Source organism: Mycobacterium sp. NGS15, assembly GCF_059813245.1.
Genome location: NZ_JCALEF010000006.1, coordinates 337,704 through 449,502, shown reverse-complemented (window position 1 = coordinate 449,502; position 111,799 = coordinate 337,704). Strand labels below are relative to the sequence as shown.

General features: G+C 64.1%; 123 protein-coding genes, 1 tRNA gene and 1 pseudogene (2 of these 125 only partly in view). 75 read left to right on the top strand and 50 right to left on the bottom strand.

Annotation, left to right across the window (positions count from 1 at the left end; genetic code table 11):
* From AC5Y5C_RS19875 to AC5Y5C_RS19730, 30 genes are all read left to right on the top strand, one after another.
* Window positions 1-335: the 3' portion of a phage portal protein gene (locus AC5Y5C_RS19875; protein WP_499975594.1), read on the top strand. The gene continues 1,117 nt to the left of window position 1, outside the view; only the last 335 of its 1,452 coding nucleotides appear in the window; its start codon lies off the left edge, out of view; its stop codon occupies window positions 333-335.
* Window positions 319-1,494 carry a hypothetical protein gene (locus AC5Y5C_RS19870; protein WP_499975590.1) on the top strand — a complete coding sequence of 392 codons (1,176 nt, stop codon included), beginning with the start codon at window positions 319-321 and terminating at the stop codon, window positions 1,492-1,494. Before AC5Y5C_RS19875 ends, AC5Y5C_RS19870 begins: the two co-directional genes overlap by 17 nt.
* A gap of 68 nt (window positions 1,495-1,562) precedes the next feature.
* A complete protein-coding gene (locus tag AC5Y5C_RS19865; protein ID WP_499975587.1) occupies window positions 1,563-2,276 on the top strand; it encodes a hypothetical protein in 714 nt (237 codons plus the stop codon).
* Window positions 2,277-2,288: 12 nt separating this feature from the next.
* Window positions 2,289-2,702, top strand: a complete 414-nt coding sequence (locus AC5Y5C_RS19860; protein WP_499975586.1) for a head decoration protein — start codon at window positions 2,289-2,291, stop codon at window positions 2,700-2,702.
* Window positions 2,703-2,716: 14 nt separating this feature from the next.
* On the top strand, window positions 2,717-3,775 hold the full coding sequence (locus AC5Y5C_RS19855) for a major capsid protein (RefSeq protein WP_499975584.1): 1,059 nt from the start codon (window positions 2,717-2,719) through the stop codon (window positions 3,773-3,775).
* Window positions 3,775-4,230 carry a hypothetical protein gene (locus AC5Y5C_RS19850; protein WP_499975581.1) on the top strand — a complete coding sequence of 152 codons (456 nt, stop codon included), beginning with the start codon at window positions 3,775-3,777 and terminating at the stop codon, window positions 4,228-4,230. The genes AC5Y5C_RS19855 and AC5Y5C_RS19850 overlap by 1 nt, the downstream gene beginning before the upstream one ends.
* Window positions 4,230-4,658 (top strand): hypothetical protein, encoded by a 429-nt coding sequence (locus AC5Y5C_RS19845; RefSeq protein WP_499975580.1) that lies wholly within the window; start codon window positions 4,230-4,232, stop codon window positions 4,656-4,658. Before AC5Y5C_RS19850 ends, AC5Y5C_RS19845 begins: the two co-directional genes overlap by 1 nt.
* On the top strand, window positions 4,649-4,972 hold the full coding sequence (locus tag AC5Y5C_RS19840) for a hypothetical protein (RefSeq protein WP_499975578.1): 324 nt from the start codon (window positions 4,649-4,651) through the stop codon (window positions 4,970-4,972). The genes AC5Y5C_RS19845 and AC5Y5C_RS19840 overlap by 10 nt, the downstream gene beginning before the upstream one ends.
* 1 nt (window position 4,973) lies before the next feature.
* Window positions 4,974-5,360 carry a hypothetical protein gene (locus tag AC5Y5C_RS19835; protein ID WP_499975576.1) on the top strand — a complete coding sequence of 129 codons (387 nt, stop codon included), beginning with the start codon at window positions 4,974-4,976 and terminating at the stop codon, window positions 5,358-5,360.
* Window positions 5,354-5,830 carry a phage tail termination protein gene (locus AC5Y5C_RS19830; RefSeq protein ID WP_499975574.1) on the top strand — a complete coding sequence of 159 codons (477 nt, stop codon included), beginning with the start codon at window positions 5,354-5,356 and terminating at the stop codon, window positions 5,828-5,830. The genes AC5Y5C_RS19835 and AC5Y5C_RS19830 overlap by 7 nt, the downstream gene beginning before the upstream one ends.
* Window positions 5,831-5,847: 17 nt before the next feature.
* A complete protein-coding gene (locus tag AC5Y5C_RS19825) occupies window positions 5,848-6,774 on the top strand; it encodes an Ig-like domain-containing protein (protein ID WP_499975571.1) in 927 nt (308 codons plus the stop codon).
* A 76-nt stretch (window positions 6,775-6,850) separates the two neighbouring features.
* The gene (locus tag AC5Y5C_RS19820; protein WP_499975569.1) at window positions 6,851-7,339 is read left to right on the top strand and encodes a hypothetical protein; all 489 of its coding nucleotides are present in this window, start codon (window positions 6,851-6,853) and stop codon (window positions 7,337-7,339) included.
* 56 nt (window positions 7,340-7,395) lie between these two features.
* The gene (locus AC5Y5C_RS19815) at window positions 7,396-7,758 is read left to right on the top strand and encodes a hypothetical protein (protein ID WP_499975566.1); all 363 of its coding nucleotides are present in this window, start codon (window positions 7,396-7,398) and stop codon (window positions 7,756-7,758) included.
* Between the two features lie 3 nt (window positions 7,759-7,761).
* Window positions 7,762-12,717 (top strand): hypothetical protein, encoded by a 4,956-nt coding sequence (locus AC5Y5C_RS19810; RefSeq protein WP_499975564.1) that lies wholly within the window; start codon window positions 7,762-7,764, stop codon window positions 12,715-12,717.
* Window positions 12,714-13,664 carry a hypothetical protein gene (locus AC5Y5C_RS19805; protein WP_499975563.1) on the top strand — a complete coding sequence of 317 codons (951 nt, stop codon included), beginning with the start codon at window positions 12,714-12,716 and terminating at the stop codon, window positions 13,662-13,664. Before AC5Y5C_RS19810 ends, AC5Y5C_RS19805 begins: the two co-directional genes overlap by 4 nt.
* Window positions 13,661-15,376: a Gp37-like protein gene (locus AC5Y5C_RS19800; RefSeq protein WP_499975562.1), complete on the top strand. Its 1,716-nt coding sequence runs from the start codon at window positions 13,661-13,663 to the stop codon at window positions 15,374-15,376. Before AC5Y5C_RS19805 ends, AC5Y5C_RS19800 begins: the two co-directional genes overlap by 4 nt.
* A gap of 39 nt (window positions 15,377-15,415) precedes the next feature.
* Window positions 15,416-16,390 (top strand): LtfC-like domain-containing protein, encoded by a 975-nt coding sequence (locus AC5Y5C_RS19795; protein WP_499975560.1) that lies wholly within the window; start codon window positions 15,416-15,418, stop codon window positions 16,388-16,390.
* Window positions 16,383-16,790, top strand: coding sequence for a hypothetical protein (locus tag AC5Y5C_RS19790; RefSeq protein ID WP_499975558.1), 408 nt, complete (start codon window positions 16,383-16,385; stop codon window positions 16,788-16,790). Before AC5Y5C_RS19795 ends, AC5Y5C_RS19790 begins: the two co-directional genes overlap by 8 nt.
* Window positions 16,787-19,468: a hypothetical protein gene (locus AC5Y5C_RS19785; protein ID WP_499975556.1), complete on the top strand. Its 2,682-nt coding sequence runs from the start codon at window positions 16,787-16,789 to the stop codon at window positions 19,466-19,468. Before AC5Y5C_RS19790 ends, AC5Y5C_RS19785 begins: the two co-directional genes overlap by 4 nt.
* Before the next feature lie 9 nt (window positions 19,469-19,477).
* Complete coding sequence (locus AC5Y5C_RS19780) at window positions 19,478-19,681, top strand: hypothetical protein (RefSeq protein ID WP_499975554.1); 204 nt, start codon at window positions 19,478-19,480, stop codon at window positions 19,679-19,681.
* Window positions 19,682-20,737: a glycine-rich domain-containing protein gene (locus AC5Y5C_RS19775; protein WP_499975551.1), complete on the top strand. Its 1,056-nt coding sequence runs from the start codon at window positions 19,682-19,684 to the stop codon at window positions 20,735-20,737. It abuts the gene before it with no gap.
* 9 nt (window positions 20,738-20,746) lie between these two features.
* Complete coding sequence (locus AC5Y5C_RS19770) at window positions 20,747-21,112, top strand: hypothetical protein (protein ID WP_499975550.1); 366 nt, start codon at window positions 20,747-20,749, stop codon at window positions 21,110-21,112.
* A 2-nt stretch (window positions 21,113-21,114) separates the two neighbouring features.
* Window positions 21,115-21,258 carry a hypothetical protein gene (locus AC5Y5C_RS19765; RefSeq protein ID WP_499975548.1) on the top strand — a complete coding sequence of 48 codons (144 nt, stop codon included), beginning with the start codon at window positions 21,115-21,117 and terminating at the stop codon, window positions 21,256-21,258.
* Complete coding sequence (locus tag AC5Y5C_RS19760) at window positions 21,258-22,544, top strand: chitinase (RefSeq protein ID WP_499975547.1); 1,287 nt, start codon at window positions 21,258-21,260, stop codon at window positions 22,542-22,544. The genes AC5Y5C_RS19765 and AC5Y5C_RS19760 overlap by 1 nt, the downstream gene beginning before the upstream one ends.
* 2 nt (window positions 22,545-22,546) lie before the next feature.
* Entirely contained in the window at window positions 22,547-23,002 is a 456-nt protein-coding gene (locus AC5Y5C_RS19755; RefSeq protein WP_499975546.1) for a hypothetical protein, read from the top strand.
* A complete protein-coding gene (locus AC5Y5C_RS19750) occupies window positions 22,999-23,967 on the top strand; it encodes an alpha/beta hydrolase family protein (protein ID WP_499975543.1) in 969 nt (322 codons plus the stop codon). Before AC5Y5C_RS19755 ends, AC5Y5C_RS19750 begins: the two co-directional genes overlap by 4 nt.
* Window positions 23,968-24,168: 201 nt before the next feature.
* Entirely contained in the window at window positions 24,169-24,417 is a 249-nt protein-coding gene (locus AC5Y5C_RS19745; RefSeq protein ID WP_499975541.1) for a hypothetical protein, read from the top strand.
* Entirely contained in the window at window positions 24,414-24,602 is a 189-nt protein-coding gene (locus AC5Y5C_RS19740; RefSeq protein WP_074367056.1) for a DUF7620 family protein, read from the top strand. The genes AC5Y5C_RS19745 and AC5Y5C_RS19740 overlap by 4 nt, the downstream gene beginning before the upstream one ends.
* Window positions 24,599-24,943 (top strand): putative phage holin, encoded by a 345-nt coding sequence (locus AC5Y5C_RS19735; RefSeq protein WP_499975538.1) that lies wholly within the window; start codon window positions 24,599-24,601, stop codon window positions 24,941-24,943. Before AC5Y5C_RS19740 ends, AC5Y5C_RS19735 begins: the two co-directional genes overlap by 4 nt.
* Before the next feature lie 167 nt (window positions 24,944-25,110).
* The gene (locus tag AC5Y5C_RS19730; protein WP_499975536.1) at window positions 25,111-25,587 is read left to right on the top strand and encodes a hypothetical protein; all 477 of its coding nucleotides are present in this window, start codon (window positions 25,111-25,113) and stop codon (window positions 25,585-25,587) included.
* Window positions 25,588-25,612: 25 nt separating this feature from the next.
* Here the strand turns inward: AC5Y5C_RS19730 and AC5Y5C_RS19725 are convergent, their stop codons facing one another.
* The 4 genes from AC5Y5C_RS19725 to AC5Y5C_RS19710 are packed head-to-tail and all read right to left on the bottom strand — an operon-like array spanning window position 25,613 to window position 28,797.
* Complete coding sequence (locus AC5Y5C_RS19725) at window positions 25,613-25,987, bottom strand: hypothetical protein (RefSeq protein ID WP_499975533.1); 375 nt, start codon at window positions 25,985-25,987, stop codon at window positions 25,613-25,615.
* Window positions 25,988-25,992: 5 nt separating this feature from the next.
* A complete protein-coding gene (locus AC5Y5C_RS19720) occupies window positions 25,993-26,550 on the bottom strand; it encodes an LppA family lipoprotein (protein ID WP_499975531.1) in 558 nt (185 codons plus the stop codon).
* Window positions 26,551-26,558: 8 nt separating this feature from the next.
* Window positions 26,559-28,388 carry an alpha/beta hydrolase gene (locus tag AC5Y5C_RS19715; RefSeq protein ID WP_499975530.1) on the bottom strand — a complete coding sequence of 610 codons (1,830 nt, stop codon included), beginning with the start codon at window positions 28,386-28,388 and terminating at the stop codon, window positions 26,559-26,561.
* A 52-nt stretch (window positions 28,389-28,440) separates the two neighbouring features.
* Entirely contained in the window at window positions 28,441-28,797 is a 357-nt protein-coding gene (locus tag AC5Y5C_RS19710) for a hypothetical protein (RefSeq protein ID WP_499975527.1), read from the bottom strand.
* A gap of 386 nt (window positions 28,798-29,183) precedes the next feature.
* Between AC5Y5C_RS19710 and AC5Y5C_RS19705 the strand changes: the two genes are divergently transcribed.
* Window positions 29,184-29,257, top strand: a tRNA-Leu gene (locus AC5Y5C_RS19705).
* Between the two features lie 104 nt (window positions 29,258-29,361).
* Here the strand turns inward: AC5Y5C_RS19705 and AC5Y5C_RS19700 are convergent.
* Both AC5Y5C_RS19700 and AC5Y5C_RS19695 read right to left on the bottom strand, forming a co-directional pair.
* The gene (locus tag AC5Y5C_RS19700) at window positions 29,362-29,703 is read right to left on the bottom strand and encodes a hypothetical protein (RefSeq protein ID WP_499975525.1); all 342 of its coding nucleotides are present in this window, start codon (window positions 29,701-29,703) and stop codon (window positions 29,362-29,364) included.
* A gap of 352 nt (window positions 29,704-30,055) precedes the next feature.
* Window positions 30,056-30,589: a hypothetical protein gene (locus AC5Y5C_RS19695; RefSeq protein WP_499975524.1), complete on the bottom strand. Its 534-nt coding sequence runs from the start codon at window positions 30,587-30,589 to the stop codon at window positions 30,056-30,058.
* 624 nt (window positions 30,590-31,213) lie between these two features.
* On the opposite strand from AC5Y5C_RS19695, the gene AC5Y5C_RS19690 reads away from it, so the two are divergent.
* From AC5Y5C_RS19690 to AC5Y5C_RS19670, 5 genes are all read left to right on the top strand, one after another.
* Window positions 31,214-31,387: a hypothetical protein gene (locus tag AC5Y5C_RS19690; RefSeq protein WP_499975522.1), complete on the top strand. Its 174-nt coding sequence runs from the start codon at window positions 31,214-31,216 to the stop codon at window positions 31,385-31,387.
* A gap of 199 nt (window positions 31,388-31,586) precedes the next feature.
* Window positions 31,587-32,927, top strand: a complete 1,341-nt coding sequence (locus AC5Y5C_RS19685) for an ATP-dependent nuclease (protein ID WP_499975520.1) — start codon at window positions 31,587-31,589, stop codon at window positions 32,925-32,927.
* Window positions 32,928-33,266: 339 nt separating this feature from the next.
* On the top strand, window positions 33,267-34,472 hold the full coding sequence (locus AC5Y5C_RS19680) for an FAD-dependent oxidoreductase (RefSeq protein WP_499975517.1): 1,206 nt from the start codon (window positions 33,267-33,269) through the stop codon (window positions 34,470-34,472).
* Between the two features lie 26 nt (window positions 34,473-34,498).
* Window positions 34,499-35,071, top strand: a complete 573-nt coding sequence (locus AC5Y5C_RS19675) for a DUF4389 domain-containing protein (protein ID WP_499976096.1) — start codon at window positions 34,499-34,501, stop codon at window positions 35,069-35,071.
* Window positions 35,068-35,691 (top strand): class I SAM-dependent methyltransferase, encoded by a 624-nt coding sequence (locus AC5Y5C_RS19670; RefSeq protein ID WP_499975515.1) that lies wholly within the window; start codon window positions 35,068-35,070, stop codon window positions 35,689-35,691. The genes AC5Y5C_RS19675 and AC5Y5C_RS19670 overlap by 4 nt, the downstream gene beginning before the upstream one ends.
* Before the next feature lie 15 nt (window positions 35,692-35,706).
* On the opposite strand, the gene AC5Y5C_RS19665 is transcribed toward AC5Y5C_RS19670, so the two are convergent.
* Entirely contained in the window at window positions 35,707-38,166 is a 2,460-nt protein-coding gene (locus tag AC5Y5C_RS19665; protein ID WP_499975513.1) for an FtsX-like permease family protein, read from the bottom strand.
* A 68-nt stretch (window positions 38,167-38,234) separates the two neighbouring features.
* A complete protein-coding gene (locus AC5Y5C_RS19660) occupies window positions 38,235-38,933 on the bottom strand; it encodes an ABC transporter ATP-binding protein (protein ID WP_499976094.1) in 699 nt (232 codons plus the stop codon).
* A 206-nt stretch (window positions 38,934-39,139) separates the two neighbouring features.
* Here AC5Y5C_RS19660 and AC5Y5C_RS19655 point away from each other — a divergent pair, with 206 nt between their 5' ends.
* The gene (locus tag AC5Y5C_RS19655; protein WP_499975510.1) at window positions 39,140-40,462 is read left to right on the top strand and encodes an acetyl-CoA hydrolase/transferase family protein; all 1,323 of its coding nucleotides are present in this window, start codon (window positions 39,140-39,142) and stop codon (window positions 40,460-40,462) included.
* Between the two features lie 10 nt (window positions 40,463-40,472).
* Here the strand turns inward: AC5Y5C_RS19655 and AC5Y5C_RS19650 are convergent, their stop codons facing one another.
* A complete protein-coding gene (locus tag AC5Y5C_RS19650) occupies window positions 40,473-41,132 on the bottom strand; it encodes a DUF3060 domain-containing protein (protein ID WP_499975508.1) in 660 nt (219 codons plus the stop codon).
* A 277-nt stretch (window positions 41,133-41,409) separates the two neighbouring features.
* Here AC5Y5C_RS19650 and AC5Y5C_RS19645 point away from each other — a divergent pair.
* Together AC5Y5C_RS19645 and AC5Y5C_RS19640 are read left to right on the top strand one after the other, a co-directional pair.
* Window positions 41,410-41,687: pseudogene (locus tag AC5Y5C_RS19645) on the top strand (VOC family protein).
* Window positions 41,688-41,730: 43 nt separating this feature from the next.
* Window positions 41,731-42,105 carry a hypothetical protein gene (locus AC5Y5C_RS19640; protein ID WP_499975505.1) on the top strand — a complete coding sequence of 125 codons (375 nt, stop codon included), beginning with the start codon at window positions 41,731-41,733 and terminating at the stop codon, window positions 42,103-42,105.
* Window positions 42,106-42,136: 31 nt separating this feature from the next.
* On the opposite strand, the gene AC5Y5C_RS19635 is transcribed toward AC5Y5C_RS19640, so the two are convergent.
* From AC5Y5C_RS19635 to AC5Y5C_RS19620, 4 genes are all read right to left on the bottom strand, one after another.
* Window positions 42,137-42,751 carry an LGFP repeat-containing protein gene (locus AC5Y5C_RS19635; protein WP_499975504.1) on the bottom strand — a complete coding sequence of 205 codons (615 nt, stop codon included), beginning with the start codon at window positions 42,749-42,751 and terminating at the stop codon, window positions 42,137-42,139.
* Window positions 42,752-42,880: 129 nt separating this feature from the next.
* Window positions 42,881-43,357, bottom strand: coding sequence for a hypothetical protein (locus AC5Y5C_RS19630; RefSeq protein ID WP_499975501.1), 477 nt, complete (start codon window positions 43,355-43,357; stop codon window positions 42,881-42,883).
* On the bottom strand, window positions 43,350-43,937 hold the full coding sequence (locus tag AC5Y5C_RS19625) for a hypothetical protein (RefSeq protein ID WP_499975497.1): 588 nt from the start codon (window positions 43,935-43,937) through the stop codon (window positions 43,350-43,352). Before AC5Y5C_RS19625 ends, AC5Y5C_RS19630 begins: the two co-directional genes overlap by 8 nt.
* 177 nt (window positions 43,938-44,114) lie before the next feature.
* Complete coding sequence (locus tag AC5Y5C_RS19620; RefSeq protein ID WP_499975495.1) at window positions 44,115-44,585, bottom strand: lipoprotein LpqV; 471 nt, start codon at window positions 44,583-44,585, stop codon at window positions 44,115-44,117.
* Between the two features lie 144 nt (window positions 44,586-44,729).
* Between AC5Y5C_RS19620 and AC5Y5C_RS19615 the strand changes: the two genes are divergently transcribed.
* A complete protein-coding gene (locus tag AC5Y5C_RS19615) occupies window positions 44,730-45,302 on the top strand; it encodes a cysteine dioxygenase (RefSeq protein ID WP_499975493.1) in 573 nt (190 codons plus the stop codon).
* Complete coding sequence (locus AC5Y5C_RS19610) at window positions 45,299-45,679, top strand: rhodanese-like domain-containing protein (protein ID WP_499975490.1); 381 nt, start codon at window positions 45,299-45,301, stop codon at window positions 45,677-45,679. Before AC5Y5C_RS19615 ends, AC5Y5C_RS19610 begins: the two co-directional genes overlap by 4 nt.
* Before the next feature lie 42 nt (window positions 45,680-45,721).
* On the opposite strand, the gene AC5Y5C_RS19605 is transcribed toward AC5Y5C_RS19610, so the two are convergent.
* Genes AC5Y5C_RS19605 through AC5Y5C_RS19580 form a run of 6 tightly spaced genes read right to left on the bottom strand, consistent with a single transcriptional unit; the run spans window position 45,722 to window position 51,633 of the window.
* Entirely contained in the window at window positions 45,722-46,219 is a 498-nt protein-coding gene (locus AC5Y5C_RS19605) for a MarR family winged helix-turn-helix transcriptional regulator (RefSeq protein ID WP_499975488.1), read from the bottom strand.
* A 15-nt stretch (window positions 46,220-46,234) separates the two neighbouring features.
* Window positions 46,235-47,017 carry an enoyl-CoA hydratase gene (locus AC5Y5C_RS19600; RefSeq protein WP_499975487.1) on the bottom strand — a complete coding sequence of 261 codons (783 nt, stop codon included), beginning with the start codon at window positions 47,015-47,017 and terminating at the stop codon, window positions 46,235-46,237.
* Window positions 47,014-47,895 carry a 3-hydroxyisobutyrate dehydrogenase gene (gene mmsB, locus AC5Y5C_RS19595; protein ID WP_499975484.1) on the bottom strand — a complete coding sequence of 294 codons (882 nt, stop codon included), beginning with the start codon at window positions 47,893-47,895 and terminating at the stop codon, window positions 47,014-47,016. Before mmsB ends, AC5Y5C_RS19600 begins: the two co-directional genes overlap by 4 nt.
* Complete coding sequence (locus tag AC5Y5C_RS19590) at window positions 47,892-48,926, bottom strand: enoyl-CoA hydratase/isomerase family protein (RefSeq protein ID WP_499976092.1); 1,035 nt, start codon at window positions 48,924-48,926, stop codon at window positions 47,892-47,894. The genes mmsB and AC5Y5C_RS19590 overlap by 4 nt, the downstream gene beginning before the upstream one ends.
* Window positions 48,927-48,955: 29 nt before the next feature.
* Window positions 48,956-50,104 carry an isobutyryl-CoA dehydrogenase gene (locus tag AC5Y5C_RS19585; RefSeq protein ID WP_499975482.1) on the bottom strand — a complete coding sequence of 383 codons (1,149 nt, stop codon included), beginning with the start codon at window positions 50,102-50,104 and terminating at the stop codon, window positions 48,956-48,958.
* Between the two features lie 11 nt (window positions 50,105-50,115).
* Window positions 50,116-51,633 (bottom strand): CoA-acylating methylmalonate-semialdehyde dehydrogenase, encoded by a 1,518-nt coding sequence (locus AC5Y5C_RS19580; RefSeq protein WP_499975480.1) that lies wholly within the window; start codon window positions 51,631-51,633, stop codon window positions 50,116-50,118.
* A 314-nt stretch (window positions 51,634-51,947) separates the two neighbouring features.
* On the opposite strand from AC5Y5C_RS19580, the gene AC5Y5C_RS19575 reads away from it, so the two are divergent.
* Window positions 51,948-52,793, top strand: coding sequence for a Bax inhibitor-1/YccA family protein (locus tag AC5Y5C_RS19575; RefSeq protein ID WP_499975479.1), 846 nt, complete (start codon window positions 51,948-51,950; stop codon window positions 52,791-52,793).
* Between the two features lie 53 nt (window positions 52,794-52,846).
* Here AC5Y5C_RS19575 and purT read toward each other — a convergent pair whose 3' ends face one another.
* The 3 genes from purT to AC5Y5C_RS19560 all read right to left on the bottom strand — a co-directional run bounded on the left by purT (window position 52,847) and on the right by AC5Y5C_RS19560 (window position 56,415).
* Window positions 52,847-54,046 carry a formate-dependent phosphoribosylglycinamide formyltransferase gene (purT, locus tag AC5Y5C_RS19570; RefSeq protein ID WP_499975477.1) on the bottom strand — a complete coding sequence of 400 codons (1,200 nt, stop codon included), beginning with the start codon at window positions 54,044-54,046 and terminating at the stop codon, window positions 52,847-52,849.
* Window positions 54,047-54,140: 94 nt separating this feature from the next.
* Window positions 54,141-55,358: an acetyl-CoA C-acetyltransferase gene (locus AC5Y5C_RS19565; RefSeq protein ID WP_499975475.1), complete on the bottom strand. Its 1,218-nt coding sequence runs from the start codon at window positions 55,356-55,358 to the stop codon at window positions 54,141-54,143.
* Between the two features lie 49 nt (window positions 55,359-55,407).
* Entirely contained in the window at window positions 55,408-56,415 is a 1,008-nt protein-coding gene (locus AC5Y5C_RS19560) for an SGNH/GDSL hydrolase family protein (protein WP_499975473.1), read from the bottom strand.
* Window positions 56,416-56,605: 190 nt separating this feature from the next.
* Here AC5Y5C_RS19560 and AC5Y5C_RS19555 point away from each other — a divergent pair, with 190 nt between their 5' ends.
* From AC5Y5C_RS19555 to AC5Y5C_RS19540, 4 genes are all read left to right on the top strand, one after another.
* Window positions 56,606-57,682 (top strand): alpha/beta hydrolase, encoded by a 1,077-nt coding sequence (locus AC5Y5C_RS19555; RefSeq protein WP_499975470.1) that lies wholly within the window; start codon window positions 56,606-56,608, stop codon window positions 57,680-57,682.
* Between the two features lie 57 nt (window positions 57,683-57,739).
* Window positions 57,740-59,149 carry a cystathionine beta-synthase gene (locus AC5Y5C_RS19550; protein ID WP_499975468.1) on the top strand — a complete coding sequence of 470 codons (1,410 nt, stop codon included), beginning with the start codon at window positions 57,740-57,742 and terminating at the stop codon, window positions 59,147-59,149.
* Between the two features lie 104 nt (window positions 59,150-59,253).
* Entirely contained in the window at window positions 59,254-59,832 is a 579-nt protein-coding gene (locus tag AC5Y5C_RS19545; RefSeq protein ID WP_499975465.1) for an RDD family protein, read from the top strand.
* A gap of 63 nt (window positions 59,833-59,895) precedes the next feature.
* A complete protein-coding gene (locus AC5Y5C_RS19540; RefSeq protein ID WP_499975463.1) occupies window positions 59,896-61,098 on the top strand; it encodes a cystathionine gamma-synthase in 1,203 nt (400 codons plus the stop codon).
* Between the two features lie 3 nt (window positions 61,099-61,101).
* Here the strand turns inward: AC5Y5C_RS19540 and AC5Y5C_RS19535 are convergent, their stop codons facing one another.
* Complete coding sequence (locus AC5Y5C_RS19535) at window positions 61,102-61,773, bottom strand: GOLPH3/VPS74 family protein (RefSeq protein ID WP_499975460.1); 672 nt, start codon at window positions 61,771-61,773, stop codon at window positions 61,102-61,104.
* Window positions 61,734-61,949, bottom strand: a complete 216-nt coding sequence (locus tag AC5Y5C_RS19530; RefSeq protein WP_499975459.1) for a hypothetical protein — start codon at window positions 61,947-61,949, stop codon at window positions 61,734-61,736. Before AC5Y5C_RS19530 ends, AC5Y5C_RS19535 begins: the two co-directional genes overlap by 40 nt.
* On the opposite strand from AC5Y5C_RS19530, the gene ilvA reads away from it, so the two are divergent.
* Together ilvA and AC5Y5C_RS19520 are read left to right on the top strand one after the other, a co-directional pair.
* Window positions 61,914-63,059, top strand: a complete 1,146-nt coding sequence (gene ilvA, locus AC5Y5C_RS19525; protein WP_499975457.1) for a threonine ammonia-lyase — start codon at window positions 61,914-61,916, stop codon at window positions 63,057-63,059. The two genes, AC5Y5C_RS19530 and ilvA, sit on opposite strands and share 36 nt — an antisense overlap.
* Before the next feature lie 90 nt (window positions 63,060-63,149).
* Window positions 63,150-64,088 carry an endonuclease domain-containing protein gene (locus tag AC5Y5C_RS19520; protein ID WP_499975455.1) on the top strand — a complete coding sequence of 313 codons (939 nt, stop codon included), beginning with the start codon at window positions 63,150-63,152 and terminating at the stop codon, window positions 64,086-64,088.
* A 32-nt stretch (window positions 64,089-64,120) separates the two neighbouring features.
* Here AC5Y5C_RS19520 and greA read toward each other — a convergent pair whose 3' ends face one another.
* Entirely contained in the window at window positions 64,121-64,615 is a 495-nt protein-coding gene (gene greA, locus AC5Y5C_RS19515) for a transcription elongation factor GreA (protein ID WP_057967215.1), read from the bottom strand.
* A gap of 264 nt (window positions 64,616-64,879) precedes the next feature.
* Entirely contained in the window at window positions 64,880-65,299 is a 420-nt protein-coding gene (locus AC5Y5C_RS19510) for a DUF4307 domain-containing protein (RefSeq protein WP_499975453.1), read from the bottom strand.
* A 98-nt stretch (window positions 65,300-65,397) separates the two neighbouring features.
* Between AC5Y5C_RS19510 and mca the strand changes: the two genes are divergently transcribed.
* The 4 genes from mca to AC5Y5C_RS19490 are packed head-to-tail and all read left to right on the top strand — an operon-like array spanning window position 65,398 to window position 68,923.
* Window positions 65,398-66,267 carry a mycothiol conjugate amidase Mca gene (gene mca, locus AC5Y5C_RS19505; protein ID WP_499976090.1) on the top strand — a complete coding sequence of 290 codons (870 nt, stop codon included), beginning with the start codon at window positions 65,398-65,400 and terminating at the stop codon, window positions 66,265-66,267.
* Window positions 66,264-66,554, top strand: a complete 291-nt coding sequence (locus AC5Y5C_RS19500) for a hypothetical protein (RefSeq protein ID WP_078292912.1) — start codon at window positions 66,264-66,266, stop codon at window positions 66,552-66,554. Before mca ends, AC5Y5C_RS19500 begins: the two co-directional genes overlap by 4 nt.
* The gene (locus AC5Y5C_RS19495) at window positions 66,544-68,538 is read left to right on the top strand and encodes a thioredoxin domain-containing protein (RefSeq protein ID WP_499975451.1); all 1,995 of its coding nucleotides are present in this window, start codon (window positions 66,544-66,546) and stop codon (window positions 68,536-68,538) included. Before AC5Y5C_RS19500 ends, AC5Y5C_RS19495 begins: the two co-directional genes overlap by 11 nt.
* Window positions 68,539-68,548: 10 nt before the next feature.
* Complete coding sequence (locus AC5Y5C_RS19490; RefSeq protein WP_499975449.1) at window positions 68,549-68,923, top strand: nuclear transport factor 2 family protein; 375 nt, start codon at window positions 68,549-68,551, stop codon at window positions 68,921-68,923.
* A gap of 24 nt (window positions 68,924-68,947) precedes the next feature.
* Here the strand turns inward: AC5Y5C_RS19490 and trhA are convergent, their stop codons facing one another.
* A complete protein-coding gene (gene trhA, locus AC5Y5C_RS19485) occupies window positions 68,948-69,799 on the bottom strand; it encodes a PAQR family membrane homeostasis protein TrhA (protein ID WP_499975446.1) in 852 nt (283 codons plus the stop codon).
* A gap of 111 nt (window positions 69,800-69,910) precedes the next feature.
* On the opposite strand from trhA, the gene AC5Y5C_RS19480 reads away from it, so the two are divergent.
* Complete coding sequence (locus AC5Y5C_RS19480) at window positions 69,911-70,693, top strand: (2Z,6E)-farnesyl diphosphate synthase (RefSeq protein WP_499975444.1); 783 nt, start codon at window positions 69,911-69,913, stop codon at window positions 70,691-70,693.
* Here the strand turns inward: AC5Y5C_RS19480 and AC5Y5C_RS19475 are convergent, their stop codons facing one another.
* From AC5Y5C_RS19475 to AC5Y5C_RS19440, 8 genes are read right to left on the bottom strand one after another with little or no spacing between them, the layout of a single operon-like run.
* A complete protein-coding gene (locus AC5Y5C_RS19475; RefSeq protein ID WP_499975442.1) occupies window positions 70,694-71,548 on the bottom strand; it encodes an SDR family NAD(P)-dependent oxidoreductase in 855 nt (284 codons plus the stop codon).
* Window positions 71,549-71,555: 7 nt separating this feature from the next.
* Entirely contained in the window at window positions 71,556-72,803 is a 1,248-nt protein-coding gene (locus AC5Y5C_RS19470; RefSeq protein WP_499975441.1) for a cytochrome P450, read from the bottom strand.
* Window positions 72,804-72,808: 5 nt separating this feature from the next.
* Window positions 72,809-73,366: a Cif family virulence factor gene (locus tag AC5Y5C_RS19465; protein WP_499976088.1), complete on the bottom strand. Its 558-nt coding sequence runs from the start codon at window positions 73,364-73,366 to the stop codon at window positions 72,809-72,811.
* An 11-nt stretch (window positions 73,367-73,377) separates the two neighbouring features.
* On the bottom strand, window positions 73,378-73,581 hold the full coding sequence (fdx, locus tag AC5Y5C_RS19460) for a ferredoxin Fdx (RefSeq protein ID WP_499975439.1): 204 nt from the start codon (window positions 73,579-73,581) through the stop codon (window positions 73,378-73,380).
* Window positions 73,581-74,933: a lanosterol 14-alpha demethylase gene (cyp51, locus tag AC5Y5C_RS19455; protein WP_499975436.1), complete on the bottom strand. Its 1,353-nt coding sequence runs from the start codon at window positions 74,931-74,933 to the stop codon at window positions 73,581-73,583. Before cyp51 ends, fdx begins: the two co-directional genes overlap by 1 nt.
* Window positions 74,930-75,757 (bottom strand): SDR family oxidoreductase, encoded by an 828-nt coding sequence (locus tag AC5Y5C_RS19450; protein ID WP_499975434.1) that lies wholly within the window; start codon window positions 75,755-75,757, stop codon window positions 74,930-74,932. Before AC5Y5C_RS19450 ends, cyp51 begins: the two co-directional genes overlap by 4 nt.
* Entirely contained in the window at window positions 75,757-76,980 is a 1,224-nt protein-coding gene (locus AC5Y5C_RS19445; RefSeq protein ID WP_499975432.1) for a cytochrome P450, read from the bottom strand. Before AC5Y5C_RS19445 ends, AC5Y5C_RS19450 begins: the two co-directional genes overlap by 1 nt.
* On the bottom strand, window positions 76,977-77,564 hold the full coding sequence (locus tag AC5Y5C_RS19440; RefSeq protein ID WP_499975425.1) for a TetR/AcrR family transcriptional regulator: 588 nt from the start codon (window positions 77,562-77,564) through the stop codon (window positions 76,977-76,979). The genes AC5Y5C_RS19445 and AC5Y5C_RS19440 overlap by 4 nt, the downstream gene beginning before the upstream one ends.
* 171 nt (window positions 77,565-77,735) lie before the next feature.
* Here AC5Y5C_RS19440 and AC5Y5C_RS19435 point away from each other — a divergent pair, with 171 nt between their 5' ends.
* The 12 genes from AC5Y5C_RS19435 to AC5Y5C_RS19380 all read left to right on the top strand — a co-directional run bounded on the left by AC5Y5C_RS19435 (window position 77,736) and on the right by AC5Y5C_RS19380 (window position 89,761).
* Window positions 77,736-79,205: an aldehyde dehydrogenase gene (locus AC5Y5C_RS19435; RefSeq protein ID WP_499975421.1), complete on the top strand. Its 1,470-nt coding sequence runs from the start codon at window positions 77,736-77,738 to the stop codon at window positions 79,203-79,205.
* 13 nt (window positions 79,206-79,218) lie between these two features.
* Window positions 79,219-79,980, top strand: a complete 762-nt coding sequence (locus AC5Y5C_RS19430; RefSeq protein ID WP_499975416.1) for an SDR family oxidoreductase — start codon at window positions 79,219-79,221, stop codon at window positions 79,978-79,980.
* The gene (locus AC5Y5C_RS19425) at window positions 79,977-80,849 is read left to right on the top strand and encodes an NAD(P)-dependent oxidoreductase (RefSeq protein ID WP_499975414.1); all 873 of its coding nucleotides are present in this window, start codon (window positions 79,977-79,979) and stop codon (window positions 80,847-80,849) included. The genes AC5Y5C_RS19430 and AC5Y5C_RS19425 overlap by 4 nt, the downstream gene beginning before the upstream one ends.
* Window positions 80,849-81,241, top strand: coding sequence for a carboxymuconolactone decarboxylase family protein (locus AC5Y5C_RS19420; RefSeq protein ID WP_499975410.1), 393 nt, complete (start codon window positions 80,849-80,851; stop codon window positions 81,239-81,241). The genes AC5Y5C_RS19425 and AC5Y5C_RS19420 overlap by 1 nt, the downstream gene beginning before the upstream one ends.
* Window positions 81,234-82,457, top strand: coding sequence for a hypothetical protein (locus AC5Y5C_RS19415; RefSeq protein ID WP_499975407.1), 1,224 nt, complete (start codon window positions 81,234-81,236; stop codon window positions 82,455-82,457). The genes AC5Y5C_RS19420 and AC5Y5C_RS19415 overlap by 8 nt, the downstream gene beginning before the upstream one ends.
* Window positions 82,458-82,500: 43 nt before the next feature.
* Window positions 82,501-83,997: a carboxylesterase/lipase family protein gene (locus AC5Y5C_RS19410; RefSeq protein WP_499976086.1), complete on the top strand. Its 1,497-nt coding sequence runs from the start codon at window positions 82,501-82,503 to the stop codon at window positions 83,995-83,997.
* A 46-nt stretch (window positions 83,998-84,043) separates the two neighbouring features.
* Window positions 84,044-84,631, top strand: a complete 588-nt coding sequence (locus AC5Y5C_RS19405; protein WP_499975406.1) for a DUF5701 family protein — start codon at window positions 84,044-84,046, stop codon at window positions 84,629-84,631.
* A gap of 144 nt (window positions 84,632-84,775) precedes the next feature.
* Window positions 84,776-85,423 (top strand): ABC transporter permease, encoded by a 648-nt coding sequence (locus AC5Y5C_RS19400; protein WP_499975405.1) that lies wholly within the window; start codon window positions 84,776-84,778, stop codon window positions 85,421-85,423.
* Window positions 85,416-86,576, top strand: a complete 1,161-nt coding sequence (locus AC5Y5C_RS19395; RefSeq protein WP_499975403.1) for an ABC transporter ATP-binding protein — start codon at window positions 85,416-85,418, stop codon at window positions 86,574-86,576. Before AC5Y5C_RS19400 ends, AC5Y5C_RS19395 begins: the two co-directional genes overlap by 8 nt.
* A 10-nt stretch (window positions 86,577-86,586) precedes the next feature.
* Complete coding sequence (locus AC5Y5C_RS19390; RefSeq protein ID WP_499975402.1) at window positions 86,587-87,372, top strand: ABC transporter permease; 786 nt, start codon at window positions 86,587-86,589, stop codon at window positions 87,370-87,372.
* 14 nt (window positions 87,373-87,386) lie between these two features.
* Window positions 87,387-88,328 (top strand): glycine betaine ABC transporter substrate-binding protein, encoded by a 942-nt coding sequence (locus AC5Y5C_RS19385; RefSeq protein WP_499976084.1) that lies wholly within the window; start codon window positions 87,387-87,389, stop codon window positions 88,326-88,328.
* A 35-nt stretch (window positions 88,329-88,363) separates the two neighbouring features.
* On the top strand, window positions 88,364-89,761 hold the full coding sequence (locus AC5Y5C_RS19380; RefSeq protein ID WP_499975401.1) for a hypothetical protein: 1,398 nt from the start codon (window positions 88,364-88,366) through the stop codon (window positions 89,759-89,761).
* On the opposite strand, the gene AC5Y5C_RS19375 is transcribed toward AC5Y5C_RS19380, so the two are convergent.
* Entirely contained in the window at window positions 89,744-90,652 is a 909-nt protein-coding gene (locus AC5Y5C_RS19375; protein ID WP_499975400.1) for an oxygenase MpaB family protein, read from the bottom strand. The two genes, AC5Y5C_RS19380 and AC5Y5C_RS19375, sit on opposite strands and share 18 nt — an antisense overlap.
* A 130-nt stretch (window positions 90,653-90,782) precedes the next feature.
* Between AC5Y5C_RS19375 and AC5Y5C_RS19370 the strand changes: the two genes are divergently transcribed.
* Window positions 90,783-91,217, top strand: coding sequence for a hypothetical protein (locus AC5Y5C_RS19370; protein WP_499975398.1), 435 nt, complete (start codon window positions 90,783-90,785; stop codon window positions 91,215-91,217).
* A gap of 74 nt (window positions 91,218-91,291) precedes the next feature.
* Here AC5Y5C_RS19370 and AC5Y5C_RS19365 read toward each other — a convergent pair whose 3' ends face one another.
* The 3 genes from AC5Y5C_RS19365 to coaA are packed head-to-tail and all read right to left on the bottom strand — an operon-like array spanning window position 91,292 to window position 94,391.
* Window positions 91,292-92,974 carry a GMC oxidoreductase gene (locus AC5Y5C_RS19365; protein ID WP_499975396.1) on the bottom strand — a complete coding sequence of 561 codons (1,683 nt, stop codon included), beginning with the start codon at window positions 92,972-92,974 and terminating at the stop codon, window positions 91,292-91,294.
* Window positions 92,975-93,015: 41 nt separating this feature from the next.
* A complete protein-coding gene (locus tag AC5Y5C_RS19360; protein ID WP_499975394.1) occupies window positions 93,016-93,420 on the bottom strand; it encodes a nuclear transport factor 2 family protein in 405 nt (134 codons plus the stop codon).
* Window positions 93,421-93,458: 38 nt separating this feature from the next.
* Window positions 93,459-94,391 (bottom strand): type I pantothenate kinase, encoded by a 933-nt coding sequence (coaA, locus tag AC5Y5C_RS19355; RefSeq protein ID WP_499975391.1) that lies wholly within the window; start codon window positions 94,389-94,391, stop codon window positions 93,459-93,461.
* An 85-nt stretch (window positions 94,392-94,476) separates the two neighbouring features.
* Here coaA and AC5Y5C_RS19350 point away from each other — a divergent pair, with 85 nt between their 5' ends.
* From AC5Y5C_RS19350 to AC5Y5C_RS19325, 6 genes are all read left to right on the top strand, one after another.
* Window positions 94,477-95,685 carry a DUF885 domain-containing protein gene (locus AC5Y5C_RS19350; RefSeq protein WP_499976082.1) on the top strand — a complete coding sequence of 403 codons (1,209 nt, stop codon included), beginning with the start codon at window positions 94,477-94,479 and terminating at the stop codon, window positions 95,683-95,685.
* Between the two features lie 31 nt (window positions 95,686-95,716).
* Window positions 95,717-97,198, top strand: coding sequence for a glycine hydroxymethyltransferase (locus AC5Y5C_RS19345; protein ID WP_499975389.1), 1,482 nt, complete (start codon window positions 95,717-95,719; stop codon window positions 97,196-97,198).
* A gap of 127 nt (window positions 97,199-97,325) precedes the next feature.
* Window positions 97,326-98,132, top strand: coding sequence for an acyl-ACP desaturase (locus tag AC5Y5C_RS19340; RefSeq protein ID WP_499975387.1), 807 nt, complete (start codon window positions 97,326-97,328; stop codon window positions 98,130-98,132).
* Between the two features lie 366 nt (window positions 98,133-98,498).
* Window positions 98,499-99,812, top strand: a complete 1,314-nt coding sequence (gene phoH2, locus AC5Y5C_RS19335) for an RNA 5'-3' helicase PhoH2 (RefSeq protein ID WP_499976081.1) — start codon at window positions 98,499-98,501, stop codon at window positions 99,810-99,812.
* A 22-nt stretch (window positions 99,813-99,834) separates the two neighbouring features.
* Entirely contained in the window at window positions 99,835-100,701 is an 867-nt protein-coding gene (locus AC5Y5C_RS19330; RefSeq protein WP_499975384.1) for a polysaccharide deacetylase family protein, read from the top strand.
* Between the two features lie 2 nt (window positions 100,702-100,703).
* Window positions 100,704-103,061 (top strand): penicillin acylase family protein, encoded by a 2,358-nt coding sequence (locus AC5Y5C_RS19325; protein ID WP_499975382.1) that lies wholly within the window; start codon window positions 100,704-100,706, stop codon window positions 103,059-103,061.
* 61 nt (window positions 103,062-103,122) lie between these two features.
* Here the strand turns inward: AC5Y5C_RS19325 and AC5Y5C_RS19320 are convergent, their stop codons facing one another.
* The 6 genes from AC5Y5C_RS19320 to AC5Y5C_RS19295 all read right to left on the bottom strand — a co-directional run bounded on the left by AC5Y5C_RS19320 (window position 103,123) and on the right by AC5Y5C_RS19295 (window position 105,950).
* The gene (locus AC5Y5C_RS19320; RefSeq protein ID WP_499975381.1) at window positions 103,123-103,335 is read right to left on the bottom strand and encodes a CsbD family protein; all 213 of its coding nucleotides are present in this window, start codon (window positions 103,333-103,335) and stop codon (window positions 103,123-103,125) included.
* A gap of 97 nt (window positions 103,336-103,432) precedes the next feature.
* Complete coding sequence (locus AC5Y5C_RS19315) at window positions 103,433-103,987, bottom strand: hypothetical protein (RefSeq protein ID WP_499975377.1); 555 nt, start codon at window positions 103,985-103,987, stop codon at window positions 103,433-103,435.
* Complete coding sequence (locus AC5Y5C_RS19310) at window positions 103,984-104,760, bottom strand: hypothetical protein (protein ID WP_499975375.1); 777 nt, start codon at window positions 104,758-104,760, stop codon at window positions 103,984-103,986. Before AC5Y5C_RS19310 ends, AC5Y5C_RS19315 begins: the two co-directional genes overlap by 4 nt.
* 2 nt (window positions 104,761-104,762) lie before the next feature.
* Complete coding sequence (locus tag AC5Y5C_RS19305) at window positions 104,763-104,945, bottom strand: DUF2273 domain-containing protein (RefSeq protein WP_499975372.1); 183 nt, start codon at window positions 104,943-104,945, stop codon at window positions 104,763-104,765.
* A gap of 247 nt (window positions 104,946-105,192) precedes the next feature.
* The gene (locus AC5Y5C_RS19300) at window positions 105,193-105,486 is read right to left on the bottom strand and encodes a hypothetical protein (protein ID WP_499975369.1); all 294 of its coding nucleotides are present in this window, start codon (window positions 105,484-105,486) and stop codon (window positions 105,193-105,195) included.
* Window positions 105,483-105,950: an Asp23/Gls24 family envelope stress response protein gene (locus AC5Y5C_RS19295; protein WP_499975365.1), complete on the bottom strand. Its 468-nt coding sequence runs from the start codon at window positions 105,948-105,950 to the stop codon at window positions 105,483-105,485. The genes AC5Y5C_RS19300 and AC5Y5C_RS19295 overlap by 4 nt, the downstream gene beginning before the upstream one ends.
* A gap of 149 nt (window positions 105,951-106,099) precedes the next feature.
* On the opposite strand from AC5Y5C_RS19295, the gene AC5Y5C_RS19290 reads away from it, so the two are divergent.
* A complete protein-coding gene (locus tag AC5Y5C_RS19290; RefSeq protein ID WP_499976080.1) occupies window positions 106,100-106,660 on the top strand; it encodes an RNA polymerase sigma factor in 561 nt (186 codons plus the stop codon).
* Between the two features lie 71 nt (window positions 106,661-106,731).
* The gene (locus AC5Y5C_RS19285) at window positions 106,732-107,256 is read left to right on the top strand and encodes a hypothetical protein (protein WP_499975363.1); all 525 of its coding nucleotides are present in this window, start codon (window positions 106,732-106,734) and stop codon (window positions 107,254-107,256) included.
* 20 nt (window positions 107,257-107,276) lie between these two features.
* Here AC5Y5C_RS19285 and AC5Y5C_RS19280 read toward each other — a convergent pair whose 3' ends face one another.
* Both AC5Y5C_RS19280 and glpX read right to left on the bottom strand, forming a co-directional pair.
* A complete protein-coding gene (locus AC5Y5C_RS19280) occupies window positions 107,277-108,680 on the bottom strand; it encodes a class II fumarate hydratase (protein ID WP_499975361.1) in 1,404 nt (467 codons plus the stop codon).
* A 32-nt stretch (window positions 108,681-108,712) separates the two neighbouring features.
* Window positions 108,713-109,789 carry a class II fructose-bisphosphatase gene (gene glpX / locus AC5Y5C_RS19275; protein WP_499975359.1) on the bottom strand — a complete coding sequence of 359 codons (1,077 nt, stop codon included), beginning with the start codon at window positions 109,787-109,789 and terminating at the stop codon, window positions 108,713-108,715.
* A gap of 80 nt (window positions 109,790-109,869) precedes the next feature.
* On the opposite strand from glpX, the gene AC5Y5C_RS19270 reads away from it, so the two are divergent.
* Window positions 109,870-110,442 (top strand): DUF4245 domain-containing protein, encoded by a 573-nt coding sequence (locus AC5Y5C_RS19270; RefSeq protein ID WP_499976077.1) that lies wholly within the window; start codon window positions 109,870-109,872, stop codon window positions 110,440-110,442.
* A gap of 4 nt (window positions 110,443-110,446) precedes the next feature.
* Here the strand turns inward: AC5Y5C_RS19270 and AC5Y5C_RS19265 are convergent, their stop codons facing one another.
* The 3 genes in view from AC5Y5C_RS19265 to xseA are tightly spaced (at most 25 nt apart) and all read right to left on the bottom strand, a layout consistent with a single transcriptional unit that may run on beyond the window.
* A complete protein-coding gene (locus tag AC5Y5C_RS19265) occupies window positions 110,447-111,529 on the bottom strand; it encodes an alanine racemase (RefSeq protein WP_499975357.1) in 1,083 nt (360 codons plus the stop codon).
* 25 nt (window positions 111,530-111,554) lie between these two features.
* A complete protein-coding gene (locus AC5Y5C_RS19260; RefSeq protein WP_052539785.1) occupies window positions 111,555-111,752 on the bottom strand; it encodes an exodeoxyribonuclease VII small subunit in 198 nt (65 codons plus the stop codon).
* Window positions 111,749-111,799, bottom strand: partial view of an exodeoxyribonuclease VII large subunit gene (gene xseA / locus AC5Y5C_RS19255; RefSeq protein WP_499975355.1) — the final stretch only. The gene runs 1,239 nt beyond the window's last position; 51 of the gene's 1,290 nt are visible here — the last part of the coding sequence; the start codon falls outside the window, past its right edge; the stop codon is at window positions 111,749-111,751. Before xseA ends, AC5Y5C_RS19260 begins: the two co-directional genes overlap by 4 nt.

Sequence of the window (111,799 nt, the reverse complement as noted above, 5' to 3'; positions counted from 1 at the left end):
GCGATCGTCGCGCCCGGCTCACACCGTCGCTAAAACTGCTATGGCGCATCACGTTCGCGCTCTCCAAGCAGGACCGGGGATCTGCCATCAAGCTGCACTGGGGCCCGATCGAATTCCGCACCTTGGCCGAGAAGGCGTCCGCGTCCTCGCAGTCGATTGGAACCCTGTCATTGGAGCAGCGATGCGAACGCATCTGGGAGATGTCCCCGGAGGAGGCGGCAGAGAACATCAGCCAGCTCGCCGCCGAACTCATCTTGCTCCCCAACGCTCCCACCACGCCCACCGTGCCGGCGCCACAAGCCGACCAGACGGCGGCCAATGCCCCTGCCGCCTGACTACCAAGACGCGGTGGCACTGGCGGCCGCGGCATACGCCGCGCAGCAAGCCAAGCCACAGTCCGAGACAGTCCTAGCTGTGGCCACAGCGGCCTCCACGAGCACGATCGCCGTACGCGAGAGAGCTGCCGACTACGCCAAATCGGTACTGCGTCGATTGTGGGCATCGACCAACCCCTACAGCGACAAATCGGTGCGAGACTTCGCCATCCAGGCCGCCAAGGTCATGCGATCCGCACAGACCGCATCAGCGCGGGGAGCAGCAGCCGGCATCGCCCAACAGCTCGCCTCGATGGGGCTGCCGACCAAGGCGCAGCCATCCAATCCGCTCAATGTGCGCGCACGAGGCGTGCAGGTCCGCGGCGGCGCCCTAACGCTGGTGCGTGAGCCCAGCACAATCGAGTACTCCAACGGCACGACAGCTGAAGTATCGGTGCAAGAGATGACGACCGAGGAGATCTTCACCCGACCCGCGGTGGGATTCCGCTGGATCGAATCCGAGGGTGGCGCGCGCGAGGACGCGGCGCGCGAATCCGGGCTGCGGATCGACACGCTGGTAGAGGACAACCTGATGCTCGCCCAGCGGTTGGCGCAGGCCGAAATGATCGCCCAGGCGGTCGACCTCGACAATCTCGGCAAGTCCAAGATCATTGGTACCCGCCGGATTATCCATCCTGAGCTGTCCAGTACCGGAACCTGCGGCCTGTGCATCGCGGCCGCCGACCGGATCTACCGCGTCACCGAGCTGCTGCCTATCCACAACAAATGCAAATGCACCTACGGCGTCGTCACCGAAGACTTCGACCCCGCCGAACAGCTGAACTCCATGGACCTGTCGCAGCTGTACGACGACGCCGGCGGAACCTCTGCCGCCCACCTCAAGCGCACGCGCTACCAGGTTGACGAGCACGGCGAACTCGGCCCAGTGCTCGTGCCCATCAAGGCGTACAAGCCACGCGACGCCAAGAAACGCGCTGCGCAGGCGAACTCGTCCGGTGCCAACAGGTCTGAGACCAAGGCGCAGGTCGCCCAGCGTCTTCTACCGGGCCTGGAGCACAGCCTTGCGGACCTGACCGCCAACGGCGCTGCCGAGAACTCGCCCGCGGTGGTCTACCACCGCACGCAGATCGCCAAGTTGCAACGCGATCTCACGGCATAGCGCCGCAAAGACTTCCACCGCACCGGTGGTCGACCCGTCATGGGTTCCAATTCCCGACATGGGGAGTCATGTTGTCCGATCTACCGATCCATCCATTCACTCACGTACAAGCAATCGGCTTCACCAGCCGTGGTCCGGTGTGGCCCGTCATGGGCGGCTCCGAAGACGGCGATGGAGAAGGCGGTGCAGAGGGCGGCGCCCAGTCTGGCCAAAACGGTTCGCAAGGCGGCTCCGACAAGGGGTTCCCGGAGAGCACGCCAGTCAGCCAAATGACCGACGCGCAGCAGGCTGCGTACTGGAAGCACCACTCGCGCAAGCACGAGGGCAAAGCCGAGGCGTTCAACGCACTTGGCCTAACCCCCGAGCAGATCCAGCAGTTGCAGCAGCGCAACACCGAGCTGGAGAAAGCGCAAATGGACGCCAGTGAGCTCGCGCTCAAGGAGGCCACCGACAAGGCGGCCGCCGAAGCACGCGCGGCCACCGAGGCGGACTGGAAGCCCAAACTCCTGGCGAGTCAGCTCAAATCCGCGGCATCGCAGGTGCTTTCCGGAGAGCAGCTCAACGAGTGGTTGGACAGTGTCGACCCCAGCAAGTTCATCGGGGAGAACGGCGAGATTGACGAATCCAAGGTGATGGGGAAACTCACCGCCATCTTCGGCCAGAAGCAGGAACAGCGACAGCAGCGGTCCTGGGGCCAATTCAACACCGGGCATCAATCCACAGATACGCCCGGAGCAGCCGGACGGGCCGCCGCCGAAAAGCGGTTCCCCTCCAAAACCTAAGGAAGGTGAGACATGTCTACCGACATCTCGATGCAGACGACGAATTACCAGGTCGGTAATCGTCAGTGGCTCTTGGATGAGCCCGACTACAAGCCCAACGTGACCCTCGATATCTCGAAGTTCACCCAGGGCACTCATTTCCCCAACGGATACATTCCGTCGGGCACCGCGATCGGAAAGCTCACTGCCGGTGGGCTGTTCGCCCCCTACGACAACGCGGCATCGGACGGAAGTGAAGTCCTCTACGGCTTCACCTACGCCGATGTGCGCGCGGTCCGCCCGAACGGGTCGATTGCGACCAAGGTCGGAACCGGAGCTGTTGTCTGCGGCGCCGTCTCGGTGGCCAAGCTGCCGTTCCAGACCGGCAAGGGCTCGGTCGACGCGAACGGCAAGGCCGACACACCCACCATCCGCTACGAAGCCTGACAGGAGACTGACCAATGGCCCTTTTCCTAGACGGCCCACTGCCGCTTGAGGACACCATCGCGTTCGTCCAGAACGTTCCACTGCCGTCGAACAACCAGTTCACGCAGATGATGCCCTCCAAGGAGTACGCCACCGACGAGATCGACTTCGCGACCATCACGAAGACGAACCGTGCCGCCAAGTTCCGAAACTGGGACGGCTCGTTCTGGATCGCACCGCGCGACACCGGATCTGAGAAGCGCGTCCGCATGCTGCCCTTGGGTGGCCAGCTCTCGGTCGGCGAGTACGAACGGCGTCAGATCGAAATGGCCCGCTACGGCGGCACCATTCAGAGCGTCCTGGTCGACGCGATCTACAACGACCTGGAGAACCTGACGCGCTACGCGCAGAACCGCGTCGAGCTCGCCTGGGGCGACGTCCTGACCGATGGTGTGCTCACCATCAACGAGAATGGCGTTCAACAGCAGGTCGACTACGGCATCCCCGCCGGCCAGCTGGTCACGCCGGCGACCCTGTGGTCCAACCACGCCACCTCGACACCGCTGAGCGACCTGATCGCCTGGACTGGTGTCTACTCGGGCGTCAACGGCTCCCCGCACGGGCAGTTCAAGACCTCCACCGCGGTGATTCAGCACCTCATGCAGAACACCCAGCTGATCAACGCGATCAAGGGCGCCAACACCGGCGCCACCTGGGTGTCGATCAACGAGATCAACGCCTTCTTGGGCGGTTTCGGCATCCCGCCGTTCATCGTCCCTCTCGACGGGCAGCCGGGCGGATCGATCTACGCCTCCAGCTTCGACGTGGACGGTGTGACTACTCCGGCGTTCGCCACCAACAAGCTGGCATTCCTGCCGGGTGATCTGGGCTCGCTCGGTTTCACCGCGTGGGGCACCCCGACCACCTCTCTTGAGCTGAGCGCCAACAACGTTCAGGTCCAGGTCGCCGCGGGCCTGATCGGCATCCTGGTCCGCGAGGAGCAGCCCCCGTTCCGCAAGACCACGTTCGTAGACGGCGTGGTGCTGCCGGTGCTGGCCGATCCGCGCAAGATCCTGGTCGCGACGGTGCTGTGATGGCAGTCGTCGGAGACTACGCCCTGCATCTGCAGGACGCGAAGGGCAACTTCCATTCGTTCCTGCCGGGACAGAAGGTGCCCGGGTGGGTGGCCGATCTTGTCACCAATCCGCTCGCGCTGGTTGGTGATCCACAGGATGCCGGGAGCGACCCGGACGAAGGTGGCCCCGACAATGTGCAGCCCTCGGCGCCGGTCGCCCCGACAGGCCCAGATGGCGGACAACCTGCCGCACCGGTCGAGCCGGGCCCCGTCGTGGATGGCCCGGACGCAGGACAGGGCGGGGGACAACCCTCCGCCCCCAACGCTGCAGCCGAACCACCGCCGCAGGCCGGTACCGGGTCCGGCCGTGATGCCTGGGCGCAGTACGCCACCGCTCAGGGTGTCACCGTCCTGGAAGAGTGGAGACGCGATCAGATCATCGAGGCTTGCCGCGAGGCGGGCATCGCCCTCTGATGGACGATCCCGTGGCCCCGGCGAAGTTCGCCTCGGTGGACGACGTCACCTCCCGGTTCGAGAAGATATTCCCCTCGGACCGGGAGGGCTGGGTCCAGCTGCGCATCGAAGACGTCGAGGCCGAACTCATGGCCCGAGTCCCGTCGCTGCGCGTGCCGGTCGCCGAGATCGTCGCGGATCGACTACGCCAGGTCAAACGCCTTGTAGCCGACAAGGTACTGGAGCTGTACCGCAACCCGGATGGTGCCAGTCAGGTATCCCAGACCATGGAGCAGGACAGCATGTCGCGGTCCTACTCGCGGGACACCTACCGCGGCAAGATCGCCTTCACTGACGACGAACTCGATTCAGTCAGGCTCAAGACCAAGCGCCCGCGTTTCGGCACCATCTCGGTGGCCCCACCCCCGTGGTCGGCGCAATGTCGCTGAACATCACCGACTACCAGACGGTCATCCCCACCCGGGTGGTCGATGAGGCGAACAACACCAGAAGCCCTCTGCCCGCGATTGACGTTGTGGCATTCCTGGAAGAGCCGCAGGTGTTCGCGGACTCGCAGGGAAAACGGTTTGTGCAGAACGGGATTCTGCGCGTACGCCGCAGCAGTGACCTAACGGTCGGCGACGAAGTTCCCCTGCCCGAGGGGATCTTCGGTGTTGTCGGCGCCCCGACGGGCAACCGCAATCACTGCCTGACCGGCGCCGACTTCGGCTGGACCCGGTACAAGATCCGCAGGGGAGGCTGACATGGAAATCAAGCTCGACCCCGCCCCCAACCCGGCAATCACCAACGCCCTGAACGGCACCGAGATGCGCCGAAGCCTGGAGACGGTCATCCATACCGCCCAGATGCTCTACCAGGCCAAGGTCGCCAAACGCAGCGGCGCACTGGCGGCCACCGCGCGCACCTCGGTACACCGCGGCGGCATCAAGGAAGACCGGCTCGTCGCCGACCTGATCGTCGGCGGCCAAGGCCCACGCGGGACCGCCGACTACAGCCCTTCGCACGAGTTCGGCACCGAAGAGCAGCACGGCCAGAACGATGCGGCCCGGCTGGCCGGTGAGGCCCCGATCGATGAGCATCCCGGTGCGCACGATCTCAACTGGGTACTCGCGGAGCTGCATCAGTGGTGAGTTTCCCGTCGTGGTGGAAGGGCGGTTACCCCGACGTCGAGAAGCTGCTCACCGACTCTCTTCTGCAGCCCCAGCTTTCCGACACCAACGTCACCTACTGGCTTCCCTCGAACGCCCTGGAGCAGATCCAGGCCGGCGTGGCATTCCTGCGTGTGCGCCGCATCGGTGGGCGCATCAACACAGACGAGAAGCGCGACGAACCCGTAGTGCAGTTCGCCGCCCTCACCAAGTCTCGCGACAGCTCCTATGAGCTCATCGAGTTCGTCCGCAGCGGCGTACTCGAGTCCTTCCTGGACGCGGTCGCGATCGTTCCGGGAACCCCACACAAACTGGGCTGTGAGGGCGAAATTGTTGGCCCGCAGTCCATCCCGGAACCCATCAGGGACGAACGTCTCGTCCCTGCGACCTTCGTACTCCACACCTGGAAGCCGAAGGGTCTTCCGAATTACCGACAGGCCCTCGGCCTCTAAACCGAAAGGTAATCACCATGTCCATCAACTTCCAGCTAGGTCAGTCCGACCTGGAACTTGCCGGTTGCGACAGCCGGGTTCTACTGGCGCCGTACGTCGGCACCCCGCCGCTGACCTCCCTCGAAGATATCGCCACCGGTGGTATCGACCTGGCCAAGATCGGCAACGGCTCTCGATACGCCACGGTCGGCAACTACGAGAAGAAAGCCGGCGTCAAGCTGTCCAACAAGCCCAACATCAGCGATGTGATGTCGGCGGGCAAGGGCTCGCCCACGCGCCAGCTGCCCACCGATGCCAAGAAGGGCATCACCTACACCCCGCAGGAGATGAAGCTCATCAACCTGCAGAACGCGTGGGGCTTCCTGCCCGACGCCGTCTCGGCGCCGTCGGCCAAGGGCGGAATCACGATCGGCATCCCCGAGCTGCCCGCCAACATTCTGTGGCGCACGGTGCTGCTTGCCTGGGATTCGTTCAACGGCAAGGACGTCTGGATGTACTGGATCTGCAACAAGGCCAATGTCGGTGATCGCGACGACATCAACGCCCACGAAGACGGCAACGTCATCACCCACGGCGTCGGCCTGAACTTCCAGTCCGATCCGATCGTCGGCCTGCCGGTCATCTTCGGTATGTGCGGCGAGGGCTTCAAGGATCTGATGGCCGCCACCGACTCCGGTGGGCTGTACCCGCCGATCACCGGCATCACCGTGACCCCGGCGACCGCGAACCTGACCGTGACCGCCGGAGCCAACCACACCAAGCAGCTGGCGGTCCTGGACTCCAACGGGCTGGACCGCACGGCGTTGGCCACCTTCAACTCCGATGCCATCGCCAAGGCGACCGTGGACGCCCTGGGCAAGATCACCGCCGTGTCCGCCGGGTCGGCCAACGTCTCGGCCAGCTACGGCGGCTTCACCGCCACCTGCGCGGCCACCGTCTCCTAACCCACCTCAAGGCCACCCACCTCCACCGAAAGCGGTTGGGGTGGGTGGCCTTTGGCATATCTGAAAGGCAGCAGAAATGGCACAGAAGAAAACCCAAGCCCGTGCGGCGGCAAGGACCAGAGCCGCATCCGGGCGCTACCTGGAGCTGATTCAGGAAGTCGAAGCACCCACGCCCTACGAGATCGCCGATGGGCTCATCATCGACCCGCCCTCAAAGCCCATGGCCGACAAGCTCAACGATGCCCAATACCGGATGGCTGTGGCCAACGCGATGACGCAAACCATGCTGGGAAACGCCGCCGACTACACCAAGGAGTACTTCGAGCAGGTCCGGGAGATGTCTGAGAAGGCCGTCGAGGACTACAACGACGCGTTCTTCAACGGCAAGTACAACGACGTGCAGGAGTTCTTCACCGGCCAGAGCAACGAGCACTGGAACGCCTTCGTCACCGACTACAAAGCCCGGATGTGGCCCAAGGAGCCTGAGAGCAACGGCATCTGCGCGACATGCGGGCATGACCCCAACTCGGAGGCAGCCCCTTTAGAGCCCGCGTCCTTGAGCTAGTCGACTGGTACTGGGACGCAATCGAGAAGGATTTCGCCGGAATTTGTTGGGATGCCATGGATTACTTCCGTGGCCTCAAGTCCTGGCGGCAGTTCGGCAACATCTGCACGAAGTTCGCCAACGAAGAGGGCACCTATCTGCGGGCAGCGCAGCTCAAAGACCCCCGCCACCTGGCCAAGTTCCAGGCGCAGTACGAGCAAGCCCGTATCTCTACCGAGCCGTACCGCCCCCAGCTGGAGGGGCGTACCGCGCTGGTATCGGAAATTTCGGCTCTACGCAACGACTTACGTCGCGTCCATGGCTTGCCCCGTCTGGAGGGCCCGAAGACGCCGATGGACGAGGTCGCCGAACGCAAGAAGGAATACAGCAACAGGCGCATGGACGCCGCGCTGGGCTATGGGGATGAGGAGGTGAGCTGATAGGTGACCGAGTACTCGGCAGGTGAGGCCAAACTCCGCGTCGCTCCTGACGCCTCTGAGTTCAAGGCCAAGCTCGAAGCGGACATGCGCAAGATCCGCGCCGAGTTCACGGTCAACGTCAACGCGGCCACCGCGCAGGCGCGCGCCGACATCGAGCGGTTCCGGGACACCCAGGAGCGGGGCGCCATCAGGGTCGGGGTGGATGCCAGCCTGGGGCAGGCCCAAGCCGATATGCGGCGCTTCCGCGCCGAGCAGGAGGCCAACCGCGTCACCGTACGCGTGGACGCCGACACCCGCGGTGCCCGCCGGGAGATTGAGGAGCTGCGCCGCAGCGTCACCCACGGGTCCCTGGGCTCTGCGTTCGCCTGGAACGCCGGGGCAGCGGGCCTGTCCCTGTTGCCCTCGGCCGCCACGGGCCTGGTGTCGCTGGCCGGCGCTCTGCAGCAGGTCGCCCAATCGGGCCTAGCGGTGCCCGGCATTCTCGGTGGCGTCGGCGCCTCGGTCGGCACACTGGTGCTCGGGCTCTCGGGTGTCAAAGACGCCTACACCGCGGCCGCTGATGCCGCAGGCAAGTTCGGCGCCGACGGCGCCCAGCAGTCCCAACAGGCCACCGCGGCAGCCAACGCGCTGCGCAACGCCGTCTACGACGAGGCGCGCGCGCAACGCGATGTCGCACAAGCACGCAAGGACGCCCGCCAGCAGCTCCAAGACCTGAACCTCGAGCTGCGTGGCGGCCGGATCAGCGAGGCGCAGGCCGTCCTGTCCGCGCAGCGGGCACGCCGCGACCTGCAGTCCGGACAGTACAAAGATGCCCTGGACTATCAGGAAGCCCAGCTGCGGGTGGTCGAGGCCGACCAGCGCGTCATGGAGACCCGCGCCCGTAACGCCGAGCTGCAGGACAAGACCAACGACGCCAACACCAAGGGCGTCGAGAACTCCGACCTCGTGGTCGACGCCCAGGAGCGCCTGGTGCGCGCACACCAGGGCACCCAGCAGGCCCAGGCCGCCTCCATCGCATCGACCGTGGCGGCCGCCGCGGCCCTGAACAACCTGGCGCCCAACGCCGCCGAGTTCGTCAAGACGCTCGTCGGTATGCGTGAGCAGTTCCGCGGTCTGCGCACCGACGTGCAGCAGGCACTGTTCGCCGGCCTGTCCGACGAGATCAAGACGCTAGTCGACAACGACCTGCCGATCCTGGACCGCGGGCTCACCAACGTGGCCACGGGCATCAACCAGAATTTCGCCCAGCTGCTGCGCTCGCTGGGTTCTGAACAATCCCAGGGACTTCTCGACCGGTTACTTGGGAACACCGGCGAGGCGCAGAAGCGATTCACCGCCGCGATCGATCCGATCGTGCACTCGATCGGGATCCTGACCGCAGGCTCCTCAGACGCCCTGCCCCGCATCGCCGATGGCATCGGCAAGGTCGCCGAACGCATCGACAACTTCATTACCGAGGCCGACAAGGACGGCCGGCTCGCGAAGTGGATCGATGAGGGCATCGACGGCTTCACCAGCATGGGCAACACCGTGCTCAACGTCGGCGGCATCTTCGCCGCACTGACGAAAGCCGCTGGCGGCGGCGGACTTCTGGGAACCCTGGAGCAGAACTCCAAACGGCTATCGGAGTTCCTGAACTCCACCAAGGGCCAGGACCAGCTGCGCAAATTCTTCGCAGATGCCCGCGCCGAGCTCGACAAATGGGCACCCATCCTGCGGGACCTGCCCGGGATGATCTCGGGCGTCGTGTCCGGCGCGCAGGAAGGCGCCGGGGTAGTGCTCGGTGTGCTGCGCCCGATCACTGCGATCTTGGGCGAGCACCCTCAGCTGGTCAAAGACATCGCGCTGGCGTTCCTGATCTGGAAGACCGTTCCGCCGCTGGTCGGTGGCGTCACCAACGCCCTTGGCGCACTCTCGCGCGGCATCACCGAGGTCGGTACCGGATTCTCGGGCACTCGCGACAACATCACCCGCGGCATGGATGCGGTGGACAAGAAGTTCGATGCCGCCGGCAGTGAGCGCGGCGGCGCGCGGCGCTTCTCCAAGGCGCTCGCCGGAATCTCGGCCGCAGGCGGCCCACTATCGCTGCTCGTGACCGCCGGCATACCGCTCGTGGCGCAGTTCGTCACCCGCATCACCCAGGACATGGACAACGCCGCCGATCACATCAAGGCCGTCAACGAAGAGGCCAAGAGCCTGATCGGCACCCTGGAGACGGTCACCAACCTCACCGGAACGGCTACCCGAAAGGCTTTGGCGGATAAGTTCCAGAGCGCCCAGGGTGGACCCGGTAAGGGGCTCGGTGGCGACGCCCTTAATGCCGCCAAGCTGCTCGGCATCGGCGGGCCGGATCAGCGCGACGTCATCACCGCGGCGCTGCCCGGCGGCAACACACAGTACGACCAGGTCATGGGCCCGATTCGCGACAAGGTGCGCCCCGCCGTGCAGGACTTCATCAAGAGCCAGGGCCTCACACTCGGCCAAGGCAAGCTGCAGGGGATTGACGAAAACACCATCGTTGATGCCTGGCTGGGCGTGCCGGAAGCACTCGAGAAGGTCACCAATGCAAAGGAGCTGGGCCAGAACATCATCCAGCTCGGCACGCTGCAGAGCCAGGTGGAGAATCTTGGCCAAGCCGACCCGACCTTCCTGGCATCCCTACTCGGCCAGCGACTCAACTTCGAGCGCAGCGGGGCTGGGGGAGCGGTCAGTAAGGCGCAGTCCTCCCAGGCTGCCGCCACGCCGCAGCCGCGCCTCAAGCCCGAGTTCACGAGCCAGTTCCCGGGCGCCGTGGTCAACTCCGATGGCACGACCACGACGATCGTCTCCACCATCCCACCGAACGCTGGAATGGGTCTGAGTGAGCAATCGCAAGCCACACAAGGTGTTCCACCGAACCAGGACAAGTGGACCTACCGGCTCTCACCGGAGGATGCTCGCCGCCTGACATTCGAGAAGGGCGGCTTCACACCCGGCCATACCGGTACCGGTCCCAGTGGCGGGCATGTCGCCGAAGTGCACAAGAAGGAGTTCGTCGTCAGCGAGCGCGGCACCGCGAACGTGCCCGCACCGTTCCTGCATGCCCTCAACGCGGGCATCGTGGACCCGACACTGCTGCCGAAGTACGACCAGGGCGGATACGTTGACCCGGAGGGCAATCCGATCGTGCAGGGCCCGCCTCCGGGTGCGGCACCCGTGGCGCCGATCGCGCCCGCTCCCACAGGCGGTGGACTGCTGTCGGCGGTCGGAACAGCGGTCAATGGCATTTCGGGCCCGATCAACACTGTCACGGGGGCGCTCGGGAACCTCGGTGGCGGCAAGGGCGCGCAGAGCGTCCAGATCCCTGGTCTCGGATTATCCATTCCCACTGGTGGTTTCACCGCACCCACACTCGAATCCTGGATGCCCTGGCTGCCCAAGCCCGGCCAGGACATGTCCACCTGGAACCCGTTCGCGGGCGCGCCGGACAAGATCCAGCCGCAAAACATCGCCTTCAAGGGCGCCTCAATCCTGTTGCAGACCGGCATCCTGGGCGGCCTGGGGCTGGACAACTCCATCCTGTCGCAGAACAACCCCTACAACCAGGCAGCGCAGAAGAGCGCCCAGTTCTATCTGGACAAGTTCAGCGGCAGCGGGGGACAAGCCGATGCCGGCGTGGCGGCGGTGATCGATGCTGCCAATAGCGGAGCGCCCCAGTTGCCCTCGGCAACCGGGCAACCGGTCCCGGGCGCCGATGGCACGTTCAGCCCGGCAGCAATGCGCGCGATCCAGTACGCCCAGCAGCACGCGGTCGGCCAGAAGTACGTCTATGGCGGTACCGGAGCGCAGCAATACGAGGGCGGCCCCGGTGGCTATGACTGCTCGGGCATCGCATCAGCGGTTTACGCCGCATCCAAGGGATTGCCGCAGGGGCAGCGCTACTTCACCACCGAATCCGACTTCTCCGCCATGGGATTCCTGCCCGGATACAAGGCCGGCGAGCTGAACATCGGTGTGATGCGCGGCGGGGGCGGCCCCAACTCGCACATGGCCCTGACGCTGCCCAACGGCATCAAGGTCGAGTCTGGGGGCGCGGCCGATGCCACCCAGTACGGCGGAGCGGCCAAGGGGGCCGCCGACTTCGCGCTGCAATGGCACCTGCCCGTTTCCTCGGACACCAAGGGGTCGGTACCCGGCTTGTACGACATTGGTGGCTGGCTGCAGCCGGGGCTGTCGATGGTGATGAACAAGACCAGCGCCCCGGAGCCGGTGCTCAACGCTCAGCAGTGGAGCACCGCGTCCAAGGCGATCGACATGGTGAGTTCGTCGCGTCCGACGCCGCCGCAGCCACCCATGGGCGGAGCCCAGGGCGGTATCAGCAGTGGCGGTATCGCCGGTGGTGGCATCCAGCCGTACAACCCGACACAGAAGCCCGCGTCGTCCCCGCCATCCGCGGCGCCGCAGTCGCCGACGAGTCCGCAATCTCCGACCGAGGGGCAGCCCGAGCAGGTGCCGGCGCAGTCGCAGCCCACGTTCGCCCCCGGTGTTGTCGGCGCCGCGCCATCGAGCCTGAACCACAATCTGCAGGCCATCGATACGGCGATCACATCGACGGCCTCCACTCTCGGAAACCTCGCGTCCTCAGCGCTATCTGGTGCTGGCGGCGGCATGGGGATGGGCGGGGCCGGTGCTATGGCCGGTCAGATGGTCTCAGGCCTGATTCAGCAGGGCGGCAAGATCGCGAAAAACGTGGCCAATGTCGGCTCCTCGCTGCTTGTCGGCTCGGTGCCCGGTTCCAACGGCACCACCGACCGCGCCTACGGGGAGCTGCTGCGCCCGGTGCAGAACGCACCCATTACCGCACCCACGTACGCCCCGAGCTACCACGTCTCGGGGAACTACGAGCTGCGCTCGGCGATGGATCAGTTGGAGCTCAAGGAAAAAGTGAACGCACAAGCACAATTGGCGAATAAGCCATGAGGCGCCAAACCGACATCATCGATGTGATCGGCGTCAACGGCGACTTCTGCCGGATCTCGCCGCCCGGGTTCTCCTGGGGGCCCGAGCTGGCTCCGGGATCGACCGGCCTGTATGACATGCCGATCCAGACCAACTGGGGTAGTTACGGATTCGGCCAGTTCTTCCAGTCCTGGAAGCCCAAGCGCCGCGACGTGGTGTGGACCGTGCACATCATGAACCCCGAGACCGGGACGATGATCGATCAGAGCGATGACCTGTGGCATCTGATCTATTCGCGGTGGAAGGCGATGTTCTCCCCGGCGCTGGAGGCCAGGATCCTCTACACCTCGTTCGATGGTGAACGCCGCCTGGGCATCCGCAACCTGGACTCCCCGAAGCCGTTCACCGCACAGAGCTTTGAGGGTAAGGACCCCAAGCTGTTCACCTACGGATCGGTCGTGATGACCACCGCCTGCGAGCTGCCGTTCTATGTTGGGGCTTCTGAGCGGTTCGCCTGGGAAACCGACACTCCCGGTAACTACTGGTTCAAGCTGCCGTTCTACAACCCGTGCCCCGTGGACGTCTGGCCGCAATGGGACCTGACGGGAGGGGCCAAGTACCAGCTGCCGGACTACTCGTTCGGCAGCCAGGCCTACGGGCGCGGTATCGCCGACCTCGGCAAGACCATGCCGCTGGCGCAGCTGATGAACGCCGAGGACTTGCAGATCTTCACCCGACCTGACCTGGAGACCTTCGTCACCAGCCTGGAGACCCAATTCGCGGGCCGCAACGCGGGCAAGGACTTCGAGTATCCGATCGCACCGGGGGCGGGTTCCTCTGAAGGTGAGGGCAGCGACAACCCTGGCTGCATCGTGCGCGCCAATGTCACCAACCCTGAGGGCGCACGTGTGGAGCTGACGTTGCCGCGCTGGTACGACGAGCCGTTCAGTACACCGAGGGTTGTGTGAGCACAGCCCTGGCCGCGCGGCTATCGCAGTCGCGCGCTACGTGCACGCAGATCAGGTCCGACCGCAAGGCCCTGCAGCGCGCGCAGACCGAGGTCACGATCTACAAGAACGACCCCACAGGCAAGCCCGGCCTGATCTTCGTGGGCCGCGTGCACATCATGGAGCCGACTAAGTACCAGTTCCCCAAGAAGGGCAACGTCTCAGCCTCAGGCTATTTCGAGCTGCGGGCGAGCCATTACATCGCCAAATTCATTGCCTCGGTGCCGAACAACCCGAACGAGTGCAAGAACATCATCATCCGGGTCGACAAGTTCGGCGGCAAGTGGCGCTGGACCGGCTTCATGCACCACTGGAAGGTCGAGACCCGAAACGGTGTCGACTACATCTCGGCGTTCTTCAACGACGACATGCAGTACCCCCAGTTCATTTTGGCGCCACCGAATCCGGCCCTACCGATCCCACTTTTTCAGTTCCCCAGGGATGGATTCATATATGCCCCCGGGGTCTGGTCCATCTCAACAGTGTTCCTGCTCAATCTCATTCGTAACCAAGCACCGATCTACCACCTGCCAGATGACCCCTGGAGCATCGAGGGCTGGACCCAACCGCTGGACTGCCGCAACTGGCAGGTACACATCAAATGCAAGCCGTTCCTCACCGATTCATCGCTGTGGAACGTCATCGCCTACCGGATGAACACCATCGACTCGGTGATCGCCGCGGGGCTCGATGACGGGCAGCTGTGCCTGGACTACCGCCGCTACTTCACCGCCGAGGGCGAGATGGGCACCGACATGTTCGGTCAGCCCGTGGCCAACGGTGCACTGGTCTTCGAGGTCTTCAACCGCTCCGGATTCGCCCTCCCGGGTGGCACATTCATGAACGGCACCGCCGCCGGCGGGCTGGCGCGCTCGGTCATCCAGTGGGGCTCGGGCTTCATCGAGGACAGCTTCGAACAGGTCAGCGACGACGAAACCCTCTACCCCGACGAGTACTGGCAGTCCGGATTCCTCGGCAACTTCGCCACCGCACCGGCCCTGGCCATCCGCGACTCCTGGTGGAACGACCTGCAATCGGTGGTCACCCATTCACCGGCCACCGCGGTCAGCGGCGTGGTCGGCGGCGACAACCCCACCGCGGACGCGATCGTCAAACTCCTGATCGAGGCCACAGGCAACCTCATCGGTTTCTTCTTTCTCGGTGGCTTCGACTCCCTGGGCGACATCGCCAGCGATGTCATCATGCCGTTCCTGGTCGGCACCATCTTGGCCTGGGACGAATGGAAGAACACCAGCCGCGCCACCAATCTCGGCTGGGCGCACCTGTTCGAGGTGTACAACTCCGGCGCCGAACAGAACGCGTGGAGCCTGGCAGCAGTGGCCGCGATGCGCGGCCTGTTCAAGGCCACCGACGCCGAGACCAGCCACACCATGGTCATCGATGAATCCACCTGGGTCCTGCCCGGCGTGCACTGCCAGATGAAGGACCGCGTCGCCTCCAGCGCCGGCGCACTGCAGCGCCTCGGCATCGACATGATGTTCATCAACCAGATTGAGGAACAGATCCTCTCGGGCGACGACACCGGCAAGAGCGAGTTCCTCATGAAGTGCGGCCAGAACAAGGCCTCACTGAGCACAGGGGAGCGGTTCTCCCAAATGCTCAAGAACGCACTCGACCGTATCGCCGACATCGGCTTCCATCTCGTCTCGTGAAAAACACAGCAGGACTAAATAATTGAGGTGAGAGATTAAATGCAGAACCTGGCAACCGCGCTCGTGCTCTCGCGCGGAAGTATCTGGAAGCCCCAGCCCTGGGACTGGTCACCGCCACTGGTGGCCGAATGGAACATGCCCTGGCCCGACGACGCCACCGCCCGGGCCGTCTTCTACGACACCGCCGGCGGTCTACTGCTTACCGTCGACGGCACGGTCACCGCCGAGATGATCAACTTCACGGCCGCCCCCGCGGTCATGGACCCGATCCCCGCGGGCGCCAACTTCGAGATCTTCCTGGACACCACGCAGGGCCCGGTGATGATCCGGCACGGCAAGGTGATCCGCAAGGAAGCCCAGTTCTTCGACGCTCCCGCGAGCACCATTGCCACGACACCACGCAAGTTCCAGGACTACTTTCCGACACTGGGACTGCGATCGGTGTGGGAACCGATATACGGCCGGGTCAAGGTCTGGGACAACTCCGCGCAGTCGCTACCCAACGGGGTCGGGCCCGACGTCGCGTTCTTCTCCCAGGGCAAGGCCGCGATGCGCTACTACGAGCCGTTCGGCTCGGACTCGGTGAAAATCCATGTCCGGCTGCTCAATCCCAATGCGGGCAAGACCTCGGTGGTGGTGTGCGCCGATAAATGGTTCACCAGCTACCTGGCTGTTCAGTTCGAGTCCGACCCGATCATCACGAGCAACAACAAGGTTCACCTCGCGGTCGGATCCTCACCCACCCAGATGACCTACCAGGGCGCCGCGGTGAGCCACACCGTGGCCAACGGCAACGACTACTGGATCGAGTACTCCAACCTCACCAAGACGCTCCTGGTGCGCAAGGGCACCGACACCACACCGCTGGTTGAGCCCTGGGTCGACACCGCAGATCTCGTGCCGCACGGCCCCGGCTATCGCTATGCGGGGTTCGTCTGGGACGGAGGAGATCTGGTCATCGTCAACGTCAGCGGACCGCAGATCACCGGATGGGAGGCGTTGGACAATGCCTGACCTGGAGCAGGCCCAGCAGTGCGAGCAGCTGGCCAAGGCGCTGTGGTTCCTGGCCCCGCCGGCGCGCGGCCCGGTCGCGGCAGGCCTCTACAGCCTCGGCGTGCGGATCCACCCAGAGCTGGCCACGAAAACCCTGGAAACCGAGGGTCCATCGAACTGGGGCAACCACGCACCTTCCCGACTCGTGAGCAAGGCAGCGACCACCACAGACCCCATCGCGCTGCTGCGCAGCATGGGCCAGGTGCAACCCAGCCTGGCCGAGTTGGCCGACAAGATGGAGGCCGCCAAGACCGAGAAGGACAAGCAGCTCCTGATCGCCGAGATCCGCGCCCAGTTCCCCGACATGATCAAGAGCACCGAGAGCCGCATCGCGCAGTCGCGGCCGCAGGACTTTGAGTGACCACTCCGGGCGGACCCGGATCGCTCAACCCCAACGCGCGATTCGGCATCACCGGCGATAGCGCGCACGGAGAGACCGTCGCCGACCTGTCCCAGCGTCTACAGGCGGAGATGGAGGACCGCCTCAAGGCCGATATCAAGGGCTCGCAGGGATGGAAAGGCGCCTCTGACGCAGCATTCGGCGGCCTGATGCTGCGGGGGACACCGGGCCAGCCGGTATCCATCAGCCTGGCGATCATCGCTTCTCTGGCCGCCCGTCTATTGGGCATTGATCCACAAAGCTGGCTGGTCAGTACCGACCCCCACGAGAACATCGAACGCATCCTCGCCGAGCTCAAAAAGGTACCGATATTCGATGACCTCATTGAGCTGATCACCGGCGTCGAGGACGGCGACGAATCGGACCTCGGCACCTGGGCACTGGGCATCCGCAATGCGCTGCAGGGTATCGATCTATCGAACCCAGGATCGATCCTCACCGCCATCGGCAAGGCTGCTGGACAGTTCTTTAAGGGCGTCATTCCCATCTCATGGTTAGCCGATGTGATACAGGACTTGATCGGTGGCGCTGGGGAGTTCCTGAACGCCGATAGCGTCACTGGCAACCCGAATTGGTCCTGGGATTCGGTGATGCCCGGATTCATCTCGGGTGGTTCGATCCGCGCCACAGCCAACGGCACTCAGCAGGTCATGCGCTCGGAACCATTCGAGGTGTTCCAAGGCCAGACGCTAAATCTTCGCGCGGCCGCGCAGTGGACGGGCGCAACCGCCACCGCCGGATCCAACCCCGTCAAGGTCGGATTCACCCCATTTGACGCGGCAGGCAATCCGCTGGCCGACGTCATCCGCGGCACGCTGCAACCCGCGGTTGATCATGGCTGGCAATGGGTTCCGGTAACCGAGAAGTGGCCCGTGCCCGCCGGCGTGGCGCACGTGTCCGAACTGCTCATCCTCGACAGCGGAGCGACTGCCGGAACGTTCCGATTCTCCAATGCATCGGCGTGGGCATCGAACCTTCTGGATCTTGGGCTGGTCAAGGATCTGCGCGAGATGGTCGATGCTATCGGCGGGGTCACCAATTCCGAGATCGCCAATATCGAGGCCCGCCTCCAGGCGATCACGTCCGACGGCAAGATCACTGCCTCGGAACTCGCTGGCCTGATCCAGCAGGCGCAGGTCTCTGGCCTTGCGATCATGCAGACGGTCATCAATCAGATTCTTGACATTCTCAACGGCAATATCGTGACCCCGATCAACTCGCTGGTGCAGGGCGTAAAGGACTGGTTTGGCCTCAACCAGAACAAGACTCAGGCGCTCAATAGCTCGGGGCAGATGGCGGGCTCGGCAATCACGGGCAGTATCTCGTCGGCCGTGAGTGGAGTGGGGGCAGCGCTCGACGCGATCGGCAATGGTCTCGGGCTCATCGGATCAGGGCTGAGCAACTTGCAGGTCCAGAATCAGGCGACACTCACCGCGCAGATAGCCGCCCAGGCGGCTGCCGCTGCGGCAGCGGCTAACGCGCAACTGGCCAAGTCCCAAGGCCAGCAGAACTCGGCCGGTGGTGGCCTGAACTACACCACCGTGTTCGGTGGCGCCGACGGGGCAGCGTTGCCTGCCGAGTTCACCGGCTCTGATCTGAAAGTGCGCGGCAACAACGGGTACGCCGGTATCGCCGCATCCAAGCCAGACGGCACTTACGTCGCTACCTGCAACAAGCAGTACACCACCGACGATCAGAGCCTGGCCGTCGTGCTGGGAGATCAGGGCGGTTCGCCCGATGTGCCCGAATACCATCTGTTTCATTCGGATTCGGGATACACCGCGGGTGCGTGCCTCAAGATTGACAACGGCAGCGCGACCATCGGCAGCTACACCCGCTCGGGTGCCAGCATCACGTTCACACCATTCCCGGACGGCACCTGGTCGGGCTCACTAGGCCAAGGGTCCCTGGTGGAGGTGCACAACGTGGGCACAACGTGGACGCTGACGATCAACAGCAACACGGTTCTGTCCGTCACCTCCTCGGCGGTGACGTTTGGCACCAGCACACGCTACGGCGGCGGGTTCGTCATGCGCAGGGTTACCAATGACCTCGGGATCTTCCGGGGCACTGTCACCTATGACAGCTTGCGCGTTGCTTCAATCACGTTGTCGGACTACATCGATCCCATATATCTGGGGTCCGGTGCGGTGATGGCGCGCACCAACACCGCGGCGGTGACGGTTGCGATCGGCACGACGGTGCTGCCGAACAGTTTCTACACCGTGGTTCAGGCGGCCACACCAGACATCGCATGCAGCCTGCCGAACGGCACCATGACGGTGTCTTTGAGCGGGTGGTATCTGGCGAAGGTCTCCACCAAGTCGAACATCGATACGAGCTCCACCAACAGCTCGGGAACGGCAAGTCCGGCGATATTCATCAACAGCACAACTGTGGTCTCGAAACTCGGCTTGCCGCAGCAGTACTCGCGATCGAACTCCAGTGACGGAAGCGTTGATTTGCGGGTGCCCGTGCTGGCGCTGTCGGATTCGTTCGTCATCTACCTCAATGCCGGTGACGTTGTACGCGGCGGTCAGGTCCTCGGCTCTAACGCGACAACCCGGCAGGTCACCGGCGATTCTGCGGGCACAGCGACCTACCTGTCCCTTTCCCTGCTCAATCGAAGCCAAATATAAAGGGGAGAAATGAATTTCGAGCAGGCCAAGTACGGGTTTATCAAGGCGAAGGGACTTGACGGCTCGAACGTGTGGTTCAAGCCGCTCACTCTGAGCATGCGCAACCTTGCGGAAGGCGGCGTCGAGATGACATTCGCCGGACCGTACACCGTCACCGTTCACGGCACCGCCGAGGAATACCTCGAGTTCCTCGAACCCTCCGCCGAGGAATAGATGCCCTGGTCTCCCAACCCGACCATCCCGCCGCGGCGGTCGGGCGGTAAGTGGTCACCAAATCCGGTCGTGCCGCCGCGCACGTCGGGCGGCAAATGGCATTGGGTTCCGCGAGTTTCGGCCAGTGACGTTGGCATGGGGCAGGAGATCGGCGAGCTAGCCGCAAATCTCTCGCCGTTGGATTTCGGGCAGGGAATAGACACTGCGGCGTTATTCGCGCACCTGCAGGCGTCCGACAGCGGTACCGGCGCCGACATTGCCGAACTACTCGTGCACCTGTCCAGTTTCGAGACTGGCCTCGGCACCGAGTCCGCATCGTGGCTGCTCAAGCTCTACGCCACCGGCAATGACGAAGCGGTGGCCAGCGAGGCTGCGGCGATCCTGGCGCACCTGGCGGCAACCGAAGACGGTGCCGGGACAGAAACCGCGGCGCCACTGGCGCACCTGGCCGGATCATCGGACTCCGGCGTTGGCATCGACGCGGCCACCGCGGCGTTCTCTGCGATATCTCCAGTCCGCACAGACATCACAGCGACCGGTGCGTATTCGTACAACATCCCGGGATGGTCGCGGTTCATTGACGTAGCCGTGTGGGGCGGTGGCGCATCCGGTCAGTCCGGCAACGGCGCATTCAACACAGCAGGCAAGGGCGGCAAGGCGGGTGCGCTCGCCACGGTCACCCTAGAGCGCGGTGTCGATATCCCGTGGTCGCTAAGCACCATCACCGGCTCTGTCGGAACCGGCGGTGCCCAGGCGCCCAACAGCGACAACGGCGGCCCCAACGCAGGCACCAACACCACCGCGAGCTACAACTCGACGCTGACCGGCACTGGCGGTAGCGGAACCGTCGCGTCAGCACAGAACGGCGAAACCGCTGCTAGCGCAACGATCGCGGGAACCAACTACACCGGCGGCACGGGCGGTACAGGCAACGCGGGAGCAGGCAACGCGCCAGGCGGCGCCGGGGCCGGTGGCAATGGCGGGATCTTCGGCAGCCGAACCCGCGGCGGACCTGGCGGCAACGGTCAGGCCAGCTTCCGAGCACGACAAACCTAAGGAGGATTCATGGCTGGAGAAACAGACGCCGAAAAGAAGGCGATCAACGACTACCGCGCGGGCCGCGGCCAGAAGATCACACTGCACAGCGCCGACCCCGGCACCAGTGGCGCGAACCTGATCGCAACAACCCCAGCGAGTTTCAACACGACATGGGGAGCGTCAGCGATGGGATCGGGTGGCGACACCGGTAAGGCCGTGGCGGCGGGGTCAGCTGGCGCACTGGTAGTTCCCGCATCGACCACAGCGACCCACGAAGGTCGCTGGAACGGATCAACCTTCCTCGGCGGGGCACCGCTGGACGCATCGATCACCACGAACGCCAACCCCGTAAGCGTCGATGTGACACCAAAACTCAAGTACGGCAACAACTAACCATGCGATCCCAACTGCTCAAATACTCCGCGTTCTATACCGCGGTCGCTGCTGCTGGGTTCCTAGCCGGATGGCATGCCTCGGCATGGCTGTCTTCATTCGCGGTCGAGATAGACCCCCGTATCGAACGGAAGTACACCAAATAATGGCAGCTACACGCACCAATGTTGAGTTCGCCAAACGAATCTTCACCGACCGCGTCGGCAACGACTATATGTACGGCGGGAACTGGAACCCGTTCAACCTCCGCATCGGCACAGACTGCTCAGGCCTGGTCATCGATGAGCTCGACGCTGTAGTCAACGGTACCGCGATGGCCTGGTCTCGGCATGGCATGTCCACCGAAAGCTGGCGGCCGATCGAAGTCGGCCAGCGCGGCACCATCTTCAACACCATCTGCGTGGCCTCACCCCGAGACTTTCCCGCCAACGCCGCGGTGAAGATCGCCATCCACCACGGCCCGGGCGGGGGAGCGAACAGCCACATGTGGTGCGAAGTCGACGGAATCCGTATGGAATCCAACGGCTCTGATGGCTGCGTCACCGGCAACCGCGCCCGCTCTGTGTACGACACCACCTACGCCAACGACTGGCACTACCTGCCCGGACCGATAGTGGACCGGGTGGGTTCCGATCCCGTGGCGTCCCTCTCCACAAAGGACCGCTACGCGCTAGCCACCATGAACGAGGGGAAGCGCCTCGGAATCACCCCGAAGGGCATCTGCATAGCGCTCGCTGTGGAATTGGTCGAGACCAACCTCACGATGTACGCCAACAGCAATGTTCCTGCAAGCCTTGCCTATCCGCACGAGAAGGTGGGCAGCGACCACGACTCAACCGGGACGTTTCAGCAGCGGCAGGCCTGGGGCCCGCTGTCTTACACCATGGATCCAACCCTGTCCGCGCGGCTGTTCTTCACCGGTGGACACGACGGGCAGCGCGGCCTGACCGACTTCGACTACAACTCCAATTCCCGCACACCAGGGGGATGGGCGCAGGCCGTGCAGGTGAGCCAATTCCCCGATCGCTACGACGGGCGATTCGCCGAAGCACAACAGATCTACTTCCGACTCAGCAATTTAGGAGATGACGACGACATGTTCACCGACGACGACCGCAACCTGCTCAACCAGATAGCCGGGATATTCCGGCCTTCACTGTCCCCGCTGCGACACCTCGGCGAGGGCAACGTCAACACCTGCGCCGGCTTCGCCCAGACCGCAGATGCGTTGGTGCACCCGCAATTCGTGGCCATGGCCGCCAAGCACGGCCACCGCGAAAGCATCGCCCTGCTCGCAGAAGTGGCAGGCGCTGACCCCGAGAAGTACCCCGATCGTGTCCAGGACGCCCAGCTCGCCAGGGCGATCCTCACTGACATCGAGTCCACCAATCCTGCTGCGCTGCAGCACTTCATCGCACAGAACGGAGCATAATCATGAAGTACACCACCAACACCGTCCTCAAGGCAGTCGGCGCGTTCGGTATCGCCTTCGCCGGCGCAGTGGCCACCGTCGCACAGGGCGGCGACCTATCCACTCTCGACCTCGGAGGCTGGATGACCGCGATCGGCTCGGGTGTTGTCGCGGCGGGCGCGCTGTTCAGCCATCCCATCAAGGCCAACGGCACCCCCGCAGTGGCGGATGTGACGACCAGCCTCGCGGACGCAATCATTCAGGCTGATGCTGTTGGCAACCATCTGAACTCGATGTACAACGATGCCCTGGGCAAGCTCAGCGATATCGGCAGTGCGGCTGCAGCAGCAGCCGACGAGGTGCGCAAGACAATCGGAGGCAGTCTCCCTGCGTCCATCCCGACCAGGCTCGATGTTCCAAGTATTCCGGCACAGGGCGGTTCGCTGATCGATGAAGTGATCCGGGCGGCCACTCAGTGATCATCGGCGTCGGTGCCAGCGGCGAGATCGTGCGCCGCTGGCAGCTGGTGATGCGCGACCGATTCAAGGCCTACGCGAAAGCTGCCGACGGCGGCCTTCTGCGGCCCGACGGCTACTACGGCTTCGATGATCAGGCGGTGCAGCGCGAGTATCAGCGCCGCACTGGTCAGCCGCAGACCGGCGTCGTGTCAGAGGATGACCTGATCAAGCTCGGCGCCATGTCGGTGCTATTCACCGTGCAGGGCACCGGCGTCGACATGTGGACCGGATACCCAGCCGACACGGCGCGCGCCTGCCTGGACCTGTGCCGCTGGCAGCCGATCGGGAACTACCCGGCCGATCCGTTCCCGATGTGGAAGTCGATCCTCAAGGGCATCATCGAATTGCGCCTCCAGCTGCGCGATTACGCCAACCGATACCCGGGCTATCGCATCTGGCTCGACGGATATAGCCAGGGCGCCATCGTCATCGCATGGGTGTTCAAGCACGACATCCTTGACCTGAACGGCATCCTGCACGATCTACTTCCCCAGGTGAAAAAGGCTGTCACACACGGTAATCCGATGCGTGAACTCGGCAAGGCCAACGGCAACCTGCGCGCCGGCTGGCCGATCCCAGATGGGCGGGGCATCCTCTATGACCGGCTCGAAGGAACGCCCGACTGGTGGCTGGACTTCGCGCACGGCGCCAATAGCGAGTGGGGTCGAGACCTTTACACCGACGTGGAGCGGGGTGCGCGTGGCGACAACGAGAGCGCCATTTGCGACATCGTGATGCAGCAGACGCCGCTTAGCGGCCCACTCTCGCTGGTGAAACGTGTTGCGGCACTGATTGAGAACCCCATCGAGGGTCTACCGGCGGTAGTTGAGTCGATCTATGACGCCGGCATGTTCTTTGGCAGCGGAACGGGTCCGCACGTCGACTACGACATCGGGCCTGCCATCGACTACCTGCGGGCCGCCTGAACGGAGAGGCCCCTCCGCAAGAGAGCAAGCGGAGGGGCCGGGCGCTGCCTACACCGGACATGGGTCGGGTTCAGCTGCGTGTCTCGACTGTACGACTTACCCCTGACATCACCAACTGTGTATCCACAGGAAGGCATAGCCATGAAGACCCGATACGTCAACGTCCGCGCGACGCCAATCCGGACCGTGTAGGTGGGCCCGATGTCGGTACTGCTGAATAGTCCCGATGACTACCTATGGGCGATCCTGCTCGGTGGCGTCTTCATCCTGGTGTTCACGGGCAGACTCGTCCCGAAGCCGCAGGTTGACCGATTGCTTGCCGTCAAAGATCAGCAGATCGCGCTACTTACCGAGGCCCACAAGGACGACAAGGTGACCATCGCCAAGCTCGCCGAATCGAGCCGGCTGGGTGTGGCGGTCGTAGAGGCCCTGGGTCAGGGGACGTCGTGAAGTGGCCGCGGCGTCGCCAGCGCGCGGAACATCCCGGAATCGAACAGGCGCGCGTCATCCGCCATGAGGCCCGTGCCGACAGGGCTCACGCCGAAGCATTGGCGGCTCGCGCCGACGAACTACTGGAACGCAACCACTTCGCCGAGGCGATCGAGCGAAGTATGCGACGGAGGTATGCGACGTGATCGTCCGAACTGTGGTCCCAGCGGCCATGCTCGCGCTGGCACCGTTGATTTGGGTTCCCACCGAGACTGCAGGCGACATCCTGCTACTTGTGGCCACCGGCGCATCGTGGGCGTTCACCTTGCTCTACCTCGCCCGTTCGCCATGGTGGGCACGGCACGTCGGCCGCATGCTGGTCGCGTTCACACTTGCGCTATCCCTGGTGTTGACCCAGAACTCGGTGGGCACGTGGTGGGGCGATGGATACCCATATCGCGGCGAGATCCGGGACGTGCTCTATGCCGCGCTCGCAGTGACTCTCGTTCGGCTGACGTTGGCGCTGGTGCGGCTGCAGAACCGATAGAGCTCCGTGCCCGCACTGCCTCGGGCACGGGCCCGCCGCAGGGTTACGCGGCACAGTCCCACGGCACTGGTCCACCGTGGTCGACGGCGCCCCCGGTTCCCTCAGCGTTTGGGGGAGCCGGGGCGTTTACTGTGTTCAGCAGAAGACCAGCCGCCGAAGGGGAGATGATGACCGACGAGATAGCCGCGGCCTATCAGGCATCCTCGGACTGGCAGACAGTCCATGAGGCTCGCGGGGTGTTTATCAACGCCGACTTTGCCCCTGAAGATGAGGCGCAGTTCTGGGTTGAAGAACTCCTCAATGGGATGGTTGAGGCGATGACTGACGCGGGAGTCGTTGTCGAGTTCGGCAACGTCCGCACCGTCGAAGGCAAGGTACTCGCCACGCTGGACGGGCGAGACTTCATGGTCCGCGATGTTGAAGCGGAAGGCGGCAAGGCTCCTGACAGTCTGGAGCGTGTTCTCGAGCGCTTCGCCAGGATCGCGGCCGAACGTGGATGCGCTCAGCGCTGGTACTACTTCTACGACGGAGACCCCGTTGGGATGGCGTACTTCGTCACACCGGACGAACTGAAAACCTCAGCGGGCCTTGATGTGCGCGAACTAGGAACCGCCGAGCAGTGGTACGAAGCACAACCTGACTGAGGAAACGGGAAACGTAGTGGGGTGTCTACCGGACGGATTGCATCCACGAAGTAGGGCCGCCGCCGTCATCGTTGGGGTCGTCGGGTTGGTTGCGCTGGTGCAGGAAGGTGTGCCACTCGTGCTGGATTTGGCGGTTGCAGTCGGCCTCGATCTGCTCGCGCACATCAGCGGGAACGCTCTGGCCGCGGTAATCAGACAGGGCGCCAACCTGATAGTCCTCGGCGGCAAGCCAATCCGCGATCTTCTCGGCGACCATTGCCTGGTAGCGCTCCCGGAAACGCACCTGATCGGGGTCCTCGACCGGCTCAGCCTCGGCATCAGGCAGGGTCACACCCGGTGGCAATTTCCCGTTGCGCAGCACGTACACGATGTCATCGGGAAGACCCGAAAGATCTGCCAACGCAGTTACCTCTTCGCAGCAGGCAAACGACAACCCGTATAGCCGGATACAACGAGATTGCCCGCGTAGCGCACTTTGATGAAGGTTCCACCAGGCCCATAGAGCCCAACATCATGCTTGCTCGGACTATCCTGGAACACTTGGACATCCGCTATGCCGAGCTTGGCGGCAGCCTCCTTGGCTGCCTGCAGAATCAACGCCCAGTTTCCTTCTGAGACAGACACGCCCGACGCGACGGCGTCTGGCAAGTACACGGACTGGCCATCGCTTTGGTCGTAAGGTTTGAGGTTGGCGCAGCCCGCCTTTTCCTCTTTGTCGAATTCTCGCCAGGTGATTTTGGGAATGAGTGTTTCGACGGAAGCCTTAATTGACTCGATGGTGTTGTGCAGCTGTATTTTTGTGTCTTCCAGGGAGGGAAGGGTTTTGAGTTCTTGGAGGGCTTTGGCGGATTCGTCGGGCGGGGTGGGTTCGTAGGGGGTGTTCACGTGGCATCCTGTCATTGTCAGAAAAATGATCGCGGCGATGCATCCAATTGCTTTGCGGTTCAGTATGTTTCGGGTCATGTGGTGATCTACTTCTCCAGGATCGGGGTTTGACCAGATACGACGGCGGCGATGTTGTAGCCGGGGGTGTAGGGCTGTCCGTTGCCAGCGGTGCGCGGGTAGTCGCTGTGCCCGGATGCTGCGTCCAGGCTACGCCCATCGGGAGTGGTAACTGCCCCGGTTTCCAGATGGGTGAAGTTAGGGTTGGTCGCCGGGTTTGGCCCGAAGTCCCCGAGGCCGAATACGTCTCGTGCCCAGAAGTTTGCGAACGGGACGGCGTTGAGAGCTGCTGGTCCGTCATAGACCCATTGGATGGGGTCGTTAGGGGTTTCCATTGTGAATACGTGGCCGGGTTGCACGCCGAGTTCTGCTGGTGTGGTGGCTTCGATGCCCGGTGAGCCGTAGAAGATGGCGTTGGTGATGCCGTGAGCGCCGGGCTCTTGCAGAGCGAGCCCGGTGGTCAGGGAGCCGTAAGAGTGTCCGATAGCGGTGACATCGGCGGGCGGACCTTGGTGGGTGTTGCCCAGCCCGTCGTAGAAGCGTGCCAGGCTGCGCGCCCCGTCGCGGGCTTGGTCGTCATGCATGACATCCCAGACACCGGAAGCGTTTTGGCCGACCCCTTGGGTGTCGTTGATCTGCGGCGGGTCATACCCAATCCACGCAATCGCCGCCACCGACTCACCCTCATGTCCAGGGGTGCTTCGCAATTGGCCCAAACTCTCCTTCCGGAGCGCTGCTGCTTCGTCGGCCATGCCGGTGATGCTGGTGGCGGTGGTATTGATACCAGGGGTGGTGACCGCGATGTGATCGGCGGTATCGGGGTCACCGATCGCCACGGCGGTTCGGACTTGCCGCCCGGTTTGAGTGTCCAGCACCATCAGCTTGCGATCGGGGCTATCGCGCACAGACTTGTCGATCGCCTGCAACTCGGGTAAATACTTGGCTCGCCCGCTCGCGTCGTCAAACTGGCGCTTCCATGCCTCATAGTCCTGGCGGTCCTTAAAGATGGCGCCCGGGTGGTTGGGTTCGGGGATGTTCCTTCCCTGCGCCCAGTCCGGGTGCGCGGCAGTCAGAGCATCGACCTGCTTGCCAGCGGTGCTGGCGCGGCCGAGTTCGTCCACGAGTTTGAGACGATTGAAACGGTCCCGGTCAGCAGTAGGCATGTTGTCGTTGTTCCCGATGTACTGATCACGCTGGAAGACAGTCTGCTTTTCTGCCTCCGTCAGCGAATTCCACCACTGGGTAAAGGCTTTCGGGTCCTTCGGCGGGGTCAGCCGCGCCTCTTGCACAGCCGCCGGTGACGGAACCAGTGCAGCCAGCTCGGTTTTGGCGTCGGCGATGGCTTTGCTGGTGTCCTCGTCGGCGGTGCCGAGCTCATCGGCGAGCTTCTGCAAACTCGCGGTGCCGTTGGCGGCCTCGTTCGCCCGTTCAGCGGCCAGCGCATCGAGCTGGTCAAGTAGGGCTTGATTGCCCCCTGCGAGGGTTTTGGCCAGCTCGTACGGGAACTTGTCGGTCACCGTCCAGTCCTCGGACACAGCGAAAGTGTCGGCCTCAAACCCCTGCCCGTCGGCTTTGAGTTTGTCGATCATCGGACCCATCGTATTTTTGCCGTTGTCATAGGCCTGGGCCAGCTTGTTGTAGCCGTCCTCCACGGCCTTGCGATCCTGGACGTACTCACGGTCCCCGCGGTCAATACACGCGCTCGCGGTCTCGCCCTTCCAGTCCAGCTCATGGATCGCGCCGCGGACCTTGTCGGCCTGTTCCATCACCTTGGTGCCCACACCGCGGGTCTGGGTGGCCATATCGCCCAACGGGGACACGTTGAGCTTGTAGACAACGCTCTTTTTCGGACGCCCCACCCCATCAACCCTTCACGATCATCAGTTCCACGGTCATCAGTTTCGTGGACGATCAGGCCGGAACGGCCGAGTTCAGATCACCCATCGACGTAAACGACTTACCCACCACCGTCGTCAACGACTGCGCCCGCGTCGTCGGATCCAGGCCCCCGTCCAGAAACACGAACGCCATGGCCGCGCCATCAATGATGTCGGCCATCTTCTCGTAACGGCCCCCGATCACCCCCAACGAATCGGTAACCGCCTGCTGCACGCCCGCCAACGCCGTCGCTGTCGCCAACCCCGACAAACCCGCTGTGGCCGACGAAGTGTCCGGCGAAGAAATACCCGCCACCACCGACTTCGCGTCCGCGATCTTGGCCGCCCCCGCACGCACATTCTCAGGCGACACCGCCAACACCGGAGCCACGACCCACCCCTTCTCCACCCCACCCGGGGCGCGAACAGAATCGGGTTACACAGTTCACCCGATGTTGACAATGAATGTAGTAGGCGATGCGGTTGCCGTCCAGTGAACGGCCCGATAGCCGCTAAACATGACAGAGGCTCTGACCTGCCAGCCTCTCGGCTGGGCAACAACCAAGGTCAGTAGTTGGTCACCATATGGCATTGCCAGCGCTCGTAGCCGGGTGACGACAGATCACGTCAGACCAGTCAGGACCACAGCAACGGTGTTCAACGGGAATGTGTGGCCACAGTAGGCTCGAACGAGTTCAGGGCAAGATCGCGATAGGCTACAGTTTCGGCTACAGTCGAGGTGTTCTAAAAGGTTGAAAACTTGCTCTGACCTGGGAAGCCCCCATAGCCCAATTGGCAGAGGCAGCGGACTTAAAATCCGCCAAGTGTCGGTTCGAGTCCGACTGGGGGCACCGAGTTAGGGCATGTAGGTGGGTCATCGGGGTGATCAGGCGACCTCGTCGGGCCGGATTTTACCGACGTGCGAAATAGTGCAAGTCCTGCTAGTTAACAGGAGTTACCAGGCCATCATCTCAACGAGTTCGATGTCGGTGTCGAACGGGACATGCATCCGGGACTCAGTCGCAGGCGCGCCGTCGGGCAGCTGAGACTTCCGGTACCACACGGTAACTCCTGGGGCCTTCCCCTCGTGGAAGTGCTTGACCTTCAGAATCTTCATCCCGTAGTTGTAACCGTTCTCGCGGGCACCGATCCATTGGCCAACATGAGTGTCGTTCAGATCGCGGGCTTTGATGTGGACGAGCCTTACGGCGGCTTGCGTCTCGGGGCCGTCGGAGAGGACTTCCACGATATGCACGTCGGTCTCCGGGCTATCGCCCGCCTGATCAGCAGCTGACATAGAACATCCAGTCGTATTCGTGTCCGGCGCAGGACCAACCCGCAAGGACGTTTCCTCGTTATCTCCATTATTGGTGTTCAAGCCTCGGTACGGGATCAAGACGGGCCCGCGAGTTAGGTAACGGTCGTTTCGCCCTATCGCGCTACGTATAGGGATCTTCGCCCTGAAATACCCCGGTCTGCCCGGACTTCCTGCTAGGAGGGTTGTTGTCGACCCGTACCCGCCCGGACGTATACCCGGACGCCCCAAAAGGCTCTGCCTTGGCTGCGCGCCACATTCCCGCGGGTTGAACGCCCAGAACTTTGGTACCAGAAGGCGAAAACGCCACTACCGATTGGAGATTGAGCCATGACTAGGAGTCCGATGTGCTATCGCGCAACTTGAGGTACTCGCGTCCTGTCTCGGTGATCTCAAACATCGTCTTCAGATCGGTTGTCTGCGACTCTGTCAAAGCCGCGGCGTCTAGATTTTTCTTTGGGTGCACGAAGCCGAGCTGCTTAAACCGTTCGATGGCGGAGAACATTCTGGCGGTTTCATCGCTGGCAGGTCCGAGTTCGAGTGGATCTGGCGACGCGAATATCCGGAGATACTTGGTTTCGTCGCGTGTCAAAAAGTTCGCAACCAGAAACTGCAGCGCCTTGATCTCGTCATCTTGCTGCTCTTGCTTCGCTGTCAACTCCCGGAACTTGATTGAGGCACCAGGGAACCCAATGCTCTCGAAGATCGGCCCTAACCATGGCAGGAACACAAGGAACAGAAACGCGAAGGTCCATCCGTCGACTCGTCTCCCAGGGGCAATCAGATGCGCCAGTAAAAAGGCAGCCCCGACGACTGACAGCAGGACGGACACGATGATCCGCTGCTTGGCTGATGACTTTTTTGTCACAGGCAGAAGCGTAATTGAACGAAAGGCTTGAATACGATGAATGAACCGATGGCAGCCGGAACCCTCCGACCACACCATAGGACAGCAGGACGTAAGCACTGACTTAAGACCGGTGGGGGTCAGTGCGTTGCGCGAACCTCCCGCACAGGCGAACCGTGTAAGTGACCGGCGATGCTCGGCGGGAATGTGTGCCGGGCTCACGGTGGCGCAGCTCCAAAAGTAAAAGCAAAGGCGCAGTGCCGGTTACAGCAAGCAGCCGACGCCCTGGTGCAGAAGCTCTTGGGGATCGCGCTCGATGGAGACGCACCCGACCATGTCACACTCGCGGCTATCCGTGATGCGCATGGTCGCGCGGGGCCGAGCGCCAAAACCGCCGTGGGAGTTGAGCTCACCGTTGCTCTTTGGTAGACGATGATGGAAGACGCAGCCGGTGTCGCTAGGACCAGCCGCGCGGAGTCATGCGGGCGTCGTGGCCTCACCGTCCTGGACTCTGAAGAAGAGGCCGAAGTCGTAGACGGCCCTGCGCCACAGTCCGACGCGGCGTCTGGCGAGTGAACCCCGGCTTCTGCTCGCGACCGTCCCGCATTCGCTACTTAGACCGTAGGCGAGCCTGGAAACGAGCTGATGACGACGAAAGAGGCAATGGCTTTCGGCGGGCGGACCTTCACGCTGGCCCTTGATGTGTACGGCGACTACTTCCCAGAAGAGGATGGCGGAGCACTCAACATCCTGCCCGAACCACCAGCCCCGGCCATGCAAGTCGAGCCACCGAACAATGTGATCAATCTGTTCGGTTGAACGGATCGCCGCTGGTATTGTGCGGCAGCGCTGGTAAGCGGAACGCCGAGCGCATGCGCAAAAGGTGGGGCTGAGTGAGTCACGATGACAATGTTCGGCGGTTGGGCGGTAAGTTCAAGCCTGACAATCGATATCCGAACTTCGGACCTATCTTGCAATCAATTGAGATCCGAGGGTTCCGGGGGTAGCAGACCTCTCCTTGGCGTTTGATTCGCCCATCACGGCGTTTTCCGGGATGAACGGCACAGGGAAGAGCACCATCGCCCAGCTGCTTACTTGTGGCTATCGAAAGGCTGTCACAGCTGCACTTCCCCGCTACTACGTCAAAGACTTTTTCCCTGTCTCCGCTGCCGATCCAGAACCGTTCACTTCGGATGCACAAGTTGTCTACGCCTACTGCGTTGAGAAGGGTGCTGAGCCTCAGCGGGTCACGGTGAGCCGTAAATTGAGGGAATGGTCAGGGTACAAACGTCAACCTGAACGTTCTTGTTATTACATAGGATTCACGCAATTTATCCCGAAGGTAGAACGTCGTGATCTGTCCATCTATGGAGGGCATGCGCTGGAAATTGGTAACTCTCGCCCGCTATCCGCCGATGCCGCAGAGAACGTTGCGGCTATTCTCGCACTGCCGTATGACGGACTTGACTTCACCGAAGTGAGGCATAGCTCTCGCAGTGCTGAGTTGGCGATGGCAACCCGGAATGGCAGGCGCTACTCGGAGAACCATATGGGGTTCGGCGAGGGTCGCGTCGTCTACATGGTTAACACTATGGAGTCAGCTCCAGCGCAAAGTCTGTTCGTGCTCGAAGAGCCCGAAACCTCGCTTCACGGTGATGCCCAACGAAGGCTTGCCCGTTACCTGGTGGAGGTGTCGAGTCGACGAGGGCATCAGATCGTTATAACGACACATAGCTCCGCGATACTGTCCGAGCTGGGGCGCGACTCTGTCGTCTACTTGCAGCGGCAACCTGACGGAACGATAAAGGCCGCCATGGGCCTTAGCACGTATCAGATCGACTCGTACTTGCACAGTGCTGCGGACAAGAATAAGGCCGTGATCTGTGTCGAAGATGATTTCGCGCGCCATCTGACCATCGAGATTATGCGTCACTGCAATAGTTACCTTCTGTCTGGATCATCGGTTTTGCCCATTGGTTCGGCGCAAGACATTCCCTCTGCGGTCGACGTCCTGAGATCAGCAGGCTTGCGGGCTGTGGGTGTTCGTGACGGCGATATGCCTTCAGCCGGAACATACGTCAATAATTTGCCCGGAAGCGAACCGCCTGAGAAGGTCGTATTCAACGATCAGGCTGTTCGTGAACACTTCGCGCTAGAGCCCTACTCGGTCTCATTGCCGGAGTTGCTGAGTGGCGTGTCGGATCATCATGACTATCTGAAAGCCGTCGCCACGCGGTTGATGCTGGACGAAACATACGTGGCAATCGAAGCGTGCCGCGTCTATGCGTCAAATCGCGGACAAGGAGAGTTTTCATCGGTGTTGGGGTTTCTGCAGGAGCACCTAGAGGACCGGCGTTAGACGCTCGCCAGCACCCAGGTACCTAACCGGGTTTTATCGGCGCTTTACCGGCGATTGAGAGTGTACGGGGCCGCGCCGAAGGTGTATCGGTATCGTGCCAGCAATGACCTAATGTGTTCTCTTACAGTGTTTTTGCTACTTTTGGCGAACCTGCTGCACCTGTTCGTGCTAGGCGGCCCGTGCGGACTTAAATCCGCTAAGTGTCGATTCGAGTCCGACTGGGGGCACAGAGTACGAATTGGCAACGGCCCTGGGGGCAAAACGGTGTACAGCCAGCCTGCCGCGGTCATACATTGAGCCGTGGAGCCAAAACGGCTCACGAGCCGACCCATGAGGCTGATGCCAGCAGCGAAGGCGCCGTCGTTGCGGGTCATGGTCGTCGGCGCCGGTGTCGGCGGAATCTCCATCGCTCGGGGGTTGTTGCGCGACGGCCATGACGTCACCGTCTACGAGCAGCGCCCGGATATACACGCCGGTGGCGGTGCGGTGACCATCTGGTCGAATGGCGCCACGGTCCTCAGACAGCTGGGCGTTGATATGGACCGGGCCGGCCAGCAGCTGTCCACCGTGCGGGTCATGACGTCGACGGGGCGCCCGCTGGCCACTTTGGACGTAGCCACGATCGCCGACCGGCTGGGCGAGCCGGTGCGGATGGTCCCGCGTCATGTCCTGCTTGACCGGCTGCTGAAAGACTTTCCGGCGGAACGTATTCGATGTAATGCCCGGGCCGTCGGAGCGGTGGGCAACGGCGACGGGGCTCGGGTCGAGTTCGCGGATGGCAGCGTGGCCGAGGGAGACCTGGTGATCGGAGCCGACGGCAGGCATTCGATGGTTCGCGATGTCGTCGGCGCGGAGCGCGGGGAGCCGACCGGCTGGTGCAGCTGGCAGGGACTGGTAACCCTGCCGAACGGCGTCGATGAGCATGTCGCCTTCGTCGTCATCGGTGAGCGCGCAAGCCTCGGCCTGTGGCCGGCCGGAGGCTCCGAGGTGCAGTGGTGGTTCGACTTGCCCTGGTCGCCCGGCTTTGTCAGGCCGGCACGCCCGATCGACATGATCCGGTCCACGTTCGCTGGGTGGTCCGAGCCCGTCGATCGAGTGCTTGCGACGCTCACCGACGACGATCTGGCCCATTCGCCCTATCCCCATTTCCGGCATCCCATTCCCCGGCCAGGCCAGGGCGCGCTGACCCTGCTCGGCGATGCGGCCCACACCATGCCGCCCACCCTCGCGCAAGGGGCCAACCAGGCACTGCTCGACACGATGGTGCTGTGCAAGGCGATTTCGGAATTCCAGTGCGGCGCCAGCACTGACCTGCCCGATGCGCTGCGCTGGTATGAGAAGACCCGCCGTCGCCGTGCTGCGGCCGTGTCCCGGGTTGCCTCGCTGCAGGTTTCGCACGGTGAGGCCGTGTTGAGGACGGCGGCGATGGTCTCGGACCGTTTCATGACGTGGGCACTGGCGACGTTCTTACAGTCGGTGAGTCATCGTCGGATGGCCGCTGACATCAACCGGGGGTATGCCGCCGAGACAGGCTGCCGGCCGTGATGGCCATGCCGGCCGGCGCCGTCCGTGTGCGAGGCGCGATCGACGCGCCCTCGCGCTGGCTCTTTATCGTCAAATGGTGCGTGCTGGCGGTCCCGCACTACCCGATATTGATCGTGCTTTACGTGATGTATCCGGTACTGACCGTCGTCGCCGGTATCGCAATCTTGTTCACCGGGCGCTATCCGCGGATCATCTTCGACGTCAACGTCGGGGTGCTGCGCTGGTCCTGGCGGGTTATGAACTACCGGTTTCCGATGAACAGCACAGATAAGTACCCGCCTTTCACGCTCGCCGCGCGGCCCGACTATCCCGGCGAGCTCGACGTCGACTATCCGGAACAACTCAGCCATGGGGCGGTGCTGGTGAAGCTGTTGCTGGCGCTGCCGCAGATCATCATCTGCTGGGCCATGGAGCCACTGTTGCAGGTTCTGGCCGTGGTTTCCGCGGTGCGGTTGTTGGCCAGAGGCACGGTGTCACAAGGCATGTTCGACCTCCTCATGGGAATCGTGCGGTGGCGATACCGGGTGGCCGTGTACGTGTCGTTGATGTGCGACGAATATCCGCCATTTCGAATGGACTTGGGCGGCGGTGACCCGTGAAGCACCGTAATCCGTTGTTCCCCTACGTATATCGGCTCGGCATGCCGATATTCGATCGACTGTTCTATCGCCGATACCGGCGTGAGGCGATGAGTCTTGCGACCGGCAGACTGCTGATCGTGGGCATTGGCCCGGGAACCGACCTCATGTTTCTTCCGCCCGCGGTGGCATCGGTCGCGGCGGTCGAGCCGGAGGCGGCGATGCGCCGGATGGCTGGCGCCCTTGCGCGCCGCCGCGGCGTTGACGTCGACATCCTGGATGGGGTCGGGGAGTCGATACCGTTCCCGGACAACAGTTTCGACTCTGTGCATGTCGGGCTGGTGTTGTGCTCGGTGGACGATGTGGCGGCAACCCTCGGCGAGATCCGGCGGGTGCTCGTCCCGGGAGGCAGGTTGGTGGTCCTCGAGCATGTCCGCGGGGACGGCGTGATGGGGCGGTTCCAGGATCTGATCGCCACGCCATGGTCGTGGCTTGCCTCCGGGTGCGAACCGAACCGCCGGACCGTCGAAGCGATTGCCGCCGCCGGATTCGATACCACGGGACTGCGCAGCGTTCGGCGAACCCTGGTGCCGCCGCCGTGTACACCCCATCTGCAAGGCGTCGCCACCGTAGTCGAATAGTGCTATTTGACATCGCTATTCGACGCTGATGGCCTCGATGATGTTGAGCCGTGCCGCGCGCCGGGCAGGCGGCACCGAGCCCAGCAGGCTGATCGCCAGCGCGCCTGCGGTGAAGACCACCGCCATCGGGCTCGGCTCGAAGGTGACGTTGAAGTTCATGACGGTGCCGCTGACGAGGCTGAACAGCCACTGATCGACCAAACCGATCAGCAGCCCCGAGACACCGCCCACGACGCCGATGGCCGCGGCCTCGGCGAGAATCATGCCCAAGGTGTACCGGCGGCTGGATCCCATCGCCCGCAGCACGCCGATTTCCCGGCGACGTTCGAGTACCGAGAGCGTCAACGTGTTCAACAGCGCGACCGCGGCGACGAACACCACGATGATCCACACGGCGTTGGCGATCAGCATGCTCTGGTGCAGTGGGGCTTCCAAACCGGCCAACGCGGCGCGGCCGTCGTACACGTAGTTTGGTGCGGGCACCACACCGCGAACGTCGGCCAGCAGCCGCCCCGGATCTGTGCCGTCGACGGCGGTGACTTGCAGTGTCGTCGTGCCCAGGCGGTCGAACCATGCCCGCATGTGGTCCAGGCTCATCCCGACGGTGCCGATGACCGTCGAGAAGTAGGGCACCAGGGCCAGCACGGGCGTGCGCTGTGGGCCGTGGGGTGTTTGCAACTGCAGTTCGTCGCCCACCCGGACGCCGAGAGTCTTGCCCAGGTTCTGCGAGAGCACCACGCCCCGGCCGGCGAGTACTTCGTGACGTACTTGCGCGTCGAGCGCACGAAAAAGCGGATCGTAGGTGTCAGGGGAGAATCCATCGAGCATCACGCGGGTGCCGCCGACGACGGCGAATCCCGAGGCGCCTTCGACGACCTTCGCGACACCAGGCACCGCCGCCACCTTCTCGGTAACACCTTGCGGCAGAACATCGGTGGGGTAGCGGTCTGGTGAGTTTGCGCTCACCCAGACATCGACATTGGCGACCGGCGCGAAGATGTCGCGCGCGGATCGGATCATGTCGTTGTTCGTCCCGGTGATCACCACCGTGGTGACCACGGCGATGAGCACGGTCATCACGGTGGCCCACACCCGCCGCGGCGCGCGCCGGACCGTCGGCGCCGCCAACGCCCCGGGCGAACCGAACATTCGGGCCACCGTGGCTGTCGCGCTGACGATGGGTCCGGCGAGCGCGAAGCCCAGTGCGATCTCGGCGACGAACAGAGCGGCGATCGCGACGAAGGCGAGCGACCCTGGTTGGTAGAGCACCGTCAGGACCGCCGCTGCCAACACCGCCACGGCCGCGACCCCGCTGACGATACGCAGCCAACGCGGCACGTTGTCGGCCACGGAAACCCCGACGGGGGCCAGCGCCTCGATCGGTGACACTTTGTATACCTGCCGCGCAGCCATCGCCGACGCGGCAACGCTGGTGAGTACCGTCGCGGCGACGGCAGCCGGGATCGCGTAGTCGGGCAGCCAGTACTCGATGCGGGCTTCGAGCCCTTGGGTTACCGTCGGCGGCAAACGGCCAATCGCCTTTTGGCCCAGCAGTATTCCGAGGGCCGAACCGAGGGCGCCGCCGATCAGCCCGAGGATCGCGGCCTCGGCGAGCATGTCGCGAACGATCGTCACGCGGCGGCCGCCGATTGCGCGCAGCATCGAGATGACCGGGCGGCGTTGGGCAATCGCCATGGTCATCGTCGTGTAGATCAGGAACGCCCCGACCACCAACGCGACTGCCGCACCCATCAGGGCCATGTAGTTCATGAGCTTGACACCGTCGCCTGCCCGCACCGCCCGCAGGCTTGGATCGGCGACGATCGCCCGGCCGTTCACGGCGGCCGTGACCTTATCCCGGACTGCGGCGAGATCCGCACCCGGCGCCGTGGTGACCAGAATCGAATCGAGCTGACCTCGCCGTCCGGTGACTTCCTGTGCCAACGGCAGTGGGGCAAGGACGTAGTGCCCGCCGTTGAGGTCCGCGAGTTGCTTGCCCTGGAGCACCTCGGCGACGGTGACCGAACCTGAGCCGAGCCGGAATGTATCGCCTTGCGCATGGCCGACGGACGGCCCGATCTGGACACCGCCGGCTGTCCGTGAGGGCGCGTCAACCTTTACTCCGACAGCATCTTTCAAGGCGCCTTCCAACGCGGCGCTGCGGTCGTCGGCGCCGAACAGCAGAACCGGTTCCGAATCTGTGGGTGCGGACATCCGGATCATCGGTGCGGCAGTCGCCACGCCGGGAATCTCGGTGACATCGGCCAATACCGCTTCGGGGAATCCCGCGTCGGTGATACCCGACACCTCGAGTGCGGCGACGCCGGCGACACCGTCCGCCAACCGGTTGACCGATCCGGTGATCGACCCGAAGATGCCGAATATCGCCACGAGATACATTGCCGAAACTGCCATTACGGCGATCGAGGCGATGGTGCGTCGACGGTGTACGGTCAGTTCGCGCAGACTGAACACACGTAGCCTGCTCGCTGCGGCGGCGATGGTAGCTCCGGGGCCGTGCTGCTTTTCGTGTCCGCGGCCCCTCACCCTGGCGCCACCGACATCTCGTCGGAACCTAGCCGTCCGTCCTGCAGCGTGATGATCCGATCGGTTGCCGCGGCGGCGTCGGCGTTGTGGGTCACCATCACGACCAGGCGGCCGGCGCCTTCTTCATGGGCGACCTCGGCGAGCAGGGCGAGGATGGCGGCGCCCGTATGGGAATCCAGGTTTCCGGTGGGTTCGTCGGCAAGGATCAGCGGTGGATCCATCATCATGGCCCGTGCCACCGCGACGCGTTGCATCTCGCCGCCGGACAGTTCGGCCGGCCGGTGTTCGGTCCGTTTACCGAGGCCGACCCGGTCCAGCAGTCGAACCGCGTCCGCCTTGACCTTGCCGAGCCGGATGCCGTCGAGCAGCCGCGGGACCGCCACGTTCTCCCATGCCGACAGCGTCGGCAGCAGGTTGAAGAACTGAAAGACGAACCCGACCCGATGATGGCGGAACGCCGACTGTTGCTCGTCGCGGAGCCTGCCGATCTCTTCACCGTCGAAGGTGATCGATCCCGAGTCGGGGGAGTCCAACGCCCCGAGCAGATGCAGCAACGTGCTTTTCCCGGCTCCCGATGGCCCGATGACCGACACGAACTGGCCGCCGGCGAAGCGCAAGCTGATCTCATCGAGGGCGCGCACCGTCTGCCCACCAACCCTGTACTCGCGCACGATATTGCGCAGTTCGATGGTCAGTTCGCGCCGGGTCGTGTCGGCGTTGTCCAGTCGTCTCAAGGTGGCCTCCCGCGAGACCGGGTTACCCGGCGCGCGGAGGCACGGTCGGGATATGCGGAGCCTACTCCCGGCGCCCTCGCCACATGCGGGCTTATCTGAGGTTCCTAGGTGAGCCCCACGACCCAGTTGGCCGAGCACTGACCACCGGTTCATGCAAGATTGGTGCCATGCCGCAGGAGCTCACCGCCGAACAAGCCGCCGCACTGTTGGGGGTCACCGACACGTTGGGGATCCCGCTGGGCCCTGGCCAGCCGCCAGCTTTCCTGCGCGCTCTGGGTGTACGCCAGGACTGGACAGATTTGCGGGTGTATGGCGCGCTGTTGGCGGTCGGCACCGAGCTGTTCTCGCGGCCGGGTGTGCATTATCTGTCGGGCTTTTTCGGGCCGATCGAGCGCGCGCTGCGGGATATGGGCGCCGATGTCGAATTCGCCGCCGCGGACTTCCGCCGGTTCGGACCGTTGCTTGAGCGCCAGTCGCCGCGGGTGATGACGACCGTCGCGACGCCGCCCGATGCTGACGGCTGGTGCTCTCTGTCGCTGCATGCGGGCGGGACGATCGGTGAGTTGCACCGCGCGGGCGCTGATCCGGAGCGACTGCTCATTGTCGAAGTCTCCGAAGGGTATCCGCGCACCGCCGGGTTCGGCGAGCAGCACCGCCACGCCTTGCGCATCGATGAGATCGACATCCTGGTGCGCTCGACGGACGCACCGCTGGCCCTACCTGGGGGTGATGTGGAGCCGTCGGATATCGATCGGGCGATCGCGCAGTATGCGGTGGGCTTCATCGCCCCGGGGTCGACATTGCAAACCGGAATCGGCGCCATTCCCAACCAGATTGCGACTCTGTTGGCCGAAGGCGAGGGTGGCGGCTATGGGCTGCACAGCGAGATGTTCACCGACGGCTGCATGCAGCTGCACCGCGCCGGCAAGATCACCAATACCGGCAAGGGGCAGTACGACGGCGTCAGTGTGACGACCTTCGCCTTCGGATCACCGGATCTCTATGCGTGGCTGGACGACAACCCTGATGTTGCGTTTCTGCCCGTCGAGATTGTCAATGCGCCCGAGGCCATCGGCGCCAACAACGACATGATCTCGATCAACGGTGCGCTTGCGATCGACATCCAGGGGCAGGTTGTCGCCGACACCATCGACGGAGGGCAGTTCAGCGGGATCGGCGGTGCCGAGGACTTCGTGGCCGGGGCCGGGCTGGAACTGTCGGACCGGTCATTGATCTGTCTGCCTTCGACATTCGAGAAGGACGGTGTCGTGCGGTCGCGCATCGTGCCGTGGTTTGGTCCCGGTGCCGTCATCACCACGCCGCGCCATCAGGTCGACGTGATCGTCACCGAGTACGGCGCCGCGGAATTGGAGGGCAGGACGGTGCGAGAGCGCGGCGAGGCGCTGGCGGCCATCGCACACCCGCAGTTCCGGGGCGCCCTGTTGGAGGCCGCCGAGCGTGCGTCGAATGGCCGCTCACCGGTGAGCTGAGTGCCGACCCTCAGCCCTGCTCCACGGTGTTGTTGTCGCCGGACTTGGAGACTTGCGGTTCCCCCGACTGATACGTGACCTTGTTGTCGAAGCCCGAGGTGCCGATCGTGCGCGCAGCTTCTACAGTCACCGTGTTCTCGACCCCGGACACCGCGAGGGTGTCGCAATTACCCACGATGTCAACGGTGTTGGACACTCCGCTGACGTTCACCGAACAGTCGTCGCAGTGGACCGTTATCTGTTTATGCGTACCGGAGACACTGAAGGTCGAACCGGGCGGCGCATACGTGGGGCCGGGGATCGACGTGGTCGATGGTCTCGCACTGGTCCGGGGCGGGAGCGTGACGATCGTTGACCTGGCGGGCCGCGTGGTCGACGGACCCGAAATCGTCGGAACATTGTGCGGGAGGGTGGTTTTAGCGGCATAGAAGACAAGGCCGACCACTCCCGCCGTGATCACGGCGAAGAACACGATGAATCGCCGGAGAACCTTCGGGGCAGGAGGACGGGGCGGATACGTCGAGCCATATGCCGGCGGTGGATACGGGCTGGACACCGGTGGTGAATACCGGCTCGGATTTGTCACGCCCAGTTCCGAGTTCCGCGCCGTCTCGCTCAGCGAGCGTTCCAGCTCCCGGATTCGGGCTTCGGGGTCACCATCCGGCTCCACCTACAGATGGTCGCACACTGCGACTCGCACGGCGATAACCTTCGGAAATGACAGACGCGGGGGATGGCACGAATAACGTTCGATGCACGCAATGCGGCACCGAGGGCTCTGAGATTGGGTTCCTGGGACAAAGCGGGCAAAACTCCGCCGGACATGTGTGGTGGGTGGGAAGTCCCCTCAAGATTGGCTTCTTTGGTGCAAAGCGCGGCGGTGCTCGCCGCGCGATTGACGCGTGGCGCTGCCCCAACTGTGGGCATCTGGAGTTGTTCGCGGGTAAATGGTTGTAGCGTTTTTGGTCATGGGTTCCACCGAGATTGTGGCTGCCGAACCACAGCTCTTCGTCACCGACGTCGAACGGACCGTCGCCTTCTATGTCGACACGCTCGGATTCGAGCTGACCTTCACCTACGGCGAGTGGGCCCGCTCCACGATGAGTACCGGGCGGCAGGTGTCGACTTCCATCGGTCATTGCAGATTGAGGAGTGGGGCCGCGTCACCTTCATCGTGAAGGATCCTGACGGGAACCTTCTGCTGTTCTCGGGCGCAGAGGCCTGAAAGAATCTCTCGCCATTGGGGCGCCGAGCGATGACAATGAGGCATGCGATTGCCAACCTCATTTGAAGGGCTCGTCACCGACGGCGGCAAGTCTATCGTCTACGGCGAGCCGTACACGACAGCCGATGGCACCCTGGTCATCACGGTTGCCAAGGTACGTACCCGTGGCCGCGGCGCTGACGGCGAACCCCTCGAAACGCGGGCGAGACCACTGGGCGTGTTCGCCGTCAAGGACGGGAATGCTCAATGGCAGCCCGCTTTTAACGCCGACCTGGCCTCGACGCTGGGCATACTCACCGGCCTGATCTCGGCGGTATTGGGACTTGCCGCCATCATCCGCCGGCCGCCGTGGCCAGATCTCACCTTGCCGGGTTGGTCCCCTGCGGAGAACCGGCACTGGTTCCGCGACAGGCGCTGATTGCTCAGCGCCCGTCGCGGCAGCCAATTCACTACTTCGGGGTGACGGTCTCCTTGAAGGTTCCGTCGCCCTGGTTCAGCCAGGTGATGGTGCCCTTCTGGAATTCACCGATCCAGCCGCCCTTGGCGACATCGGGCCCGCCGGCCGTCTCAGCCTCATCGGCGGTGGGGAAGCCGAGCGTGCCGCCCGCTCCACCCTGTTCGGTGTACACCTTCAGGATTTCGCCCTGCACCAGATGTGCACCGGTGGACGGCGAACTGAAGATGGTGCCCTTGGCGAACGCCTGGACCGTGCCGTCGCCCACCTTTTCGGGCTGACCGGTCGGCAGGCCGAGCTTGGCTTCTCCGCCGGCCTTGGTGTACGCCTCGGCCACCGGCGGCTCCAGCGTCACATCGCCGACTCCCGGCACGTTGACAGTGGAAGGCGCCCCGGCGATGACGGAGGAGGCCGCACTGCTTGCCGACGATGCGGCACTCGATGCGGCGCTACCACCAGCGCTGATGGCCGACGATGCCGCGCTTGTGGCGCTGGATAGCGACTCTTTGGCGGCGTTTTTGTCATCTTGGGAACAGGCGACAACGACCGCCGCGGACATCGCGACGATGGAGACCGCGCCTGCTGCTCGTTTCATCAGATTGGTATCCATGATCCGAACGTAACAACATAAACGCGCCATTTAGGTGAGTTTGTCGATGTTCACCTATTGGCCATTGAGTGATTTCATTGCAAATACAGGCGCTATTCGCGTGAAAATGCACCGAAATGGTGTGGCGTACTAGGAAGCAGGAGTCAGTTCGCAGACGTAATCGCCGACATCGATGTGCACCTCGGCCGCATCGGGAACGGTGGGCGTGGGTACGACGTTCAGCTGGAACTGCTCGCGGCCGAAGTCATCGGTGGTTCCCGGCCACTGTTCCTGCAGGATGTCGCTGATCAGACCGGCGACCGCGGGCTCGGTGACGCGGTAGGTCTCGGCCTGGCAGAACTTCGAGTACACCTCGGTGACCCGGATGCGCGCCTTTTCGATGGGCAGGGTGCCCAGGTCATCGCCGGTTTCGGGGTCGCGCACGGCAGTTCCGGTGGCACCGATGACCGAGAAGATCATTCCGACCTCTACCCCGGCGTCATCGCCCTTGTTGACCAGCACCGAGTAGCGGTCGACGATATCGGCGACCTTCCCGATGATCGGGTCGACGGGCTCTGGCTCCAGATCACCAGCCGATTGCTCCGCCGGTTTTGTCTCTTCAGGCATTGCCCACGCCGACGGTGTAGTTGTTCGGGCGCGCCGCGGTCTCGATCTTTTGCCGCTCCGGCTGACCGGCGGCCTCGGCCGTCGCGAAATCGGTCTTGGCCTTGGCCACCGCGGTGCTGGAGACGTTCTCCGACTCGCGCAGCGCCTGGAAGGCGTGGCGCAAAGTCAGACGGCTGATGGTCAGCGCGAGGTTCAGGGCGCTGGAAGCGGACTGCTTGTTGCCCTCGTTGAGGTCGTTCGACGCGCTCGCAAGGTGCTTGTCCACGTCGATCATGCCCTGCAGCGTCACCATCGTCGCGTACGCCGACTGTCCGACATTGCGGTCGAGCTTGTTGCTCTGCTGAATGCGGTGATACAGATCGGCAATCAAGATTCCGGAGACGAGGGCGAGCAGTGGCGTGACGGTGCCCTGTACGAATCGGACGAGTTCTGTGTCACCCGCCGTGAAGCCGACAACCGCTGCGACGATGGTTGCGACAACTGCCGCTCCGACGATCGTCCAATGAACCAGCGTGGGCTTCGGGGGAAGCTGTTCTGAATTTGCCAACGTCGTTACCGTCCGTTCGGTGAGTGGACACATTCGTTGCATCCGTGACCCCATGAGCACTGACCGGAGCATGCTAACACCGCGTGCAGGTTCATCCAAGGTGAGGTCACGTGCATTACTCGATGTTTGCTAGATGACGCTTCTGTGTCAGATTGTCCCGAATTCTGTTGAATCGCAAAGGATATCGATGAGCGCCTGATCGGGCCGTGCTTAGCACTGCTGCTCGGCGGCCGCGTTCGTCGCCACGATCACCGCAGCTTGACGGTCTGCGGGCAGCTCATGCCAGGACTTGTGGAAGGTCCCCGGGCCCGCATGCCCATCGCTCTGAATGGACTGCAGGTACCCCTCGACGAGCTGGGCGGGGCCGTCTTGCTTCCCGGTCATCCAGTCGGCCGCCGCGCGGCAGGCTTGGTAGTACTCCTCTTCCAGCGAGCTGGGTGCGGCGTCCACGGACGTCGTCACGCCAGCCGGGGACAGCCCCGAGTTGGACGCAGGGGGCTGGGCGGCGGGCGCCTCGATGGGGGCGGTGGTGCCACCGGCCGGGCTGGGAGCCGCCTTATCCTCGGATTTCGACGTACATGCCGCACCGATCAACGGGACACAGAGGGCCATCAGGGTCGCGGCGATGCGAGTTGGGGCGGTCACCACTCCAAAGTAGCAAGTGCCTACCAGCGACAACATTTACTCACTCAGAGCTTTTGCTCGGAAGGGAAAACCGCTGGAAAACGCCGGTACCATTTCAGCTGTGATGGGACACAGGGGTTTTCAGGGGTGGTGTTGCGGCTAGCCGCCACCATCCCTGCCCCTGCCATCGATTGAGCCTTCATGACCACTGCATCTGTCCTGGATCTGCGCCGTCCTTCCTTCGCCGGATCCTCACCTACCCGATTGCGGCTCCCGGATCTGCTCCGTATCACCGATGAGGGTGCCGACGACGCCCTGCGCGGCCGCTTCGACCATCTGCTGCCCGCGGGCGGCCTTCCGGTCGATGAACGATGGGCCACCCGCATTCACGCCGACGACGAGCTCGATGTCTGGCTGATCAGTTGGGTGCCCGACAAGTCCACCGAATTGCATGACCACAGCGGGTCCCTCGGCGCGCTGACCGTGCTCAGCGGTTCGCTGCACGAATATCGCTGGGACGGAACTCAACTGGTGCGCCGTCGGCTCGACGCGGGGGATCAGGCCGGATTTCCGCTGGGCTGGGTGCACGACGTGATGCGTGCACCCCTGACATTCAGCGGAGCACCGGCTCCTGCCGAAATCGGACCCACGCTGAGTGTGCACGCGTACTCGCCGCCGCTGACCGCGATGTCGTACTACGAAGTGACTCAAGCCAAGACGTTGCGCCGGAGCCGCACCATCCTCACCGATGAGCCCGAGGGGCCGGCGGCATGACGATCCACGATCTGCTGGCCACGGCGCGCGGCCGCCTGCGCCGTCTGCCCGCCGGCGAGCTGCCGGCCGCGCTCGACCGTGGCGCCTTCCTTGTCGATATTCGCCCCGCGGCGCAGCGCGCCGAGGAGGGCGAAGTGGTCGGTCATATAGCGGAAGCCCTTGTCATCGAGCGCAATGTTCTGGAGTGGCGCCTCGATCCGGAAAGTGACGCCCGGATTCCGCAGGCGGGCAATCACGACGTGGAATGGGTCATTCTGTGCCAGGAGGGCTACACGTCCAGCCTGGCCGCCGCCTCCCTGCAGGAGATCGGCCTCTACCGCGCCACCGACGTCATCGGCGGATACCAGGCCCTCAAGGACAACGGCATCTTGATCTAGCCCGAATGGTCTAGCCGAGACTTCAGTTTTCGCGCAAGCAGTTCATCCGAAGTCGCCGGCGTCGCGCCGCAGGTGCGTCAGCACCGACACCAGGGTGCGGGTGCGTGAGGGCGAGAGCCCGACCTGTGCGAATACCTTGGCGTTCAATTCGGTGGTCGCCACCGAACCGAGATCGCGTCCGGCATCGGTGATCTCCACCAGCGTGCCACGACCGTCGGCGGGGTTGGGTACGCGGCGCACCAGCCCCGCCTCCTCCAGTCGGTCCACCGTGTTGGTCACCGATGTGGGGTGGACCTGAAGGCGCGCACTGGCCTTGGCCATCGGCATGGAACCGGCCCGGCTGAACGACAGCAGCATGAGCAGCTCATAGCGCGAGAACGTCAGACCATGCGGACGCAACACATCTTCGACTCGCGCCAGCATGATCTGGTGAGCACGCATCACCGACGTGACGGCGGCCATCCCGTCGGCGACCTCACCCCAGCCGTTTTCAACCCAATGGCGATGGGCATCGTCGACGGGATCGAACGGCAGCGTCATAGTTCCGATGAATCTCTACCGGTGAGTGAAGTTGGCGGGACGCTTCTCGACGAATGCGGCCATACCCTCGGACTGGTCAGCGGTTCCGAACGCAGAATGGAAGATCCTGCGCTCGAACAACAATCCCTCGGTCAGGCTGGACTCGAAGGCCCGGTTGACGGCTTCCTTGGCCATCATCGAGGCCGAGAGCGACATCTCCGAAATGGTCTTGGCGATGGCCTTGGCCTCGTCGAGCAAGCTCTCGGTGGGCACCACACGCGAGACCAGACCGCTGCGCTCGGCCTCGGCGGCATCCATGTTGCGCCCAGTGAGGATCATGTCCATGGCCTTCGCCTTGCCGATGGCGCGAGTGAGCCGCTGCGAACCGCCCATGCCGGGTAGCACGCCCAGCTTGATCTCTGGCTGTCCGAACTTCGCGTTTTCGGCGGCAATGATCAGGTCGCACATCATGGCCAGCTCGCATCCGCCCCCGAGGGCGTATCCGCTCACCGCCGCGATGGTCGGCGTGCGCACCGCGCCCAATTTGCCCCAGGCGGCGAAGAAGTCGGAGCCGAACATGTCGCTGAACGACTGCTCGCTCATCTCCTTGATATCCGCGCCCGCCGCGAACGCCTTCTCGCTACCGGTGATGACGATCGCGCCGATGCCGTGGTCCGCGTCGAACGCGGCTGCGGCGGCGGTGACCTCGTTCATCACCTGCGAGTTCAGCGCGTTGAGCGCCTTGGGCCGGTTCAGCGTGATGGTGGCGACCCTGTCGTCGCGGCCGATAATGATGGTTTCAAAATTGTTTGAGGTCATGACGCTCCTTGGATTCGCGAGAAGATCGCCGAGAAGTCTAGGCCGGAGCCTCCGGTGGAATTGAAGTCGTCGTAGATGTGGGCCGCGGCGAGGCCAAGCTGCGCGTCAACTCCGTTGGCGTGCACCGCATTGGCGGCCAGCCCCAGGTCCTTGGCCATCAAGGCGACGGCGAAGCCGGGGGTGTAGTCGCGATTGGCGGGGCTGGTGGGCACCGGTCCCGGCACCGGACAGTTCGACGTGAGCGCCCAACACTGGCCGGAGGCATTGGCCGCGACATCGAACAGCGCCTGATGAGAGAGACCGAGCTTCTCGCCGAGCACGAACGCCTCGCTGATCGCAATCATCGATACCCCGAGGATCATGTTGTTGCAGATCTTCGCGGCCTGCCCCACACCGGGGCCGCCGCAGTGCACCACGCGCTTGCCCATGACCTCCAGAATCGGTTCGGCAGCGGCGAATACGGCGTCCTCGGCACCCACCATGAACGTCAGGGTTGCCGCGGTGGCGCCGGGTACTCCGCCGGACACCGGCGCGTCGGCGAAGCGGTGTCCCGCAGTAGTCGCCGCTTCATGTGCGGCGCGGGCATCGGCCACGTCGACAGTGGAGGAGTCGATGAAAAGGGTGCCGGGCGGCGCCGCGGGCAGCAGATCCTCATACGCGGCAAGCACATGCGCACCCTTGGGCAGCATGGTGATCACCACGTCGGCGGTGGCGGCGGCTGTCGCACCCGACTCGGCCAACGGCACACCGGCCTCGGTGGCGGCGGCGCGCGCCTGCTCGGACAGGTCGAAGGCGGCCACGGTGTGCCCGGCCTTGGCGAGATTGACCGCCATCGGTAACCCCATGTGGCCCAGGCCGATAAATGCGATTGTGCTCATGCCGACCACTCCAAATCATCACTGACAGGCTGGAAGAAGGCCTCGACATCAGCCTCGGTGACCGCGGCGAGAGTCTTCGGATCCCACTGCGGGTTGCGGTCCTTATCGACCAGCTGAGCCCTGATGCCCTCGACGAGATCGTGCGACCGCACCGATTGGCTGGACACCCGATACTCCTGGGTGAGAACCGCTTCCAGCGACGGTAACTCGCGGGCCCGTCGTACCGCGGCGAGTGTCACCGACAACGCGATGGGGGAGCGGGTCAGGATCTGATCGGCGGCCGCGCGGGCTCGCTCATCCCCGTGCGCCTGCAGCGCCGCGACGATATCGGCGACGGTGTCCCCGGCGTAGCATTCGTCGATCCAACTACGTTGGGTCACAAGGTCGCTCGAAGGAGCTATGGCGCCGTGCACCGCGAGCGCGGTGGCGATGTCACTGTCGATGATGGCCTTGGTGAACTTGGCCAGCCGGTCATGCGGCACGTAGTGGTCGGCGAACCCCAGTGCGATGGCGTCGGCACCGGAGAACGGGGCGCCGGTCAGTCCGGCGTGCAATCCAAGCTGGCCCGGGGCACGGGAGAGCAGATAGGTTCCGCCCACGTCCGGGATGAATCCGATGCCCACCTCGGGCATGCCGACCTTGGAGGTGTCCGTGACGATGCGGGTGTTGGCATGCCCGGCCACTCCCACACCACCACCCATCACGATGCCATCCATCAGCGCCACATATGGTTTCGAGAACCGGCCGACCTGGGCGTTGAGCTGGTACTCCTCGCGGAAGAACCGGCGCGCGACCACACCGTCGATCTTGGCGCTGTTGTGGATCTCCACCACGTCGCCACCCGCGCAGAGGCCGCGCTCCCCGGCCCCCGAGAGGACCACCGCGCGGACCGCATCGTCGGCCTCCCACTCGGACAGGGCCGCCGACATCGCGGTGATCATGTCGTTGGTCAGCGAGTTGATGGCCTTGGGGCGGTTGAGCGTCAGCAGACCGACGCCCTTTTCGACCCGCGTCTCGATCTGATCCGTCACCGGTGCTTGATGGTCTTCACCCAAGAGGCTCATCCGGCGAGCCCCTCTGTCATTAGCTTGCGGGACACGATGACTCGCATGATCTCGTTGGTTCCTTCCAGAATCTGGTGCACCCGTAGGTCACGCACGATCTTCTCGATGCCGTATTCGGCCAGGTAGCCGTAGCCGCCGTGCAGCTGCAACGCCTCGTTGGCCACCGTGAAACCTACGTCAGTGGCAATGCGTTTGGCCATGGCACACAGCTCGGCCGCGCGTGGATCGCCTTCGTGTACCGCCGAGGCCGCACGCCAGACCATGGTGCGGGCGGCCTCCAACTCGGTGGCCATATCGGCGAGCCTGAACTGTAGCGCCTGGAACTTGATCAGCTCGTCGCCGAACGCCTTGCGCGTGCGCAGGTACTCGATGGACTTCTCCAGCGCCGAGCGGGCGCCACCGAGCGAGCATGACGCGATATTGAGCCGGCCGCCGTTGAGGCCGCGCATCGCGATGGTGAATCCGATGCCTTCTGTGCCGATTCGGTTGCCCACGGGAACCCGGGCATCCTCGAAGACAACCTGCGCGGTGGGCTGAGCGTGCCAGCCCATCTTGCGCTCGGGGGGCCCGAACGACAGCCCCGGCGTGTCCTTGGGCACCACGATGGTGGAGATGCCCCGGGGACCGGGGCCGCCGGTGCGCGCCATCACCACGTAGAGGTCCGCGGCTCCGGCACCGGAGATGAACTGTTTGACGCCGTTGAGTACGTACTCGTCTCCCTGACGAACCGCACTGGTCCGCAAGGCCGATGCGTCACTTCCGCATTCAGGTTCGGTAAGGCAGTACGCACCGATCGTCTCCATGGTGCACATCGAGGGCAGCCATCGTTGCCGCTGCTCCTCATCGCCGAATTCGTCGATCATCCAGGCGGCCATGTTGTGGATGGAGATGAACGCCGAGACGGCGGAGCAGCCGGTGGCCATCGCCTCGAAGATCAGCGAGGCATCCAATCGGGTGAGCCCGGAGCCCCCGACATCGGGATTGATGTAGATGCCACCCATGCCCAGTGCGGCGGCTTTCGGGAACACCTCGACGGGGAAGTGCTTGTCGCGGTCCCATTCCAGGGCGTGGGGCGCGATGTGGATATCGGCGAATTCCCGTGCCGTATTCCAGATCTCACGCTGCTCTTCGGTTAGTGAAAACACGGTTGGTCCGCTCAGTCCATGGTGGGGATGACGAAGGAGGCGCCTTCTTTGGTGCCTGAGGGCCAGCGCTGGGTCACTGTCTTGGTTTTGGTGTAGAACCGGATCGAGTCGGGTCCGTGCTGGTTGAGGTCGCCGAATCCGGATCGTTTCCAGCCGCCGAAGGTGTGGTATGCCACTGGGACCGGAATTGGCACGTTCACGCCGATCATTCCGGTGTTGACCTTGGTGCAGAAGTCGCGTGCGGTGTCGCCGTCGCGGGTGAAGATCGCGACACCGTTGCCGAATTCATGTTCGGAGGGCAGGCGCAGCGCTTCGTCGTAGTCTTTGGCGCGCACCACCGAGATGACCGGCCCGAAGATCTCTTCCTTGTAGATGCGCATCTCGGGTGTGACGTGGTCGAAAAGGGATGCGCCGATGAAGAATCCATCCTCATGACCCTCGACGGTGAGGTCGCGGCCATCCAGGATCAGCTGGGCGCCTTCTGCGATGCCGATATCGATGTAGTCGCGTACCCGTTTGAGGGCGTCGGCGCCCACTAGCGGGCCGAAGTCGACGCCATCATCCAGGGATGGTCCGACCACCAGTTCGCGGGCGCGTTTGGTCAGGCCGTCGACGAGCCGCTGCGCGGTGGCTTCGCCGACCGGTACCGCGACCGAGATCGCCATGCAGCGCTCGCCGGCCGAGCCGTATCCCGCACCGATCAACGCATCGATGGCCTGGTCGATATCGGCATCGGGCATGATGATCATGTGGTTCTTGGCGCCGCCAAAGCATTGAGCCCGTTTGCCGTTGGCGGTGGCGGTCTCGTAGATGTATTGCGCGATCGGGGTGGATCCGACGAATCCGACCGCGGCGATGCGTGGATCGTGCAGTAGCGCGTCCACGGCAGTCTTGTCACCGTTGACGACGTTGAAGACGCCGGGCGGCAGGCCTGCTTGGAGGAACAGCTCGGCAAGGCGTAAGGGCACCGAGGGGTCGCGCTCGGAGGGCTTGAGGACGAAGGCATTTCCACAGGCCAGTGCGGGGCCGGCCTTCCAGAGCGGAATCATGGCCGGGAAGTTGAACGGGGTGATGCCCGCGACCACGCCGAGGGGCTGGCGGATGGAGTACACGTCGATTCCCGTGCCCGCTCCGCTGGTGTACTCACCCTTGATGAGATGGGGGATACCGGTGGCGAATTCGCACACCTCAAGCCCGCGTTCGATATCACCCTTGGCGTCGGCGTGGGTCTTGCCGTGCTCCTGGGACAACATCGTGGCCAGCTCGTCGATCTCCGCACGGACCAGGTCGACGAACTTGGCGATCACACGCCCGCGTTGCTGGGGGTTGCGGGCGGCCCAGCCGGGCTGAGCTTGCGCGGCGTTCGCGATGACCGCCTCGACCTCGGAAACATCGGCCAGCGGCACCTGCCGTACCGGCGTGCCCAGCGTCGGGTCGTAGACATCGGCGAAGCGCCCGGACGTACCGGGAACACGCTCACCACCGACGAAATGCGTCAATTTAGGCAGGGAATCAGGTAACGAACTCATGGTGTAGCCCCTTGGGAAGCGGTTGGAAATCCGGGAGGTCGGCGCTTCTGAATCTAGTTGGACATCCATCTAATGTCTAGTAGGACTTCCAGCTAAAAACCCTACTGTTCACAGGGATCTCACAGGGATTTGCCACAACTGTGAGGTCTGGGCGGTAGTCTGAGCTCAGACGTGGCCGGACAGTCTCGCGGACCAGTGGCGTAAGCGCGGAACTCTTGCACTTTCCTGCTCGTTGAATCACCAGTTGACTTGTTAGACGTCATCTGCGGAGGCCGCACATCGCGGTACCGCACTTCCAGGAGAGGATCACGACGGTGCGAACCACCAGCAATCCCATTCTTCGGACGCTGCCCGGAAAAGAGGGGGGCGGCTATGCGCAGTTCGGGGCGGGCTCGGCCGGTGCCGGCGCCATGGCGGCCCAGCAGATGCGGCAGGACCCGTACACCGCTTACCCGGAGGCTCAGGCTGGCGTATCCCGGCCGCTGACGATCGATGACGTGGTCACCAAGACCGGTATCACCCTCGGTGTCATCGTCACCGTCGCCATCGCCTCCTACTTCCTGGTCAGTGCCAACACCGCGCTGGCGATGCCGTTCCTGCTCGTGGGCGGGCTCGGCGGCCTCGTGATGGTCATGATCGCGAGCTTCGGGCGTAAGCAGGACAACCCGGCGATCGTGCTGAGCTACGCCGCGCTCGAGGGGCTGTTCGTCGGCGCCATTTCTTTCGCGCTGACCTTCCAAGTGGCCGGAGCGAACGCCGGTGCCCTGATCGGTCAGGCGGTGCTCGGTACCGTCGGCGTGTTCATCGGCATGCTGTTCGTCTATCGCTCGGGTGCCATCAGGGTCACGCCGAAGTTCCAGCGGATGCTGCTGGCCGGTCTGGTCGGCGTGCTGGTGCTGGCGCTCGGCAACATGGTGCTCGGATTCTTCGGCATCGACATGGGCCTGCGCAGCGGTGGACCGATCGCGATCATCTTCTCGCTCGTCTGCATCGGCCTGGCTGCGTTCAGCTTCCTGATCGACTTCGACGCCGCCGATCAGATGGTCCGCGCCGGTGCCCCGGAGAAGGCCGCGTGGGGCATCGCCCTGGGCCTGGCCGTCACCCTGGTCTGGCTCTACGTCGAGATCCTGCGACTGCTGAGCTACTTCCAGAACGACTAGTACTAGAGACACGAAAAAGGGGCGCCCCATGACAGGGGCGCCCCTTTTTCGTGTCAGTGCGAGACGCGGACCCGGCCCGCGGCTTCGGTGGCATGGCGCCGCGCGGTCTCCACGTGCTCGTCGTATGCCAGGGCGACGCCCATACGGCGCGTGACGAAGCTCTCCGGCTTGCCGAACAAGCGCAGATCGGTATGCGGCACACGCAGGGCGTCCTCGACACCGTCGAATACGACGCCTTCCGCGTCGACCCCGCCGTAGATCACCGCGCTGGCGCCCGGGGTTTTCAACGTCGTGTCGACGGGCAGCCCGAGGATGGCGCGGGCGTGCAGTTCGAACTCGTTCTGCCACTGCGTGATCATCGTGACCATGCCGGTGTCGTGTGGGCGCGGGCTCACCTCGCTGAAGTACACGTGATCGCCTTTGACAAAGAGCTCGACCCCGAAAATTCCCTGCCCGCCCAGGTTTTCGGTGACGGCGAGGGCAATTCGCTGTGCGCTCTGCAACGCAATGTCCGACATGGGGTGCGGCTGCCAGCTCTCGACGTAGTCGCCGTTGGCCTGTCGATGCCCGATCGGCGCACAGAAGCTCGTTTCGACCTCGCCGCTTTCGCCGAGCGCCCTGACCGTCAACAGCGTGATTTCGTAGTCGAAGTCGACGAATCCCTCGACGATCACGCGACTATTGCTCACCCGGCTGCCTGCCATGGCGTAGTCCCACGCGGCGCTCACATCGGACGGTCCGTCCAGCTTGCTCTGCCCCTTACCGGAGCTGCTCATGAGTGGCTTCACGACGCACGGGTACCCGACACCGCCGTCGATCGCGGCCTGCAGTTCGGCCAGTGAGTCGCAGAATTGGTAAGGGCTGGTGGGCAATCCGAGTTTCTCTGCCGTCAGGCGGCGGATGCCTTCACGATCCATGGTGAGCCGGGCGGCACGAGCGGTGGGGATCACCCGCACGGTGCCCTCGGCCTCCAGTGCTTCCAACGTCGGGGTGGCGATCGCTTCGATCTCCGGTACGACGAGATCGGGCTTCTCCGCCTCGATCAATGCCCGCAGCTGCTCTGGGTCGGACATCGAGATGACCCGCGCATGGTGGGCGACCTGGTGGCCGGGGGCGTTCGGATAGCGGTCGACGGCGATGGTCTCGACGCCCAGACGCTGCAGGGCGATCAACACCTCACGGCCGAGTTCGCCGGAGCCGAGCAGCATGACCCGCGTCGCGCGCGGTGACAGGGGAGTTCCGATAGTGGTCATCGCGACGGAATTCTATAGTCGCCGAGACCGAGGTTATGGCGCGAACGTGCGAGACGAACTCGCCACAACCTCGGTCTCGGCGCTGACGTGCTAGTTAGGCGAGCCGCTCGATGACCATCGCCATACCCTGGCCGCCGCCGACGCACATGGTCTCGACGCCGAAGGTCTTGTCGTGGGTGGTCAGGTTGTTGAGCAACGTGGCGGTGATGCGCGCCCCGGTCATACCGAAGGGGTGACCCAGCGCGATCGCACCGCCGGACACGTTGAGCTTGTCCTCGTCGATACCGAGCTCACGAGCCGAACCCAGCACCTGCACCGCGAACGCCTCGTTGATCTCGAACAGGTCGATATCGCCAATCGACTTGCCCGCGTTCGCCAGTGCGCGTTTGACGGCCTCGATCGGACCCAGACCCATGATCTCGGGCGACAGGCCGGACACACCGGTGGACACGACGCGCGCCAACGGGGTCAGGCCCAGCTCCTTGGCGCGAGTGTCGCTCAGGATGACCAGCGCGGCCGCACCATCGTTGAGCGGGCAGGCGTTACCGGCGGTGATGGTGCCATTGGGGCGGAACACCGGCTTCAGCTGGCTGATCGCCTCGTAGGTGGTGCCGGCACGCGGGCCGTCGTCCTTGGACACGACGGTGCCGTCGGCCAGGGTCACCGGGGTGATCTCACGCTCGAAAAAGCCGTCGGCGATGGCCTTTTCGGCCCGATTCTGGCTGCGCACACCCCAGTGGTCCTGGTCCTCACGGCTGATGCCGGTATGTAGCGCCACGTTCTCGGCGGTCTGGCCCATCGCGATGTAGACATCGGGGGTCAGGCCGTCGTTACGCGGGTCATGCCATTCGGTGGCACCCTGCGCGGCAGCGACGGTGCGGGCCTCGGCATCGGCGTACAGCGGGTTGTGGCTGTCCGGCCAGCCGTCGGAGGTGCCCTTCGGGAAACGTGAAACCGTCTCCACGCCAGCGGAAATGAAGGCGTGGCCCTCGCCGGCCTTGATGGCGTGGAACGCCATGCGGGTGGTCTGCAGCGAGGACGAGCAGTAGCGGTTGACGGTGGTGCCGGGCAGGAAGTCGTAACCCAACTGCACCGCCACGGCGCGACCGATGTTGAAACCGGCCTCACCGCCGGGCTGACCGCAGCCCAGCATCAAGTCGTCGATGTCCTTGGGGTCCAGTGCGGGCACCTTGTCGAGGGCGGCGCGCACCATCTGGGCGGCCAGGTCATCCGGCCGCATGCTCACCAGCGAGCCCTTGCCGGCGCGCCCGATGGGGGAGCGGGCGAGGGAAACGATCACGGCTTCGGGCATGAAAACTCCTGATATAGGGGAATTAGTACTGGTTCTACTCCCCTGGAATCTAATGCAGCGACGCGAGAGGCAGATTGTCGGGCTGGACAGCGGGCTGGCCGGCCGCCACCCCGATCTCGGTAGCAGTGCGCCTCCAGATCCGTCCCAGAACGCGCATCCGGGCGCCGATGGTCTGCGACTCCGCGGCGGCGGACACCCATGGCAAATCCGGAATGTGCCCACCTGTCCATTCGCCGAGAGCATGGGCGACTGCCGGTAGCAGCAGCCGCGCTGCCAGCGCATATCCCGCTGCCGACGGATGGTAGTGGTCGTCGGCGAACATCTCCTCGGGTGCCTGCAGAAACTCCGGTGAGAGCAGATCAGCAAGCGGGACAGGCACGCCGCCGGCGGCCCGCACCGCCGCCGCCTGGAAATGGGCCAGGCGCAGCCCGCGGGAGCGCACCACCGCACGCAGTGGCTGCGGTATCGCGGTGATCACCCCGAAATCCGGGCAGGTGCCCACCACCACGGCCGAGCCGGCCGCGCGCAGACGCCGCACGGCGAGACCCAGGCGCTGCGCGGAGGCCCGCACCGCGTTGAGCGAGGTCACGTCGTTGGCGCCGATCATGATCACGGCGAGATCCGGCGGCGGGCCGATGATTGACATGGCGTCGATCTGCGCGGCCAGCCCCTTTGATGTTGCGCCCGATATCGCCTTGGTGGACAACCGGATTCGTTTCCCGGATTCTTCGGCCAAACCGCGCGCCAGCAGCACCCCGGGCACCTCGTCGGGTATGTGGCAGCCATAGCCGGTGGCCGTCGAGTCCCCGAAGATCGCCAGGTGCAGGTCGTATTGCACGCCGCGGCTATATCTGGTCACCGGACCGCCGCCGAGTTCGTACACGCCATCGGCAACCGGGGGAGCGTCATGAGTCTTCGGGATGACCAGGCGAACCTGCCTGGCCTGCGCGTTCAGGAAGCTGTACGCGCCCCAGAGCCCGGTACCCATCGCTGCGCCCGCCGCCCCGGTACTCAGGGCTGCCCAGACCGTTCGTCTACGTGTGGCGAGGATGCTCACGGTGGCTATTTTCACGGAAGGCGACACAGCGCGCCAGTCCTCTGACCAGCATCACGCGAAATGAGGCGTGGACGATGCGGTATCGAAAGCGGTTTGTTGCTTGTTGATGGGTATAGTCCATCGGGCGCTAGCTACCGGCTAGCAGCCTGAGTTAACGCAGGACACTGGCTAGGCAAAGGAGCCTGAACAGATGACCGCACCGAAGCGCACCCCCGAGTACGGGCATGCGGGATCTACGGGATCCTCGCTGAACACGCTGGTCCGCGCCCTTCCGATGAGCGACGGCGCCGCCGTCGAAGTGATCGAGGACGCCGCGAGTATGGCCGCGCGGCTGCTGGGATTCGGTGTCCGGATGACGGTGCGCACGGTGCTGCAGATTGGCAGCCATGCCCCCACGCTTCCTTACCCGTTTGGCCTGATCGAAGAACTTGGCCGCGTCCTGGCTCCCCCGCGCGGCACGGTCAGGGCAACCGTGACCCTGGCGAACACCAACGCGCGCCTGATTCGTGCCAAGGGTGTCGGGCCGGTGGACGGCACGGGCCGGGCGGTGCTGTATCTGCATGGCGGCGCGTTCATCGTGGGTGGCCCAAACACGCACAGCGCCATGGTTTCCACGATCTCCAAGCACGCCGACGCGCCGTGTCTGGTGGTCGATTACCGCATGCCGCCGAAGGCCTCCCTGGATCAGGCCGTCGATGACTGCCTTGACGGGTACCGTTGGCTGCGCGGGCAGGGATACGCGGCGGATCAGATTGTGCTGGCCGGCGATTCGGCCGGTGGTTTTCTCTCGGTGGCGGTGACCGAACGCTTGTTGGCGGAGGACGGTGAGGCCCCGGCCGCGCTGGCACTCATCTCGCCGCTCATCGAGCTGGACCCCGCGCCCAAGGTTGCGCATGAGAACGCCAAGACCGACGTCATGTTGCCGCCCAACTGTTTTGAGGCACTGGAGAAGATCCTCACCAAGGCCGGCGGCGGTATCCCGCCGCGCGAGATCATCGACAAGGTCGACGGCCGGATGCCGCAGACACTGGTGCATTGCTCCGGGTCGGAGGTGCTGCTGTACGACGCGCGCCTGCTGGGGCAGCGCCTCGCCGAGCAGGGTGTGCCGGTGGAGATCAAGATATGGCCCGGTCAGATGCATGTCTTCCAGGTGGCCACCAAGATCGTGCCCGAGGCCAAGCGGTCTCTGGCGCAGATCGGCCAGTACATCCGCGACGCGGTGCCCGAGACTTCCTCGGCGGAGTTCGTCGCACCCGCTGCCGTTTGATGCCTTCGCTAGGTCCTCTGTGCGCGGCCCGGTCGCGGGTCTAATAGCGTTACCGGCATGCGCATCGCCCAGCATGTCTCCGATCTGATCGGTAACACCCCCCTCGTCCAGCTCAACTCGGTGGTGTCTCAGGGGCCCGGGGGCACGGGAGCAGTCGTGGCCGCCAAGATCGAGTACCTCAATCCCGGAGGTAGCTCCAAGGACCGCATCGCCGTGAAGATGATCGAGGCTGCCGAGGAGGCCGGTCTGCTCAAGCCCGGCGGCACCATCGTCGAACCCACGTCGGGTAACACCGGCGTCGGGTTGGCGCTGGTGGCCCAGCGCAAGGGCTATCACTGCGTTTTCGTATGCCCCGACAAGGTCAGCGAGGACAAGCGGAATGTATTGCGGGCCTACGGGGCCGAGGTGGTCGTTTGCCCCACGGCGGTGCCGCCGGAGCACCTCGACAGCTACTACAACGTCTCGGACCGCCTGGTGCGCGAGATCGACGGTGCCTGGAAGCCTGACCAGTACTCCAATCCGAACGGGCCGGCCAGCCACTACGAGACCACCGGCCCGGAGATTTGGGCCGACACCGACGGCAAGATCACCCATTTCGTCGCCGGGGTGGGGACTGGCGGGACGATCACCGGTGCGGGCCGGTACCTCAAGGAGGTTTCCGGGGGTGCCGTGAAGGTCGTCGGCGCGGATCCGGAGGGGTCCGTCTACTCCGGCGGCACGGGCCGCCCGTACCTCGTCGAAGGTGTGGGAGAGGACTTTTGGCCCACCGCGTACGACCCCAGTGTTGTCGACGAGGTCATCGCGGTATCCGATGCCGACTCGTTCGAGATGACGCGCCGGCTGGCGCGCGAAGAAGGATTGCTGGTCGGCGGATCCTGCGGAATGGCAGTAGTGGCGGCAATTCGGTTGGCTGAGAAGGCCGGACCCGATGCATTAATCGTGGTTCTGCTGCCCGACGGTGGCCGGGGGTACCTGTCCAAGGTGTTCAACGACTCGTGGATGTCCTCCTACGGGTTCCTGCGCAGCCGTCTGGACGGCAGCGTTTCCGAGCCCACCGCAGGCGACGTGCTACGCGGAAAGTCCGGTGCGCTACCGGATTTGGTGCACACACATCCGTCCGAGACGGTACGCGACGCCATCGAGATCCTGCGCGAGTACGGGGTCTCGCAGATGCCGGTCGTCGGCGCCGAACCGCCCGTCATGGCCGGTGAGGTCGCCGGGTCGGTATCCGAAAGGGAGCTGCTGTCAGCGGTATTCGAGGGCCGGGCGCAACTGGCCGATGCCGTGTCCCAGCACATGAGTCCACCGTTGCCGCTGGTCGGTGCCGGTGAGCCGCTGAGTGTCGCAGGATCCATGTTGCGCGACACCGATGCGGTGATGGTTATCGACGAGGGCAAGCCCGTTGGTGTCATTACCCGCCATGACCTGCTCGGATTCGTCTCCTCGGGTCGGGGCGTGCGGCACTGATTGGTCCCAAATCGTTTCACGGAAGCCAACCTGTGGAAACGCTGAAAGCGTAATGTGCACTGTTGCTCGACGCTGATGCGTGCCATACGAACTGGAGGACAACCGTGACTGAAGTTCCACCACCCTCGCCGCAGGATCCGGGCGCTTACCCGCCGCCTCCTCCGGCAGCCGGTGCACCAGCCCTGCCGGGGAGCAATTTTGAGATCTGGATCAAGCGTGTCGGTGCCTGGATCATCGACCTCATTCCCTACGCCGTGCTGGTCGGTATCGGCCAGCTGATCGCCGGCGCCACCATGACCTCCGACACGGAGTGCGTGGGCGAGGTGTACGGCGATCCCATGAGTGGCGGTGGGATGAGTTTCACCAGCTGCAGCGCCGGGTACTCCGGATTGGGTATCGCCGCACTGGTCGTGTTCTGGCTCCTGGGCATTGGATGGCTTGTCTGGAACTGGGGCCTGAAGCAGGGCACCACAGGCTCCAGCATCGGCAAGGGTGTGCTCGGCATCCAGGTGCTGGGCGAGGCCACCGGTCAGCCCATCGGGTTCGGCATGTCCGTTGTCCGTTCCCTGGCGCATGTTCTCGACGCGATCATCTGTTACATCGGCTTCCTGCTGCCGCTGTTCACGCCGAAGCGTCAGACGATCGCCGACATGCTAGTGAAGACCGTCGTCGTTCCCAAGTAGAAGTAACCCGATTGGCGGCGCTGGGCTGTCTCACTTCCACGGGTCCGTATAGGCTCGGACCTGATGAGTGAGCAGCGCAGCGCCGCCGACGCGTCGCAGGAGCCGCAAGGCCGGGGACATTCCGGCCGGTGGCAAGGGTTTTCCACAAGAGCCATCCACGGTGGTTTCCATGCCGATCCGCAGACCGGTGCGGTCAACGTGCCGATCTACGCCAGCTCGACCTTCGCCCAGGACGGTGTCGGTCAGCTGCGCGGCGGTTTCGAGTATGCACGCACCGGCAATCCCACCCGTGCGGTTCTCGAGTCCTCGCTGGCGGCATTGGAAGATGCCCGTTTCGGTCGGGCGTTCAGCTCGGGGATGGCGGCCACCGACTGCGTCCTGCGCGCGCTTCTGCGCCCGGGCGATCATCTGATCATTCCCAACGATGCCTACGGCGGCACCTTCCGGCTGATCGACAAGGTCTTCTCGCAGTGGGGAATTGCCCACACTCCGGTCCCGGTGGCCGATGTCGACGCCATTCGGGCGGCGATCACCCCCAGTACCAAGCTGATCTGGCTCGAGACGCCCACCAACCCGCTGCTGAGCATCGCCGATATCGCGGCCGTCGCACAGGTGGCAGCCGAGCATTCCGTGAAGCTCTTGGTGGACAACACCTTCGCCTCGCCGGCGCTGCAACAACCGCTGAATCTCGGCGCCGATATCGCCTTGCACTCCACCACCAAATACATTGGCGGGCACTCCGATGTGGTGGGTGGCGCATTGCTCACCAATGGCGAGGAGCTGGATACCGCATTCGCCTTCCTGCAAAACGGGGCGGGCGCCGTGCCGGGGCCGTTCGATGCCTACCTGACCTATCGGGGCATCAAGACTTTGGCGCTCCGCATGCAGCGGCACAGCGAGAACGCGCAGGCGGTGGCCGAGTTCTTGGCCGGCCATTCGGCGGTCGCGCACACTGTCTATCCGGGGTTGGACAGCCATCCCGGGCACGCGGTGGCTGCCAAGCAGATGAGCGGATTCGGCGGGATGGTCAGCGTGCGGTTGGCCGGAGGGCGTCAGGCCGCGCTCGATTTGTGCTCGCGAACAGAGCTTTTCATTCTTGCTGAATCCTTGGGCGGTGTGGAGTCGCTGATCGAGCATCCGGCTGCCATGACGCACGCGTCGACCGCCGGGTCGCTGCTGGAGGTACCCGAGGACCTGGTGCGGCTGTCGGTGGGTATCGAAGAGGTAGGCGACCTGATCGGCGATCTCGAACAGGCCTTGCGGTAACCGCTAGTTCATCGAATGCAGGGCTGCCGAGATCACCGCGGCAGTCACCGCGAGATTGACCGCCGAGCCGCGATTGTCGCGGACCTGGGCCGACCATCCGCCGTCGGCGATTGTCTGCGACCATCGAGACACCTGCTGCTTACCGACGGGGTCGAGACTCAGTATCGCGTCGAATCCGTTGACCCCGTGTAGCACTGCGATGATCGCGGCGGTGCTGGGTGCGGGCGGGGCATAGTGGAATAACACGTCCGTGACGCCCTGACGCACCGCGTTCGCGCGCTCGTTGTTGGTGACGGGCCAGTACTTCTCCGGGAAGAGTCGGCTGCCCATGCGGACCGTGTGGATATCCCCGGTGATCTCCAGCCTGTGCAACATCTGGGAGTTCACCCCGCGGCCTATCTTGGTGATCGCCTCGACCGGACTCATCGGCCGTCGTCGCAGCCGGTGCACCGCCCGGTCGAGTACCGGATCCCCGACATCCGGCGCCTGAAGCACCAGCAGATCGCCGGCCTTCGCCGGTTCACCATGGGTGGCCGGTCGGACACGTTGCGCCAGAGCAAGATCCAGGATGATCGCAGCGGCGAGGGCCTGCGTACGCCGATCCTTGTCCAGCAGTGGACGTCCGGAGGCATTGTTCAGCAACAGAAGCAGGAGGTCCTCCGCAATCTGTGGCATGAGGGGACAATAGCGGCAGAACTGGTGAGATGATGCCTGGCATGGGCATCCAGGCAGCGGGAGCAACAGGGTTGGTGACGGTCCAGGAGATCCAGGAGGTGGCCGAGCGGCTTGCTCCTGTGATACGGCGCACACCGGTAGTGGCCTTCCGTGCGCTCAGTGAGCGCTGCGGGCACGAGGTGCGTCTCAAATGCGAAAACTTGCAACGCACAGGATCTTTCAAACCGCGCGGCGCCTACAACCGGATCAGTCAGCTGCCCGATGACCAGCGGGCGAATGGAGTGGTGGCCGCCAGCGCGGGTAATCACGCCCAGGGTGTGGCCTGGGCGGCGACCACACTGGGCCTCTCGTCGACTGTGTTCATGCCGGTAGGGGCCGCGCTGCCCAAGATCGTGGCGACCCGCGCCTACGGCGCGACCGTGCACCTCACCGGCACCACCATCGACGACGCGCTGCTGGCCGCGACGGAGTTCGCGGCGGAGACCGGCGCGGTACTCATCCACCCCTTTGACCATCGGGACGTCGTGGCCGGGCAGGCCACCGTCGGACTGGAGATTCTGGAGCAGCTTCCCGATGTCGGCACCATCGTGGTGCCCGCGGGCGGCGGCGGGCTCGTCGCGGGTATTGCCGCGGTGGTCAAGGCGGCGCGGCCCGAGGTGCGGATCATCGCGGTGCAGGCCGCAGGTGCGGCCGCGTGGCCGCTGTCGCTGCAAGCCGGGCACCCGGTGGCCCTGCAATCGATGGACACCATGGCTGACGGCATTGCGGTCGGCAAGCCGGGGGCGGTGCCGTTCGAGCATGTGGCCGCACTGGTCGACGACGTGGTCACGGTCAGTGAGGAGGCGCTGTCGCGCGGGCTGCTGCTCTGCCTGGAGCGGGCTAAGTTGGTGGTGGAACCTGCCGGTGCTGCAGCGGTGGCCGCGCTGCTCACACTGTCCGCCGAGGAGCTGGGTCTCACCGGCCCGGTGTGTGCGGTGCTGTCGGGCGGAAACATCGACCCGCTGTTGCTCACCCACGTCATCACTCACGGTCTGCGGGCCGCCGGACGCTACCTGACGGTGCGGGTGACCATTGCGGATGCACCGGGCGGGCTCTCGGGTCTCCTCGACGTCTTTCGGGCTTCCGGTGCCAGCGTCGTCGACGTCACGCACTGGCGTAATAGCGAGCGCCTGCGTCTGGGCGAGGTGGATGTGCTGGCGACCGTCGAAACGCGGGGGCCCGAACACCGTCAGGCCGTACTCGACGCAATCGTCGCGGCCGGCCTGACGGTTCAAGAAGAGCGCTAGTCCCACACCCTTACCGATCGAGTGCGAGCCTGGCGCGGCTTTCGGCCTCGTTTTCCGCGTGAGGCTCGCGCTCGGCATCGGGTGCCGTGGATGTCGGTCGCCGATGTGATGCTGCGAGCCATGGGGGAGATTCTCTGGCCGTTCCGCTCTACCGAGATGCTCAATAGTGGCGCGATGACCGAGCACCGCTTGCGAACCCGATACCGGCAGCTGTATCCGAGCATCTATGTTCCGCGCGATGCGGAGGTGAGCGCGACGCAGCGCGCACACGGGGCATGGCTGTGGACCGGGCGCAGCGGTGTCATCGCCGGGATCGCGGCTTCGTCCGTGCACGGTGCCAAATGGGTCGACGCGGGCGCAACCGTGGACCTGATTCACCGCCACCACAAGACCGCCGCGGGTTTACGAATCCATCGGGACATACTGATGGATAACGAGATTGCGTACGTGAAGGGTCTTGCCGTTACTAGTCCCGCCCGGACGGCATTCGATCTGGGGCGATGGTTGCCGCGATCTGCTGCCGTCGAGCGGATGGATGCGCTCATAGCGGCGACCGGTCTGGCGACTGCCGAGGTCGTGGCGATGATGGATCGACACAAAGGGGTCCGCGGCCTGGCGAGATTGGCCGACACCTTGAGTCTGGTGGACGGTGGTTCGGAGTCACCGCAGGAGACCAGAACGCGGCTGCTCCTCGTGCGGTCGGGTTTTCCGCCGCCGCAGACGCAGATCCAGGTATTCGACCGCTACGGCGACTTCATCGCGCGCATCGACATGGGGTGGGAGGACGTCAAGGTTGGCGTGGAATTCGACGGGGCCCAGCATTGGCTGGATGCGCGCCAGCGTTCTCGCGACATTGATCGGGCGTCGGAGTTGGCGGCCGAGGGATGGGTGATCGTGCGCGTGAGTGCCGACATGCTCCGCCATCGGGCGGGCACTGTGGTCGCGCGTGTCGATGAGGCGCTCAGGAACGCCGCCAGTCCCACAACGAGCGCGAGCCTCACGCGGATTTCAGGTCAGATTTCCGCGTGAGGCTCGCACTCGATCGACGAACTCATCGAGAACTAGTCGTGGTACGGCTCCGCGCTCACCAGGGTCACCTTCACCTCGGCGCCGTTGGGCACCGTGTAGCTGCGGGTCTCGCCGACCTTGGCGTCGATGAGTGCGCCACCCAGCGGCGAGCTGGGGGAGTACACCTCGAGCTTGCCGTCCTTGACGCCCTCCTGGCGGGTGGCGATGAGGAAGGTCTCGGTGTCGTCCTTGTCGCCGTCGTAGTAGACCTTGACAACCGACCCGGGCAGCGCGACACCGGACTGCGTCGGGACCTCGCCCACCTTGGCGTTGTTGAGCAACTCTTGTAGCTGACGAATGCGTGCCTCCTGCTGACCCTGCTCCTCGCGGGCGGCGTGGTAGCCGCCGTTCTCACGCAGGTCTCCCTCTTCGCGGCGCTCGTTGATCTCTGCGGCGATGACGGGGCGGTTGGCGATCAGTTGGTCGAGTTCCGCCTTGAGCCGATCATGTGATTCCTGGGTCAGCCAGGTCACCTGGGTGTCGGTCATGGTGCAGGTACTCCTTGTCTCAGGCCAGCAACGTCCACTGGCGCTCCTCTATCGGGTGCCGGGTCGGGTGCATTGCTGCGGTATTCACTCTCCAAAATGCAGCAATACACGGTCCCAGCAGGGATCCGTGTATCCGGCCAGCATACCACTGTCGCTGTGATGTTCAGCCTATTTTTGGGCGAGGTTTGCCCGATGTGAACGTTGCCGACGTGTGTCTGGCGGCCCCGGTGCCGTCCCGCGGCGCCGGGGCTCAAGAAATTGAGGTCAGGGCCCGACGAGATACGGCGGAACTGCCAGGCTGCAGCCGTAAACATCCCCGGTCACCGGGGGGCGGGTCGACTTCACCAGCGCTGTGACCGGCGCTGTTCGTTCCGGAGACGGTGGTACCAGCACCTCGCGCCGCCCGGTCTCGCTGCCGTCGATAGATCGCGCCCGCAGGATGCAGACCGCCGGTTTGGACGGGTCTTTCCGCTCCACGGAGGCGGTAACGGAAACCGTCGAAGAGTCCACGATTCTGTAGGCGGAAAGTTCGCCCTTGACGTCTCCTGGGCCCAATCGCGCATATCCGATCGCAGCGATCACCACTCCGGCCACAATGACCAACGCGGTCAGCGCCATCGCGATCCAGCGGCCGCGGTTGGGCTTGGCGGGCTTGGTCCCGTAACGGTCCTCTGGTCGCTGCACGGGTCAACGGTATGACGGGTACACAGGGGATGAAACGATGGGGGCGTGAGTCCTCCATCGAGGACAAGGGACGTGACCAGAAAGAGGCGGGCGCGCGGGTGAGCGGATGGCGATTGATGGCGGTGCACGCCCACCCCGATGACGAGGCCAGCAAGGGTGCCGCGACCACGGCGCGGTATGCCGCCGAGGGCAACGACGTCATCGTGGTGACGCTGACGGGCGGGGAGCGCGGGGACATCCTCAATCCGGCGATGGACCGCCCCGAGGTCGCCGCGAACATCGGGACCATCCGTCGGGAGGAGATGGCCAAGGCCGCGGCCGAGTTGGGCGTGCAACATCGCTGGCTCGGCTATGTGGATTCCGGTCTTCCCCAGGGCGACCCGCTGCCGCCACTGCCCAGCGACTCGTTTGCGCTGGTGCCCATCGACGAGCCGATCGCCAAGTTGGTTGCGGTGATCCGGGAATTCCGGCCACATGTCATGACGACCTACGACGAGAACGGCGGCTATCCGCATCCGGATCACATTCGGTGCCACGAGGTGTCGATGGCTGCCTTCGAGGCCGCGGCGGATCCTGAGCAGTTCCCCGAGGCGGGTGAGCCGTGGACCGTCAGCAAGATCTATTACAACCATGGATTCATGCGCGCGCGTATGCAGTTGCTCAACGATGAGTGCAAGAAACATGGATACAAGGGGCCGTTCGACGAATGGCTTGAGCGCTGGCCTGCCGATGACGACACCTTTGATCGCCGGGTGACTACCCGCGTGCCCTGCGCCGACTTTTTCGATGCCCGGGATGCCGCGCTGCGTGCGCATGCGTCTCAAATTCCCCCGGACAGTAGTTTTTTCGCAGTCCCGCGCGAGTTCGAGCGACGGCTGTGGCCTACCGAGGACTTCGAGCTCGCGAAGTCACGCGTGCCGACGAGCACCCCAGAGGACGACTTGTTCGCAGGAGTTGAAGCCAAATGATGTTGATGGACGCCGTGCTGGTACTCGCCGACGAGAAGAGCCCGACCAATGTCGGACCCGATTTCGGTAAGGCCGGCCCGTTCGGTTTGACGGTGGTGGTGCTGCTGCTGGTGGGCACCTTCTTCCTGGTTCGGTCGATGAATGCGCATCTGCGTAAGTTGCCGGAGACATTCGACCCCGAACACCCCGAGCCAGATCAGGCCGTCGACGACGGCACGGTCGGAACCTCCGCCGAGGAACCCGAGACACCGTCGGGCTCCACCGATCAGCGGGGCGATGACCGTTAACCGGCTGGGCGAGGCGACCAGTCCTTATCTGCGCCAGCACGTCGACAACCCGGTGCACTGGCAGCAGTGGACGCCAGAGGCGTTGCAGGAAGCACAGTCTCGCGATGTGCCCATCCTGCTGTCGATCGGGTACGCGGCCTGTCATTGGTGCCACGTGATGGCCCATGAGTCCTTCGAGGACGACGAGGTCGCCGCCGTCATGAACGCCGGGTTCGTCAACATCAAGGTCGACCGCGAGGAGCGTCCGGACCTGGACGCCGTCTATATGAATGCCACCGTCGCGATGAATGGGCAGGGCGGGTGGCCCATGACGTGCTTTCTCACCCCGGACGGCCGTCCCTTCTACACCGGGACCTATTACCCGAAACAGGGCTTTCTGCAGCTGCTTTCGGCGGTCCGTGAGACCTGGGATCAGCGCCGGGACGAGGTGGAAGAGGCGGCCTCGAGCATTACCGGCCAGCTGCAGGCGATGTCCGGACGCCTGCCCGCCGGGCCCGGGGTAGATATCGCGCTGTGCGATACCGCGATCGCCGCGATTCTGCCCGCGGAGGATATGCGCTTCGGGGGATTCGGTGTTTCCGGCGGGGGGCCGAAGTTTCCGCCTTCGTCTCTGCTGGAGGCGCTGCTGCGCGGATACGAACGAACCGGAGACGACGCGGTGCTCGGGGCGGTGGCCCGGACCGCGACGGCGATGGCGCGTGGCGGCATCTACGACCAGTTGGCCGGAGGTTTCGCGCGGTACAGCGTGGACGCGGCCTGGGTGGTGCCGCATTTCGAAAAGATGCTCTACGACAACGCGCTCTTGCTGCGTGTCTACGCGCATTGGGCTCGCCGCACCGGCGACGCGCTGGCGCGGCGAATCGCCTCCGAGACGGCCGATTTCCTGCTGCGCGAGCTGCGGGTGGGCGACCTGTTCGTCTCGTCGCTGGATGCCGACGCCGACGGCTCCGAGGGCTCCACGTACGTGTGGACGCCCGAGCAGCTCGCCGAGATCCTGGGTCCGCAAGACGGTGACTGGGCCGCAACGCTTTTCGAGGTGACGCCGACGGGAACCTTCGAACACGGGAGCTCGGTGCTGCAGCTGTTGCGCGATCCCGACGGCGACGAAGACGTGGATCGGTGGCGCCGCGTGCGCGAGGCGCTGCTGGCGGCGCGACGGCACCGGGTGCAGCCCGGCCGCGACGACAAGGCAGTCACCGCTTGGAATGGGCTGGCCATCACCGCCCTCGTCGAAGCCTCGATCGCGCTGGACCGCAACGATCTGTTGGATGCGGCGGCCAGCTGCGCCGCCGAGCTGCTGGATCTACATCTGCGCGACGGGCGGCTGCGGCGCGCGAGCCTGGGCGGGCAGGTGTCCGAGGGGGACGGTGTGCTCGAGGACTACGGCACGCTCGCGACGGGCCTGCTGTCCTTGTATCAGGTGACCGGTGAATGGCGCTGGCGTGAGGCCGCCGCGCAGCTGCTCGATACCGCCCTCGATCATTTCGCTGATCCGGAATCGCCCGGCGCGTGGTTCGACGTCGCCGACGATGCCGAGCAGCTGGTGCTCAGGCCGAGCGATCCCCTGGACGGCGCGACCCCGTCCGGGGCGTCCTCGGTGACCGAGGCGCTGCTTATCGGCGGTTATCTGCTGGAGGACGCTCGCTACCGGGAAGCCGCGCACGCCTCGCTGTCGGCGGCATCGATGGCGCTGGCACGCGCACCACAATCGGCCGGCCATTGGCTGGCGGTGGCCGAGGCCGCGGTGCGGGGTCCGATCCAGGTCGCGGTGGCCTGCGGCGCCGGGACCTCGCCACTGTTGCGAAGGGCACGGCTGTCGGCACCCGGGGGCGCGATTGTGGTTGGTGGAGTTAAGGATTCGAGCGAGCTACTGCGCGACAGGGGGCAGGTGGGCGACGCCGACGCCGCCTACGTGTGCCGGGGTACCGTCTGCGATCTCCCGGTGACCGGGACCGAACAATTAGACGCCGCGTTGGGTAGGTAGCGTCCGGAGCATGACCGTAACCCGCGAAGATGTTCTCGCCGTCGTCCAGAGCTACTGCGATCTGCTCACCACGGGCACCGCAGCACAGATCGCCGACCTGTACGCCGACGACGCGACCGTCGAGGATCCGCTGGGTGCCGACGTCCTCAAGGGCCGTGAGGCGATCCAGGGCTTTTACGCCGCCATCGAGCCACTGGACCGTCACGGCGAGCTGAAGTTGGTGCGGGCCACGAACAACGAGGCCGCATTCCACTTCGAGCTGACCATCAAGCACGAGAACGGTGGCATGGTCATCGCGCCGATCGACGTGATGACCTTCGACGACAACGGCAAGATCAGCTCGATGCGGGCCTTCTGGACCCAGGACGACATCAAGCAGCTCTAGTTTCTTGGGCCTGCTGGTTCGCCGTCAGAAGACGGCGAACCAGACAGCGATGTAGTGGCAGGTCGCGGCGATGACGGTCGCGGCATGGAAGAACTCGTGATGACCGAAGTGCAGCGGCCACGGGTTGGGCCATTTCACGGCGTACAGGATCGCGCCGATGCTGTAGAACGCGCCGCCGACGATCAGTAGCACCAGGGCGGGCACCCCGGCGCCGTGTAGGAGCGTCGATGAGAATCCGATCGCCACCCACCCCAGCAGCAGGTACAGCGGCACCCCGACCCAGCGTGGTGCCGTCGGCCAACACATCTTGAGAATCACCCCGGCGAGCGCGCCGCCCCACACGATGGCGAGCACCAGATTGCCCTCCGCGGGCGGCATCGCAAGCATCGCGAACGGGGTGTAGCTGCCCGCGATGAAGATGAAGATCATCGAATGATCCATCCGCTTCATCCAGGTGCGGGTGGTCTCGGATTTCCAGTTCACCCGGTGATAGGCGGCGCTGACCCCGAATACACCCAGCACCGTCAGGCTGTAGATGGCGGTGGCCAGGCCTGCTTCCGGTGAGCGCACCGACCAGGCGACCGACACCAACACGATTCCCGCGATCGCGGCGGTGACGCACGCGTAGAAATGGATCCAGCCACGCGCCTTGGGTTTGATCGGGAGAGTCTCGATACCGCCGACGAATGCGGCCATCGGCAGGGAATGCTCAGAACCATGTGCTTCGGGGGCAAGCTGGGGGTCCCTCCCGCTTGCGGGGGCCTCATCGGTGCCGGTGCCTCTTCCCGCAAGCGGCTCATCGGTGCCGGTGCCTCTTCGCGCAAGCGGCTCATCGGTGCCGGTGCCTCTTCCCGCAAGCGGCTCATCGGTCTGCATGCGTCACAGTATCCCTTCCCGTCCAGGCCGCGATTGTGAACGTTCTGTGCAGATCCATATCTGCTGCGTAGTCGTGGCTCGGGCGCGCGGTCGGCTCGCTAGGCTGGGTCCGTGGAGATCATCCCGCCGAGGCTGAAGGAACCGCTGTACAAGCTCTACGAAATGCGGCTTCGTCAGGAGCTGGCCAAGGCGTCGAAACCGCGGCATATCGCCGTCCTGTGCGACGGAAACCGCCGCTGGGCGCGGTCGGCGGGGTACACCGATGTCAGCCATGGATACCGGATGGGTGCCCGCAAGATCGGCGAGATGCTGGGCTGGTGTCAGGACGCCGGCGTCGAGATGGCCACCGTGTACCTGTTGTCGGCCGAGAATCTCACCCGCGACCCCGATCAGCTCGGCGAGCTATTGGAGATCATCACCGACGTCGTGGAGGAGCTGTGCGCCCCGCAGAACAAGTGGAGCGTGCGCAGCGTGGGAGACCTTGATCTGCTGCCCGACGAGGTGGCTGAGCGCATGCGGCAGGCCGTGAAGTCCGCCCCCTCGGATGCCGCCTTCCATGTGAACGTGGCGGTCGGCTACGGGGGCAGGCAGGAGATCACCGATGCGGTACGCACCCTGTTGAACAAGGAGCTGGCCAACGGGGCCACCGCCGAGCAGCTGGTGCAGGCGGTGACCGTCGACGCCATCTCCGAGAACCTGTACACCTCCGGACAGCCGGATCCGGATCTGGTGATCCGGACATCGGGGGAGCAGCGTTTGTCAGGATTCCTGCTCTGGCAGAGTGCCTATTCCGAGATGTGGTTCACCGACGCATATTGGCCCGAGTTTCGGCGGGTGGATTTCCTGCGCGCGCTGCGCGACTACGCGGCGAGAAACCGGCGATTCGGGCAGTAGTCATCGACGGCCCATCAGCTCGTCAATCTCCTGGATCGACCATCGCGCGGATTCCGTGTGGTCGCGGTATCCCAGCGGCGTCGGGACCTGTCGCGCGAAACGTCCGATGAATCCGCCTGCGGCGATGAATATCTGGCCGGTGATGCGTGCGGAGAGATCGCCGGCGAGATAGGCGTACAGCGGTGCCACACACTCGGCCGGTGCGGGTTCGAGCGAAGCCCGGAGGGTCATTTCGTCGAGTAGTCCCCGTGCGTGTAGGTCGTGCAGGTGCGCGGTGTACTCCTCTCCTTCGGAGAGCCGGGTGCGGGCGCCGGGGCAGATGACGTTCGCGCGCACACCGCTTTGCTTCAGCTCGGCGGCGATGGCCAAGGTCAGTCCATGGACTGCCGCCTTGCCCGCCGGATAGCCCGTGCCGCCGTAGATACCCAGGGAGGCGGTCGATCCGGTGTTGATGATGGTTCCATGCCGTTGGGCGGCCATGAGCGGTGCGACGACGCGGCAGGTGTGGAAAACGGTGCCCAGGTGTGCATCGATCAGTCGTCGAAAGTCATCGGGGGTGATGGTCAGGATGGAGGACCCGGCAGGCTCCGGTATGCCCGCGCAGTTGATCAACGCGTCGATGCCACCGAACTCATCGCGGCAGGTGTTGATCAGATCCGTGGCTGTCTGCTCGTTGTCGGGCGACCCGACAAAAGCGACTGCTGTACCGCCGCTGGATGTGATTGCGTCGACCGTCTCATCGACCGCATCGGCGTGCCGACCGTTGACAACCACACGGGTGCCGAGCTCGCCGAGGAGTTGTGCTGTTGCGCGGCCGATCCCGCGGCTACCGCCGACTACGACACAATTGGCCATCGGGGCCTCAGTGCGAGACCGGACAGTAGTCCGTGTCGAATTTCTTGATGCCGTTGATCCAGCCCGAATGGAACCGGGGCGCATCCCCGATCCGTGAGATGTCGGGCATACGATCGGCGATCTTGTTGAAGATGATCTCCAGCTCGACCTTTGCGAGGTTGGCCCCCAGGCAGTAGTGGGCTCCTGTGCCGCCGAAGCCCAGATGCGGGTTAGGGTCGCGGGTGATGTCGAAGGTATGCGGGTTCGCGAACACTTCCTCGTCGAAGTTGGCTGACGGGTAGAGCATGACCACTCGTTCACCGGCCTTGATGGGAACACCGCCGACCACGGTGTCCTGCAGCGCGGTTCGTTGTTGCGAGATCAGCGGCGAGGTGTACCGGACTATCTCGTCGACGGCGGAGGCCGGCCTGTCCTTCTTGAACAGTTCCCATTGATCCGGGTGTTCCAGAAAGGCCATCATGCCCATGGTGGTCGCATTCCGGGTGGTTTCATTACCTGCCACCGACAGCATCACGACAAAGAAACCGAACTGCTCCGGGGTGAGCTGTTCCCCGTCCACCGTCCCGGTCAGCAGGCGGGACACTACGTCATTGCCCGGACAGTCGCGGCGCTGCTCGGCGAGCTGATATGAATAGCCGAGGATCTGAGCGGCGCCGATCCGCGGGTCGATCTCCACATCGGCTTCGTCGTAGCCCGTCATCTGATTGCTCCACTCGAAGAGCTTGACGCGGTCTTCTTCTGGAACGCCGATCAATTCGGCGATGGCCTGCATGGGCAGCTCGCTGGCCACCTCGCGAACGAACTCGCCGTGTCCACCTTCGAGGGCGGCACGCACGATCCGTTCCGCCCGGTCCTCCAGTGTGATGCGCAACGCCGCGATGGAGCGTGGGGTGAACATGCGGGACACCAGCCCGCGCAGCTGGGTGTGTTCGGGGGCGTCCTTGTTGATGAGGACTGACAGGGTGGCCTGGAACTCTTCAGGGCTGATGTGGTCCTCGAGGCGGGGGATGGCGCCCTTGCGGCCCGACGAGAAGATATCGGTATGCAGCGAAACCTCCCGAACATCACGGTGTTTGGAGATAACCCAGTAGCCGTCGTCGGCGAACCCGCCCACCGTCCGCGGCTGCGGGTTCCACCAGACGGGTGCTTCGCGCCGCAGGGTCGCGAATTCTTCGTGTGGCATCCGCTCGCCGTACAGCCCGGGATCAGTGAAATCGAAGCCTTCCGGAAGGCCGAGTTCTGCAGCGCTTTTCATGGCGCTCACCAGAGGGGGACCGGGGTCTTGCCCAGGGGGTAGTAGCCGGGCACCTTCTCGCCCGAGAGACCGCGCTGGATGCGTTTCTGCATACCCGCGCTGAGCTTGCCGGCCTTGATGAGGTCCATGTACAGGGCGGACACATGGCCGAAGTCGAAGAAGTCGCGTTGCCAATTCCATTGACCGTTACCGGCATACCGGAACCAGCTGCCCCCGATGCCATACACGGTCAGATCGTCACCGCCGGCTTCGTCATTCCCGCCGGTGACCACCTGCTTCCAGAATCCGATCACCTCGCCCTGTTTGTCGTCGACAATCACCTTCTGGTAGGGATACGTCCAGCCTTCGAGGCCCTCCATCTCTTGGCCGAGGGCGATCTCGCGTATTTCTTCCACGCCGACACACATCACGTCTTCCTTGGGGCCGATGTTCCACCCGTAGGTGGCATCGTCGGTGTAGAAGCGTGCCAACGGTTTCCAGTCGCCGGCCTTTTCGGCGTCCAGGTTGGCCTGTAGCCAGTCCGCGACGACATCGTCAAGTTCTTGGCGTGGGAATTCGGGCACAGTCGGCACTCCTAATCCTTTTCGGTGATGAACAGGGCTCGGGCAGGACATTCCTCGACGGCGCGCTCGACCTCGTCGCGAGCCTCCTCGGGGGGTTCGTGGTCGAGAATTTCGACGGTGCCTCGCTTGGGGACGCGGAAGTAGTCCGGGGCCTCCAATTCGCACATCGCGTGGCCTTGGCACAGGTCGCGGTCGACATCGACCCGAAACGGCATCAGGGCCTCCGGCGCCGGTAGCGGACCTTGGCTGGCTGCGCCAGTTGCACCACCATCTTGGAGTGGTCGTTATGGTACGAGTCGGCCGGCTGTGCCATCTCGAACTCATACTCGCGCAATAGCACTGAGAAGATCGCCTTGATCTGCATGGTGGCGAAGGCCGCGCCCACGCAGCGGTGTCTGCCCGCCCCAAATGGTATCCATGTCCAGCGATTGACGATGTCTTCCTGCCGCGGCTTCTCGTAGCGGTCCGGTACGAAACCATCCGGGTCGGGGAAATCCTCGGCGATCCGGTTCGAGACGGCGGGGGAGGCCGCCACCATGTCGCCGTGGTGAATGGGGAACCCGCCCACCTCGAATTCGCCCTTGGCGACTCGCATCAGGACGATGAGCGGCGGGTGTAGTCGCAGCGTCTCCTTGAGCACATTTTCCAGCTTCGGGATTTGGCGCAGCGCATGGAAACTCACCTCGCTCCCGTCCGCGTACAACTCGTTCAGCTCGTCGATGACCTGCGTTTGGATATCGGGGTGCCGCAGCAGCTCGATGAGGACCCAGGAGGCGGTACCCGAGCTGGTGTGGTGCCCGGCGAACATCATGGAGATGAACATGCCGGTGATCTCGTCGGCGGTGAAGCGGGGATTGCCGTCCTCGTCCTTGATCATGATCAGCACATCGAGCATGTCGCGCTGACTCTTATCCGTCGGCGGGCTGGCGATCCGGCTATTCATGATCTCTTGAACGAGCGCCACCAAGCCCTGTCGCGCAGCATCGCGTTGACGGAAGCTCTCGATCTCCAGGTACGGGTCCACGTAGCACAACGGGTCGGTGCCCTGCTCCAGCTGGTGGTACAGGTGCGCGAACCTGCCGTCCAGCTCGTCACGAAACTTCTTTCCGATCAAGCAGGCCGAGGAGGTATAGATGGTCAGCTCGGCGAAGAAGTCGAGAAGATCGATCTCACCGCTTGCGCCCCACTGCGAGATCATCTGCCGGACTTCGTTTTCGATGGTTGCGGCGTGGCCCTTCATCTGTTCGCCGCGTAGCGCCGCGTTGTGCAGCATCTCCTTGCGGCGTTCCGGGTCGGCATCGAACACCACGCCCTTGCCGAAGATCGGTGTCATGAACGGGTAGGCCTCGGCCTGGTCCAGGTCCTCGTCGCTGGAGCGGAAGAAGAACTCGTTGGCCTCGGCACCGGAGAGAAACACCACCTGTTTGTCGGCGAGCTGGAAGGTGCCGACGTTTCCGCATTCCTCCCGGATGCGTTTCATCAGTGCGATGGGATCGGTGCGGAATTCCTCGAGGTGGCCGTACTGGTCCTCACCGCCGGAGACCCGTGGAACGGTGGGAGTGGTCACGATGGCATTCCTTCCTCACCAAGCTCGAGTTTCTGTTTGTCGGCAGGAGCATCCTTCAGCGGCGCTTCGGGCTGCACTTCCATCTCCGCGATATGTGCGCCCCTGGGAGTTTCGGCGACGAAGGCGACTGCGCGGGCGATATCGGAGGGACGCAGGAAGTAGGAGTGACGTGCCTGCCCCCAGGACTTCCAGTCCTCCAACATGGGACCCACCTGCTCAGCGGATAGCTGCCAGCCCATCGACGTCAGGGTCGGGCCGGGATGCACGATCGACGCGCGGACTCCAGTGCCTTCCAGCTCCATACGCATGGTGTTCACCATCGCGAGCAGCGCCGCCTTGGCCGCACCGTAGGCACCCATGTGCGGGCGCTGATGCAGCGCGACATCGGAGCCGATGAACACCACATCGCCACGCTGGCGGGCCACCATATCCGGCACGATCGCGGTGGCGAGCCGATTTGCGCCGAGCAGGTGCACCTGGATCTGGGAGGCGAAGATATCGGCGCTCATCTCATGGACCCGGCCGGGATACATGTCGCCCGCGCCGGACACCAGCAGATCGATTTCGCCCAGCGCATCGATGCTCTGTGCCACAAAAGATTTCACGGAGTCCGCATCGGTGACATCGAGGGGGAACGCCACGGCCTCACCGCCGTCGGCCCGGATCTTCTCGACGAGTTCGGTCAGCTTGTCCACGCGGCGGGCGCCGAGCGCAACCGGGAATCCGCGGCTCGCGAGTTCAGTGGCCGCCGCCGCCCCGATGCCCGAGGAGGCGCCGGCGATGACGGTTGGGCGGCGGTCCGGATGTGGCTCAAATCGCGGCATCAGGCTTCCTCCCTCAATTGCACGGTGATGGGTAGATAGGCGAATCCGCGGACATTGCTGGAATGCACACGTACGGAGGCACTTTCGTCGATCTCGTAGCGCCGGATCCGGGTGAAAAGTTCCGTCAAGGCGACCTTGGCCTCCATTCGTGCCAGGTGTGCGCCGAGGCAGAAGTGTGCACCACTGCCGAAGCTCACGAGCTTGGAGCCGATCTCCCGCCCGATGCGGTAGTCGTCGGCATCCTCGAACACCCGGTCGTCGCGGTTGGCAGAACCGGGAAGGAGTAGCAGGATGTCACCGGCAGGGATGGTCGTGTCGTACAACGTCATATCCTCGGCAACGGTGCGCGCGAGGATCTGGCTCGAGGTGTCATAGCGCAGCGATTCCTCCACCCACAGCGGTATCCGGTCGTGGTCTGCGTAGACGCCGGCGAGCTGATCGGGATTGCGGTGGCCCCAGTACACGGCGTTGGCCAGCAGCTTGGTGGTGGTCTCGTTACCGGCGATCACCATGAGGAACAGGAAGGCGATCACTTCCTCGTCGGTGAGGCGGTCGCCGTCGATTTCCGCCTGCAACAGAGCGGACGTCAGATCGTTTGAGGGCTGACGTCTCCGCTCCTTGACCATGTCGATGTAGTAGGTCATCAGGTCGATGGACGCCTGGATGGCCTTCTGTGGCACGTCGGCGACACCATCCTCGCGATGCATGACACCGTCGGCCAACTCCCGGATGCGGGTGCGGTCGGGCTCGGGTACGCCCATCAGCTCCGAGATGACGTCCATGGGCAGCTTGCCGGCGTAATCGGCGATGAAATCGAACGCTCCCCCCGAAGCGCGCTGCAACGCCGTATCCAAGTGCGTGCGTGCCAGCGCGACGACCCGGCCCTCGAGCTCGCGGATTCGCCTGGGGGTAAACCCCTTCGATACCAGCGTGCGCAATCGAAGGTGCTCGGGGTCGTCCATGGCCAGGAACGACATCACCAATTTGGCATGCGGCCCAAAGGAGGCCTTGTCCATCGAGACGCCGTTGGCGTTGGACAGTGCTTCGCTGTTCCTAAAGCCCTGCAACACATCCTGGTGTCGCGAGAGTGCCCAGAAGTTCAGCTCGTCGTTGTGGTACAGCGGTGCCTCGTCGCGCAATCGCCGGTAGTACGGGTACGGGTCTTCGTGGAAGTCATAGTCGTACGGGTCGAACACCAGTGAGGACATCGAGGCGGCTGTCATTCGTTCTTTCCCAGCATGAGATCCACCACGAAGGTGAGTTTGTCGGCGATCTCGTGATATGTGAAGGTGCCGCTGCCCGCGTGCATGAGGGCGCCGAAGAAGGTCATTTCCAGGGCCGACACCACGCGTGGATCTGCGTCGGGGCCCATTGCCGAGCGGATCCTGCGGTGGATCTCCAGTCCGATCTTGTCGCGGACGGCGCGCACGGCCTCATCGGTGTTGCTGAGCAGTGCGGTCGTGCATCCCGTTGCGATCTCGGGCTCGTCGGCAACCACCAATGCCAGGCTCCGCAGCGTCTTGGTGACCCGTGCGGGCTGCCCGTCGTTCACGTCCGTGAAGTAGGGCGCCTCATGGATGAGATCGAGGTAGATCTCGGCGACCAGATGACTTTTGGAGGAGAAGTACGTGTACGCGGTCGCGGGAGCGACCTTCGCGCGGGCCGCTACGCCGCGGATTGTCATATCCGCATACGTGGTCTCGCCGAGCATCTCTCGGCCCGCGGTGACGATCTTGCGGATCGTCTCCTCCTGCCGCCGGTTTCGTGGCGATTCGCTTGTGAGGGTCACCACAGCTTCACTGGACACGTGTCCAGATTAGCGTGTGCGTCGATTCTGGGCAAGATGTCATGTGAAAAATGCTGTCCACCACCAATTTATGGCTATTACCTGGCTGCAGTCTTGCCATGTTGGGACTTAGATGGTTATGGTTCTGGAGTGGGGAATGGACAAGTGTCCAGATTCTTGGAATGAGGTGACATGGCGCTTCTGGCCGATGGCGACAGTGATCTGTTCATCGACGGAAAGTTGATTCCCGGCGGTGCCGGGCGGTTCCCGACGGTGAACCCGGCCACCGAGGAGGTGCTCGGCACCGCGGCCGATGCCGACGTCGATGACATGAGCCATGCCATCGAGGCGGCGCGTCGTGCGTTCGACGACACCGAGTGGTCGCGGGATGTGGGTCTGCGCGTGCAGTGTCTCCGTCAGCTTCGGGACGGCTTGAAGGCTCATATCGACGAATTGCGGGAGCTGACCATCGCCGAGGTGGGGGCACCTCGGATGCTGACCGCGGGTGCACAGCTCGAAGGGCCGGTGGACGATCTGCGGTTCGCCGCCGACACCGCGGAATCTTTCGATTGGAAGGCCGACCTCGGTATTGCCTCACCCATGGGCATCAAAACCCGGCGCACCCTCGCGCGTGAGGCCGTCGGTGTGGTCGGGGCGGTGACGCCGTGGAACTTTCCGCATCAGATCAACCTCGCCAAGGTGGGCCCGGCGCTGGCCGCGGGTAACACCCTGATACTCAAGCCCGCGCCGGATACTCCATGGTGTGCAGCGGTATTGGGGCGAATCATCGCCGAGCACACCGACTTTCCCCCGGGCGTCTTCAATATCGTCACCTCCAGTGACCATCGAATCGGTGCGCAGCTGTCGACGGATCCCCGGGTCGACATGGTGTCGTTCACTGGCTCCACGGCGACTGGGCGCGCGGTGATGACCGATGCGGCGGTCACCGTCAAGAAGGTATTTCTGGAGCTCGGTGGCAAGTCGGCGTTCATCGTGCTCGACGATGCAGAGCTGGGCGGGGCATGCTCGGTCGCTGGATTCACCGCGGCGATGCATGCCGGCCAGGGTTGTGCGATCACCACCCGGTTGGTGGTGCCGCGCGCACGCTATGACGAGGCGGTACAGGCGGCGGCGGCGACCATGGGTTCGCTGAAACCGGGCGATCCCCAGAAGCCGGGAACGGTGTGTGGGCCGGTCATCTCGGCACGTCAGCGTGACAGAGTCCAGTCCTATTTGGATCTGGCCGTCGCCGAGGGTGGTTCGTTCGCCTGTGGTGGCGGGCGGCCGGAGGGCAAGGACCGGGGCTTCTATATCGAACCCACCGTCGTCGCCGGGCTGACCAACGACGCACGGGTGGCACGCGAGGAGATTTTCGGTCCGGTACTCGTGGTGATTGCGCATGACGGCGACGACGACGCGGTGCGGATTGCCAACGACTCACCGTACGGACTGTCCGGAACGGTGTTCAGCGGAGACGACGAGCGCGCGGCACGGGTCGCATCGCGGCTTCGGGTCGGGACCGTGAATGTCAATGGCGGAGTGTGGTACTCCGCCGACGCGCCCTTCGGTGGGTACAAGCAATCGGGTATCGGCAGGGAAATGGGTGTCGCTGGTTTCGAGGAGTACCTGGAAACCAAGGTCATCGCAACGGCTGTGAAGTAGGAAGGACTCTAAGGTGAATTCGACTGGGCAGTTTGAGGGAAAAGTCGCCATCGTCACCGGTGCCGCACAGGGCATCGGCGAGGCGTATGCGCATGCGCTCGCGCGCGAAGGTGCCGCGGTGGTGGTCGCCGATATCAACGCCGAGTTGGGTGAGGGCGTCGCCAAGCAGATCGTGGCCGACGGTGGCAAGGCCATTTTCGCGAGCGTCGACGTCTCCGACCCTGATTCGGCGATAGCCATGGCGGACAAGGCAGTGGCCGAGTTCGGCGGTATCGACTTTCTGGTGAACAACGCGGCGATCTACGGCGGGATGAAGCTCGATCTGCTGCTGTCGGTGCCGTGGGATTACTACAAGAAGTTCATGAGCGTGAACCAGGATGGGGCCCTGGTGTGTACCCGGGCCGTGTACAAGCACATCGCCAAGCGCGGCGGCGGCGCCATCGTCAACCAATCCTCCACGGCGGCATGGCTGTATTCGGGCTTTTATGGACTGGCGAAGGTGGGCATCAACGGCCTCACCCAACAGCTTTCCCGTGAGCTGGGCGGACAGAAGATCCGCATCAACGCCATCGCGCCGGGGCCCACCGACACCGAGGCAACTCGCGGCACCGTGCCGGAGCAGTTCCGCAGCGAGCTGGTCAAGAACATCCCGCTGAGCCGTATGGGCACCGTCGACGACATGGTGGGCATGTGCCTGTTCTTGCTGTCGGACAAGGCGTCCTGGATTACCGGTCAGGTATTCAATGTCGATGGCGGACAGATCATCCGATCATGACGGGATGTTCTTTGCGACTCGGATACATCGGACTGGGCAACATGGGTGCCCCCATGGCCCAGCGATTGGTCGATTGGCGCGGCGGCCTCACCGTCTTCGACGTGCGGGCCGAGGCAATGGCACCGTTGGTCGAGGCGGGTGCACAAGCGGCGGACGGCCTGGCCGATATCGCGGGTGCCGACCTGATCAGTGTCACGGTGCTGGACGACGCACAGGTTCGTGAGGTTGTCAGGGAGCTGGCGCCGGAGGTAAAGCCCGGCACCATCATCGCGATCCACTCCACCATCAGCGATACGACTGCCGTGGAATTGGCGGAGTACTGGCTGCCGCGCAATGTCCACGTCATCGATGCGCCGGTAAGCGGTGGCGCCCCCGGTGCACACAAGGGTGAACTTGCCACCATGGTCGGCGCCGGCGATGCGACGTTCGCGCGGGTCAAGGAGCCCTTCTCGATGTGGGCGTCGCTGGTGATTCATGCCGGCGTCCCGGGCGCGGGTACCCGAATGAAGCTGGCGCGCAACCTCCTGCATTTCGTTGCCTTCACCGCGGCGGGAGAAGCGCAGCGACTGGCCGAAAGCTGCGGGCTGGATATCACCGACCTGGGCAAGGTGGTGCGCCACACGGATGCCATCACCGGCGGGCCGGGCGCCATCATGTTGCGAGACACCACCGAACCGGTGGCATCGGACAGCTTCTGGCTCCCTATCTTCACGCATGTGCGCGGTCTCGGTGAAAAGGACCTGAGCCTGGCACTGGCGCTGGGTGAACAGCAGTCGGTCCAGCTGCCGCTGGCGGCGCTGGCCCGTGACCGGCTGGCGGCGAGTCTTGGTGTGCCACATGCTGTGCCGTCTGTGGAGGGAGATATCTAATGGATGAGCTGCGCCGCAAGGGTCTGGACAAGATGAAAGAGGTCTACGGCTGGGACATGCCCGACCTGCCCGGCGACTACTTCAAGTACACCGCAGAACATCTCTTCGGCACCATTTGGGATAGGCCCGAGCTGTCCATGCGTGATCGCCGGCTGCTGCTCCTCGGCGCGGTCAGTGCCCTGGGGCTCGACGAGATACTGGAGATCCAGACGGGGGCCGCACTCAAGAACGGTGAGCTCACCGATGCCGAGCTGCGGGAGGTCGCGCTGTTCATCACGCACTACGTCGGGTGGCCACTGGGGCAACGGGTCAACAAGCACGTCGAGATGGCCGTAGCAAAAAATAATGAAGCGAAACGTTCCAAGAAAAACACGGAGTCCCCGGGTGACTAGCCGATTCTCCGGGTTAACCCAGGGCCAGTTGGCGGTCCTGGTTCCCGAGCTGCTGCTCATCGGTCAGCTCATCGACCGTTCCGGAATGGCCTACTGCATACAGCATTTCGGAAGGGAGGAGATGCTCCAGGTCGCCATAGAGGAGTGGGCGTCATCCAGCCCGATCTACACCCGGCGCATGCAGAAGGCGCTGCGATTCGAGGGCGACGATGTGATCACCATCTTCAAGGGTATGCAGCTCGATATCGGGGCTCCGCCACAGTTCATGGACTTCCGGTACACCGTGCATGACAAGTGGCATGGGGAGTTTCATCTTGACCACTGTGGTGCGTTACTCGACGTGGAGCCGCTCGGGCCCGACTATGTGACGGGTATGTGTCACGATATCGAAGATCCCACATTCGATGCGACGGCATTCGCCACTAATCCGCATGCGCAGGTTCGGCCGATTCACCGGCCGCCGCGCACGCCTGCGGACAGGCATCCGCACTGTGCGTGGACGGTCACCATCGACGAGTCCTATCCGGCGGTGTCAGGGATTCCGGAACTCGATATGGTCGGCGAGTCCATAGCGGCCAGTTGGGAACTGGATGCAATTGATACCGCCGGACCGGGGGCCTCCGACTACTCAGGGCCTCTGCTATCGGATCTGGACTTTGGTGACTTCTCGCATTCGGCGCTGGTGCGGATAGCCGACGAGATCTGTCTGCAGATGCATCTCTTGTTTCTCGGGTTCTCGATCGCGGTGGGCAAGAGGGCTCCCGATGCTGAGTTGGCGCGCACCATTCGCACCCAACAGCTCATCGGTATTGCGGGTGTCGCCGCGGCGAGGATCAAGCAGGCGTTGCTGCTTCCCGGCGGGATCGATGGTGTGCTGCAGGTACTCCACGTGCACCCACTGTTGAGTCCCGTCGGATACGTGAACGCCGACATCTCCGGTGGCCAGCTCCATGTGTGGGGGTCACCCGCACACCAGGATCAGGCCTGGATCTCCTTGTGTGGGCCCGCCGAAATGCGGCCACTGCAGGCGATCGCGACGGCGGTCGATCCGCATATCGGCCTAGAGATTTCGGGAGACGCCGAGGAATGGGTGGCCGCGTTCATCGAGCATGAGGGCGAGGACAAGCAGCTGCCCGAGGTGATGATCGCAAACGTCAGCGGGGGATCGCGGTTCGTTTTCGAGCCGCGCAAGTCGCTGCCGTTGACGGTGGTCTGAGGTGCCCGTGGCGAAGAGATCGAAATACGTTGTGCGGGAACCGGTGCAGGTGCAGACCGCGAACGGCGTGGTGGAGGGGTTCCGCGATAATGGCGTGCGTCGCTTTCGTGCCATACCGTACGCCGAGCCTCCTGTGGGTACTTTGCGCCTCCGCAGCCCGGTGCCGGCGAGACCCTGGGCAGGTGTGCTGTCGTGTGATTCCTGGAAATCGGCGTCACCGCAGAAACGTATCTACGTACCGCTCTCGATCAACAGGTTCCAGGCGGTCAGCGAGGACTGCCTGACGGTGAACGTCACCGTGCCGGATGAGACCTCGGGGGAGGCCCTGCCGGTCATGTTCTACATCCACGGCGGCGCCTATGTTTTGGGTAGTTCCGCACTGGCCTTGTACGACGGCGCCGACCTTGCGCGGCGCGGATGTGTTTTCGTCTCCGTGAACTACCGGGTGGGGGCCTATGGGGCTATCGACCTGTCCTCGCTGTCGGACGACCAGCACACCATCGACAGCAATCTGTACCTGCGTGATCTCGTGCTGGCGCTGCAGTGGGTGCGCGACAACATCGCGGCCTTCGGCGGAGACCCCAACAGTGTCACGATCTTTGGAGAAAGCGCCGGGGCACATTGTGTCCAGATGCTGTTGACCGTTCCCGCAGCCGCAGGGCTGTTCCAGCGCGCGATCTGCCAGAGCACGGCCAGCGGAATGATCCATACCCAGGACGAGGCGGCGGCCAATGCGCGCAGGCTCGTCGAGTACCTCGGCGTCGACGTCCGCTGCCCCGCCGAGGCGGTCATCAATGCCCGGCCGCGTGACCTGGTGCGGGCGACACACCGGCTGCTCACCGCGAAAACCCGGGAGTCGGCGTTCTCGCTCGGTGTGGGCCCCAGCATCGACGGTGAGGTTGTACCCGCTGATCCGATCTTGATGATGGAACGCGGTGAGGCGCATCGGGTCCCGCTCATCATCGGGTACAACGCCGAGGAGGTACGGTTGTTCAACCGACTGCTGACCCGGGTGATGTCGTTGTCCCGGTTCGATGCCCGTGCCGTCGCAGGCATCCTCGGCACGCTCAGACCCGAGGACGCGAAGCGGGTGATCGATTCCTATGAGGGCTATCCGTCCCGGGATGCCCTGGTGCGCCTGATGGGTGATGCGATGTTCGGCTCGGAGGCCTGGCGGGTAGCGCAGGCGCACGGTCATCACTCGTCCGTCTACTTCTATCGCTACGACTATGCGCCGCGACCGCTGCGGCGCTTCGGGCCGGGGGCCGCGCATGCGACGGAACTGTTCGCGGTTTTCGGCCTCTTCAAGCGCTGGCCCGCATTGGCAGGGAAAGGAGACAGGCACGACGCGTTGGCGCTGACCGAGGACATCCAGAGCCGTTGGCTCGACTTCTCGCGGACGGGCATACCGGGCATCGAATGGCCGGCGTACCGCGAGCCGGAGCACGCCGTCATGGTGTTCGACCAGCATCGGCGTATCGACCTGGATCCGCATCGTGTGCAGCGGGAGTTGTGGCGCGATATCAGCCGCGCAGCCTGAGTGGTTCTCGCGGGAACTCGCCGGGAGACTGCTGCGTTGACGGTCAATGCCCGCCGCTCAGGATGAATTCGACCGCCAGCTCGCCCATCTGACCGAACGGGGGTGCCCGGTCGGCGACCGCGCGATCGAGCTTCGAGCTCGGGTCGCTGGTCTCCCACCGTCCACGATCAATCCCGCAGACCACATTCCGTTCGTTCTCGTCGCCACCGCAACCAGCTATGAGCAGACGGCGCCATTGATGAGCCTTAACGGGCGTAAGGGTTTTCATGTCATGGATGACGGCGATGCCGAGGTGTACCGGCCGGTCGTGGAGATCCCGGATCAGCCTTATCTGCTTGCCGATGTCGATACCGGGAGTGAGTTCTGCAATGTGACACCGGAGGAGGCGTTGGCGACTATTACCGCGCGTGGACGCACTCCGCTGACCATCGACGAGGGTATTGCGCTGGTGATCGTGCGGCCGGACATGTTGCGCAAGAACAAGTGTTTCTCGCTGGCGGCCTCACGGGGAAAGGGGCAGCGGGTGCCCGCGATCTGGATATCCGATCGGCGCCCGAAACTCGGATGGTGCTGGGATCGCAACCCGCACACCTGGCTGGGCACTGCCTCGTGTGGGGGCCGGATTGTCGCGTAGGGATCGCTGCGGATAGCTGGAGCCGTCGTCTGGCTACGCGCCTGAAAAGTAGCCCCCGGGGCCGTCATTGGCATATGGTGGGTTGGCGATGCCCGGTGAGAGCGGGCGTTGATCCTTATTTTCTATGGAGGCACCTGCGGGTTTATGAGTTTTGTCGAGTTCGTGAAGGATCGCTGGGCGGTCCTGTCCTTTCTCGCCTATCAGCACATGAGCCTGGTCCTGCAAACGCTTGTTGTCGCGGTGGCGTGTGCCCTGCTTCTTGGAGTGCTGATCTATCGCTCGCCCTGGGGTGTGGCCAGCGGTAATGCGCTTGCCGCCGTCGGCCTGACGGTTCCCTCGTATGCACTTCTCGGGGTGCTCGTCGGCATTGTCGGTATCGGTGTCTCACCGTCGGTCATCATGCTGGTCTTCTTTGGGAGCCTGCCGATCCTGCGCAATGTTCTGGTGGGATTGACGGGCGTGGACCAAACGCTGGTGGAGTCCGCCCGCGGGATGGGCATGGGCCGGCTTGCCACATTGGTGCGCTTGGAGTTGCCCCTGGCCTGGCCGGTGATCATGACGGGCATCCGTGTGTCGGCGCAGATGCTCATGGGTACAGCGGCCATCGCGGCGTTCGCGCTGGGCCCGGGGCTAGGAGGCTACATATTTTCTGGGATCTCGCGCATGGGCGGCGCCAACGCCACTAACTCCGTAATCGCCGGCACGGTCGGCATTCTCATCCTGGCGGTAGTCCTCGACACGGTGCTCAATGTCGTCACCCGCCTCACGACACCGAAGGGGATCCGTGTCTGACGCAACGGAAAACGCAACGACGACCGGCGGTGCACGGATCTTGCTCGACGGCGTTACCAAGTTGTACGACGGAAAGTCCACTCCCGCAGTCGACAACGTGACCATGGAGATTCCCGCCGGTGAGACGGTGATGTTCGTCGGCCCATCCGGATGCGGCAAGACCACCACGATGAAGATGATCAATCGCCTCATCGAGCCGACGAGCGGGCGGATCTTCATCGGCGACGAAGACGTCACAGACAAGAACCCCGATGAACTCCGACGCCATATCGGCTACGTGATTCAAGGGGCCGGGCTTTTCCCGCACTACACGGTCGGTGACAACATCGCCATCGTGCCGCGACTGCTCAACTGGGACAAACAGCGCATTGACGAGCGCGTCGATGAGCTGCTCGATTTGGTGAATCTTGATCCGGTTCAATACCGCAACCGGTGCCCGCGTGAGCTGTCCGGTGGCCAACAGCAGCGCGTCGGCGTGGCCCGGGCGCTGGCGGCGGACCCGCCAGTGCTGTTGATGGACGAGCCCTTCGGGGCCGTGGACCCGATAACCCGGCAGCGCCTACAGGACGAATTGCTGCGTCTGCAAGAAGAATTGAGCAAAACGATCGTATTCGTCACCCATGATTTCGATGAGGCGGTAAAGCTCGGGGACAGGATTGCGATCCTGCGTGAGGGTTCACAGATCGTTCAGTACGACACCCCCGAGGTGATTCTGGCCAATCCCGCCAATGATTTCGTGCGGGGATTCGTGGGGCATGGCGCCGCGCTCAAGCAGCTCACCATGACCCGTGTTCGTGATGTTGAGCTACACGAGGCGGCCGTCGCGCATGTGGGTGACAACCCTGCGGAAGCGATCGAGGCCGCGGAGTCCATCGACCGCGAGCATGTGATCGTGCTCGATGCGCAGGAACGTCCGCTGCGGTGGTCATCGCTGGATGAACTTCGCGCGCCCAATGCACTGCAACGGGTTTCTCAAGACGATGATCTCGAAAAAGTCAGTCTTGCATCGACTCTCACCGACGCGCTGGAAGACATGCTGACCTCGTCGCACGGAGTCGTGGTGGTGACGGGTCGACGCAACACGTATCAGGGCGTCATCCGGGTCGAGACGATCATGGATGCGATGGCCGAGCTGCGCGCTGCGGCGCAGTAGGGATACCCACATGACGACGTCTATCATCGCTGCCACCGAGTCACCGGCATCAGCGCCGGCCGCTGGTAGAAAGCGGGCGCTGGCAGGCCGGCAGTTATTGCAGCCGCTGGCATGCGTTGTGGCCGTGGCGGGTTCGCTCGTCTACGTGAATCTCGCGGATGTGTCTGTATCGGAAAAGCGCTCGCTGGCGATGTCGAATCTGCTCGTCCTGCTCGGGCAGCACATGGCGATCAGCGTCGCCGCGACGGTGCTTACCTGCGTCGTTGCGATTCCGCTCGGTATTGCATTGACGCGCAGGCCCGTTCGTCGGTATGCGAAGGCGATCACCACATTGGTGGGATTCGGCCAGGCTGCACCGGCTATAGGACTGATCGCTCTCGGTGCGGTGTTTTTCGGCATCGGCGGTGTCGGTGCGGTTGTTGCCCTGACTGTCTACGGCGCGTTACCCATCGTCGCCAATACCGTGATCGGGCTCGACGGTGTCGATACGCGTCTTGTGGAGGCTGCGCGCGGGATGGGAATGTCGGCCCGGTCCACTCTGTTGCGGGTCGAGCTGCCGCTGGCATTGCGTGTGATCGTCGCCGGGGTGCGCACCGCATTGGTACTGATCGTCGGTACGGCCGCGCTGGCGTCATTCACCGGCGCCGGCGGACTGGGCCAGCTGATCACGACCGGCATCAAGCTGCAACAGCCGGTGACCTTGGTCGTGGGTGCGATCCTGGTGGCCGCTCTCGCATTGTTCATCGACTGGCTCGCGCGCGTTGTCGAGATCATCGCTGCGCCAGGGGGACTGTGATGCGTTCTCGGCTGATGGCGTTTCTCTGCGTGGCCATGGTATTACCGGCGGGTTGCGGCCTGCAGTCCGCGAGCGGTGCGGTGCTAGCGGCCAAGCCGGGCTTGATCCAGCACTATGACTCGCTTCACGATGTCAATATTACTGTCGCGGCAAAGGATTTCACCGAACAGCTGGTTCTGGGCAATATTGTCGCGATCATTCTCAACGCGGCCGGTGCCAGCGTCACGAACATGACCAACATTCCCGGCAGCTTCGGCGTGCGGCAATCAATGCTGACGCGGGTGGCCAATGTGTCGCCCGAATACACCGGAACCGGGTGGATCAACTACCTGGGGCATGCCGACCCCATCAAGGATCCCGTCGCGCAGTGGCAGGCTGTCAACAAGGAGGATGCCGCCAACCGTCTGGTCTGGTTGCCCCCGGCGCCCATGAACAATACGTACGCGTTCGCCATCCGTGAATCGGAGGCTGAACGATTAGGAGTGACAAAACTGTCGGATCTGCGCCGCGTGTTGCGTAACGATCTGACGTTTTGTGTGGAAAGCGAATTCGCCAGCCGAAACGACGGTTTCGTGCCGATGCTCAGGACCTACGGCCTGTCGACCGGGCAATTGGGCCGGGTCACCAACCTGGACGTGGGAGTGGTGTACTCCGCCACCGCCAAGGGCGAGTGCAACTTCGGTGAAGTATTCACCACAGACGGGCGTATTCCGGCGCTCAAGCTGCGGGTACTGGAGGACGATCGGCACTTCTTCCCGTTGTACAACCTCACCGAGGTGATCGATGCCGACCTCTTGGCGGCCCATCCGGAGTTGAGCGAGATTTTCGCGCTGCTCAACCCGCGGCTGACCAACCACACCATGCTGGCGCTGAATGCCAAGGTCGATTCGGCCGGTGAAGACCCCGCGATCGTGGCACGCGACTGGCTGGTCGACCAGGGTCTGCTCAGCCGCTAGCTCGTGATAATCCGGCACCTGTCACACTGGTAGTGATGGTGGCGATGTCGGCACTGGTCTTCGGGCTCAGCTGGTGGCTGGGCCTCTACCTGCTCGCGCGCAACCCCCGAAAGCCCGTCCTCGTCCTCGCGGCGCTCGGACTGATCGGTTTCTCCGTCGTCGTCGCGCTCGACGCGATCCGGGTCACTCCGGGATCTGATGCCGAACTCCTGGGCCGCATCGAGGTTTTCACTGCGATCATCCCGAGTGTCGCCTGGCTATTGGTGCTGCTTGAACTCACCAACACCGGTGACCGGTGGCGTGATCGCGCCGCGATGGCCATACCCGGTGCCGTCTTGGCCGTGGTGCTCCTGGTGGGGGCTTCGCTGGCCGGCACCATCGCGGGTCCCGCACAACTCGGGCACTGGATCATGTTCTGCGCTAATGGGACCGCCGCCATTGGTGCCGCCATCTTGTTGTTCCGGCGACGCGCATCGATACCCGGTTCGGCACGCGGCGTCGTCCTGGTCGCCACCATGTTCTTCACGCTGGGTGATGCTCAGCTGATCATCCCGCTCGGTATCCTGCCGAGTTGGTTGGCACTGGCGTCGACTGGTTTCGACCTGGTGCTGCTCGGTCTGGGGGTTGCGCTGTGGGACGCCTTTGACGAGGGGCAGGCGCTGCGTGGTGACATGCTGCGCTCCTTCGCCGCCTCGATCCTCGTCGGGGCGTTGTTCGGTGCTCAGGCCATGATCGGCATTGCCGTCGTCGGCCAGTCGGTCGCTCTCGTGGTGCTGTTGTTCACCAGCGTCGGCCTGGCCGTCTGCATTCAGGTGCAATCGGGCCCCTTCGCCGACTTCCTTGACCGCCTGGCCTTCTCGCGCTCGCCGCAGCTGCGTCACGAGCGTTCCGAGCTGCGTAACACGGAGGCGGCATTGCCGCTGAAATCGGCATCACCCATCGACGGCCTCGATGACGAGACGTTCGCCCGCCTGACACGCCGGGCACTGAGCCACTACGGCGATCTGGCCAAACTCGTGGCCAGCCCGCTCGCTGCGCTGCCGGTCATCGATGAACGGCTTGCGGGCCGTGGCGCCTCCGATCAGCCCGTCGAGCGCGCCAATGAGCTCAGAGCAGTTCTTGCCGAATCCATCTCGCGGCTCAAACCCCGGGACGACGGGGACTTCGGCACCACTGACCAGTGGCGCTACTACAACGCCCTGTACTTCCCGTACGTCATGGGCGTGCGGGCATATGCGCAGGGCGCGACGGCCGCGGGACTGGACCCGGTATCGCGTCAAGCGTGGCAGTGGCTGGTCACCGAGGTGCCGCAGCGGTCACTGCATAACTGGCAGAATGCCGCCGCCAAGCTCATCGCCGCGGACCTGCGCGTGCAGACCGCCCCGGTGCCGAATGGTCTTCGCGCCAATGGCTCATCACCAGTTTCGCGGTAGCCGTCCCCGTTCGCGCCGCCATCCGGCATGACTGCCCGGATGCCATCGCCACGACGTTGGGATGAACGGCCACACCAGCGGCACGGCGCGCAATAGCGCGCGATAAGCCGTCTCGTCGGCCAGGTTCCAGCGGATCCCAAAACGCTTGCGCACCTGGGGTGGCAAGCCACCATAGATGGTCAGCCGAAGCGGTGGTGCCAACGCCATACGCATCGGCGCCGTAGGCAAGGCAAGTCTCGCGGCCGGCTTCAAATAGGACGCCACCGGGAGGTACGGCGACTTGCTCATATCGGGGACGGCACGTCCTTCGATGACCTTCATCAGGTAGTCGGCCGCGGGGTTGGGCGCGAGCACCTCGTCGCAGTATCGGTCCCACTCTTCTTGGAACGCGGCCCTATTCGGCGGCAGCGGCTGCTCGCTCATCGCGTACCGGCGATACCATTCGACCCCCTCCTGGTAGAGCTGCTCACGTTCGGTGTCGGACAGTCGATAGCGGGAGTACCGGTCGATGGTCTGTTCGACCATCACCTGAAATGTTGCATGAGCCCACCAGAAGGTCGACGGGTTCAGCGCGTGATACCGGACGCCATCGGGCTGGATGCCCTTGATATCGCGGTGAAAGTCCCGCACCTTCATGCCGGTCCCATCCGCGGGGTCGTCGTACACGGTCCCGAGGATCGGTGGTAGCGAGCGGAACACCCTGTCCACGGGGTCGGCGAAGAAGTTCGAGTGCTCGATCAGGGCGTAGCCGATGGCGGGATCCATCGTCTGCAGGAGCCCGGCAGTGCCACCGGTGAGAGCGATGCGCATATCACCGGCCCAGCGCCATAACAATGAACGACGGCCAAGCTTAGCGCCGGGTGCAGTAGAGATGACATCGGCTGTTGTCATCCTCAGATGATGGCACAGCCGGCGATGAATTGGCAGGAATTGGCAGTGCCGAATGTCGAGATGGCAGTGCATCGGCGGCAGTGTCGGTGGTGTCAACTTTCGCACAGAGCTTTCTCACAAGGAGTCCCCCATGTCCGTAGCTTCAGAGAACGCCTCGGTACTTCGCACCCGCTTCGCTCAACCCGACTCGCTCCTGCGATTCGGCGTCGCCATCGACGGCATCGCGACCGGTACCGTCGCCGTCGTTCTCCTGATCGCCGCGAAATGGCTCGTCGAACCGCTGGGTCCCTCGCTGGCATTTCAGGTGGCACATGCCGCCGCGCTCATCGGATACGGGGTGCTGGCATATGTGTTGAGCCGCGCCGATAGGTCGAAGCTCCCCGCAATCGGCGTCGTCTACATCGTCGGCAACCTGCTGGCGACGGTGCTCTACGTGTTGGCGGGCGTCATGACATGGGTGCCGCTGACCACCGCCGGCGTGACGCTCTGCATCGTGTTCGGTATCTACACCGCCGTCATGGCGGACATCCAATTCCTCGGACTACGGCGCCTGCGCTCCGCGTAGCCGCCCATATGCTCACCCGCTTCCGGGGTGAGCCGGTGCCGGGCCACCCGCTTGGTGGCCCGGCACCATCATGCCTAGACCGGTGTCAGCGGCAACCGCAGGGCGCCCGGCGCGGACTCGGGAACGGTCGGATGGTTGGGCTGCACCGGGAAGAGGCGCTTGTAGGGCGAACCCAACTGCGGCCGCGGGTCCAGCTCACCGTTGTTGGGCCAGAATGCCATGGCGCGCTCGGCCTGAGCCGTGATGGTGAACGACGGGTTGACGCCCAGGTTCGCCGAGATCGCTGATCCGTCGGCGATGTGTAGTCCCGGGTAGCCGTAGACCCGCTGGTACGGATCGATGACACCGGTCTCGGGGGAGTCGCCGATGGGGCAGCCGCCGATGAAATGCGCCGTCAGCGGGATGTTCATCGAATCCAGGTGGGTGCTGCCCGCGTATCCGTCGACCTTGTCGGCCATCCGCCGTGCGACGTCGTGCGCGACCGGGATCCAATCCGGGTTCGGTTCTCCCGAGCCCTGTTTGGTGGTCATCTTCTTGCCGAACAGTCCGCTCTTGAGATAGGTGGTCAGCGAGTTGTCCAACGACTGCATCACCAGCACGATGATGGAGTGCTGCGCGGCGCGGTAGGGGAACATTGATCGGAACACCATGGCAGGGTGCCGCACGTTGGCCAGCCAGGTGCGCGCGAAACGCCACGGGCCGCCGTCAACCATGTTGGTGCCCAACATGCTCAGGAAGGTCGAGCCTTCCCCATATCGGACCACCTCGACATGGGTGTTGGGTTCAGGGTGGATCGACGAGGTAATGGCGACGCCTTGCGAGAAGTCATCGCGGGTAGGGGAATAGACGATGGGCACGGATTCGGAGTTGGTGCGGGTCTGTTCGCCCAGACGATCCGACAGGTTGGGCAGCGACCCTGCATCCTTGAATTTGTGCAGCAGCCGCTGGGTTCCCAGCGATGCCGCCGAGAACACCACATGCTGTGCGGTGAACGTGCGCTTCTTCTTGCGTACCAGCCGCCCGGTCTGTTTGGTGCTGACCGCATAGCCCTCACGATCCTGCAGGGGCCGGACGTCGAGCACCTCGGTAAGCGGATGTATTTCTGCGCCAGCGTGTTCCGCGAGATACAGGTAGTTGGTCTCGGTGGTGTTCTTGGCGTTGTGCTTGCAGCCGGTCATACAGGCAGCACAGCCGATGCAGCCGGAGCGTTCGGGGCCGGCGCCGCCGAAGAACGGATCCGGCACGGTCTTGCCCGGCTCATCGCCGAAGAACACCCCCACATTGGTGGGGTGGTAGGTGTCCTCCACGCCCAGGTCCTTGGCGACGGCGAGTAGCACCTCATCGGGTGGGGTGGTGTGCGGAGTCTGCGCGACTCCGAGCATCCGGCTGGCCTGGTCGTAATAGGGCGCCAGTTCGGACTTCCAGTCGGTGATATGCGCCCACTGCTTATCGGTGTAGAACTGCTCCAGCGGTTCATACAGCGTGTTGCCGTAGATCAGCGATCCACCGCCCACGCCCACCGCGCTGGCGATGAAGGTCTTGCCCAACACGGTAAGTCGCTGCGGTCCGAAGCACCCGAGCGCGGGTGCCCACATCGCCTTGCGAACGTGCCAGTTGTTCGGGGGAAAATCCTCGCGTTTCCAGCGTTTTCCCATATCTAGTATGCCGACTCGGTAGCCCTTTTCGGTAAGGCGGAGGGCCGCAACGCTCCCACCGAAACCGGACCCGATGACGACCACGTCGTAGTCATAGTCCATGCGGTCAACCTACTGGTTGGTTGCCGCTGACGCACTGGAAATCAGGACGCGGCTTCTAGAGCCGCACGCATCTTCTCGTGGATCGCGTTGATGGCCTGCAGCGGGCGGATCATGACCTTGAACTCGATGATCTTGCCGGCGTCGTCGCAGGTGATGATGTCGACCCCGTTGACGTACGTGCCGTCTGGCCCGCCGAGCCGAGACTCGAACTCCAGGGCCGCGGTGTTCCCATCGAGAACTTCCTTGACGTAGTGGAAGTCGTTGTCGGCTCCGGCGAGCGTCGCGAACGCGGCCAGCAGGTACATAGCGGTGACTGCCTTGCCGCGCTGAGGGGTGAACACCACGGGGGAGTAGAAGACAACATCCTCGGCCAGCAGGCCGTCGAGTGCTTCCGGGTTCGCGCCGGAAATAATGCCGTGCCAGGTTTCAACCACGTTGTTGATCATGAGGCGAATATACCAGTCGGTCTACTTTGTGTGAGTGTCTACAGCTTGCGCAGGCGTAGCCGGTTGATCGAGTGGTCGGCGTCCTTGCGTAACACCAGCGTCGCGCGTGGCCGGGTCGGCAGGATGTTCTCCAACAGGTTTGGCAGGTTGATCGAATGCCAAATTTCCTGTGCCGCAAGGGTTGCCTGCTTATCGGACAGTTTGGCGTAGTGGTGGAAATGCGAGGATGGATTTGCGAATGACGTGGAGCGCATCGCCAGGAATCGGGAGATGTACCACTGTTCGATGTCCTCGATGCGTGCGTCCACGTAGATCGAGAAGTCGAATAGGTCCGAGACCATCAGGGTCGGCCCGGTCTGCAGTACGTTCAGGCCCTCGAGAATCAGGATATCGGGTTGCTGGACAACGTGTTTCTCGTTCTTGATGATGTCGTACAGCAGGTGTGAGTACACCGGCGCGCAGACCTCGTGCGCGCCCGATTTGACCTCGGTGACAAATCGCAACAGTCCGCGTCTGTTGTAACTCTCGGGAAATCCTTTGCGGTGCATGATATTCCGTCGAGAGAGCTCGGCATTAGGGTAGAGGAAGCCGTCGGTGGTCACCAGGTCCACCCGGGGATGGTGGTCCCAGCGCGCAAGCAGTGCCTGCAGCACGCGGGCCGTTGTCGACTTGCCGACCGCGACGCTGCCCGCCACTCCGATGACAAAGGGGACCAGGCGGTCCGGATGCTGGTCTCCGAGGAAGGTCGCGGTGGCGGCAAAGAGCCGCTGCCGGGCGGCCACCTGGAGATGGATGAGACGAGCCAGCGGCAGGTAGACCTCGGCGACCTCGGTCAGGTCTATCTGTTCGCCCAGACCACGCAGGCCGATGAGCTCTTCCTCGGTGAGGACCAGCGGCGTGGATTTGCGCAGCGCGCGCCACTGTTTCCGGTCGAACTCCACATAGGGGCTCGGCTCGCTCAGCCGCGGCATGGATGAGCCGCTCGCGCGAAGACCGACGACATGAACGCAAGTCTTGCAGGAACCCTCCATGAACGCGGCACTAGGGTTGTGTGACATGGGCGATAACGGCGGGTCGGAGAACAGCCTAGTCAATGAATACCTGCTGCTTGGGCTGCGGTTTGACCGCATCGAAAGCGGATACGTCGACTCGTTCACGGGTGCCCCCGCGCTGCGGCAGCGTGTCGAGAACGAGCCCACCCCCCACCCGGCGGACCTGGCCCGCCAGGCCGAGTCGCTGCGGGGCGAGCTGGCCGCCAGCGATCTCGATGCGGTGCGCAAGGCCTTCATCGACACCCACTTGAAGGCGCTGGCCTGTGCCGGGCGCAAGTTCGCGGGCGAGGACATCGGCTTTGTCGACGAGGTGCACGCTTATTTTGACGTGCGTATCGCGAAGGGTGACGAGGAGCGCTATAAGCAAGCACATGAGGCCCTCGAAAGCGTTCTGCCGGAAGGCGGTTCGCTACTGGAGCGCAAAACCGCCTACGACAAGTCCCAGGAGATCGATCCCAGCCGCCTGCAGGAATGTGTGAACGCCTTCTCCAGCGCACTGCGCGACCGGGTGCGTGCGGAATTTCCGCTTCCCGACACAGAGACGGTGACGTACGAGATCGTCAGCGACAAACCCTGGTCGGGATTCAACTACTACGAGGGCAACTACCGCTCGACGGTCGCCGTCAATTCCGATCTCAAGCAGTATTTGAACAATGTGCCCGCCCTCATCGCCCACGAGTCCTACCCCGGGCACCACACCGAGCACTGCCGCAAGGAAGCCGGCCTCGTGCGGATCGGGGAACAAGCTGAGCAAACTATATTCCTGGTCAATACGCCGCAGTGCCTGATGGCCGAGGGACTCGCCGACCTCGCCCTCTACGCGGCGGTCGGCGAGGACTGGGGGCTGTGGGCCCAAGAGATCTACGCCGACCTCGGGCTGCGCTTCGATGGTGAACAGGCGCAGGCCATGAGCCGGGCACGGGCCGGGCTGATCAACGTCCGCCAAGACGCGGCCCTGATGCTGCATGACGAGCACCGCGACGTCGAGGACGTCATCGCATTCCTGAAACGGTGGCTGCTGGTACCCGACGAGCGGGCTCGGCACATGCTCAAATTCCTGTCCTCGCCACTGTGGCGCGCGTACATCTCCACCTACGTCGAGGGCTATCAATTGTTGAAGGGATGGCTGGACCGTCGTCCGCCCGAGCAGTCCGTCGCGACCCGCTTCGGGCGGCTGCTTGACGAGCCCCTGGTGGCGTCCACCCTCCTATAGCCGGGTATAGGCGCCGACTAGGCTGAGGGGCATGACGACTTCCGGCTCTTCTTCGACGTCCGTTGATATTGCGCAGGGCGCGCAGTACGCCGAGACCGCCAGCGCCGCGTACCGTTCGGCGCTCGAGGTCATCGAGACCATCGAACCGCGGATCGCGGACGCGACCCGCAAAGAGCTTGCCGACCAACGCGATTCGCTCAAGCTGATCGCCAGCGAGAACTACGCCTCGCCCGCCGTCTTGCTCACCATGGGCACCTGGCTTTCCGACAAGTACGCCGAGGGAACCATCGGCCACCGCTTCTATGCCGGCTGCCAGAACATCGACACCGTTGAGGCGCTGGCCGCCGAGCATGCCCGCGAGTTGTTCGGCGCGCCGTACGCCTACGCCCAGCCGCACTCGGGAATCGACGCCAATCTCGTTGCCTACTGGGCGATCCTGGCCACTCGGGTGGAGGCGCCGGCCCTCGCAGAAAAGGGCGTGCGCAACGTCAACGACCTATCCGAAACCGATTGGGAGGAGCTGCGCCATCAGTACGGCAACCAGCGCCTGATGGGTATGTCACTGGACACCGGCGGCCACCTCACCCACGGCTTCCGCCCGAACATCTCGGGAAAGATGTTCCACCAGCGCAGCTACGGCACCGATCCGGAGACCGGCTTGCTGGACTACGATGCGCTGGCCGCGGCGGTACGCGAGTTCAAGCCGCTGGTGCTGGTGGGTGGTTACTCCGCGTACCCGCGCCGGGTGAACTTCGCCAAGATGCGCGAGATCGCCGACGAGGTGGGCGCCACCTTGTTCGTGGACATGGCGCACTTCGCCGGCCTCGTCGCCGGGAAGGTCTTCACCGGCGACGAGGATCCGGTGCCGCACGCCCACATCACCACGACCACCACCCACAAGTCGCTGCGCGGGCCCCGCGGTGGCCTGGTGCTGGCCACCGCCGAGTACTCCGACGCCGTCGACAAGGGCTGCCCCATGGTGTTGGGCGGACCGCTGTCGCACGTGATGGCGGCCAAGGCTGTCGCTCTGGCCGAGGCGCGTCAGCCCTCGTTCCAGGCGTACGCCCAGCGTGTCGCCGATAACGCCAAGTCGCTCGCCGAGGGCTTCCTGAAGCGGGGTGCACGCCTGGTCACCGGTGGTACCGACAACCACCTGGTGCTGCTCGACGTGCAGTCCTTCGGGCTCACCGGGCGTCAGGCAGAATCGGCCCTGCTGGACGCCGGCGTCGTCACCAACCGCAACGCCATCCCAGCCGATCCCAACGGAGCCTGGTACACCAGCGGCATCCGGTTCGGCACCCCGGCGCTCACCAGCCGCGGTTTCGATGGCGACGAGTTCGACAAGGTGGCCGAGCTCGTGGTCGACGTGCTGTCCAACACGAGTCCGGCGGGAGGCGCGGCTGGTTCTTCCAAGGCGAAGTACACGCTTGCCGACGGCGTCGCGGACCGCGTGAAGGCTGCTTCGGCCGAGCTGCTGGCTGCCAACCCGCTGTATCCGGGCCTCACTCTCTAGGGTCTTTAGTCACCACGGCTCAACGTAAAAGCCCCCGGCACGCTGGTGTTTCGGGGGCTTTTACTTATGCTCGCGAAGAGTCGCGTGGCGATTTCACATTTCTGACGCGTCCGGTTAGTGTTACCGCATGGCACAGAAACCTGTACCCAATGCGTTGACTCTTGAGCTGACGGATGTCGTCGCCGAGAACATCGATCGCCACCGCGACACCGCGGAGCTTTGGTACTCCCATGAGCACGTCCCCTATGACCAGGGCGAGAACTTCGCCTTCCTGGGTGGACGCGACTGGGAACCCTCTGACGTCAAGCTGCCCAAGGCTGTTGTCGACGCTATCCAGATCCTGCTGATCACCAAGGACAACCTGGCGGGCTACCACCGCGAAATGGTCGAGCATTTCTCGCTGGAGGTCATTCCGTGGGCCGATTTCATCGGGCGCTGGACCGCCGAGGAGAACCTGCACGCCATCACGCTGCGTGAGTACCTGGTGGTGACCCGCAATGCCGATCCCAACGCCGACGAGGACACTCGGCTGGCTCACGTTATGAAGGGCTACCGGGCCGACTCGTTCAACCAGATCGAGACCCTGGTGTTCAACGCGTTCTTCGAGCAGATGCACGCGGTGTTCGTCAGGAATCTGGCCGCGCAGGCCGACGACGATGTGCTCAAGGGCCTGCTCGCGAATATCGAGAAGGATGAGCGCCGCCATGAGCAGATTTACAGCAATATCGTGCTCGAATGCCTGCGGCTTTACCCTGAGGACACCATCGCTGCCATCAAGGCCCGCGCTGCCGAACTGAAGGTCATCGGCGCCGACATCGATGGTTACGAGGACAAGGTCGCCTCCGTGGCCGAGGCCGGAATCATCGACGAGGTCACCGTGCAGGACGTGGTGCGCGAGCTCACCGACAAGTGGGGCGTGACCGAGAGGCTCTGATAGCGGAGCTGCCTGTTCGCCGAGCGCATACCGCACGCACAGAATCCGGGCGATTCATGTGCACCTGGTATGCGCTCGACTCATTTGAGGACCCCGCCGCACGCCTGTAACCGGCGTTAACCCGGTGTTAGTCAACACGCTCGAATCGGTGCGCGGCATCTACGTGTAGGTGCGAGTAGCGTCAAAAGCGATGGCTAGCGACATGCTTTGCTATCCGGGAGGTACTGATCGTGGCGAGAGCGACAGGACCGGCCCCGGTCCTGATGTGGACGGTCTCATGAGGCGTCCACACACGGTACCGACCGCGTCCACGACAGATCGCGTGTGGTGCCGCACGGATGTCAGGAGCGCTCGGTGACTGCTTCAATGAACCCTGGGACAATCCGTACCTATGTGCTCGACACCTCGGTGTTGTTGTCCGACCCTTGGGCCACAAACCGATTCGCCGAACACGAGGTAGTGATCCCGCTGGTGGTGATCAGTGAGCTGGAAGGCAAACGTCATCATCATGAGCTGGGTTGGTTCGCCCGCACTGCGTTGCGGATGCTTGACGATCTGAGGCTGGAATACGGCCGTCTCGATCAGTCAATTCCTGTTGGGACAGAAGGTGGTTCGCTGCACGTCGAGCTGAATCACACCGATCCCTCGGTGCTGCCCGTGGGCTTCCGCACCGACTCCAACGACTCTCGGATCCTGGCATGCGCGCTCAATCTCGCCGCCGAGGGCAAGCTGGTTACGTTGGTGAGCAAGGACATTCCGCTGCGTGTCAAGGCCGGTGCGGTGGGCTTGGCCGCCGACGAGTACCGGGCTCAGGACGTGGTGAACTCGGGCTGGACGGGTATGGCCGAGCTGGACACGGCGCCTGATGTCATCGACTCGCTCTTCGACGCCGGGGAGGCTGATCTGGAAGCAGCACGAGATCTCCCGTGCCACACCGGAATCCGGCTGCTCGGCGGCACCTCTAGCGCTCTTGGCCGGGTCAACGCAGAGAAGCGGGTGCAGCTGGTCCGCGGTGATCGTGAGGTCTTCGGACTACGCGGGCGCTCCGCGGAACAGCGTGTGGCATTGGACATCCTGCTCGACGAGTCGGTCGGCATCGTCTCTCTCGGCGGCAAGGCCGGCACCGGCAAATCGGCCCTGGCGCTGTGCGCAGGACTGGAAGCGGTGCTGGAGCGGCGTAGCCACCGCAAGGTAGTGGTGTTCCGCCCGCTGTATGCCGTCGGCGGTCAGGAACTGGGGTATCTGCCGGGCAGCGAGAGCGAGAAGATGGGCCCGTGGGCGCAGGCCGTCTTCGACACCCTCGAAGGGCTGGCGTCACCGGCAGTCATCGAAGAAGTGCTCGCGCGCGGCATGCTCGAGGTGCTTCCGCTGACGCACATCCGCGGGCGGTCCCTGCACGACTCCTTTGTGATCGTCGACGAGGCGCAGTCCCTGGAGCGCAACGTGCTCCTGACGGTGCTGTCGCGGTTGGGCAGTGGCTCGCGTGTGGTGCTCACTCATGACGTCGCACAGCGCGACAACTTGCGTGTCGGTCGTCACGACGGTGTGGCCGCGGTGATCGAGAAGCTCAAGGGCCATCCGCTGTTCGCGCACGTCACGCTGGTGCGTAGTGAGCGTTCACCCATCGCCGCGCTGGTCACAGAGATGCTGGAGGAGTTTGGGCCCGGGCTCGCCCCGTGAACTGACGGTTACGCTGTTGGGCGTGCTATCAAAGCGTGATGTCTTTCGGTGGACGATGGTCGCGGCCGCTGTGGGAAGTTTGATCGCGGCCGCGATCGTCGTCACCGACAAGCAGCGCGCCCTGGCCGAGCCGGTGGACTGCCAAAGCGAGAAGTGCGTGGCGCTGACCTTTGACGACGGGCCGAGTCCGTTTACCGACCGGCTGCTGGACATCTTGCGGGCCAATGGCGCGCACTCGACTTTCTTCGAAATCGGCAACAAGGTCCAGCGGGATCCGGCGGGCGCCAAGCGGGTCGTGGACGCCGGGATGGAGCTCGGCAGCCATACCTGGGAACACCCCAACATGACGACCATCCCGCCGGAGGCAATCGCGGGCCAGCTGAGCAAGGCCAGCGACGCCATCGAAGCGGCCACGGGTCAGCGCCCCAAGCTCTTCCGCACCGCTGGTGGTCTGGTCAACGATCAGGTGCTGGCCGAAGCCAAGAAGCAGGGCCTGGCCGATATCAACTGGGACGTCATTCCGTTCGACTGGGCCAATGACTCGAACACCGATGCCACCCGCGCCATCCTGATGTCGCAGATCAAGCCGGGGTCCGTGGTGCTTTTCCACGACACCTATTCGAGCACAGTGGATCTCGTCGAGCAGTTCCTTCCGGTGCTCAGAGCCAACGGTTACCATGCGGTGACCGTCACGAAGTTGCTCGGCCCGCGTGAGCCCGGCAGCAGTTACGGAAGCCGGGATAACGGTCCACCTGTGAACCTCCTGAAAGACATTCCGGCGTCGGAGATTCCGCCGCTGCCGAACACCCCTTCGCCGCTGCCCGCGACCAATATTCCCATTACCGACCTGCCCAACCAGGGTGCGGGTGGGCCGGCCGTCGGGCAATAGGGGTGCGCCTCGTCGCTTTGGTGTTGATCACGGCACTCCTTGTCGGACCCGCCGGCGTCGTACTTCCCGCCCCGCAGCGCTATTCGGCGACGATCAACCGCGACGAACGTGGTGTCCCGCATGTCAGCGCCGATGATTGGGGCTCGCTGGGTTACGGCACGGGTTACGCGTTCGGTGAGGACCGTGCTTGCACCCTGATCGACCAGATCGTCAAGGTGCGCGGTGAGCGCAGTAAGTGGCTTGGGCCGGGCGCCGACAACCGGAACATCGACATGGACTTCGGTTACCGTCACCTGAAACTGTGGGAGAACGCGCCCAAGCGTTGGGCCGGCCAGCCGGTCAGAGTGCGTGAACTGGTCGACGGATACGTCGCGGGGTTCAACGAGTCGTTGGCGGTCAACGGCGTGAACGGTGGCTGGTGCGACGGAGCTGGTTGGGTCAGGCCGATTACCGCGCAGGACCTGTACGCGCACTTCTCCGATGTCGTGATGACGGTGTCCAGCATCTCCATGATCACCGAAATCGGCAGGGCACAGCCACCTTCGGGTGCATCGGTACCTCGCCCGGGTGCGTTGCCCGCTCCGCCGCGGATGGGGAGCAACGGGTGGGCCCTGGGTTCGGAACGCTCCAGCACCGGCGGTGGCCTGTTGTTGGCCAACCCCCATTACCCATGGACGGGCGAGAACCGCCTCTGGGAGGCGCACCAGAGCATTCCCGGACAGCTCAACGTCTACGGTGTCGGGTTGTCCGGAATGCCTTTGGTGCAACTCGGATTCACCGACGCGGTGGCGTGGACGGCCACCGTGGCAGCTGGACGCCGCTTCGCGCTGTACCGCTACGACCTGGATCCGTCGGACCCCACCGCCTACTATGTCGACGGTCGGCGCCATGTCATGACACCCGACCCCATCACCATCGAAGTGGCTGGCGTGCACGGCATCTCGCCGATGAGTCGCACCCTCTACGCCACCAAACACGGGCCGGTCGCGGACGTGGAGACCGCGGGCTGGACACGGACGCAGGCCGTGGCGATGGCCGATGCCAACGCAGAAACCAATACCACGTTGTCCCAATACCTGGGCATGGCGACCGCAGAGTCCATGGATCAGTTCCAGGACGTGTTCCGCGCGAATCGGGGTGTGCCCTGGATGAACACCGTCTCGACGAGTGCTGACGGGCGTGCCTGGATCGTGGACAGCTCGGCGACACCGAACCTGTCCAGGGAAGCCCTTGCCGCGTGGGCGATCGACCGCGAAAGGCCGGGTCTGATCGGGGATGCGTATCGCTCGGCGGGCATGGTGGTGCTCGATGGATCGCGTTCGCTCTTCGACTGGGCCGACGATGAGAATGCCGCCGCACCAGGGCTCATCGGATACGACCATATGCCACAGCTGGAGCGGCGCGACTACGTCTTCAACGCCAATGACAGCATGTGGCTTGCTCACCCGGATCAGCTGCTCACCGGCTATCAGCCGCAGCAGGGCGGCGAGGGGTGGATGTTGTCACCCCGGACCAAGACCAATGCGCGACTACTCGCCGAGAACCGGGGCAAGTGGACCGTCGACGATGTCGGTGCGGCATTGTTCACCGACCGTGCGATCCTTGCCGACCAACTGCGCGTACCGCTGGTGCGGGCGTGCACGGCGGCCAAGACCGTCGACGGCGTCGATCTGGGGCCCGCATGTTCCGCCCTGGCAGGCTGGGACGGCAGGTTCACCAAGACGGCGCGCGGGGCCGTGGTGTTCCGCGAATGGCTCTCCCGGTTTACCCCGGCGGAGCGCAAAGACCGGGGCAGACTATTCGCGGATGGATTCGATCCGGCCAACCCCGTTGACTCGCCCTCGGTTCCGGCTGCCGATGTCAAGCCCTGGCTCGCAGAACTAGCAGCCGCCGTGCGGCTCTTGCAGCGCGCCGGGATCCCCGTCGATGCACCCTTGGGGTATCTGCAGCGCGAGGTGCACACCGGCCGTCTGTTGCCGATCGGCGGCGGAACCGATATCGAGGGCGCCGCCAACATTGTGGATTGCTGTTCCTGGGGTACCAGCTCCGAACCGCAACCCAACCCCGGCGACCGCCTGGAACCGGGTACGGAGCTGCGCGCCATCCCAAGTGCCTCGGGGATGCTCAATGGCTACCCCATCCAAGAGGGCGACAGTTTCATCATGGCACTGCAATACGGTCCCGACGGACCGGATGCGAAAGGCCTTCTGGTCTACGGAAACCCGGACGACTCGAAGAACCCTGCCTATTATGCGGGCACCCAGGCGTTCAGCGCCGAACAGCTGCGTCCGTTGGCCTTCGGTGCCGACGATGTCGCCAAGACCGCCGTTTCCACGGTGACCATCTCGCGGGCGCGCTAGTTGGTGTCAGGACCGGCGTGGGCGGGTGTTCACCAGGCCGGTCCTGACACCAGAGCATCGACTAAGACTTGCCGGTCAACTTGTCTTTGACTGCCTCGACGCCTTCTTTCACCTTGTCCGCGGCATCGGAGATCGCCTGCTTTGCGGAGGCAATTCCTTGGTCCGCCTGGCCCTCGGCTTTGAGGTCATCGTTATCGGTGGCCGCTCCAAAGGCCTCCTTCGCGCGACCCTTCAAATCCTCGGCCTTATTCTTTGCGTCGTCGGTAATTCCCATGTCGTGGAACCCTTTCCGTTGGCGGTGTTCGATCGTTACCTGATCCTGGGTGCTGCCGTTCGATTCATGTTTGCACCCAAGCCTTTTCGCCCTGTGCTCAGACGACCTGCGGGCGAACCTTGTCCTCGGATACCTCCTTGACCAGGAGCTGGAAGTCCAGATCATTGTTGGCCGCACGCCGAATATCGGCGCCGCATTGTCGGGCGAGGCGTCGGATTTCGGTGGTTGACGTGTGGGGCGAGACGCCCACGCTCACCCTGACCACCGGCCGGCCCTTCTCGCGGAGTGTCGCTGCGCGGGCACTCTGCACGGAGGGGTGCCGCGCCAGGTCATCCGCGGCCGCGTCGGCCAATCGGGACAGGTCGACTTCCCCGTCGGCGTCGCCAAGAGTACGTACCGATGTGGGACGTAGGTGTGCAAGCAGTAACCCGGCCCCGAGGAGGAAGGCAACGAGTCCGGCTCCCGCGAGGAGGCCTGACAGCCATGGCCATTCGAGTGCACGGGCCGGGGCCTGCGAGTCGATTGCCGCCGCCGCCCGGCGCGCCAGGCGGGTGTCGGTGCCGTAGCCGATCAGCCAGACCGCGCCGGTCAACAACACGATGCCTAGCAGTGCCGTGAGTAGCCTGTCGATGAATTGCGTTGTGCGCGTCACCGGTTGGTGCCACCCTTCTTCTCGGGAAGTGAGCCGCGGTGTCCGTCGCGCCATCGGTGAGCTGATGCATGAGGCACCAAGATTCCGTCGCCGACCGCGATATGGGTGCGGCGTCGCGGCTTCACCGTGAGAACGAGCAGGGTCAGGCCCGCGATCGCCGTCACCACGGCTGTCGGCCAGGTCCACCACATCCAGTGCGCGTGCTGTACCCACCTGGTCACGGTGGCGGTCCACATCGAACCGCCTGCCCATCCCACACCGATCGCCGCGTCGCGCAGCACGATCACGCCCGCGGCAACGAGTCCAAGGGCGACGAGGACGCTGGTGATGGTTGACCCGGCGACACGATGCGGCCCGCGGTATCTCTTGCTTACCTCTACCGCGGTGTCGCTTTCCGCCGGGTCTCCGGCTCCCACGGCGTAGGCGTCGGCCACTTCGGCCGGCGTGCGATTGCTCTCGATCCGCGCGATACGCACGTTGACGCTGGCCGGCTCTTCGCCGAGCGATTCGTGCAGTTCTTGAGCCACCGCTGCCCGCACCGCATCGACAACGCGCCTACCGTCAGCGGGCCATGTGGCCGCGATCTTGACGTTCACCGTGGGGCGTGTGTCATCGGCGATGGCGATCGATGGCAATGCCCGCCCCGGAGCCATACTCCCGTGGCGTACGACCCCGGGTACCGACAGCACGGCATGCTCGATCAAACGGTGGCGCACCCGCTCGTGGACGCGGGTGGCACCGCGGGCCGCACTCACCGCAGTCGTGGTCACCATGGTCAACTCCGGTCGCGGCGACCGAGCGCGGTGAGGTCGATGGTGCCGTCCAGATGCGCACCGACGGCACCGCCGACGCCCGCCAGGACCACGGCGAGCAGGAATCCGATGAGGCCACCGGTGACCACTGCGATCGCCAGCAGTAGGCCCGCGAACAGGCCTATCACTGCATAATTTCCATTCATTCTCGTCATCTCCTATCGAGATATTTGATGCGCTGTCGCCGGATGCGTCGCCGACGGGCTGTACTCACAAGGGACCTGAGGCGGCCGTGCCATGTCCGCCGTATCCGAACCGTGGAGCGCCGCGAGGCCCGGTCATCGGCGAGAGCCAGCAGCGCTGCGATGAGCTCTTCTGCCGATCCACCCGCATCCGGGTGATGCCGTCGTACGGCCTCGCGGCGCGCCTGCCGTTCAATCTCGAGCACGGCGGTCAGGCCTGTGCTTCGGCCACTGTCACGTCATCGACGACGACAACAACCGGCACGCCCGCCGCCTCACTGGCCGCTCGGCGCACCTGAGCGGCCACGTCGAGCAGGCCCGTCCGGAGGTCGAGCACCACATGGACCTCTCCGCCATCGGCCCCCAGCCGCACGCCTCGCACCGTCCGACCGGGTAGGTGTGTGGCGGGGACTCCGAGCCCTCCGGAATAGAGGCCGATGACGCCATCGACGGCGGTCACCGCCGCGACCACACGATCGACCCGCTCAGCGGTCCCGTCCGTCACTGGACTCGCGGCTCTCCGGCGTCGGATGAGTCGTCATCACCGTCGGCGAAGTGCACGTCGTGCACGGTGACGTTGACCTCGGTGACCTCGAGCCCGGTCATGTTCTCGACAGAGGAGATGACGTTGCTGCGAATTCCCTCGGCCAGATCATGGATGGCGATCCCGTAATCGGCGACTATCCCGATATCGATGGCTGCCTGACGTTCGCCGACCTCGACGCTCACGCCCTGGGTGAGGCTGGGTGAACCCGGCAGAGTCTCGCGCAACTTGCCCACCACGCGGGCAGCCTGGCCGCCCAGGTCGTAGACACCATCGACCTCGCGCGTGGCGATACCAGCGATCTTGGAGACCACCACGTCGGCGATGGTGGTGACGCCATGGTTCGCGACTTTCTCGACGGCCTGGCTGGACTTGTCTACCTGCTTCGACGAACTCACTTCATGGGTTTGGGTTGCCGTGGTCATCAGCTTCTCCTTCGACTTGTCTCAGCTTCCGGACATTTCCGTCCGGCACAATGAGTTCGTCGGGCAATGGTTGGTATTACGCACGCCGATGAGACCTAACGCACATTTTCGTGCTCACGACGACAGGGGACACAGTGGTGCTACCGGTCTTGCCGCGGGGCGAACTGCTGGCGTCACTGTCGGACGAGATGCTTGCTCGGCGGGCTCAGCACGGCGATTCAGAGGCGTTCGATGTTCTGGTCGTCCGGCACGGCCCCGCGCTGCTGAGATTCGTTGCCCGCACGTATCCGGAGCGGGCAGAGTATGACGACATCGTCCAGGAGACGTTCATCGCCGCCTGGAAAGGGCTGCCGTCGTATGCCTTCCGGTCACAGTTCCGCACTTGGTTGTACTCACTTGCGTCCCGGAAGACCGTGGACGCGATGCGGCGGCGCCGTCGCGACTTCGATATCGACGACGTGCCCGAAGTCGCGGATATCGGCGCTGGTCCTAGCGAACGAGCCCTGGACGGCGATTTCCTTGCCGCGCTGAGCCGTGAGTTGTCGCAGCTGCCCTATTCGGCACGTGCGGCCTGGTGGCTTCGTGAGGTCTACGACCTACCGCTGGCGGAGATAGCGACTGTTCTCCGGACCACTGAGGGATCGGTCCGCGGCAGCCTGCAGCGCACCCGCAAACGGCTGGCGGAAGCGCTGAAGGACTTCCGCCCATGAGCGGACACGGAGACCACATTGAGTCCGCCGGCTGTACAGCTCCCGGCATATCGCGTAACACTGGAGAACTGATGGATGCGAGAACCGGGGACAACCATGATGCCGTCGCTGACGCCACGGCATGGATTGCCGATGCTACCCGCCGATTGGCCGAGCTCGACGGCGGACCAGATGGCCATGCACCGGGAGCACCCTGGAGCGAGGGTGGATCCGCCCTCGAGCAGCTGCGTGCCGCCGTCGCGCATCGCGTCGCGTCATTGCCCCGCAGAGGCAAGCCGATCAGCACGGCAATACCGGGGATCACCGTCAGTCATCTGGCTTTGGCGAAGGTGCTGACATCGACGTTGGCGGAGATGGCCGCCGAGGCCTCCGCGGCGATCGCCGCCGTGGACGTGGATGTGGACGTGGATGCACAGGCGCTGACGGCGCTACGCATCGACCTGGTGGCCATCGGTGCCGCCGATCGTGACCGCACGTACCTCGATGACGGTGACGCACTGCGGAAGAGAGCTGCCGCAGTGGTCAACGACATCATCGGTATCGACCCGCCGACCATAACCCTCACGTGGGAGGACATCGTCCTGCCGTCGTATTAGGCACCCATGGTCACGCGGTCTTAATCTTTCACCTTTGCCATAGCGAGCACGTCCAGGCGCTTGTCCAGCTCCTCGATGCTCAGCTTGTCGCCGATGAGGCCGCGGTCGATGACGGTCTGGCGAATTGTCTTGCGCTGCTTCAGCGCTTCCTTGGCCACTGCGGCTGCTTCTTCGTAGCCGATGGCTGAGTTCAACGGGGTAACGATCGACGGAGAGGACTCTGCCAGCGTCCGCAGGTGATCCTTGTTGGCGATCAGGCCGTCGACGCACTTGTCGACGAAGAGGCGAGACACGTTGGCCAGCAGCGTGAACGACTCCAGCAGGTTGCGGGCCATCACCGGGATGTACACGTTGAGTTCAAAAGCCCCGGACAGTCCGCCCACGGTGATGGCGGCGTCGTTACCGATCACCTGTGCGGCCACCTGAGTGACTGCCTCGGGAAGCACCGGGTTCACCTTGCCGGGCATGATCGAGCTGCCGGGCTGCAGGTCGGGCAGCTGGATCTCGCCGAGACCGGTCAGCGGGCCCGAGCCCATCCATCGAATGTCGTTGGCGATCTTGGTCAGCGAGGCTGCGATGGTCTTGAGTGCGCCGGAAGCCTCGACCAGCCCGTCACGGGCGGCCTGCGCCTCGAACGAATCCGTGGCTGTTTTCAGCTCCGAGAGTCCGGTTGACTTCTTCAGTACCTCAACAACTTTCGAACCGAAGCCATCGGGTGCGTTCAGGCCCGTGCCGACGGCGGTGCCACCGATGGGCAGCTCGCCCAATCGAGGGAGACACGCGCGCACCCGTTCTATGCCGGCCTCGATCTGGCGGGCGTAGCCGCCGAACTCCTGGCCGAGGGTCACCGGCACCGCATCCATCAGGTGCGTGCGGCCGGACTTCACTACGGTCTTCCATGCCTTGGCCTTGGTGGCCAGCGCCTGCTGCAGGTGCTCCAGGGCCGGAATCAGGTCGCGCGCAGCGGCTTCGGTCGCGGCCAGGTGGGTAGCCGTCGGGAAGGTGTCATTGGAGGACTGTGACATGTTCACGTCGTCATTGGGGTGAACAGTGGTGCCACCTATCGCGGCGATCGAGGCAATCACCTCGTTGGCGTTCATGTTCGAGCTGGTGCCCGAACCGGTCTGGAATACGTCGATGGGGAACTGGTCGTCATGCTTACCGTCGGCGATTTCTTGTGCCGCAGCGATAATCGCGTCGGCCTTCTCCGCTGCGAGCAGGCCCAAGTCCTTATTGACCTGGGCGCAGGCGCCCTTCAGCAGGCCGAGCGCGCGGATCTGTGTGCGCTCCAGGCCACGCCCCGAGATGGGGAAGTTTTCGACGGCACGCTGTGTCTGCGCGCGCCACAGTGCTTCCACGGGCACGCGAACCTCGCCCATGGTGTCGTGCTCGATGCGGTACTGCTGCCCTGGCTGGTCAGTCATGTGCTTCCTTCTCGTCGTCGATGAGGGAGTGATCAGGGGAGGGGGTGGGTGGCGTCGTCGTCGCCGGTGAAGTCGACCGCGGAGTATTCGCGGAGCTTGGTGAGGCGGTGGTAGGCCTCGATCATCCGGACGGTGCCGGACTTGGAGCGCATCACGATGGACTGCGTGGTGCAGCCGCCGCCGAAGTATCGGACGCCTTGCAGCAGGTCGCCGTCGGTGACACCGGTCGCGCAGAAGAAGACGTTCTCGCCGGACACCAGGTCTTCGGTGGTGAGGATCTGGTCCAGGTCGTAGCCGGCGTCGATGGCCTTCTGGCGTTCCTCGTCATCACGCGGGGCGAGCTTGCCGTGGATGGCGCCGCCCATGCAGCGCATGGCGGCAGCGGCGATGATGCCCTCTGGGGTGCCGCCGATGCCGAGCAGCATGTCGGTGCCCGAGTTCGGACGGGCCGTCGAGATGGCACCGGCCACGTCGCCGTCGGAAATCAGGCGGATACGGGCGCCGGTCTCGCGGACGTTCTGGATGAGCTCGCCGTGACGGGGCCGGTCCAGGATGCACACGGTGATATCGGACACCGAACAGTTGCGTACCTTGGCGACGCGCTTGATGTTTTCCGAGACGGGGGCGGTGATGTCGATGACATCGGCGGCGTCGGGGCCGACCGCGATCTTTTCCATGTAGAAGACGGCCGACGGATCGAACATGGTGCCACGCTCGGAGACCGCCAGCACCGAGATCGCATTCGGCATGCCCTTGCTCATCAGGGTGGTGCCGTCCACCGGATCCACGGCGAAATCGCAGTCCGGGCCGTCGCCGTTGCCGACGTCCTCGCCGTTGTAGAGCATCGGGGCGTTGTCCTTCTCACCCTCGCCGATGACAACCACACCGCGCATGGAAACGGAGTTGACCAGCTCGCGCATGGCGTCGACGGCGGCACCGTCGCCCTTCTCCTTCTCGCCACGGCCGACCCATCGACCTGCGGCCATGGCACCCGCCTCGGTGACTCTGACCAGCTCTAATGCCAGGTTGCGGTCCGGGGCTTCTCTGCGCGACGGGCTCATGAGTTGTGATTCTTTCATGACGCGATGAGCCGCTTGCGCGAAGAGCATCAAGCGGAGCCTGCAAGGATGGGGGCGTGGGAGGCGCACCAGATCCGGACCAAGATTCCGGACCCGACGATCGCATCGCCGTGCCCGCACCCAGGGCGGCCAAGCCGCGGCTGTTCCAGGACGGCCGCGACATGTTCTGGTCGATGGCTCCGCTGGTGGTCGCCTGCATCGTGCTGGCCGGATTGTTGGGGATGTGCTCCTTCACTCCCAACGGCCCTACAGCCGGTGACCCGCCTTCCTATGACGCGCACGCCGCACTGCAGGCCGATGCCCGGCAGTTCTCCTTCCCGGTCCGGGAGCCGTCGCTGCCCGAGGGTTGGCGCGCCAACTCCGGGGGACGCGACAGCGTCGAGGGATTGCCGGTGTCCAGGGTGGGGTACCTGAGTCCGTCAGGTGCCTATATGGCGGTGGTGCAAAGCGCCGCCCCCGAGGAGAAGCTCGTCCCGAAGCTGAATAGTGCACTCGTGCCGCGCGGGCCCGAAGATGTCGACGGTGTGCGTTGGATCGCGTACGAGGGCGGCGAAGGCGCCGAGCCGCTGTGGGTTACCCGGCTGGACGATACGGTGACCGCCGCCGTCACCGGCGCCGGTGACGGCGATGCTTTCCGGACCGTGGCACGCGCGGTGCAGACGGCCAAACCGCTGCCTCGCTGAACCACTAATTGTTGGCGCCGCGTGCCGCCACTGCCCAGTGCCGCGGACCATCCGCCGTGTCAATGACCAGCGAGTCGGCCAGATTCACCGCATTGCACAGATGATTCGGCACGATGCGCAGTCGGGTGCCGGGAGATGGAGCGGCACCGGGGAACTCGATGGTCGCGTGATGCTCGGAGAGGGCGACGATGCGGGCATCCGGCTCACCGATCAGACGTCCGAAACCAGTGGCCCAACCAGGCCGGTCGGCGCCCAGAACCTTGCTGCCCGCATCCACGATCGCGGTCCGCCCCCGGGTGTGCACCACGGTGGTGACAGCACTGAGCGCGATGTCGTCGAGAGTGCAGACGTCTAACTCGAACTGCTGTGCATCGTTGAACGGATAAACGCCCGGCCGCACCTCCGTCAGCACGGCGTTGTCGGCGGAGTCGACAGTGGGGGTGGAGCCGCCGCTGCGCACCAAAGGTTGGATCCCCTGCGCGCGCAGGCTGTCTGCGGCCTCATCAAGTGCCCTTGATTCCTGTGCGGCGACCTCGGCACGCTGCCCTGGCGTGTAGCCGTGGCCCGGAAATGTGAAGACACCCACGACGATCAGCCCGGCCGCGCGTGCTGCCGCCGCCACCGCGCCGGCCTCAGCCGGGGCGACCCCGGTGCGATGATGTCCGGAATCGATCTCGACGACAACGGTGACGGGCAGATCGCCAAGATGTTCGGCCAACTGCCGGGCACCCGCAACGGAATCCACCGCCAATCGGAGCTTCGCGCAGGCGGCCACCCACCGCAGCCGATGTGCCTTCTGCGGAGTCAGCCACAGTGGGTAGGCGATGAACAGATCGGTGAACCCCGCCTCGGCGAAGACCTCGGCCTCGCCGATCGTGGCGACGGTCAGGCCAATCGCCCCACTCTCCATCTGGCGCTGCGCTATTTCAACGCACTTGTGGCTCTTGGCATGTGGCCGCAGCTGGATGCCGGTGCCGCGGAGCCGCCCGGCGAGCCGTTCGATATTGCGGTCCATCACCGCGAGATCGACGGCCAGGAAGGGCGTGTCGATATCGTCCAGACCGCCAGGTTCCGTCGTGTCAGACATGCCGCGACACTAACGGAGGCCGGTGTTAGTCAGAATCCAGCGCGTCCTCGATGCGCTTACGAGCCCCCGCGAGATGTTCCTCGCAGCGTTTAGCCAGGGCCTCGCCGCGCTCCCAGAGGGCTAGCGACGTGTCCAGATCCAGCCCGCCCTGTTCGAGCTGTTGCACAACGTCGATCAGCTCACCACGGGCTTGCTCGTAGCCGAGTTCGGCGGGGTTGGTCATGACGGTTCTCCTGTCGTCGATGAGGTCCCCGCATGCGGGAGGGACCC

Bases quoted from the DNA above. Each gene is read 5' to 3' on its own strand.
- AC5Y5C_RS19870 (WP_499975590.1), top strand. From the start codon at position 319: ATGCCCCTGCCGCCTGACTACCAAGACGCGGTGGCACTGGCGGCCGCG.
- AC5Y5C_RS19865 (WP_499975587.1), top strand. From the start codon at position 1,563: ATGTTGTCCGATCTACCGATCCATCCATTCACTCACGTACAAGCAATC.
- AC5Y5C_RS19860 (WP_499975586.1), top strand. From the start codon at position 2,289: ATGTCTACCGACATCTCGATGCAGACGACGAATTACCAGGTCGGTAAT.
- AC5Y5C_RS19855 (WP_499975584.1), top strand. From the start codon at position 2,717: ATGGCCCTTTTCCTAGACGGCCCACTGCCGCTTGAGGACACCATCGCG.
- AC5Y5C_RS19850 (WP_499975581.1), top strand. From the start codon at position 3,775: ATGGCAGTCGTCGGAGACTACGCCCTGCATCTGCAGGACGCGAAGGGC.
- AC5Y5C_RS19845 (WP_499975580.1), top strand. From the start codon at position 4,230: ATGGACGATCCCGTGGCCCCGGCGAAGTTCGCCTCGGTGGACGACGTC.
- AC5Y5C_RS19840 (WP_499975578.1), top strand. From the start codon at position 4,649: ATGTCGCTGAACATCACCGACTACCAGACGGTCATCCCCACCCGGGTG.
- AC5Y5C_RS19835 (WP_499975576.1), top strand. From the start codon at position 4,974: ATGGAAATCAAGCTCGACCCCGCCCCCAACCCGGCAATCACCAACGCC.
- AC5Y5C_RS19825 (WP_499975571.1), top strand. From the start codon at position 5,848: ATGTCCATCAACTTCCAGCTAGGTCAGTCCGACCTGGAACTTGCCGGT.
- AC5Y5C_RS19820 (WP_499975569.1), top strand. From the start codon at position 6,851: ATGGCACAGAAGAAAACCCAAGCCCGTGCGGCGGCAAGGACCAGAGCC.
- AC5Y5C_RS19815 (WP_499975566.1), top strand. From the start codon at position 7,396: ATGGATTACTTCCGTGGCCTCAAGTCCTGGCGGCAGTTCGGCAACATC.
- AC5Y5C_RS19805 (WP_499975563.1), top strand. From the start codon at position 12,714: ATGAGGCGCCAAACCGACATCATCGATGTGATCGGCGTCAACGGCGAC.
- AC5Y5C_RS19795 (WP_499975560.1), top strand. From the start codon at position 15,416: ATGCAGAACCTGGCAACCGCGCTCGTGCTCTCGCGCGGAAGTATCTGG.
- AC5Y5C_RS19790 (WP_499975558.1), top strand. From the start codon at position 16,383: ATGCCTGACCTGGAGCAGGCCCAGCAGTGCGAGCAGCTGGCCAAGGCG.
- AC5Y5C_RS19780 (WP_499975554.1), top strand. From the start codon at position 19,478: ATGAATTTCGAGCAGGCCAAGTACGGGTTTATCAAGGCGAAGGGACTT.
- AC5Y5C_RS19775 (WP_499975551.1), top strand. From the start codon at position 19,682: ATGCCCTGGTCTCCCAACCCGACCATCCCGCCGCGGCGGTCGGGCGGT.
- AC5Y5C_RS19770 (WP_499975550.1), top strand. From the start codon at position 20,747: ATGGCTGGAGAAACAGACGCCGAAAAGAAGGCGATCAACGACTACCGC.
- AC5Y5C_RS19765 (WP_499975548.1), top strand. From the start codon at position 21,115: ATGCGATCCCAACTGCTCAAATACTCCGCGTTCTATACCGCGGTCGCT.
- AC5Y5C_RS19760 (WP_499975547.1), top strand. From the start codon at position 21,258: ATGGCAGCTACACGCACCAATGTTGAGTTCGCCAAACGAATCTTCACC.
- AC5Y5C_RS19755 (WP_499975546.1), top strand. From the start codon at position 22,547: ATGAAGTACACCACCAACACCGTCCTCAAGGCAGTCGGCGCGTTCGGT.
- AC5Y5C_RS19745 (WP_499975541.1), top strand. From the start codon at position 24,169: ATGTCGGTACTGCTGAATAGTCCCGATGACTACCTATGGGCGATCCTG.
- AC5Y5C_RS19730 (WP_499975536.1), top strand. From the start codon at position 25,111: ATGACCGACGAGATAGCCGCGGCCTATCAGGCATCCTCGGACTGGCAG.
- AC5Y5C_RS19720 (WP_499975531.1), bottom strand. From the start codon at position 26,550: ATGACCCGAAACATACTGAACCGCAAAGCAATTGGATGCATCGCCGCG.
- AC5Y5C_RS19700 (WP_499975525.1), bottom strand. From the start codon at position 29,703: ATGTCAGCTGCTGATCAGGCGGGCGATAGCCCGGAGACCGACGTGCAT.
- AC5Y5C_RS19690 (WP_499975522.1), top strand. From the start codon at position 31,214: ATGACGACGAAAGAGGCAATGGCTTTCGGCGGGCGGACCTTCACGCTG.
- AC5Y5C_RS19680 (WP_499975517.1), top strand. From the start codon at position 33,267: ATGCCAGCAGCGAAGGCGCCGTCGTTGCGGGTCATGGTCGTCGGCGCC.
- AC5Y5C_RS19655 (WP_499975510.1), top strand. From the start codon at position 39,140: ATGCCGCAGGAGCTCACCGCCGAACAAGCCGCCGCACTGTTGGGGGTC.
- AC5Y5C_RS19640 (WP_499975505.1), top strand. From the start codon at position 41,731: ATGCGATTGCCAACCTCATTTGAAGGGCTCGTCACCGACGGCGGCAAG.
- AC5Y5C_RS19635 (WP_499975504.1), bottom strand. From the start codon at position 42,751: ATGGATACCAATCTGATGAAACGAGCAGCAGGCGCGGTCTCCATCGTC.
- AC5Y5C_RS19630 (WP_499975501.1), bottom strand. From the start codon at position 43,357: ATGCCTGAAGAGACAAAACCGGCGGAGCAATCGGCTGGTGATCTGGAG.
- AC5Y5C_RS19625 (WP_499975497.1), bottom strand. From the start codon at position 43,937: ATGTGTCCACTCACCGAACGGACGGTAACGACGTTGGCAAATTCAGAA.
- AC5Y5C_RS19620 (WP_499975495.1), bottom strand. From the start codon at position 44,585: ATGTTGTCGCTGGTAGGCACTTGCTACTTTGGAGTGGTGACCGCCCCA.
- AC5Y5C_RS19615 (WP_499975493.1), top strand. From the start codon at position 44,730: ATGACCACTGCATCTGTCCTGGATCTGCGCCGTCCTTCCTTCGCCGGA.
- AC5Y5C_RS19610 (WP_499975490.1), top strand. From the start codon at position 45,299: ATGACGATCCACGATCTGCTGGCCACGGCGCGCGGCCGCCTGCGCCGT.
- AC5Y5C_RS19605 (WP_499975488.1), bottom strand. From the start codon at position 46,219: ATGACGCTGCCGTTCGATCCCGTCGACGATGCCCATCGCCATTGGGTT.
- AC5Y5C_RS19600 (WP_499975487.1), bottom strand. From the start codon at position 47,017: ATGACCTCAAACAATTTTGAAACCATCATTATCGGCCGCGACGACAGG.
- mmsB (WP_499975484.1), bottom strand. From the start codon at position 47,895: ATGAGCACAATCGCATTTATCGGCCTGGGCCACATGGGGTTACCGATG.
- AC5Y5C_RS19580 (WP_499975480.1), bottom strand. From the start codon at position 51,633: ATGAGTTCGTTACCTGATTCCCTGCCTAAATTGACGCATTTCGTCGGT.
- purT (WP_499975477.1), bottom strand. From the start codon at position 54,046: ATGACCACTATCGGAACTCCCCTGTCACCGCGCGCGACGCGGGTCATG.
- AC5Y5C_RS19565 (WP_499975475.1), bottom strand. From the start codon at position 55,358: ATGCCCGAAGCCGTGATCGTTTCCCTCGCCCGCTCCCCCATCGGGCGC.
- AC5Y5C_RS19555 (WP_499975470.1), top strand. From the start codon at position 56,606: ATGACCGCACCGAAGCGCACCCCCGAGTACGGGCATGCGGGATCTACG.
- AC5Y5C_RS19550 (WP_499975468.1), top strand. From the start codon at position 57,740: ATGCGCATCGCCCAGCATGTCTCCGATCTGATCGGTAACACCCCCCTC.
- AC5Y5C_RS19540 (WP_499975463.1), top strand. From the start codon at position 59,896: ATGAGTGAGCAGCGCAGCGCCGCCGACGCGTCGCAGGAGCCGCAAGGC.
- AC5Y5C_RS19535 (WP_499975460.1), bottom strand. From the start codon at position 61,773: ATGCCACAGATTGCGGAGGACCTCCTGCTTCTGTTGCTGAACAATGCC.
- AC5Y5C_RS19520 (WP_499975455.1), top strand. From the start codon at position 63,150: ATGTCGGTCGCCGATGTGATGCTGCGAGCCATGGGGGAGATTCTCTGG.
- greA (WP_057967215.1), bottom strand. From the start codon at position 64,615: ATGACCGACACCCAGGTGACCTGGCTGACCCAGGAATCACATGATCGG.
- AC5Y5C_RS19500 (WP_078292912.1), top strand. From the start codon at position 66,264: ATGATGTTGATGGACGCCGTGCTGGTACTCGCCGACGAGAAGAGCCCG.
- AC5Y5C_RS19495 (WP_499975451.1), top strand. From the start codon at position 66,544: ATGACCGTTAACCGGCTGGGCGAGGCGACCAGTCCTTATCTGCGCCAG.
- AC5Y5C_RS19490 (WP_499975449.1), top strand. From the start codon at position 68,549: ATGACCGTAACCCGCGAAGATGTTCTCGCCGTCGTCCAGAGCTACTGC.
- trhA (WP_499975446.1), bottom strand. From the start codon at position 69,799: ATGCAGACCGATGAGCCGCTTGCGGGAAGAGGCACCGGCACCGATGAG.
- AC5Y5C_RS19475 (WP_499975442.1), bottom strand. From the start codon at position 71,548: ATGGCCAATTGTGTCGTAGTCGGCGGTAGCCGCGGGATCGGCCGCGCA.
- AC5Y5C_RS19470 (WP_499975441.1), bottom strand. From the start codon at position 72,803: ATGAAAAGCGCTGCAGAACTCGGCCTTCCGGAAGGCTTCGATTTCACT.
- fdx (WP_499975439.1), bottom strand. From the start codon at position 73,581: ATGCCGTTTCGGGTCGATGTCGACCGCGACCTGTGCCAAGGCCACGCG.
- AC5Y5C_RS19450 (WP_499975434.1), bottom strand. From the start codon at position 75,757: ATGCCGCGATTTGAGCCACATCCGGACCGCCGCCCAACCGTCATCGCC.
- AC5Y5C_RS19445 (WP_499975432.1), bottom strand. From the start codon at position 76,980: ATGACAGCCGCCTCGATGTCCTCACTGGTGTTCGACCCGTACGACTAT.
- AC5Y5C_RS19435 (WP_499975421.1), top strand. From the start codon at position 77,736: ATGGCGCTTCTGGCCGATGGCGACAGTGATCTGTTCATCGACGGAAAG.
- AC5Y5C_RS19425 (WP_499975414.1), top strand. From the start codon at position 79,977: ATGACGGGATGTTCTTTGCGACTCGGATACATCGGACTGGGCAACATG.
- AC5Y5C_RS19420 (WP_499975410.1), top strand. From the start codon at position 80,849: ATGGATGAGCTGCGCCGCAAGGGTCTGGACAAGATGAAAGAGGTCTAC.
- AC5Y5C_RS19405 (WP_499975406.1), top strand. From the start codon at position 84,044: ATGCCCGCCGCTCAGGATGAATTCGACCGCCAGCTCGCCCATCTGACC.
- AC5Y5C_RS19400 (WP_499975405.1), top strand. From the start codon at position 84,776: ATGAGTTTTGTCGAGTTCGTGAAGGATCGCTGGGCGGTCCTGTCCTTT.
- AC5Y5C_RS19390 (WP_499975402.1), top strand. From the start codon at position 86,587: ATGACGACGTCTATCATCGCTGCCACCGAGTCACCGGCATCAGCGCCG.
- AC5Y5C_RS19385 (WP_499976084.1), top strand. From the start codon at position 87,387: ATGGCGTTTCTCTGCGTGGCCATGGTATTACCGGCGGGTTGCGGCCTG.
- AC5Y5C_RS19380 (WP_499975401.1), top strand. From the start codon at position 88,364: ATGGTGGCGATGTCGGCACTGGTCTTCGGGCTCAGCTGGTGGCTGGGC.
- AC5Y5C_RS19375 (WP_499975400.1), bottom strand. From the start codon at position 90,652: ATGACAACAGCCGATGTCATCTCTACTGCACCCGGCGCTAAGCTTGGC.
- AC5Y5C_RS19370 (WP_499975398.1), top strand. From the start codon at position 90,783: ATGTCCGTAGCTTCAGAGAACGCCTCGGTACTTCGCACCCGCTTCGCT.
- AC5Y5C_RS19365 (WP_499975396.1), bottom strand. From the start codon at position 92,974: ATGGACTATGACTACGACGTGGTCGTCATCGGGTCCGGTTTCGGTGGG.
- AC5Y5C_RS19360 (WP_499975394.1), bottom strand. From the start codon at position 93,420: ATGATCAACAACGTGGTTGAAACCTGGCACGGCATTATTTCCGGCGCG.
- coaA (WP_499975391.1), bottom strand. From the start codon at position 94,391: ATGCCGCGGCTGAGCGAGCCGAGCCCCTATGTGGAGTTCGACCGGAAA.
- AC5Y5C_RS19350 (WP_499976082.1), top strand. From the start codon at position 94,477: ATGGGCGATAACGGCGGGTCGGAGAACAGCCTAGTCAATGAATACCTG.
- AC5Y5C_RS19345 (WP_499975389.1), top strand. From the start codon at position 95,717: ATGACGACTTCCGGCTCTTCTTCGACGTCCGTTGATATTGCGCAGGGC.
- AC5Y5C_RS19340 (WP_499975387.1), top strand. From the start codon at position 97,326: ATGGCACAGAAACCTGTACCCAATGCGTTGACTCTTGAGCTGACGGAT.
- phoH2 (WP_499976081.1), top strand. From the start codon at position 98,499: ATGAACCCTGGGACAATCCGTACCTATGTGCTCGACACCTCGGTGTTG.
- AC5Y5C_RS19320 (WP_499975381.1), bottom strand. From the start codon at position 103,335: ATGGGAATTACCGACGACGCAAAGAATAAGGCCGAGGATTTGAAGGGT.
- AC5Y5C_RS19310 (WP_499975375.1), bottom strand. From the start codon at position 104,760: ATGGTGACCACGACTGCGGTGAGTGCGGCCCGCGGTGCCACCCGCGTC.
- AC5Y5C_RS19305 (WP_499975372.1), bottom strand. From the start codon at position 104,945: ATGAATGGAAATTATGCAGTGATAGGCCTGTTCGCGGGCCTACTGCTG.
- AC5Y5C_RS19295 (WP_499975365.1), bottom strand. From the start codon at position 105,950: ATGACCACGGCAACCCAAACCCATGAAGTGAGTTCGTCGAAGCAGGTA.
- AC5Y5C_RS19285 (WP_499975363.1), top strand. From the start codon at position 106,732: ATGGATGCGAGAACCGGGGACAACCATGATGCCGTCGCTGACGCCACG.
- AC5Y5C_RS19280 (WP_499975361.1), bottom strand. From the start codon at position 108,680: ATGACTGACCAGCCAGGGCAGCAGTACCGCATCGAGCACGACACCATG.
- glpX (WP_499975359.1), bottom strand. From the start codon at position 109,789: ATGCTCTTCGCGCAAGCGGCTCATCGCGTCATGAAAGAATCACAACTC.
- AC5Y5C_RS19265 (WP_499975357.1), bottom strand. From the start codon at position 111,529: ATGTCTGACACGACGGAACCTGGCGGTCTGGACGATATCGACACGCCC.
- AC5Y5C_RS19260 (WP_052539785.1), bottom strand. From the start codon at position 111,752: ATGACCAACCCCGCCGAACTCGGCTACGAGCAAGCCCGTGGTGAGCTG.